The organism is Bradyrhizobium cedriense (assembly GCF_054602315.1).
Genome location: NZ_JBTSWB010000010.1, coordinates 112,398 through 227,740 on the forward strand (window position 1 = coordinate 112,398; position 115,343 = coordinate 227,740).

General features: G+C 62.9%; 94 protein-coding genes, 1 other RNA gene and 1 pseudogene (2 of these 96 cut by a window edge). 48 read left to right on the forward strand and 48 right to left on the reverse strand.

Annotated elements, in window-relative coordinates:
• The 6 genes from ACYCVF_RS32740 to ACYCVF_RS32765 all read right to left on the reverse strand — a co-directional run.
• Positions 1–13, reverse strand: partial view of a sulfite exporter TauE/SafE family protein gene (locus tag ACYCVF_RS32740; RefSeq protein ID WP_459603761.1) — the beginning only. Its footprint begins 812 nt before the window's first position; 13 of the gene's 825 nt are visible here — the first part of the coding sequence; the start codon lies at positions 11–13; its stop codon lies off the left edge, out of view.
• Positions 14–182: 169 nt separating this feature from the next.
• A complete protein-coding gene (locus ACYCVF_RS32745) occupies positions 183–887 on the reverse strand; it encodes an ABC transporter ATP-binding protein (protein ID WP_459603762.1) in 705 nt (234 codons plus the stop codon).
• Positions 874–2,748, reverse strand: coding sequence for a branched-chain amino acid ABC transporter ATP-binding protein/permease (locus tag ACYCVF_RS32750; RefSeq protein ID WP_459607033.1), 1,875 nt, complete (start codon positions 2,746–2,748; stop codon positions 874–876). Before ACYCVF_RS32750 ends, ACYCVF_RS32745 begins: the two co-directional genes overlap by 14 nt.
• Positions 2,745–3,620, reverse strand: coding sequence for a branched-chain amino acid ABC transporter permease (locus tag ACYCVF_RS32755; protein WP_459603764.1), 876 nt, complete (start codon positions 3,618–3,620; stop codon positions 2,745–2,747). Before ACYCVF_RS32755 ends, ACYCVF_RS32750 begins: the two co-directional genes overlap by 4 nt.
• Positions 3,621–3,629: 9 nt before the next feature.
• A complete protein-coding gene (locus ACYCVF_RS32760) occupies positions 3,630–4,949 on the reverse strand; it encodes a substrate-binding protein (RefSeq protein ID WP_459603765.1) in 1,320 nt (439 codons plus the stop codon).
• Between the two features lie 67 nt (positions 4,950–5,016).
• Positions 5,017–6,039: a carbon-nitrogen hydrolase family protein gene (locus ACYCVF_RS32765; RefSeq protein WP_459603766.1), complete on the reverse strand. Its 1,023-nt coding sequence runs from the start codon at positions 6,037–6,039 to the stop codon at positions 5,017–5,019.
• 137 nt (positions 6,040–6,176) lie between these two features.
• On the opposite strand from ACYCVF_RS32765, the gene ACYCVF_RS32770 reads away from it, so the two are divergent.
• Positions 6,177–7,151 carry a LysR family transcriptional regulator gene (locus ACYCVF_RS32770; protein WP_459603767.1) on the forward strand — a complete coding sequence of 325 codons (975 nt, stop codon included), beginning with the start codon at positions 6,177–6,179 and terminating at the stop codon, positions 7,149–7,151.
• Positions 7,152–7,163: 12 nt separating this feature from the next.
• Here the strand turns inward: ACYCVF_RS32770 and ACYCVF_RS32775 are convergent, their stop codons facing one another.
• On the reverse strand, positions 7,164–8,540 hold the full coding sequence (locus ACYCVF_RS32775; protein ID WP_459603858.1) for a flippase: 1,377 nt from the start codon (positions 8,538–8,540) through the stop codon (positions 7,164–7,166).
• 265 nt (positions 8,541–8,805) lie between these two features.
• Entirely contained in the window at positions 8,806–9,645 is an 840-nt protein-coding gene (locus tag ACYCVF_RS32780) for a protein-disulfide reductase DsbD domain-containing protein (protein WP_459603768.1), read from the reverse strand.
• Between the two features lie 149 nt (positions 9,646–9,794).
• Between ACYCVF_RS32780 and ACYCVF_RS32785 the strand changes: the two genes are divergently transcribed.
• Positions 9,795–10,439 (forward strand): YqgE/AlgH family protein, encoded by a 645-nt coding sequence (locus ACYCVF_RS32785; protein ID WP_459603769.1) that lies wholly within the window; start codon positions 9,795–9,797, stop codon positions 10,437–10,439.
• Positions 10,440–10,644: 205 nt separating this feature from the next.
• Here the strand turns inward: ACYCVF_RS32785 and ACYCVF_RS32790 are convergent, their stop codons facing one another.
• Both ACYCVF_RS32790 and ACYCVF_RS32795 read right to left on the reverse strand, forming a co-directional pair.
• Positions 10,645–11,532: a TauD/TfdA dioxygenase family protein gene (locus tag ACYCVF_RS32790; protein WP_459603770.1), complete on the reverse strand. Its 888-nt coding sequence runs from the start codon at positions 11,530–11,532 to the stop codon at positions 10,645–10,647.
• 98 nt (positions 11,533–11,630) lie between these two features.
• The gene (locus ACYCVF_RS32795) at positions 11,631–12,410 is read right to left on the reverse strand and encodes an SDR family NAD(P)-dependent oxidoreductase (protein ID WP_459603771.1); all 780 of its coding nucleotides are present in this window, start codon (positions 12,408–12,410) and stop codon (positions 11,631–11,633) included.
• 99 nt (positions 12,411–12,509) lie between these two features.
• Between ACYCVF_RS32795 and ACYCVF_RS32800 the strand changes: the two genes are divergently transcribed.
• On the forward strand, positions 12,510–13,247 hold the full coding sequence (locus ACYCVF_RS32800) for an SDR family NAD(P)-dependent oxidoreductase (protein ID WP_459603772.1): 738 nt from the start codon (positions 12,510–12,512) through the stop codon (positions 13,245–13,247).
• A 61-nt stretch (positions 13,248–13,308) separates the two neighbouring features.
• Positions 13,309–13,677 (forward strand): CsbD family protein, encoded by a 369-nt coding sequence (locus ACYCVF_RS32805; RefSeq protein ID WP_459603773.1) that lies wholly within the window; start codon positions 13,309–13,311, stop codon positions 13,675–13,677.
• A gap of 126 nt (positions 13,678–13,803) precedes the next feature.
• Here ACYCVF_RS32805 and ACYCVF_RS32810 read toward each other — a convergent pair whose 3' ends face one another.
• Positions 13,804–15,507, reverse strand: a complete 1,704-nt coding sequence (locus ACYCVF_RS32810) for an SGNH/GDSL hydrolase family protein (RefSeq protein ID WP_459603774.1) — start codon at positions 15,505–15,507, stop codon at positions 13,804–13,806.
• Positions 15,508–15,675: 168 nt separating this feature from the next.
• Positions 15,676–17,031, reverse strand: coding sequence for a lytic murein transglycosylase (locus ACYCVF_RS32815; protein WP_459603775.1), 1,356 nt, complete (start codon positions 17,029–17,031; stop codon positions 15,676–15,678).
• Between the two features lie 234 nt (positions 17,032–17,265).
• On the opposite strand from ACYCVF_RS32815, the gene ACYCVF_RS32820 reads away from it, so the two are divergent.
• The gene (locus ACYCVF_RS32820) at positions 17,266–18,141 is read left to right on the forward strand and encodes a UTP--glucose-1-phosphate uridylyltransferase (RefSeq protein ID WP_459603776.1); all 876 of its coding nucleotides are present in this window, start codon (positions 17,266–17,268) and stop codon (positions 18,139–18,141) included.
• Positions 18,142–18,246: 105 nt separating this feature from the next.
• Here ACYCVF_RS32820 and ACYCVF_RS32825 read toward each other — a convergent pair whose 3' ends face one another.
• Positions 18,247–19,743 carry a sensor domain-containing diguanylate cyclase gene (locus ACYCVF_RS32825; RefSeq protein ID WP_459603777.1) on the reverse strand — a complete coding sequence of 499 codons (1,497 nt, stop codon included), beginning with the start codon at positions 19,741–19,743 and terminating at the stop codon, positions 18,247–18,249.
• Positions 19,744–19,887: 144 nt separating this feature from the next.
• Between ACYCVF_RS32825 and ACYCVF_RS32830 the strand changes: the two genes are divergently transcribed.
• Positions 19,888–20,148 (forward strand): DUF7662 domain-containing protein, encoded by a 261-nt coding sequence (locus tag ACYCVF_RS32830; RefSeq protein ID WP_459603778.1) that lies wholly within the window; start codon positions 19,888–19,890, stop codon positions 20,146–20,148.
• Positions 20,149–20,155: 7 nt separating this feature from the next.
• Here the strand turns inward: ACYCVF_RS32830 and ACYCVF_RS32835 are convergent, their stop codons facing one another.
• A complete protein-coding gene (locus tag ACYCVF_RS32835; protein WP_061025133.1) occupies positions 20,156–23,032 on the reverse strand; it encodes an EAL domain-containing protein in 2,877 nt (958 codons plus the stop codon).
• A gap of 152 nt (positions 23,033–23,184) precedes the next feature.
• Complete coding sequence (locus ACYCVF_RS32840; protein WP_459603779.1) at positions 23,185–24,183, reverse strand: NAD(P)H-quinone oxidoreductase; 999 nt, start codon at positions 24,181–24,183, stop codon at positions 23,185–23,187.
• A 112-nt stretch (positions 24,184–24,295) separates the two neighbouring features.
• Between ACYCVF_RS32840 and ACYCVF_RS32845 the strand changes: the two genes are divergently transcribed.
• Together ACYCVF_RS32845 and rcdA are read left to right on the forward strand one after the other, a co-directional pair.
• Positions 24,296–24,487, forward strand: coding sequence for a DUF1192 domain-containing protein (locus ACYCVF_RS32845; protein WP_459603780.1), 192 nt, complete (start codon positions 24,296–24,298; stop codon positions 24,485–24,487).
• A 618-nt stretch (positions 24,488–25,105) separates the two neighbouring features.
• Complete coding sequence (gene rcdA / locus ACYCVF_RS32850; protein WP_459603781.1) at positions 25,106–25,615, forward strand: protease adaptor protein RcdA; 510 nt, start codon at positions 25,106–25,108, stop codon at positions 25,613–25,615.
• A gap of 243 nt (positions 25,616–25,858) precedes the next feature.
• Here the strand turns inward: rcdA and rpmE are convergent, their stop codons facing one another.
• Positions 25,859–26,086: a 50S ribosomal protein L31 gene (rpmE, locus tag ACYCVF_RS32855; RefSeq protein WP_097659924.1), complete on the reverse strand. Its 228-nt coding sequence runs from the start codon at positions 26,084–26,086 to the stop codon at positions 25,859–25,861.
• A 198-nt stretch (positions 26,087–26,284) separates the two neighbouring features.
• Between rpmE and ACYCVF_RS32860 the strand changes: the two genes are divergently transcribed.
• Positions 26,285–28,135 (forward strand): ABC transporter ATP-binding protein/permease, encoded by a 1,851-nt coding sequence (locus ACYCVF_RS32860; protein WP_459603782.1) that lies wholly within the window; start codon positions 26,285–26,287, stop codon positions 28,133–28,135.
• A gap of 176 nt (positions 28,136–28,311) precedes the next feature.
• Here the strand turns inward: ACYCVF_RS32860 and ACYCVF_RS32865 are convergent, their stop codons facing one another.
• The 10 genes from ACYCVF_RS32865 to ACYCVF_RS32910 all read right to left on the reverse strand — a co-directional run bounded on the left by ACYCVF_RS32865 (position 28,312) and on the right by ACYCVF_RS32910 (position 39,112).
• Positions 28,312–28,554 carry a hypothetical protein gene (locus ACYCVF_RS32865; RefSeq protein WP_459603783.1) on the reverse strand — a complete coding sequence of 81 codons (243 nt, stop codon included), beginning with the start codon at positions 28,552–28,554 and terminating at the stop codon, positions 28,312–28,314.
• Positions 28,555–28,956: 402 nt separating this feature from the next.
• Positions 28,957–30,015, reverse strand: coding sequence for a DMT family transporter (locus tag ACYCVF_RS32870; RefSeq protein ID WP_459603784.1), 1,059 nt, complete (start codon positions 30,013–30,015; stop codon positions 28,957–28,959).
• A 23-nt stretch (positions 30,016–30,038) separates the two neighbouring features.
• Positions 30,039–30,386: a hypothetical protein gene (locus ACYCVF_RS32875; protein WP_459612951.1), complete on the reverse strand. Its 348-nt coding sequence runs from the start codon at positions 30,384–30,386 to the stop codon at positions 30,039–30,041.
• 54 nt (positions 30,387–30,440) lie between these two features.
• Positions 30,441–33,560 (reverse strand): efflux RND transporter permease subunit, encoded by a 3,120-nt coding sequence (locus ACYCVF_RS32880; protein WP_459607035.1) that lies wholly within the window; start codon positions 33,558–33,560, stop codon positions 30,441–30,443.
• A 9-nt stretch (positions 33,561–33,569) separates the two neighbouring features.
• A complete protein-coding gene (locus ACYCVF_RS32885) occupies positions 33,570–35,207 on the reverse strand; it encodes an efflux RND transporter periplasmic adaptor subunit (RefSeq protein WP_459612952.1) in 1,638 nt (545 codons plus the stop codon).
• A gap of 196 nt (positions 35,208–35,403) precedes the next feature.
• Positions 35,404–35,790: a hypothetical protein gene (locus tag ACYCVF_RS32890; protein ID WP_459603788.1), complete on the reverse strand. Its 387-nt coding sequence runs from the start codon at positions 35,788–35,790 to the stop codon at positions 35,404–35,406.
• 279 nt (positions 35,791–36,069) lie between these two features.
• The gene (locus ACYCVF_RS32895) at positions 36,070–36,276 is read right to left on the reverse strand and encodes a hypothetical protein (RefSeq protein ID WP_459603789.1); all 207 of its coding nucleotides are present in this window, start codon (positions 36,274–36,276) and stop codon (positions 36,070–36,072) included.
• 79 nt (positions 36,277–36,355) lie between these two features.
• Positions 36,356–36,802, reverse strand: coding sequence for a GNAT family N-acetyltransferase (locus tag ACYCVF_RS32900; protein WP_459603790.1), 447 nt, complete (start codon positions 36,800–36,802; stop codon positions 36,356–36,358).
• A 130-nt stretch (positions 36,803–36,932) separates the two neighbouring features.
• Entirely contained in the window at positions 36,933–37,961 is a 1,029-nt protein-coding gene (locus tag ACYCVF_RS32905; protein WP_459603791.1) for a peptidoglycan -binding protein, read from the reverse strand.
• 137 nt (positions 37,962–38,098) lie between these two features.
• The gene (locus tag ACYCVF_RS32910) at positions 38,099–39,112 is read right to left on the reverse strand and encodes a flagellar motor protein MotA (RefSeq protein WP_459603792.1); all 1,014 of its coding nucleotides are present in this window, start codon (positions 39,110–39,112) and stop codon (positions 38,099–38,101) included.
• Between the two features lie 167 nt (positions 39,113–39,279).
• On the opposite strand from ACYCVF_RS32910, the gene ACYCVF_RS32915 reads away from it, so the two are divergent.
• The 3 genes from ACYCVF_RS32915 (at position 39,280) to ACYCVF_RS32925 (ending at position 44,891) form a co-directional block, all read left to right on the forward strand.
• Positions 39,280–40,299, forward strand: a complete 1,020-nt coding sequence (locus ACYCVF_RS32915) for an SAM-dependent methyltransferase (protein WP_459603793.1) — start codon at positions 39,280–39,282, stop codon at positions 40,297–40,299.
• A gap of 230 nt (positions 40,300–40,529) precedes the next feature.
• The gene (locus ACYCVF_RS32920; protein ID WP_459603794.1) at positions 40,530–41,723 is read left to right on the forward strand and encodes an efflux RND transporter periplasmic adaptor subunit; all 1,194 of its coding nucleotides are present in this window, start codon (positions 40,530–40,532) and stop codon (positions 41,721–41,723) included.
• Positions 41,724–41,729: 6 nt separating this feature from the next.
• Entirely contained in the window at positions 41,730–44,891 is a 3,162-nt protein-coding gene (locus ACYCVF_RS32925) for a multidrug efflux RND transporter permease subunit (protein WP_459603795.1), read from the forward strand.
• A gap of 164 nt (positions 44,892–45,055) precedes the next feature.
• Here the strand turns inward: ACYCVF_RS32925 and ACYCVF_RS32930 are convergent, their stop codons facing one another.
• The 8 genes from ACYCVF_RS32930 to tkt form a co-directional block, all read right to left on the reverse strand.
• Positions 45,056–45,847: an inositol monophosphatase family protein gene (locus ACYCVF_RS32930; RefSeq protein ID WP_459603796.1), complete on the reverse strand. Its 792-nt coding sequence runs from the start codon at positions 45,845–45,847 to the stop codon at positions 45,056–45,058.
• 97 nt (positions 45,848–45,944) lie between these two features.
• A complete protein-coding gene (locus ACYCVF_RS32935) occupies positions 45,945–47,021 on the reverse strand; it encodes a tetratricopeptide repeat protein (protein ID WP_459603797.1) in 1,077 nt (358 codons plus the stop codon).
• An 8-nt stretch (positions 47,022–47,029) separates the two neighbouring features.
• On the reverse strand, positions 47,030–47,719 hold the full coding sequence (locus tag ACYCVF_RS32940) for a thiamine phosphate synthase (protein ID WP_459603798.1): 690 nt from the start codon (positions 47,717–47,719) through the stop codon (positions 47,030–47,032).
• 3 nt (positions 47,720–47,722) lie between these two features.
• Complete coding sequence (locus ACYCVF_RS32945; protein WP_459603799.1) at positions 47,723–48,748, reverse strand: class I fructose-bisphosphate aldolase; 1,026 nt, start codon at positions 48,746–48,748, stop codon at positions 47,723–47,725.
• Between the two features lie 240 nt (positions 48,749–48,988).
• Entirely contained in the window at positions 48,989–50,056 is a 1,068-nt protein-coding gene (fba, locus tag ACYCVF_RS32950; RefSeq protein WP_459603800.1) for a class II fructose-bisphosphate aldolase, read from the reverse strand.
• A 39-nt stretch (positions 50,057–50,095) separates the two neighbouring features.
• Positions 50,096–51,292 (reverse strand): phosphoglycerate kinase, encoded by a 1,197-nt coding sequence (locus ACYCVF_RS32955; RefSeq protein WP_459603801.1) that lies wholly within the window; start codon positions 51,290–51,292, stop codon positions 50,096–50,098.
• A 139-nt stretch (positions 51,293–51,431) separates the two neighbouring features.
• Positions 51,432–52,439: a type I glyceraldehyde-3-phosphate dehydrogenase gene (gene gap / locus ACYCVF_RS32960; protein ID WP_459603802.1), complete on the reverse strand. Its 1,008-nt coding sequence runs from the start codon at positions 52,437–52,439 to the stop codon at positions 51,432–51,434.
• A 149-nt stretch (positions 52,440–52,588) separates the two neighbouring features.
• Positions 52,589–54,574, reverse strand: coding sequence for a transketolase (gene tkt, locus ACYCVF_RS32965; protein WP_459603803.1), 1,986 nt, complete (start codon positions 54,572–54,574; stop codon positions 52,589–52,591).
• A 369-nt stretch (positions 54,575–54,943) separates the two neighbouring features.
• Between tkt and ACYCVF_RS32970 the strand changes: the two genes are divergently transcribed.
• From ACYCVF_RS32970 to ACYCVF_RS32990, 5 genes are all read left to right on the forward strand, one after another.
• A complete protein-coding gene (locus ACYCVF_RS32970; protein ID WP_014439722.1) occupies positions 54,944–55,264 on the forward strand; it encodes a DUF4164 domain-containing protein in 321 nt (106 codons plus the stop codon).
• On the forward strand, positions 55,261–55,644 hold the full coding sequence (locus ACYCVF_RS32975) for a cell division protein ZapA (RefSeq protein ID WP_061025095.1): 384 nt from the start codon (positions 55,261–55,263) through the stop codon (positions 55,642–55,644). The genes ACYCVF_RS32970 and ACYCVF_RS32975 overlap by 4 nt, the downstream gene beginning before the upstream one ends.
• A 221-nt stretch (positions 55,645–55,865) precedes the next feature.
• Positions 55,866–56,026: non-coding RNA, 6S RNA (gene ssrS / locus ACYCVF_RS32980), on the forward strand.
• 185 nt (positions 56,027–56,211) lie between these two features.
• Complete coding sequence (locus ACYCVF_RS32985; RefSeq protein WP_459603804.1) at positions 56,212–56,808, forward strand: 5-formyltetrahydrofolate cyclo-ligase; 597 nt, start codon at positions 56,212–56,214, stop codon at positions 56,806–56,808.
• On the forward strand, positions 56,786–57,610 hold the full coding sequence (locus tag ACYCVF_RS32990) for a TIGR00282 family metallophosphoesterase (RefSeq protein ID WP_459603805.1): 825 nt from the start codon (positions 56,786–56,788) through the stop codon (positions 57,608–57,610). Before ACYCVF_RS32985 ends, ACYCVF_RS32990 begins: the two co-directional genes overlap by 23 nt.
• Positions 57,611–57,800: 190 nt before the next feature.
• On the opposite strand, the gene ACYCVF_RS32995 is transcribed toward ACYCVF_RS32990, so the two are convergent.
• From ACYCVF_RS32995 to ACYCVF_RS33015, 5 genes are all read right to left on the reverse strand, one after another.
• Positions 57,801–59,144 (reverse strand): c-type cytochrome, encoded by a 1,344-nt coding sequence (locus tag ACYCVF_RS32995; protein WP_459603806.1) that lies wholly within the window; start codon positions 59,142–59,144, stop codon positions 57,801–57,803.
• Positions 59,141–61,309 carry a xanthine dehydrogenase family protein molybdopterin-binding subunit gene (locus tag ACYCVF_RS33000; RefSeq protein WP_459603807.1) on the reverse strand — a complete coding sequence of 723 codons (2,169 nt, stop codon included), beginning with the start codon at positions 61,307–61,309 and terminating at the stop codon, positions 59,141–59,143. The genes ACYCVF_RS32995 and ACYCVF_RS33000 overlap by 4 nt, the downstream gene beginning before the upstream one ends.
• 8 nt (positions 61,310–61,317) lie before the next feature.
• A complete protein-coding gene (locus ACYCVF_RS33005; protein ID WP_459603808.1) occupies positions 61,318–61,782 on the reverse strand; it encodes a (2Fe-2S)-binding protein in 465 nt (154 codons plus the stop codon).
• A 678-nt stretch (positions 61,783–62,460) separates the two neighbouring features.
• On the reverse strand, positions 62,461–63,885 hold the full coding sequence (locus ACYCVF_RS33010) for a methyl-accepting chemotaxis protein (protein ID WP_459603809.1): 1,425 nt from the start codon (positions 63,883–63,885) through the stop codon (positions 62,461–62,463).
• A 109-nt stretch (positions 63,886–63,994) separates the two neighbouring features.
• On the reverse strand, positions 63,995–65,743 hold the full coding sequence (locus ACYCVF_RS33015) for a methyl-accepting chemotaxis protein (protein WP_459603810.1): 1,749 nt from the start codon (positions 65,741–65,743) through the stop codon (positions 63,995–63,997).
• A 225-nt stretch (positions 65,744–65,968) separates the two neighbouring features.
• Between ACYCVF_RS33015 and ACYCVF_RS33020 the strand changes: the two genes are divergently transcribed.
• The 8 genes and pseudogenes from ACYCVF_RS33020 to ACYCVF_RS33055 form a co-directional block, all read left to right on the forward strand.
• On the forward strand, positions 65,969–66,715 hold the full coding sequence (locus ACYCVF_RS33020) for a YebC/PmpR family DNA-binding transcriptional regulator (protein WP_459603811.1): 747 nt from the start codon (positions 65,969–65,971) through the stop codon (positions 66,713–66,715).
• Between the two features lie 244 nt (positions 66,716–66,959).
• Complete coding sequence (gene ruvC, locus ACYCVF_RS33025; RefSeq protein ID WP_459603812.1) at positions 66,960–67,487, forward strand: crossover junction endodeoxyribonuclease RuvC; 528 nt, start codon at positions 66,960–66,962, stop codon at positions 67,485–67,487.
• Positions 67,488–67,727: 240 nt separating this feature from the next.
• Entirely contained in the window at positions 67,728–68,345 is a 618-nt protein-coding gene (gene ruvA / locus ACYCVF_RS33030) for a Holliday junction branch migration protein RuvA (RefSeq protein WP_459603813.1), read from the forward strand.
• Positions 68,342–68,872, forward strand: a complete 531-nt coding sequence (locus tag ACYCVF_RS33035) for a hypothetical protein (protein ID WP_459603814.1) — start codon at positions 68,342–68,344, stop codon at positions 68,870–68,872. The genes ruvA and ACYCVF_RS33035 overlap by 4 nt, the downstream gene beginning before the upstream one ends.
• On the forward strand, positions 68,869–69,921 hold the full coding sequence (ruvB, locus tag ACYCVF_RS33040) for a Holliday junction branch migration DNA helicase RuvB (RefSeq protein WP_459603815.1): 1,053 nt from the start codon (positions 68,869–68,871) through the stop codon (positions 69,919–69,921). Before ACYCVF_RS33035 ends, ruvB begins: the two co-directional genes overlap by 4 nt.
• Before the next feature lie 97 nt (positions 69,922–70,018).
• The gene (locus tag ACYCVF_RS33045; protein ID WP_459603816.1) at positions 70,019–70,888 is read left to right on the forward strand and encodes a DUF6869 domain-containing protein; all 870 of its coding nucleotides are present in this window, start codon (positions 70,019–70,021) and stop codon (positions 70,886–70,888) included.
• Positions 70,889–70,994: 106 nt separating this feature from the next.
• Positions 70,995–71,915 carry a metallophosphoesterase gene (locus ACYCVF_RS33050; RefSeq protein WP_459603817.1) on the forward strand — a complete coding sequence of 307 codons (921 nt, stop codon included), beginning with the start codon at positions 70,995–70,997 and terminating at the stop codon, positions 71,913–71,915.
• Between the two features lie 13 nt (positions 71,916–71,928).
• Positions 71,929–72,063 (forward strand): annotated as a pseudogene (locus ACYCVF_RS33055) (acyl-CoA thioester hydrolase); the annotation flags it as partial.
• On the opposite strand, the gene ACYCVF_RS33060 reads toward ACYCVF_RS33055, so the two are convergent.
• The gene (locus ACYCVF_RS33060) at positions 72,045–73,748 is read right to left on the reverse strand and encodes a recombinase family protein (protein WP_459607040.1); all 1,704 of its coding nucleotides are present in this window, start codon (positions 73,746–73,748) and stop codon (positions 72,045–72,047) included. The pseudogene ACYCVF_RS33055 and the gene ACYCVF_RS33060 sit on opposite strands and share 19 nt — an antisense overlap.
• 984 nt (positions 73,749–74,732) lie before the next feature.
• On the opposite strand from ACYCVF_RS33060, the gene ACYCVF_RS33065 reads away from it, so the two are divergent.
• The 3 genes from ACYCVF_RS33065 to ACYCVF_RS33075 all read left to right on the forward strand — a co-directional run bounded on the left by ACYCVF_RS33065 (position 74,733) and on the right by ACYCVF_RS33075 (position 77,126).
• On the forward strand, positions 74,733–75,005 hold the full coding sequence (locus ACYCVF_RS33065; protein WP_459607042.1) for a hypothetical protein: 273 nt from the start codon (positions 74,733–74,735) through the stop codon (positions 75,003–75,005).
• A gap of 145 nt (positions 75,006–75,150) precedes the next feature.
• Positions 75,151–76,170 (forward strand): hypothetical protein, encoded by a 1,020-nt coding sequence (locus ACYCVF_RS33070; RefSeq protein ID WP_459607044.1) that lies wholly within the window; start codon positions 75,151–75,153, stop codon positions 76,168–76,170.
• Between the two features lie 782 nt (positions 76,171–76,952).
• A complete protein-coding gene (locus tag ACYCVF_RS33075) occupies positions 76,953–77,126 on the forward strand; it encodes a hypothetical protein (protein WP_459607046.1) in 174 nt (57 codons plus the stop codon).
• A 176-nt stretch (positions 77,127–77,302) separates the two neighbouring features.
• On the opposite strand, the gene ACYCVF_RS33080 is transcribed toward ACYCVF_RS33075, so the two are convergent.
• Positions 77,303–78,607, reverse strand: a complete 1,305-nt coding sequence (locus ACYCVF_RS33080; RefSeq protein ID WP_459607048.1) for a hypothetical protein — start codon at positions 78,605–78,607, stop codon at positions 77,303–77,305.
• 1,239 nt (positions 78,608–79,846) lie between these two features.
• Between ACYCVF_RS33080 and ACYCVF_RS33085 the strand changes: the two genes are divergently transcribed.
• Positions 79,847–81,418, forward strand: coding sequence for a S10 family peptidase (locus ACYCVF_RS33085; RefSeq protein WP_459607050.1), 1,572 nt, complete (start codon positions 79,847–79,849; stop codon positions 81,416–81,418).
• A gap of 552 nt (positions 81,419–81,970) precedes the next feature.
• Positions 81,971–83,308 (forward strand): CapA family protein, encoded by a 1,338-nt coding sequence (locus tag ACYCVF_RS33090; RefSeq protein ID WP_459607052.1) that lies wholly within the window; start codon positions 81,971–81,973, stop codon positions 83,306–83,308.
• A 399-nt stretch (positions 83,309–83,707) separates the two neighbouring features.
• On the opposite strand, the gene phnF is transcribed toward ACYCVF_RS33090, so the two are convergent.
• Together phnF and ACYCVF_RS33100 are read right to left on the reverse strand one after the other, a co-directional pair.
• Positions 83,708–84,442, reverse strand: a complete 735-nt coding sequence (gene phnF, locus ACYCVF_RS33095) for a phosphonate metabolism transcriptional regulator PhnF (RefSeq protein WP_459607054.1) — start codon at positions 84,440–84,442, stop codon at positions 83,708–83,710.
• 21 nt (positions 84,443–84,463) lie between these two features.
• Positions 84,464–85,954 (reverse strand): alkaline phosphatase family protein, encoded by a 1,491-nt coding sequence (locus tag ACYCVF_RS33100; RefSeq protein ID WP_459607056.1) that lies wholly within the window; start codon positions 85,952–85,954, stop codon positions 84,464–84,466.
• 192 nt (positions 85,955–86,146) lie between these two features.
• Between ACYCVF_RS33100 and ACYCVF_RS33105 the strand changes: the two genes are divergently transcribed.
• The 15 genes from ACYCVF_RS33105 (at position 86,147) to ACYCVF_RS33175 (ending at position 99,226) form a co-directional block, all read left to right on the forward strand.
• On the forward strand, positions 86,147–87,706 hold the full coding sequence (locus tag ACYCVF_RS33105; RefSeq protein WP_459607058.1) for an ABC transporter substrate-binding protein: 1,560 nt from the start codon (positions 86,147–86,149) through the stop codon (positions 87,704–87,706).
• Positions 87,707–87,717: 11 nt separating this feature from the next.
• Positions 87,718–88,770, forward strand: coding sequence for an ABC transporter ATP-binding protein (locus ACYCVF_RS33110; protein ID WP_459607060.1), 1,053 nt, complete (start codon positions 87,718–87,720; stop codon positions 88,768–88,770).
• On the forward strand, positions 88,724–89,629 hold the full coding sequence (locus ACYCVF_RS33115) for an ABC transporter ATP-binding protein (RefSeq protein ID WP_459607062.1): 906 nt from the start codon (positions 88,724–88,726) through the stop codon (positions 89,627–89,629). The genes ACYCVF_RS33110 and ACYCVF_RS33115 overlap by 47 nt, the downstream gene beginning before the upstream one ends.
• Complete coding sequence (locus ACYCVF_RS33120; RefSeq protein WP_459607064.1) at positions 89,626–90,561, forward strand: ABC transporter permease; 936 nt, start codon at positions 89,626–89,628, stop codon at positions 90,559–90,561. The genes ACYCVF_RS33115 and ACYCVF_RS33120 overlap by 4 nt, the downstream gene beginning before the upstream one ends.
• Before the next feature lie 11 nt (positions 90,562–90,572).
• Positions 90,573–91,508: an ABC transporter permease gene (locus tag ACYCVF_RS33125; protein WP_459607066.1), complete on the forward strand. Its 936-nt coding sequence runs from the start codon at positions 90,573–90,575 to the stop codon at positions 91,506–91,508.
• 182 nt (positions 91,509–91,690) lie between these two features.
• A complete protein-coding gene (gene phnG / locus ACYCVF_RS33130) occupies positions 91,691–92,149 on the forward strand; it encodes a phosphonate C-P lyase system protein PhnG (RefSeq protein ID WP_459607068.1) in 459 nt (152 codons plus the stop codon).
• Complete coding sequence (gene phnH, locus ACYCVF_RS33135; RefSeq protein ID WP_459607070.1) at positions 92,149–92,694, forward strand: phosphonate C-P lyase system protein PhnH; 546 nt, start codon at positions 92,149–92,151, stop codon at positions 92,692–92,694. The genes phnG and phnH overlap by 1 nt, the downstream gene beginning before the upstream one ends.
• Positions 92,694–93,788 (forward strand): carbon-phosphorus lyase complex subunit PhnI, encoded by a 1,095-nt coding sequence (locus ACYCVF_RS33140; RefSeq protein ID WP_459607072.1) that lies wholly within the window; start codon positions 92,694–92,696, stop codon positions 93,786–93,788. The genes phnH and ACYCVF_RS33140 overlap by 1 nt, the downstream gene beginning before the upstream one ends.
• Positions 93,785–94,699: an alpha-D-ribose 1-methylphosphonate 5-phosphate C-P-lyase PhnJ gene (locus ACYCVF_RS33145; RefSeq protein ID WP_459607074.1), complete on the forward strand. Its 915-nt coding sequence runs from the start codon at positions 93,785–93,787 to the stop codon at positions 94,697–94,699. Before ACYCVF_RS33140 ends, ACYCVF_RS33145 begins: the two co-directional genes overlap by 4 nt.
• The gene (locus tag ACYCVF_RS33150; protein ID WP_459607076.1) at positions 94,696–95,523 is read left to right on the forward strand and encodes an ATP-binding cassette domain-containing protein; all 828 of its coding nucleotides are present in this window, start codon (positions 94,696–94,698) and stop codon (positions 95,521–95,523) included. The genes ACYCVF_RS33145 and ACYCVF_RS33150 overlap by 4 nt, the downstream gene beginning before the upstream one ends.
• Positions 95,524–95,536: 13 nt before the next feature.
• Entirely contained in the window at positions 95,537–96,283 is a 747-nt protein-coding gene (locus tag ACYCVF_RS33155) for an ATP-binding cassette domain-containing protein (RefSeq protein WP_459607078.1), read from the forward strand.
• A complete protein-coding gene (locus ACYCVF_RS33160; protein ID WP_459607080.1) occupies positions 96,270–97,511 on the forward strand; it encodes an alpha-D-ribose 1-methylphosphonate 5-triphosphate diphosphatase in 1,242 nt (413 codons plus the stop codon). Before ACYCVF_RS33155 ends, ACYCVF_RS33160 begins: the two co-directional genes overlap by 14 nt.
• Positions 97,512–97,686: 175 nt before the next feature.
• Positions 97,687–98,037 (forward strand): GntR family transcriptional regulator, encoded by a 351-nt coding sequence (locus ACYCVF_RS33165; protein WP_459607082.1) that lies wholly within the window; start codon positions 97,687–97,689, stop codon positions 98,035–98,037.
• Positions 97,997–98,401, forward strand: coding sequence for a UTRA domain-containing protein (locus tag ACYCVF_RS33170; protein WP_459607083.1), 405 nt, complete (start codon positions 97,997–97,999; stop codon positions 98,399–98,401). Before ACYCVF_RS33165 ends, ACYCVF_RS33170 begins: the two co-directional genes overlap by 41 nt.
• Positions 98,402–98,536: 135 nt before the next feature.
• Positions 98,537–99,226 carry a peptidase C39 family protein gene (locus tag ACYCVF_RS33175; protein ID WP_459607084.1) on the forward strand — a complete coding sequence of 230 codons (690 nt, stop codon included), beginning with the start codon at positions 98,537–98,539 and terminating at the stop codon, positions 99,224–99,226.
• Positions 99,227–99,253: 27 nt separating this feature from the next.
• Here the strand turns inward: ACYCVF_RS33175 and asnB are convergent, their stop codons facing one another.
• From asnB to ACYCVF_RS33200, 5 genes are all read right to left on the reverse strand, one after another.
• A complete protein-coding gene (asnB, locus tag ACYCVF_RS33180) occupies positions 99,254–101,155 on the reverse strand; it encodes an asparagine synthase (glutamine-hydrolyzing) (protein WP_459607086.1) in 1,902 nt (633 codons plus the stop codon).
• 161 nt (positions 101,156–101,316) lie between these two features.
• Positions 101,317–102,186, reverse strand: coding sequence for a formyltransferase family protein (locus tag ACYCVF_RS33185; protein WP_459607088.1), 870 nt, complete (start codon positions 102,184–102,186; stop codon positions 101,317–101,319).
• A 31-nt stretch (positions 102,187–102,217) separates the two neighbouring features.
• A complete protein-coding gene (locus tag ACYCVF_RS33190; protein ID WP_459607089.1) occupies positions 102,218–102,829 on the reverse strand; it encodes a CDP-alcohol phosphatidyltransferase family protein in 612 nt (203 codons plus the stop codon).
• Positions 102,830–103,528: 699 nt separating this feature from the next.
• The gene (locus ACYCVF_RS33195) at positions 103,529–109,525 is read right to left on the reverse strand and encodes a DUF3320 domain-containing protein (protein ID WP_459607091.1); all 5,997 of its coding nucleotides are present in this window, start codon (positions 109,523–109,525) and stop codon (positions 103,529–103,531) included.
• A gap of 516 nt (positions 109,526–110,041) precedes the next feature.
• Entirely contained in the window at positions 110,042–111,355 is a 1,314-nt protein-coding gene (locus tag ACYCVF_RS33200) for a DUF2130 domain-containing protein (protein WP_459607092.1), read from the reverse strand.
• 417 nt (positions 111,356–111,772) lie between these two features.
• On the opposite strand from ACYCVF_RS33200, the gene ACYCVF_RS33205 reads away from it, so the two are divergent.
• From ACYCVF_RS33205 to ACYCVF_RS33215, 3 genes are all read left to right on the forward strand, one after another.
• Complete coding sequence (locus ACYCVF_RS33205) at positions 111,773–112,000, forward strand: hypothetical protein (protein WP_459607094.1); 228 nt, start codon at positions 111,773–111,775, stop codon at positions 111,998–112,000.
• Positions 111,993–114,467, forward strand: coding sequence for an AAA family ATPase (locus ACYCVF_RS33210; RefSeq protein ID WP_459607096.1), 2,475 nt, complete (start codon positions 111,993–111,995; stop codon positions 114,465–114,467). Before ACYCVF_RS33205 ends, ACYCVF_RS33210 begins: the two co-directional genes overlap by 8 nt.
• Positions 114,468–114,973: 506 nt before the next feature.
• Positions 114,974–115,343 carry the 5' end (the start) of a DUF4236 domain-containing protein gene (locus ACYCVF_RS33215; RefSeq protein ID WP_459607098.1) on the forward strand. 1,535 nt of this gene lie beyond the right edge of the window, so the window shows 370 of its 1,905 coding nt (coding positions 1–370); its start codon is at positions 114,974–114,976; its stop codon lies beyond the right edge, outside the window.

Here is a 115,343-nt window from a genome sequence, read left to right on the forward strand (position 1 = left end):
GTGGATCGAACATATCAGGGGAATCTTAGGTTCATCTCGTCAGGTCGGCAATACGACGTAGAATAAACCTTCCCTGACATGCAAGTCGTTGGACTAAATGAGAAAAATCTTTCCGCGCCGGGGCGAGGGGCAGTCGTTTCGCCCAACTCGGTGCCCTCTTGCGAAACAGCCGTTCGCCGCGCTCACGCGCCGACGCCGAGGAAATCCCGTGCCAGGTCAGGGTTTGCGGTAAGCTCGGCGGAGGTGCCCTCGAACACCACGTGGCCGTTGTTGAGGCCGTAGACGCGGGTGGCGAAGCTCAGCGCTGCGGCGACATTCTGCTCCACCACGATCATGGTGCGGCCTTCGCGCGCGAGGCTGGCGGCAACGTCGACGAGGTCGCGCACGATCAGCGGCGCCAGGCCCTCGAACGGCTCGTCGAGCAGGATGATGCGGGCGTCCCGGATCAGCGCGCGGGCGATTGAGAGCATCTGCTGCTCGCCGCCCGACAACGTTCGCCCGAGAGACTTGCGTCGTTCCTTCAGGCGCGGAAACACACCGTAGATGCGCTCGAACGACCAAGCGTTCGGTGCGGTCAAGGCCGCGATGCGCAGGTTTTCCTCTACCGTCAGGCCGCCGAAGATCGCGCGCTCCTCAGGGACAAGCTGCACGCCCATGTTGGCGATGGCGGATGGAGCGAGACCGCTGATGGGCTTGCCATCGAGCCGGATCTCGCCACTCCTCGGGGCGAGCACGCCCATGATCGAGCGCAGCGTCGTGGTCTTGCCGGCACCGTTGCGACCGAGCAATGCCACGACCTCGCCCTCCTCGACCCGGATCGAGAGGTCGAACAGGACATGGGAATCGCCGTAGAGCGTGTTGATGCGGTCGACTTCAAGCAGGCTCATGCGCGTGAAGCCCTCCGAGGTAAGCGTCCTGAACCTGCTGGTTGCCGCGGATCTCGTCCGCGGTGCCGTCGGCGAGCAGGCGGCCTTCGTAGAGCACGGTGATGCGCTCGGCGAGGCCGAAGATCGCGTCGAGGTCGTGCTCGACGATGACGATGGTGCAGGTCCGGGCGATGTCGCGGATGAGTGTGCAGGTCGCGGCGCGTTCGGACGGGCTCATGCCGGCAAGGGGCTCGTCGAGCAACAGCACCTTCGGGCTCGTCGCAAACGCCATGCCGATCTCGAGCCGCCGCTTCTCGCCGTAGGCGAGGATGTGCGCCGGCGTGTCGGCGCGTGCGGTAAGATCGAGCAGCGCCATGATCGCGTCGATCTGTGCCTCCACCTCCGGCAGGCTGTCGGCCGTTCGCAGCAGGTCGATCCGCAGCGGTCCGCGGCAACGCGCCAGGGCGGCGATGCGCAAATTCTTCCGCACCGAGAGATTCGGAAAGAGCTGGTTCAACTGGTTGGACTTGGCGATGCCGAATTGCGCGGTCCGGCTGACGCCGTGGCCGGTCACTTGCGATCCGAACAACAGTACATGACCCGAGGTCGGGCTGACCTCGTCCAGCAGCATCTTGAACAGCGTACTCTTGCCGGCGCCGTTCGGGCCGATCACGGCATGAATGGAGCCGCAGCGCACCTTGAACGAGACGCCGTCGACTGCTTTCAGCCCGCCATAGTGCCGTGCCAGCGCGCAAGCTTCCAGGGCAATGTCGCTGTCGCCGGTGGCGGGTGAGGGCAATGGCAGGGCAGTGTCGCGCCCCCTGCTCGATGCGGTTTTCACAGCGCCGCCGGCCTCGATCGCCTCGGTTGCGGCCTCCGCGGCCCGACGTGCGGAAAGGGTCCGGCGCTCGGTCAACCAATGGATGATCTCGCCGCAAATGCCGCGGCGCAGGCCGACGACCAGCACAATGAAGGCGATGCCGAGCACCAGCTTCCACAGCGTGGTGAGGCCGGGAATGAGTTGGAGATTGTCGCGCAGCCAGAGCCAGACCGCGGCGCCGACCAGCGGTCCGATCAGGGTGTTGGCGCCGCCGACGATGGTCTGGACCACGAGCTGGCCGGACGTCTCCAGCGAGAATGCATCCGGCGGCATGTAGCTCTGGAACGAGCCGAGCAGGCCGCCGGCGAGTCCCGCATAGAGCGCGGCGACGACGAAGGCTGTGAGCTTGTAGGCCGGCACGTTGTGGCCGAGCATCGCAACGCGCGCGGTGTTCTCCTTGATCGCGAGCAGGATCGCGCCCACGGGAGAGCGGACGATGCGGCGTGCCAGCACGTAGCCACCGAAAAAGATCACCGCGAACAGCACATACATCGGCAGACCTGCGCCGATGCGGACGGCATGCTCGCCGAAGCCGAGCACGGGAACCGGCACCCCCGGAATGCCGTTTTCGCCACCCGTGTAGTGCGACAGCGGCGAGTTCTCGATGAAATAGGCCATCTGGCCGAACGCCAGCGTGATCATCGTGAAGTAGATGCCGATGCGGCGCACCGCGAGCCAGCCGACGACCAGCCCGAATGCGCCGGCCGATATTGTGCCGGCGGCGAGCGCCAGCCACACGCTGCTCAGCGTGCCGGAGACCAGCAGATATGCCGTGACGAAGCCGCCGACGCCGTAGAACGCGGCCTGGCCGAATGACAGGAGGCCGGCGAGGCCAAACAGGATGTCGAAGCCGAGCCCGATCAGTCCCCAGTTCAGCACCCGCGTCAGCAGGTCGACGGAGAAGCCGAGATGGGGCAGCACCACCGGTGCCGCAATCAGCGTGGCAAGAATCGCGAGCTCCGGAATGTGGCTCCGCAGCCCGTCCGATCGCGACTTGTTCATACCCGTCCTTCCGAGCCGAACAGGCCCTGCGGGCGCAATACCAGGAGCAGCGCCATCAGCGCGTAGAGCATCACTTCCGAATAGGAGGAGTTGAACGCGCTGGTGAGGCTGATGATCTCGCCGGCGATCAGCCCGCCGACCACGGCGCCCGGGAATGAGCCGAGGCCGCCGAGCACGATCACGACGAAGGACTGCGCCATGAAATTCGCACCCATGTCCGGTGTCACCGCGACGACCGGCGCGTACAGCATGCCGGCGAGACCGACCGCGACGACACCGATCGCGAACACCAGCAGAAAGGTGCGCCGCAGATTGATGCCGAGGATGCCGACCATGCCGGGGTTCTCGATTCCGGCGCGAACCACGAGACCCATCGAAGTGCGGTAGAGCACGAGATAGAGGCCGACCAGCAGCGTTGCGATGATGGCGATGAGCTGGAGACGGTAGGTCGGATAGATCAGGAAGCCGAGCTGCGTTGCGCCCTGTCCCCATGACGGCGTCGGCACGCGCTGCGCGTTGCCGCCGAAGACGGCGCGCATGCACTCCACGAGCACGATGCCGATGCCGTAGGTGACGAGGATCTGGTCTTCATGCGGCCGCCCGTAGAAGAAGCGGATGATCAGACGCTCGAGCATGAAGCCGAGAACCAGCATGAAGCCGCAGCCGACCGCGATCGCCAGCAGGAACGACTGGGTGTATTGCAGCATGACGAAGGCGGCATAGGCACCCACGGCGAACAACGCGCCGTGGGCGAAGTTCAGGACACCGAGCGTGCCCAGGATGATCGTCAGGCCGCTGCTGACGAGCGCCAGCAGCGATCCGAGGGCGAGGCCGTTGAAGGCCTGCGAGGCGAGGGCGGGCCAGCTTGGCATCCGGGCGGCTCAGGTAAGGGGGCCGAGCTTGCAGCCGAACAGGTCCGGCGGATTCATCACGCTCTCGCCTTCGGCGACGTCGACGATCTCGTAATAGTCCTCGGGCCCCTTCATCGCCGCCGGCGCCTTGCCGCGCAGGACCGGGATCGGCCGCACCATCTGGTGATCCTCGGCGCGGAAGTAGACCTTGCCGATCGAGGTCTCGTAGGGCTGCTCCTTCGAGACTTCCATCGCCTTGATGACCTCGACCGGATTGAAACTCTTCACCCGCTCGACAGTCAGCGCCCAGAGATAGGTCTGCATGTATCCGATATGGGCGCCCCAACGCGGGTGATATTTGTTCTTCGCGACGAAGGCGTCGACGAAGGCTTTCGCGAGCGGATAGCGGTCCGACAGCGTCCACCAGAAGTCGCAGGTGCCATAGACGCCCTGCATGATTTCGGCACCGAGCTCCTTGTCCTGGAACGAGGACAGGTTCGGCACCACCAGCTTCATCTTCTTGAGCACGCCGAACTGCTCGGCTTGCTTGGTCGAGGCGACCGCATCGGCGCCGAAGGCGATGTTGACGAACACGTCGGCGCCGCTGTTGGCGATGTTGAGCAGGGCCGAGGAATAGTCGGTGGTGCCGAGCGGAACCACTTCCTTGGTGACCTGCTGCCAGCCCTGTTCCTTGGAGAACTTTGCGAAGCTGTCATACACCGTATGACCGTATGTGTAGTCCGGCACCAGGAAGGCGGTCTTCATGTTCTTGCCGAGCGCCTTGGCAACGACGGGCGCGAGCGCCTTGGCGGCCATGTAGGCGTTCTGCTGCGAACGGAAGCCGTAGCGCTGGCAGTTCTTGCCGGTGACGTCGTTGGAGCCGGCGATGCCGACCATGTACAGCACCTTTTCGCGCGAGCCCAATTCCTCCAGCGCGATCGCGCTGGCGCTCGATACCGAACCTGAGAGCATGATCGCCTTGTCGCGCTGGATGAACTGCGTGGCGCTCTGTACGTCGAGATTCGGTTTGCCCTCGGTGTCAGACACCTTGTAGCGGATCTGGCGGCCGAGCACGCCCTTGCCTTGCAGGCCCCATTTCTTCGAGGCATCACTGCCCGCGTTGATCTCCGAGATCGCAAGCTCGTAACCAAGCTTGAGATCGCCGCCGTCACCGGAGAAAACGCCGGTGAGCGGAATGGTCAGTCCGACGAAGACCGAGTCGGCGGTGACGCCGTCCGGGAAGGTACCGATGCTGGCCGGCGTCTGCGCCCAGGCGGCGCTACCTGGAAGCACGAGACCGGCAGCGGCGCCCGCGCTTCCGAGCAGAATCTGACGACGATCAAGCTTCATGACTCACCTTCCATGTTTCATCACCGCCGGATCGGCCGGTGGATTTGCGGTTGGGTAGGAGCCGGGCTCACGACCCGGCATCGATGTGATCGCTCTCCGCGTCCGGCTGGGACGCCGCGCCTCCGGTGAAGGACACGGGATTGAGCCGGCGGCGGTTGACGCTGAGATCGAAAATGTCGAATCGGTTGTAGTAGCCGACCACGTCATGAAACTGCTTGGGCTCGACGCAGCGGTTGAGATCGATCTCGGCGTAGAGGATGCCTTCCTCGTCGCGCAGCGCCTCGCCGATCTGCTCGCCGGTCGGATCGAGGAAGAAGGTTTCCGCACGCGGTGTCGCGTCGAGCACGGCGGCGGCGGAGGCGTCGCGCGCCACCAGCATGTCGCGCGCCGCCTTGTCGAGCACACCTGCGGTGACGAGGCCGAACACCTTTGCTTCGAAGCAATGCGCGCTCGCCCGGATCCGGGTGGCTGCTGCGATGTGGTAATTGCCGCCGCCAGCCGGCCGGCGGGTCGGCCAAACCGGCGGCCAGCTCGAAATATGAAGTTGCTCACCCTGCGCCATCAGCGAATAACGTGCCAACGGGTTGGTGTTCTCGCCGCAGATCAGTTGCCCGATCTTGCCGAGCCTGGTGTCGACGACGCGCAGGCCCGCCCCGTCGCCGCCGCTCCAGATCAGCTTCTCGTAGAAGGTCGGCACCAGCTTGCGGTGGTGGTTGAGGATCTCGCCGTCCTCGCCGATCAAGAGGTTGGAATTCCAGATGGCACCGACGCTCGCCGCTGACTTCTCGCTGATCCCGATCGACACCACGACGCCGAGCGCGCGCGCTTCGTCGCGGATCGCCTTGATCTCGGGGCCGTCGACCAGCACAGACTGGTCCGCCATGCGGACGAACAGGTCGTGATTGTCGATCGGAGCCCAGAGCGCAGCCCATACCGGGAATGCGGGAATGAACGTCTCGGAGAATGCCACGATCTCGGCGCCCGCGGCGGCTGCCTCACGGATGAGCGAGATTGCCTTCTTTGTGGTCGCCGAGCGGTCGAGAAACACCGGCGCGGCATGGACCGCGGCGGCCTTGAAGCGAGGAAGCATGGCTTTGTCCTTGGTTCAGGACAGGCTAGTGGGCTCCCCGGGGGCGCCGATACAGACAATCCTGCAAGACGGCTTGCAGAGGGCGACAATCCGCCCCACCGTACGTCGCTGGCACAGCGCTTGCTGTCTGGTGGGGCATGCAGGAGTTCAACTCACTCGATTGGGACGACCTCAAGATATTCCTTCACGCGGCCCGCGGCGGAAGCCTGGGCAGCGCGGCCAAGCGTCTGCGGGTCGACCAATCCACCATCAGCCGGCGGATCGCGCATCTCGAATGCACCCTGGGCGCGACGCTGTTCGAGCGTTCACCGCAGGGGTTGCGTGTCAACGAGGCCGGCGAGCGCCTGCTCTGTCACGCCGAGCGGATCGAGAGCGCCGTCATTGCGATGCATCAGGACGTGCAGCGCGGCGGCAGCCGGATGGCGGGCCGCGTCCGGCTCGCAACGATGGAAGGTATCGCCTCGCTCTATCTCGCATTTCGCTTCGCACCGCTGCGGCAACGTTATCCCGATCTCACCCTCGAGCTCCTGACCTCGCCGCAGGCGGTCTCGGTCAATCGTCGCGAGGCCGATATCTTCCTGAGCTTCTTCCGTCCGCCGGGACAGGGCATGGCGTCGGAGCGGCTCGGCAGCTTTCAGCTCGCCCTCTACGGCTCACAGGATTATCTGGCACGGGAGGGCATGCCCGAACGGCGCGCGGACCTCGCGCGCCACAGCTTCGTCACCTACATCGACGATTTGATCCAGCTAGACTCAGTGCGCTGGCTCGACGACATCATCCGCAATCCTCCCGTCAGCTTTCACTCCAACAGCATGATCGCGCAGATGAACGCCGCGGCCGGCGGCATCGGCCTCGTGCTGCTGCCGAGCTTTGCGGTGGCTGGTCGCAGCGATCTGGTCCCAGTGTTGCACGAGAAGATGTCGACGACGCGCGACGTCTGGATCAACGTCCACAGCGACCTCCAGTTCGTGCCGCGCATCCGCGCCGTCTCGAGCTACCTCAAGGCGATGTTCAAGTCCGACCCGCTGATGCAGGCGGATACGTCAGGCCGCAAGATGCTCGACGCGCTGCTGGTGGCGGATGCCGCGGTCGTCGCATTTCAGAGCGGCTGAAGGCGCGACGACCTAAGCCGTGCGGCCGCCGAACGCCAGCACGTGCAGGCCGAGCCGCTGCCGCACGATCCAGAACAGGAGCACCGTCTCGAAGCTCAGCGAGATCGAGGTCGCGGCCGCGGCGCCATGGCCGCCGTAGTGCGGCACCAGCGCAATGCAAAGGACGACATTCATCACGAAGGCCAGGGCATAGGCCAGGGCGCAGATCTTCTGCTGGCCGAGCATGTTGAGCAGGCGCTCGACCGGACCGATCGCGGAGCGCACCACGAGCCCGATCGCGGCGACGAACATGATGTCGTAGCCGATCACGAATTGCGGCCCGAACAGCCACAGCAGCGGCTTGCCGAGCGCGAGCAGCACGATCGTCGCGGCCAGCGACGGCCAGAACGTCCAGTTGATGGCATGGGCCACATAGGCCGAGAGGCGCGCCTTGTCGCCCTGCGCATTGTATTCCGCGAAGCGATGCGCCGTCGTCGCCGACATCGCGTAGTGGATGAAGGAGACCAGCGCCAGCGTCTTCACCACTGCGAAGTAGACGCCGACCTCGTCCGAGGGGCGGAATTGCTGCAGCACCAGCACGTCGGTGTAGGACAAGAGCAGGTAGAAGCTCTCGACCAGCAGGATCGGCAACGAGACGGCGAGCCAGCCCTTGACGTCATAGGCTTTCGGTCCCGGCTCGATGTGACCAGCGAGCTTGCGATTCAGCACCAGCATCTGCCCCGTCATCGCGATCCACACCGCACCTGCGCTCGCGACTATCGCGGCGACCGCGCCGAGATGATAGCCGAGCAGGAAGGCGGCGGCCGTGAGGCCGATGATCAGCGCCTGGCGGATAATGAATTGCGGCATCAGGCCGAGCTGCATCCAGTCATGCGATCGCGCGATGCCATCCTGGGTGTTGGCGACGACGAAAGCAGGGAGGGTCATGCAACCGATATAGAGCGGCATTTCCTCGGCCGGATCGATCCAGGGCGACAGCAGCTTGACGATACCTGCAAGCGCGATCGAGACCAGCGTGGATACCGCAAAGGTCAGCCAGCGGCTGCCGGAGAGAAAGCCGCGCAGCAGCGCCCGCTCGCCGCTCGCGCGATATTCCGGGATGATTTTTTGCGCGGAAGCCGAGATGCCGAAATCCATCATGCTGCCGAGCAGCAGCACCCAGGTCCAGACATAAACATAGACGCCGTAGTCGGACGTGCCCATCCAGCGCGCGAGCAGGACCTGCGAGACATAGGCGAGCCCCGCGCTGATCACGCGGATGACGAAGATGGTGCCGGCGAGCCGCCGCGTCAGCGACGCCTCGCTCGATCCGCCCGTCAGCTTGGCCCGCAGCCGCGCGATCAGCGCGGCCGGTCCGGTCGTTGCGGGTTGTGCATCCATCACGGCCACGTCGAACGGTCCCCAGGCGTCCCGCATGCTGCGGCATGCCAGCGGACTAGCAACCATTCGTTAAGATTCGGTTGGGCGGGGGTATGCTGCCGCCCATCTCTCCGCTGTCGTCCTCGCCTGGTGCGCAATTGCGCACAGGGGCGGGGATCCATAATCCCAGGGAGAAGTTGTTGCGCTAGCTGGCAATTCCGAGTCTTCGTCGAAACACGTCCTGTGGCTATGGGTCTCGGATCTGCGCGCGCTTGTCCGGGACGACAGGCCGCGATCACTCCAGATTCGTATTGAACTCGTACGCCTTGTCAGGCCCGACCAGCGTGAACTTCAACGCTGCGCCATCCGGCTTTGCGCCCGGCGGCAGCCCGTCGAGTTCGAAGGAAAATCGTATCACCCCGGGCGGGCTGTGCTGCACTGGCGCCGGAATCGGCAGCGCCCAATCCGGTGTCGGGCCTTCCACGAACAGATTGACGTTGCGGTTGTCCGGCGTCACCACATCGACCACCACGTTCTTGGGTCCGTCACGCTTGACGTCGCGGATGGTGAGCGGATTGGGGTCGCCGATATTGGCGGGCTTGGGCACGGTATCGAGCGCGGCCCGCAAGTTCGCATCCTCGGTCGAGGCGACGCTGTTGAGGCCGAGCTCGACGTTGGCCTCGACCGGAATACAGAGCTTCTCGCACACCGCGTAGTTGATCTCCGCGCGCAAAGTCACCGGCTTGTCCGCAGCCTTGGCGACGATGCGCAAGGGCAGCACGATCTGGTTGTGATAACCGATCGAATGGCCGCCCGCGCCGTCGTCGAACTTCAGCGGCGCCGGCCACATGATCGTCACCGCCTCGACATTGTCGGACTTCGAGAAGTCGAACCGCGGTGGAACGCCGGAATCGCCGGGTGTACGCCAGTAGGTCTTCCATCCGGGCTGGAGCTGGAACGCGATACCGCCGAGCAGGACCGCGCCGCTGCGCGATCCCGCCAATAGCCGCACCGCGGAATGTCCGTCGCGCTGCCACGGCGAAGCGTCATCGGCACGGGCCGCGATGGTCAAAGACGACGCGAGCAGGGTGGCCGCGACGCCAATCGCCGCATGCAGGGGAACTCTTGTGAGCATGGTACGTCTTTACAGGGTCGCCCAGGGCCAAACCATTGAATTGCTTGTGATGGATGCACTTGAGTCTCCGATCAAGTCACCGCAAGCCTTGATTTGACAGCCGGCCGGTCCGACATCAGGATAGGAATTGAAACCGGAGTGCTTCACCGATGGCTCCCACAGGCAAGAGGACGGGCGAAAGCACCCGCAGCTCGGGCCACGCGCTGCCCAGTTCGGCCGGTTATCTCGACGGCCAGCTCCTGATCGCAATGCCCGTAATGGGCGATTCCCGGTTCGAGCGCTCGGTGATCTATCTCTGCGCCCATTCCGCCGAGGGAGCGATGGGCATCATCGTGAATCACCCGGCCGGCAGCATCGATTTCCCGGAGCTCTTGCAGCAGCTCGGCATCATCAGGAAGGGCGAGCACATCAAGCTGCCAGAGAATGCCGAAAGCATGAAGGTGCTGCGCGGCGGCCCGGTCGACACCGGCCGCGGCTTCGTGCTGCATTCCAGCGATTTCTACATCGAGAATGCGACGCTGCGGATCGACGACGGCGTCTGCCTCACCGCCACGGTCGACATCCTGCGCGCGATCGCCAACGGCTCCGGCCCCAAGCACGCCATCCTCGCGCTGGGCTATGCTGGTTGGGCACCGGGACAGCTCGAAACCGAGATCCAGAGCAACGGCTGGCTGCATTGCGACGCCGATGCGGATCTGATCTTCGGCGACGACGTCGACGACAAATACACCCGCGCTTTGCAGAAGATCGGTATCGATCCCGGCATGCTCTCGAACGAGGCCGGGCACGCGTAGGGTCGCGAGCGTAGCATAACGCTCACCGCCGTCATTGCGAGGAGCGAAGCGACGAAGCAATCCAGAATCCCTCCGCGGAGACGCTCTGGATTGCTTCGGTTCGCTCGCAATGACGGAGTCTGTCGAGACGCTGTCGCCCCTATATCGTCGTACCCGCTTCCGTATCGTCCCTGTTGCTCGGGACGACTGCGAAATGGGACGGCGCCTACTCCGCCGCCTGCTGCTGTACCGTCGGCTCGGTCCCCGCCACCGTTGCCCTGCGCATGTCGCGAGGCTGCGACTGGTCGTAGCGACGGACGCGGTGCATGGTCTGGCGATTGTCCCACATCACCAGGTCATGCAGCTTCCATTTGTGGACGTAGACGAACTCGGGTTGCGTCGCGTGCTCGGTCAGGTCGCGCAGCAACAGGCGACCCTCGGGCACGCTCATGCCCACGATCTGGCCGGCATGCGACGAGAGATACAGTGATTTGCGGCGATGGACGGGATGGGTGCGCACCAGCCGTTGCAGCACCGGCTTGAACATCTCCTTCTCCTCGTCGGTATATTCGGTGAAGCCGAGCGAACCGCGCGAATACATCAGCGAGTGCTCGCAGACGAGATCCTCGATCTCGGCCTTGGTCTCGTCGTCGAGGGCGTCATAGGCGGCGCGCATGTCGGCGAATTCGGTATTGCCGCCCTTCGGGTTCACAACGCGCGCCGACAGCAGCGAGAATTTTGCCGGGATGGGACGAAAAGAGCTGTCGGAGTGCCACAGGCAATTGCCGAGATTGAACAGATGCGCGCGGCTTTCCTTCGCCAGCGGCTTGCCGTCCTTGCCGAGATTGGAGACGTCGTTCAGGCCGGATTGCAGACGGTAGTCCTTCTCCTTGGTGACGGTGCCGCCGCGCGCGTCCTCGCGCTGGCCGAAATTCAGCGCGAACGCCATCTGCTGCTCGTCAGTGATGTCCTGGTCATGGAAAACCAGCACCGCGTATCTGTCCATGGCGGCCTCGACCTCGCGCGCCTCAGCCTCGGTGAGAGGCTTTCGCAAATCGAGGCCGGAAACCTCGCCGACAAAATGCTTCTGAAGCTGCCGGATGGCGATCGTCATGACGTTTCTCCCGCGGGTCGCGAGCGGTTGGTCCCGCTCTGTCGATGAAAAAAGCTACTCCCGCGTCAGTCGTTGTCAACGCTTCGATCGCATGGCCGTCACGCGTTCCGCGCCATCAATCCGCCGTCGACCGGAATCACGGCGCCGGTGAGGAACGACGCCGCCGGCAGGCACAGGCTCAGCGTCATATGCGCGACCTCTTCAGGGTCGCCGTAGCGGCCGAGCGCGGTGCGGCGCTTGGCGTAGATCGTCTTGTGCTCCTCGGAGATGCGGTCGGTGATGGCTGTGCGAATCGGCCCCGGGCAGATGCAGTTGACGGTGATGCCCCCGCGGCCGAGCTCCACCGCCAGCGAGCGGGTGAGGCTCGCAACGCCGCCCTTCGCTGCCGAATACGGGCTGTGCAATGCGGTGGCCCCGAGCGCCTCGGTCGAAGCGATGTTGACGATGCGCGGGCTCTTCGACTTGCGCAGGTGCGGCAGCGCAGCGCGGATGATGCGCGGATGCGCCGTCAGCATCACGGCGATGCCCCTGGCCCAGGCGTCCTCATAAGCCTCATCGTCGATCGCGACACGCACGGAGATGCCGGCATTGTTGACGACGATGTCGATTGCCCCGAAATACGCGGCGACATCGCCGACCACGCGCTTGATCTCGCCGCCATCGCCGACATCGAGTTTCCACGCCCTTGCTGCGCCACCGCTGGCCGTGATCTCCTTGGCGACCGCATGCGCGCCCTGCTCGTCGAAATCCGTGACGGCAACGTTGGCACCCTCGCTGGCGAACACGCGCGCCGTCGCGCGGCCCATGCCGCTTGCCGCGCCGGTGATGAGGACGGTCAGACCCTTCACGGACCGGCTGAGCTCCTTGACGTCGGACATGCTGTTTCCTCGCGCTATGCTTGTTCTTGTTATGATTGACAAGGCTGGCATCGATCCGCAGACAGGTCAAACAAGCAAGACGAAAAGGGGAGGCCCGCGATGGCGAACGAGCTCGATTTCTCAGGCAAGCAGGTGCTGGTGGTCGGCGGTTCCAGCGGCATCGGCAACGGCATCGCGCAGGCGTTTCGCGCGAGGCGTGCGCATGTCGCGGTTTGCGGCACGCGTGCCCGGCCCGCGGAATATTCCATCGAGGAAGGCTCCGATCTCACGGGCCTCGCCTATGCCCAGCTCGACGTCGGCAATGCCGGAGCGGTCGAGGCGTTCAAGCCGTCCTTCGACAGGCTCGACGTGCTCGTGCTCGCGCAGGGCGCGGTGCTCTACCGCCGCGGCGAGTTCGAGATGGCCGGCTTTCGCAAGGTGGTCGAGGTCAACCTGATGAGCCTGATGGCCTGCGCGACGCGATTCCATTCCATGTTGCAGGATTCCAAGGGGGCGCTGATCATCGTGTCCTCGACCGCGGCCTATCATTCCACCATGGGCAATCCCGCCTACAATGCGTCGAAGACCGGCGCGGTGGGATTGACGCGGACGCTGGGCGAGGCGTGGGCCGAGGACGGCATCCGCGTCAACGGCATTGCGCCGGGGCTCGTCGACACCAAGATGACGAAGGTAACGACCGACAATCCGAAGCGGCTCGAAGGCGCGCTCGCGCGCATCCCGCTGCGGCGATTGGGCACGCCGGCCGACATGGCGGGCGCGGCGCTGTTCCTGGCCTCGCCGCTGTCGTCCTACATCATCGGCCAGACGCTGGTCGTCGATGGCGGCCTCATTCTCTGATCGCCATGGAACTGCGCTGCTCCTGATCGGTTACTTGGGCTGACCCCCGAGGAGGAACGTCATGGACACGGATCGGATAGTTGGATCGGCCAAGGAATATGCCGGACGCGCGGAAGGCGCGATCGGAGACATCGCAGGCGATGCCAAGACGCAGGCGTCGGGCAAGGCGCGGGAAGCTGCAGGCACGGTGCAGAATCTCTACGGCCAAGCCAAGGATGCCGTGCGCGATGCCACGGACACCGCTGCGGGCTATGCCAAGGACGCCTACGAGAACAGTGGCGAAACCTTCCGCGACGGCTCGAAGGCCATTGCGCAGAAGGTGCAGGACAACCCGCTCGGCGCGCTGCTGGTCGCCGGCGGCATCGGCTTCGCGCTGGCGCTCCTGATGTCGCGACCCGCGCGGCGCCCGCCGCCGCGCTGGCGCCATTAAGGTTGAGCCACTGCCACGTCATTCCGGGCTCGCACCTCCTGGTGCGGGCCCGGAATTCATTCGTGACGATGTTTCCGGGCCGCGTCGCGCGCGCCCCGAAATGACATCCCAAATCGACCAAGCAAGCTACCGGAACATCTCCGCCGATCGCCCGACATTGCCAGGCGGCCGCGGGATCGCTGGATTTGAATTCGGATTACGCGGCCCTGGCGCCGGAGCCAGTTGACGTGGCGGCGGTGGCTGCGGCGAGCCGAAGCCGAAGAAATCCCGGACTGAGGGCGTCGACTGCGCCGGCTGTTGCGGCAGGACCTGTGGCTTCTTCGGCGCGAGCTTTGGCGGCGCGATTGCCGCAGCCGCGCCCGGCGACCCCTGAGCCGCGCCGCCGTCGGGCGTCGTCGTCGCCATCGGCGTATCGCCCTTCGCCTGCTCGCGGCCGACTTCGCGGCGCGGCCAGGCGTAATCGTCGGCGCGACCGGCCGGAGCCGCGAGCGGCTCACCCTTCACCATGGTCTTAGCAGCGAGTGCGTCGACGGCGGCGGGACGCGTGCCCGGGCCGCCCAGCAATTGATCGGTCGATATCGAGGCAGCAACCAGCGGCACGATCGGTCCGGCCAGCGGCCGCGGCGCGGGCTTGCCCGGCTCGGCGCTGGTATCGGGGGTTCCAGGCTCGCTCGGCAGCGCGATCGGGCCGGAGCGTCCCGCAAGCAGGCGCGTGATCTCGCGCTCGACATAGTGCGCAAGCTTGCGCGCGCCGGCCCTGGTGAAATAGATCCCGTCGGAGCTGCGGAGCTGACGGATCTGGCCTTCGAAATCCGGCCCCTTCTGGAGGAAGCGGCCGGCTTCGTCGACGAAGCCGTCCCAAACGTCCACATAAGTGATGCCGGCTTTGGCCGCCCCCTCGCGGTACAGCGAATCCAGGAACAGCGTGTCCGCGGTGCCCTTCGGTCCGCGAACCGCAGGCAGCCCGACCCAGAGCACCGGCACGCCCTTGGCCTTGAGGATGTTGGCGAGCTCCTCGATCTTCTTGCCGTAGAGTTCGACCCAGCGGTCGTCGCGGAATTCGTAGAGGCCGTTCGGGTTCCGCGCGGTCTTCTCCGGCGCCGCCGCGGGCGTATCGGCATTGTCGGCATCGTCCTGCGGCAGATCGGCATCGGCAGGCTTGTCGTCAGACCTGGCGGCGGCGGTGTCGCCGGGCTTGGCCTCGCCCGGCTTTGCTGGCGGCTTGGCGCGCGCCCCTTTGTCGTTCTTCTTGTCCTTGTCTTTCTCCGTGGCCGCCTTGTCGGCAGCAGGCTCGCGGATCGCGGAGCGGTCGTTGAGGCCGAGCATGACGACGATCACGTCGGGCTTCTCGGTCTCGAGAATGCCCCTGGCCGCCGCCGCCCAGTCCGCGGGCTCACCCTTCGGCTGATACTTGATGAGGCCCGACGTGGTCTTGTGCTTGCGGATCACGCCCATGTCGGGCTGCTCGCTGTAGGCGTCTTCCAGGCCGTAAGCGAGCCAGTCAGCCATGGCATCGCCGATCACCAGCACGTTCTTCTCAGGAATAGTGTCGCGCTTCGCCGGCGCCGGCGCGCGCGAAAAATCCTGACGCGGCGCCTGTGGCTGTTGCGGCGGGTACGGTGCGAAGAAGTCGCCGCCGAACCATCCGCCGCCTCCGCCGCCGCCCCGTGGTGGCGGGGCCGCGCGCTGCGGCGGGCCGCCGAAACCGGGGAAGTTGAAGAACTGCGCCGAGGCGGGGCCTACGACCGAGACCAGGATAGCAAGCGCCGTCCCCAGCGCGATCAACGGGCCGGTCTCGGTCAGCGCCTTGAAAAGGGACTTCTTCGACATGCGATCTCGGGCACGCGCAACGCGGATAGGAAGTTACTCGGATATAATAACGGAATCAGGCGCCAAACGGGCAGTTTCTTTGCAGATTCTCGCCCCATACACGGGGGAACAGCGCCCCCGTCAAGGCCGGCGGTCAAAATCCCGTTCAAGGTCACTTTCGCCGCGATTTCAGCGCGCCCGCAGCCGGTCCAGCACGTCGGACGACGCAAATCCGTCGGCGGGCACCCCGACCGAGGCCTGGAAGCTGCGCAGGGCTTCCCGGGTCTGGCCGCCGAACTGGCCGTCCGGGGTGCCCCTGTAGAAGCCGCGCTGAGCCAGCAATTGCTGCAGTTCCAGCCGTTCGGTGCGCGACAGCTCCCGCTCCTGCCGTGGCCAGGGCTGTACGAAGGGCTGTCCACCGCGCAGACGGTCGGCGAAATGACCGATCGCCAGCGCATAGGCCTCGGCCGGATTGTACTTCATGATGACGCGGTAGTTCTGCAGCATCAGGAAGCCCGGTCCCTGGGCGCCCGCCGGCGCCAGCAGGTACGCTTTCTCGGCCGTATGCGGGAAGGGCTGGCCGGTTGCCCGCTTTAGCCCGAGCTTCTCCCATTGCGCGATCGGCATCGCCTTGGCGCGGTCGGCCAGCATGTAGTTGAAGCCCTGCGGCACCACGACCTCATAGCCCCAGGTCTGGCCGGCCTGCCAGCCGTCCCTCTTGAGATTGTTGGCGGTGGAGGCGATCAGGTCGGTCGGATTGTCGACCACATCGCGCCTGCCGTCGCCATCGCCATCCACCGCAAAACGCTTGAACGCGGTCGGCATGAACTGCGTCGGGCCGAAGGCGCCGGCCCAGGAGCCGCGCAATTGCTCTGGGCGCAGATCGCCGCGGTTGAGGATCTCCAGCGCGGAGAGGAACTCATCCCTGAAATACGCCTGGCGGCGGCCGATGCAGGCGAGCGTCGCGGTCGATTGCAGCACGCTGCGGTCGCCCATCTGCGTCGAGTAATTGGACTCGATGCCCCAGATCGAGGCGATGATGTAGCGGTCGACACCGGTGGCCCTTTCGGTGGCGTCGAACTGCGCCTTGTACTTCGCGAGCACCTCGCGGCCCTTGGCGAGGCGGTTGTCGTTCACCAGGATGTCGAGATAGGCCCAGATCGACTTGGTGAATTCCGGCTGCGAATCCATCAGGTCCATGATGCGCAGGTCGGGTGAGAGCCCGGCCGTGAAGCGTTGAAAATTCTCCTGCGTGATGCCGCGCCGTGCGGCATCGGGCCACATCGCGACGACGCAATTGTTGAAGTTGCCGGCGGCCTCGCGGATCGCGGCGGCCGTCATGAGCGGATGGCCGGAGGCGCCGTCCTCGCCGCTCCAGGGTAACGCTCCCGTTTGCGGGCCGGGCGCAGGTTGCGAGGGCGCGGGGGTGGGGCCGGAGAAGATGCCGCCGAACAGGTTGGACAGGCCGTTCTGCGCCTGGGCGTGCGCACATGCCGGCAGCAGCAAGGCGGTGGCCATCATCGCTGCGCCGGTCAGAAATCCCATCCGTTTTGCCGGACCTGCCATCGTTTGCGTCATGTCCCACCCGTCGGCCTGATATCCGCCACAGGAGGCCTGGTTAGCGTTGCCAATAGCTTAACAAAGGTGAAATTTTGGTGGCGGCCTTTTTCTCAACTCTGTCGGGGCGAGGCCCCACATCCGCCTTTGTTGGCGGCTGCAAACAGGCTAGCAAGATGCATTGCTCCGTTCCCATGTGCCTCCAGGTATTCGATCGATCACATGAAAATTCGCAAAGCTGTATTCCCCGTCGCCGGCCTCGGCACCCGCGTCCTGCCTGCCACCAAGGCGATGCCGAAGGAAATGCTGACCATCGTCGACAAGCCCTTGATCCAGTACGTCTATGACGAAGCGAAGGAAGCCGGCATCGAGCACTTCATCTTCGTCACCGGCCGCAACAAGAGCGTCATCGAGGATCATTTCGACCGCATGTTCGAGCTCGACACGACGCTGGCCGCCCGCGGCAAGAAGGCCGAGCAGGAGATCCTGACGCAGAACCAGCCGGAAGCCGGCGCCGTCAGCTTCACCCGCCAGCAGGCGCCGCTCGGCCTCGGCCATGCCGTCTGGTGCGCGCGCGACATCGTCGGCAACGAGCCGTTCGCCGTCGTGCTGCCCGACGAGCTCGTGCTCAACACGCCCGGCTGCCTGAAGCAGATGATCGAGACGGCATCCTCGCTTGGCGAGAAATCCAATCTGATCGCGGTCGAGGCGGTTCCCGATCACCTGACCCATCAATACGGCATCTGCGGTGTCGGCAAGCGCAACGGCAAGATGTTCGAGGTCGATGGCATGGTGGAGAAGCCGGCCAAGGGTACGGCGCCCTCCAATCTCTCGATCACCGGCCGCTACATCCTCCAGCCGGAGATCTTCAAGATCCTGGAAACCCAGGAGCGCGGCGCCGGCGGCGAGATCCAGCTCACCGACGCCATGATCGGGCTAGCCAAGTCGCAGAAATTCTACGGCGTCGAGTTCGAGGGCGAGCGCCACGATTGCGGCTCCAAGCCCGGCTTCCTGCGCGCCAACATCGCCTACGGCATGAAGCGTCCGGAATTGCGCGACGGGCTGATCGCCGAGATGAAGAAGTATCTGGGGCAATAAGTATCTGGGGCAATAGCGGGGCCACAAACTCCGCTGTCGTCCCTGCGTTCGCAGGGACGACACCTTTTGCGTAGCGCTTCACCGCCGAATGACCATCACTTTGCCTTAAGCTACCAGTGACAGCTTCGACAGGCTCGCGAGCACCGACTGGTTGCGGCCAGCGGCTTTCGCGGCATAAAGCGCCTTGTCGGCGGCGGAGACCAGGATCGGCCAGTCCATGCCGGCGGCGGGCACGAAGCTGGCGATTCCGCAGGAGACCGTCGAGACCACCTGATCGTCGGACCAGCCCTGCACCTTGAGGCGGATCTTTTCGGCGACCTTGAAGGCGTCCTCGGCCGAGGTGTTCGGCAGCAGCACGGCGAATTCCTCGCCGCCATAGCGCGCGGCGCAGTCGCCGGCGCGGCTCACCGAATCCGAGATGCAGATGGCGATGCCGACCAGCACCTGGTCGCCGGCCTGGTGGCCGAACGTGTCGTTGTAGGCCTTGAAATGATCGGCATCGATCATCAGGAGCGCGAGCGGTGCCTGCTGGCGCATCGCGCGCCGCCATTCGACGTCGATGACGGTATCGAACTTGCGGCGATTCCTGAGGCCAGTTAGTGCATCCGTCGTCGCCATCTCCTCGAGCTTTCGCTCGGCGTCGGCGCGCCGGCCGATCTCGCGCGCGAGTACCAGCGTCGTTCCCAGCACGAACAGCGCGAGCAACAGCACCATGGCGCCGATGCGGAACGCCTCCCTCTGCCAGAGCTCGAACACGGCGCTCAACGGCTTGCCGGCCACCACGAACAGCGGACCGGAGCCGGTGCTGCGCACGTAGAGGCGCGGGGTCGGGTCCACCGGGCCCCGTCCGGAATAGGAGGTGCCGGCCCGGAGATTGTCGGCATTCCAGCTGTCCCGCTCGTTCAGGTTCTTCCCGATGATGTCGAGATCGAACGGCCGCCGCATCATGATGGTGCGGTCGCGCTTGAGCACGGTGATGGTGTCTTCAGGATCGAGATTCAGCCGCTCGAACAATTCGTGAAAATAGCTGAAGCGGATCGAGCCGGCGACGATGCCGAGGAAGCCGCCATCGGTGTCGCTGATGCGCCGGCTCAGCACGATGGAATAGGCGCCGCGAAACAGCATCGGGCGGCTGATGAAGAGCCCGGCTCCGGGATTGTCGCGATGGACCGTGAAATAGTCCTCCGCGCGCCGGTTCTCGGTGAGGGGATCGAGCGTGGAGGCGTCGATGATCAGCCGGCCCTCGGCGTCGAACACCTGGACGGCACCGAAATGCCGGGCCGTCGTCGCGTGGTCGAACAGGATCAGGTGGCGGATCGGCTTGGAGACCGTGGCGAGCTCGGGCAGCAGCATGTTGCTGGCGACCGCCTTCAGCGACAGGTCGTAGATTTCGATGTTGCGGCTGACGTCGGACTCGATGGTGGTCGCGAGGTTCTCGAGCGTCTGGCGAGCGAGGGCCTCCTCGCCCCGGCGCACGTCCAGCATCACGTTGACGCATACGGCGGAGAAGCCGATCACCGTCACGACGGACGAGATGATCAGCAGCTTCGCCGAAATCCGCCACGGCCGGCGAGCCGCGACGTCGCGCCATCCAGACTGCATCGTTCGCTCCCGACACAAGTGGATGCGCCCGAAAGCTTGCGTAGTGTTTAAGGCAGGACGGCGCTGCCGCAATGAGTTAAGAATCGGTGTATGGGTCGAACGGTTTTAGGCAGGCCGGGCGGGACTTCGGACGAGAGGGCGCTTGTGAACGACTACGACGCGTTGCGCGACTATCTGATGCGGCAGAAGCAGGAGGAATTCGTGCTGAGCTTCGATCAGATCGAGGAGATCATCGGCGCGGCGCTGCCCCGCGCGGCGCATCGTGCCTCCTGGTGGGACAGCCTGCGCAGCCCCGACATCCAGATGCCGCAACGCGAAGCCTGCCTCGCCGCGGGCTTCGTGGCGACGCGGATGCCGGACGGCCGGAGCGTGCGGTTCAGGAAGCAGAAGCCGACGCGAAGGTGAGAGCGCCTCAACTCGCCGCTTCCAGCCGCACTTCCGTCAGCAGGCGCATCGCCGCATCGGCGTCCATCGGCTCGCCGAAGGCGAAGCCTTGCGCGTATTCGCAGCCCATCTGGTAGAGCTCGACCGCATCGGAATCGGTCTCGGCGCCCTCCGCCACCACGTCCATGCCGAGGTCGTGCGCGAGCGCGATGATCGACTTCAGGATCACCGGACGGGTGCCGCGGCTGGTGGTGCGCACGAAGGACTGGTCGATCTTGATGGTGTCGAACGGGAAGCGCTGGAGATAGGCCAGCGACGAGTGACCGGTGCCGAAATCGTCGAGCGACAGCCCTGTGCCGAGCTCGCGGATCCGCGTCAGCATCTGCGCCGCGTGCTCCGGATTCTCCATCACCAGCGATTCCGTCAGCTCGAGCTTGAGCGTGCCGCGCGCCACCGATGAGCGCGAGAGCACGGTGCGGATGTCGTGGATCAGGTCGTGGCGCAGCAGCTGCCGTGAGGACACGTTGACGGAGGCGAAGATCGGGTCGCGCGAGCGCATCGCCCGCTGCCACACCGAGAGCTGCTTTGCAGTCTGGTCGAGCACGAACATGCCGAGGTCGACGATCAGCCCGGTCTCTTCCGCGATGGTGATGAATTCCGAAGGCGCCATGCGTCCGAGCTTCGGATGGTCCCACCGCGCCAGGGCCTCGAAGCCGGCGATCGAGCGATCCTCCAGCCGCACGATCGGCTGGTACAGGATCGTGATCTCCTGCCGCTCGATGGCACGGCGCAATTCGCTTTCCAGCGTCAGGCGATCGGTCTTCCGCGCGCGCATGGCCGGCTTGTAGACGTCGATGCGGTCGCCGCCGATGCGCTTGGAGTGATACATCGCCAGCTCGGCGTCCTTGATGATCTCGTCCGTGAGCTGGGTCTGCGGATCGGACAGCGCCAGACCGATCGAGGCGGTGAGGAAAATCTCGCGGTCGTTGAAGGCGATCGGCGCGCGGATGGTCTTGCGGATGGTCTCGGCGAAGGCGGTGATGCGCGCCGGGTCCTGCTCCGAGAGCAGGATCAGGCCGAACTGGTCGCCGGCCAGCCGCGCCAGCGTGTCCTGCGGCTTCAGGATGCGGGTGAGGCGGCGGGCCAGCGTCAGCAGGATGGAATCGCCGACCGCAATGCCGACGGAATCGTTGACCTGCTTGAAGCGGTCGAGATCGATCACCATCAGCGTCGGCCGCAGCGTCGGCATGGACTTGGCGAAGTTCGCCACCGCACCCAGCCGGTCCATGAACAGCTTGCGATTGGGCAGGCCGGTCAGGTTGTCATGCACGGAATCGTGCAGCAGGCGCTCTTCGGCGTTGCGCTGCTCGGTGACGTCGGTGAGGGTGCCGACCACGCGCGAGACCTCGCCGTCGGATCCGACCACCGGGCGCGCCTTCAGCGCGAACCACATGAAGTGACCGTCGGGCGTGCGCAGGCGGAAATCCTGCACCAGGCGGCCGCGCCGCTGGTCGAGCACGCTGTCGAGCGCGGCGCGAAAACGGTCCTGGTCGAGCGGATGCAGCACCTCGAGCCAGGATGCGGCCGGGCCTTCCAGCGTGCCGCGCTTGAGGCCGAGCAAGGCTTCCGTCTCGGGGCTGGTGAAGACCTTGTCGGCGGACACGTCCCAGTCCCAGATCAGATCGCCGGAGCCGGCGAGCGCCAGCGCGCGCCGTTCGATGTCGGAGACGATGCCGGTGGTGGCGCCGCCGCCGGCAAAGGCATGCTGCATCACCGTGAAGCCGATCAGCATCACGATCAGCACGAGGCCGCCGAGCAGGGCAGGGCCGACGATGTCGTTGGTGACGGAGCCGGCGACCGTCATGCCGGCCGCGACCACCCAGACCACCAGGAGGAACCAGGTCGGGATCAGGAGCACGGCGCGATCGAAGCCGTGGGTGGAGAGATAGACGATCAGCGCAAAGCCGGCGAACGCGATCAGCACCAGAGAGATGCGGGCGATTCCGGAGGCGACGGCGGGATCGAACAGCGCGAGCGCGACGAGAGACCCCAGAAACGCCAGCCAGCCCACCGTGATGTGCGAATAGCGCACGTGCCAGCGGCTGAGATTGAGATAGGCGAACAGGAACACCAGCAGCGTCGCCGCCAGGATCGCCTCACCCGCCGCGCGCCAGATGCGCTCGGCGTTGTTCGACATGTCGAGCACCTTGCCCCAGAAGCCGAAATCGACGCCGATATAGACCAGCACGGCCCAGGCCAGCGCCGCCGCGGCCGGGAACATGATGCTGCCCTTGACCACGAACAGGATGGTGAGGACGAGCGCCAGGAGCCCGGAGATGCCGATCACGATGCCTTGGTAGAGCGTGAAGGAGTTGACCTTGTCCTTGTAGGCTTCCGGCTCCCACAGATAGAGCTGCGGCAGCTTGTCGGTTCGCAGCTCGGCAACGAAGGTGACGACGGCGCCGGGGTCGAGCGTGATGCGGAACACGTCTGCGGTGGCGCTTTCCTGGCGTTCCGGCCGGTCGCCGATGGAGGGCGTGATGGTCGCGATGCGCGACAGGCCGAGGTCGGGCCACAGCAGCCCCGAGGAGACGATGCGGTAATGCGGCGCGACGATCAGGCGGTCGAGCTGGTCGTCGGTGTTGTTGGCGAGCGCGAACACCACCCAGTTCTGGCCGCCTTCGCGGGCACGCACCTCGATGCGGCGGACGATGCCGTCGGTGCCGGGCGCGGTCGAGACCTGGATACGATCGGCATCGCTGCGCTGATGCTCGAGCACGCCGGTGAGGTCGATCGCAGGCGCATCGCTGCGGACGCTGACGGCGTCGAGCGCGCGCGCGGGATACGCGGCGACGAGAATCATGAGGCCCAGCGCGATGGGCGCGAGGCACCTGATCAGACGCAAGGTCAGTTCTCCGCGTTCGACGCAAACTCTGTATGCAAGGCGAATCTAAAAGGCGATTTCAGACCGGACGGAAGTGCTTCGGTGCGTGGCGATAGATGCCACGAAAGCGAGGAAAATCAAAGGGTTTCCGCCTTGCCCAGTAGGCCGCTGGCCTAGGCCTCCAACACAATTTTGCCAATATGTGCGCTCGTTTCCATCCGCCGGTGGGCATCCGCCGCCTTTTCCAGCGGGAAAGTGCTGTCCATCACCGGCTTGATGCGGCCTTCGCGCAAAAGCGGCATCACTTTCGCCTCGATCGCGGCCACCATCGCCGCCTTGTCCGCATTAGTACGGGGGCGAAGCGTCGAGCCGGTATGGGTCAGGCGTTTGACCATCACCTTGGCGATGTTGACGCTGACCTTGGGGCCGTTGAGGGTCGCGATCTGGACGATGCGTCCGTCGACCGCCGCGGCATCATAGTTGCGATCGACGTACTCGCCGGCGACCATGTCGAGGATCACGTTGACGCCGAGATTGTTGGTCTCCGCTTTGACCACGGCGACGAAGTCTTCGGTCTTGTAGTTGATGGCGCGATCGGCGCCCAGCTTGAGGCAGGCGTCGATCTTGTCCTGCGATCCCACGGTGACGAACACCTTGGCGCCGAAGGCTTTGGCGAGTTGAATCGCCATGGTGCCGATACCGGAGGAGCCCCCATGGATCAGCAGGGTCTCGCCGGCCTTGAGGCCGCCGCGCTCGAACACGTTGTGCCAGACTGTCATCAGGGTTTCCGGCAGCGCGCCGGCCTCCTTGATCGACAAGGCCGGCGGCACGCTCATCGCCTGGGCGTCCTGAGCGATGCAATACTGCGCATAGCCGCCGCCGGCCACCAGCGACATCACCTTGTCGCCGACCTTGTGCCGCTTGGCATTGCTGCCGACCGCGACCACCTCGCCCGCGATCTCGAGGCCCGGCAGGTCGCTGGCGCCGGGAGGCGGCGGATAGGCACCGGAGCGCTGTGCCACGTCGGGACGGTTGACGCCCGCGGCCTGCACCTTGACGAGGATCTCGTCGGGACCGGGCTGCGGCAGCGCCCGTTGTTCCGGCACCAGCACCTCCGGTCCGCCGGGCTTGGAGATGGCGATCACGGTCATTTGCGCGGGCAGCTTGTCCATGATGTGTCCTTGGGCAAAGGTGCGGGATGAAGCGAGGCCCTTGATTAGCCAGCGCCATCCAAGCTGGCAACCGCCTCAGTCATGGTCCAGCGCGAACGCAGGAGGAACGAGGATGCCGATCGAAGACGACGACCGCCCGCGCAGGAAGATCACACACGACATCGGCCAGGATCTCTCACTGTTGTCGGTCGAGGAACTGACCGAGCGCGTCGCGCTGCTCAAGACCGAGATCGCAAGACTGGAGGAAGCCGCCACAAGGAAGCGCGCCTCGCGCGATGCGGCGGATCACTTTTTCAAGAAGTAGCCGGCCACATCAACAGCGGTCGTCCCGGACAAGCGCGCCTCAAGCGTGCGCAGATCCGGGACCCATACTCCCAGGACGAGGTGTTGCGCGAGGCCGGCAACTCCGAGTCCCCGTCACCACATCCGCCGGTGGCTATGGATCCCGGATCTGCGCTCCGCTTGTCCGGGATGACGGCGGAGTGTGTCGCTGAGTTGGGTGACCGCCAACTCTTGTTCCGCACCCACTCGGCCGCTGGCCGACATGGCTAACGGACTCTGAAAAAATTGGCTCGTTTACGGTCGATTAAGCTTTCGGGTTTATGACTGGAACTGTCCTCGTTTGGACACCGAGTGGCTCCTGTCCACTCTGTTTGACGCCTCCCTGTTATCAACTTTCAAAGCCGCCGGTCTCCGGCGGCTCTTTTTTTGCTCAAAGCGATTTTGGGCGAGGGCGGATACCGGCTCGCGTCACGAAAACGCGCCGAACGAAAGTCTCCGCCCAGTTGCATTCCGACGAATGACCCGCGGAAACCATATCCGCGCTTGTCACTGGACTCCGCGTCCCGCCCGGGCAATGATTTGTTCATCATAAGCCGGCGCCAAGCCGGACAGTCAAACAGTTGCGTAAGGGGCGTTAACCATGGAACGTTTGCAGGCCGACGGCGCTCTCGTTCAACTCAGCGAGCGGTTCACCAACTCTGCGGCGTTCGGCAACCTGTTCCGTGAGGGCATGGACCTCGTCGAGGAAACCGCTGCCTATCTCGATGGGGCCGGCCGCGTCGAGGCCAAGGCACTCGACCGCGCCGTCAGCCTCACTTATGCGACCGAGAGCATGCGCCTCACCACCCGTCTGATGCAGCTCGCCTCGTGGCTGCTGCTGCACCGCGCGGTGAAGGAAGGCGAGATGACGCTGAGCCAGGCCAACCGCGAGAAGACCAAGGTCAAGCTCACCGCCGCCGATCCCGGCCCCGCCGACACCGTCGAGAAGCTCCCCGCGCAGCTTCAGGACCTGATCTATCGTTCGATGAGCCTGCAGACCCGCGTGCGCCGTCTCGACAGCACGATCCATACCCCGCCGGCCGAGCATGCCGCGATCGGCAATCCGCTGGTGCCGCACCTCAACGCGCTGAAGGCGGCGTTCGAGCGGTAGCGTTCAATCTCCGTCCACGACCTTGCGCCCGTAGTTTCGGTCTCGTGCCCCGGACGCGGCGCAGCGTCCCTTCGACGGTGCGCTGCAGAGCCGGGGCCCATGCGGCAGTGAGTTGTGCGGCCTTCTTGGTCCCGGCTCAGCGCCGCAACGCAAGGACGTTGCAGCGCGTCCGGGACATGAACCCCGCAAACAAAAACGCCCCCGGCTTGCGGGGGCGTTTGCGTCTCCAGCCTTGCGGCCGGCTCAATCCTTTTTGAGAAAGCCCGAAAACTTCTTCTGGAAGCGCGAGACGCGGCCGCCGCGGTCCATCAGCTGCTGCGAGCCACCGGTCCAGGCCGGGTGCGACTTCGGGTCGATGTCGAGGTTCAGCGTGTCGCCTTCCTTGCCCCAGGTCGAGCGGGTCAGGTACTCGGTTCCGTCGGTCATCACGACCTTAATCGTATGATAATCCGGATGAATTTCGGCTTTCATGGCAATTCCTCGGCGCTCCGGCGCCTTCTTGGGTGGCTAGCGAATGACGGATTTGGGCGGGTCTATACCGCACGAAACCTTGCAAAACAAGCCATTGTCGGGCTGGCGAGCCGGGTTTGCCCCTAAGGGACATCCCGGATTTGCCACTACCCTTGCACCGGCCTATTGGGAGCGAAAGCATGCAATGGGTCGGATCTCATGAGCGCAGTGGAACGGCTTGATGACCAGATTGTCGATCGGCCTCAAATGAACGCCGCAGACACGCCGTCGATCGAAGTCGAACTGATCGAGGAGCCCGCCAAGGGCCGCGCCAAGCTGCGGCCGCTGCTGGCGCTCGCGCCCTATGTGAGCCGCTATCGCGGCCGGGCCGCGCTGGCCTTCGTCGCGCTCACGATCGCCGCATTGACGACGCTGCTGGTGCCGATCGCGGTGCGCAGGATGATCGATTTCGGCCTGACGCCTGAGGGCATCGAGCTGATCAACAGTTATTTCTCGGTGATGCTCGCGGTGGTCGCGGTGCTCGCGCTTGCCAGCGCGGCGCGCTACTACCTCGTGATGACGATCGGCGAACGCATCGTCGCCGACCTCAGGCGCGACGTCTTCGCCCACCTGCTGTCGCTCTCTCCCGCCTTCTTCGATTCCGCCCGCAGCGGCGAGCTGATCTCGCGGCTCACCGCCGACACCACCCAGCTCAAATCGGCCGTCGGCGCCTCCGTCTCGATCGCGTTGCGCAATCTGATGATGTTCCTGGGCGCCGCGGCGATGATGGTGATCACGAGTCCGAAGCTGTCGGGCTTCGTGCTGCTGGCCATTCCCCTGATCGTGCTGCCGCTGGTCGCCTTCGGGCGCTGGGTGCGGCGGCTGTCGCGCAATGCGCAGGATACGCTCGCCGAGGCCTCGGCCTATGCCGGCGAGCTGGTCGGCGCGATCCGCACCGTGCAGGCCTATACCAGCGAGCAATTCGCCGAGAAGCGTTTCGGCGGCGAGGTCGAGCAGGCCTATGAGGCGGCGCGCACCTCGACCCAGGCCCGCTCCGTGCTCACGGCCATCATCATCTTCATCGTGTTCGCGAGCGTCGTCGCCATCCTCTGGATCGGCTCGCACGACGTCCTGAGCGGCGCGATCACGCCGGGCCGGCTCGGTCAGTTCGTGCTTTATGCCGTGTTCGCCGCAGCCGGTCTCGGCCAGCTCAGCGAGGTCTGGGGCGAGGTCTCGGCGGCATCAGGCGCGGCCGAGCGCCTGTTCGAGATCCTGCACGTGAGGCCCGAGATCACCGCGCCCGCATCGCCGCGCGTGCTGCCGGCGCCGGCGCGCGGCGAGGTCGGCTTCGATCAGGTCAGCTTCGCCTATCCGGCGCGGTCCGACGTCAAGGTGCTCGACGCCGTGTCGTTCACGGTGCGCCCCGGTGAGAAGGTCGCGATCGTCGGTCCCTCCGGCGCCGGCAAGAGCACGATCTTTCATCTCTTGCTGCGCTTCTACGACCCGCGCAGCGGGACGATCTCGCTCGACGGCGTGCCGGTCAAATCCGCAGATCCGCGCGATTTCCGTGCCCGCATCGCGCTGGTGCCGCAGGACTCGGTGGTGTTTGCGGCGAGTGCCCGCGAGAACATCCGCTTCGGCCGGCCCGACGCGACCGACGCCGAGGTCGAACGCGCGGCCGAACTGGCGCATGCCGCCGAGTTCATCCGCCGCCTGCCCGAAGGTTTCGAGACCGCGCTCGGCGAGCGTGGCGTGATGCTCTCCGGCGGCCAGCGCCAGCGCATCGCGATCGCGCGCGCCATCCTGCGCGATGCGCCGCTCTTGCTGCTGGATGAGGCAACCTCCGCGCTCGATGCCGAAAGCGAGACGCTGGTGCAGACCGCGCTGGAAGAACTCATGCGTCACCGCACCACGCTCGTGATCGCGCATCGCCTCGCAACCGTCTTGTCCTGCGACCGCATCCTGGTGATGGACCAGGGCCGGATCGTCGAGCAGGGCACGCATGCCGAACTCGTGGCGGCGAACGGGCTTTATGCCAGGCTCGCGAGGCTGCAATTCGAGGGGGCGTGAGGCGTCAGAATGCAGCGGCATCCAGGATGTCATCACCGGTCTTGGGCGCATTCGCGCACCGGGCGATCTGGCGGTGCACCCACGAACCTGATCGCGTGACGCAACGGCGTTGATATCTGGTTTGCTCCTGAAGCGACGCAGTGCCGCCCATGAGCGAAATGACGTAAGCTTGGCCGTCAGTCGCGATAGCCCTTGCACTTCGTTTCTTCTTTGTACTCGCCGTGCTTGCCCCACTTACGCTCGATTTTGCAGAGGCCTTGGCGATACTCCTGCTTGTATTCGCGGTCATAGTTGTTGGCGCGATATGGAGCGCGATCGTAGCCCCATCGGCCCTTGCCGCTTTCGTCCTTCCAGGGATCGCCAACAGCGGGCGAGACGAGTAGGCATGCGAGACCAATAATCACCAAAACGCACCTCATTGAAAGTCTCCGATCAGGTTCGACGTGGGAACAAACGGAAGTTGAAGCCCCAGGTTCCCTGGAGTTAGGGGATGCGGCCTGATTGAGTTGCTGGTTGCGGCCATGGTGCTGCCGGACCGATTGCTCGGGCGGCGTGACAGGCTTTTGGTCATCGACCCATGAGGCACGCAGGTCCGATATCGCTTAGAAGCCTCTTGGCCTGCAGCTCTCGCGCTTTCGGGTAATCGCGCCGACGATCCGGCCGCCGCTCAGAGATCCCACGCCTCGAACGCGTCGGAGTAGGCTTGCGCATCTCCTCCCTTGGCTGAAAGACACTCGGTACCGCAGAAGCCTCACGCAGGCCGTTCCGCAATCAACCGACCTTCAAAGGTAACGAGGCAGCAGGTCGCCAAGAGAAGGTGCTCAATGCGAATGGCGGTGGTGCAGGTCGGGATAATGCGGATGCTTGTGTCTTAACGGCTTGTGCTCGTGCCAGTGGGAATGCGGTTCAACGACAGCTCCCGCGTGGTCATGCTGGTGATGCTCGTCGTGAACATGTTTGTGTTCATGCGCGATGGCATCATGGACGTGCACGTGATCGTGCCGCTCGGTGAGATGAAGCCACAGGCCCAATCCCATCAGCAGTGCGGCGATGACAAGCTTCGCTGTGAAGGGATCGCCCAGGCCCAAGGCGATCAGCGCGCCAATGAAAGGAGAGAGCGAGAAGTAAGCGCCTGTACGGGCCGTGCCGAGATGACGAAGGGCGAGCACGAACAGAACGAGGCTCACGCCAATCGCGAAGAAACCCAGGATTGCCGCGAGAATCGCCAGGCCGGTGGGCGGTAAGCTGTTGCCGAGCCAAAACCGGCCGGCGATGTTTGCCGTACCGGCAAACAGACCCTTGATCATTGCGATGACGACGGGATCGGCAGAAGACAGTTTCCGCGTCAGATTGTTGTCGATGCCCCAACACAAGCAAGCCCCGGCAATCAGCGCCGCGCCCGCATCCAATGAAGGGCTCTGACCCTCCCACGACAGGGCTATTGCGCCGAGAACGATCGCCAAGGCGCCCAACACCAATCGCCGATCGACATTCTCGCGGAATACGAGCCACGCAATCCCCATCGTCGCAAGACTCTCGAGATTCAGCATCAATGACCCGGACGACGCCGACGTTCGGCCAAGTCCGAGCATCAGCAATGCCGGACCCAGAATTCCCCCGAAGACAACGATGGCTATCAGCCACGGCACGTCGTGCGGTCTTGGCGGAGCCTCCGGCGCCGATAGCCCAATCGCGGTCCGTGCGACGTGGACCGCGGCAAGGCCAAGACCCGCACCGAGGTAGAGCAGTCCCGCCAGCATCTGAGGATCGATGCTGGCGAGCAGTAGTTTCGAAAGGGGCGCTGCAGCACCGAACAGGAGAGCCGAACCAAGTGCCAACGGGACGCCGGGCAATTGAACCGATGATCGATCTCGCTGCATGTGCTTCGCCCTTCACGCGGCAATTATTCCGCAGTGTATCTCGCGGTCAGGGAATGACCGTGCAAGCTTGCCGAAAAGACCACGATGGCCTTTGGAGACAGCTCCGTCTGAAGCTTTCCCGACATCATGTTGGGACTGGCCGGAATGAGCGGAACCGTGACGGTCTTGCCGCCGTCCTGAATCGTTGCGCGACCTCGCATCTCCTTGGTCGAAAGCGGCGAACCATCGTCGTCTCCGACATAAAAGACGATATCCGTGCCCCTGCGGACAAACTCGATCGGATGTCCTTGAGATTTGACGACAGGGCCGCCGTTGCTACCCTTCGTCTGTGCCGCGGCGAAGTCAGGCATGGCGGCGATCACAGCCATCATGGCCAGGAAGATGTATCGTCTCATTGGTAGCTCCTCGGTGGTCTTGTGCGGAGATCAATAGGCTTCCGCAGGGGTGAACGTTGTGGCGTGTCCGGCTGCCAGCCGCTCCAGCGGTTGCTTGCCGAACATCAGAAACAGGATCGGGGTCACGACCGTATCGAGGATCGTGGCGCTGAGCAGACCGCCGAAGATCGTCACGGCAACGGGGTGCAGGATTTCCCGGCCCGGCTCGTCCGCGCCGATCAAGAGCGGCGTAAGCGCCAGTCCCGCGCAAAGTGCCGTCATCAGAACGGGGCTGAGGCGCTCCATGCTGCCCCGAACGATCAGCCCGGTCCCGAAAGGCTCCCCTTCATGGACCGCGAGATTGATGTAATGGGAGATCTTCAAGATGCCATTGCGCGCAGAGATGCCGGCAAGGGTGATGAAGCCGATCATCGACGCCACCGACAATGGTTGGCCAGCGATCTTCAGGGCGGCCACGCTGCCGATCAGGGCGAGCGGGATGCCGCCCGTGATGATCAGCGACAGCGCGGTTGATCGATAGCGGCTGTAGAGAACGATGAAGATCATTGCGAGGGAGCCCAGCGAGAGAATGCCGATGCGCCAGGACGCCTCCTGCTGCGCCTGAAATGCCCCTTCAAGGTTGGTCGTGTAGCCCTGCGGAAAATCGAGCTCCCGAATGGCCTTCTGAATGTCGGCAGCGATATCGGCGACGTCGCGGCGTCCGTCCCCGTTGCCGTAGACCACGATTCTGCGCTGGGTTCCCTCGCGCTGAATCTGGTTCGGCCCATCGGTCTCGATGACTTCAGCCAGGGCGCTCAGCGGCACGAATTCCAGACCGGTCGGGATGAGCAGATTTTGCAGTCCCGTGGTCGAGCGGTCCTGCTCCGAAAGACGCATCACGACGTCGAAACGGCGATTGCCGTCGACGATCTGGGAGACCTTCCGACCGTTGGACAGCGTGTCGAGCGCCTGCGTGATCGCAGCCGGCGTCAGGCCATGAAGTGCGGCGCGGGCATGATCGACCTGAACCCGAACCTGGGGGATCAACACCTGCTTCTCGACCTGGAGATCGACGAGGCCCGGGATCGTCGAAAAGCGCTGGCGCGACGTTTCGGCAAGGCGCCGCAACATCTCGATATCCTGCCCGTAGATCTTGAGCACGATCTGGGCACGAATACCCGATTGCAGATGATCCAGGCGGTGGCTGATCGGCTGTCCGATCGCAACCGACGCCGGCAGCGCGGACAGGACTTCCCGGATGCTGGCATAGATGTCCGCCTTCTGGCGTTTTGACGGAACGAGATCGACGTCGATTTCGCTGAAGTGCACGCCTTCGGCGTGCTCATCGAGCTCCGCGCGGCCGGTGCGGCGTCCGACCGACTTCACCTCGGGCACCTTTGCAAGCGATTGTTCCGCCAGCAGGCCAAGCCGGTGCGATTCCGCGAGGGAAATGCCGGGATTGTATTGCAGCGAAAGCACGAGCGTGCCTTCGTTGAACGGCGGAAGGAAGCTGCGGGGCATCTGGCTTGCGGCGTAGCTGGCCACGACGATCGCCGCCGCGACGGAGCCCAGCACGAGACCCCGCCGTCCGAAAGCCCATCCAAGCACCCGGCGATTCGCCTGCTTCAGTTTGGTGACGACAAAACTCTCATGGTCACCTGAATGAGTTCGTCCCGAAAGCAGATAGTAGGACAGCACGGGCGTTACCGTGACCGACGTCAATAGCGACGCAAGGATCGAGACCACATAGGCCACGCCGAGCGGCGTGAACAGCCGCCCTTCGATTCCCGGAAGGGCGAACAGCGGCACGAAGACGAGAACGATGATCATGGTTGCGTAGACGATGCTGGAACGGACCTCCTGGCTTGCCCCGGAGATCACGTCCAGAGCAGGACGCGGCGTGCTCGACGCGGCGTTCTCCCGCAGGCGCCGCAGGATGTTCTCGACGTCCACCACCGCATCGTCGACCAGTTCGCCGATGGCGATGGCGAGGCCGCCCAGCGTCATGGTGTTGATTGTGAGACCGAAGGCATGGAACACCAGGACCGTCACGAGGATCGATATTGGAATGGCTGTCAGCGAAACGAATGCTGCACGTCCGTTCATCAGGAAGACGACCAGGACCAATGCGACGACGACGGCGGCCTCGGCCAGAACGCGCTCGACATTGCTTATCGAGGTCTCGATGAACGTGGCTTGACGGAATTGCACGTTGGTGACGTTGATCCCAGAACGCATGGAGCGTTGCAGATCCCCAAGCGTGGCTTCGATGTTGCGCGTCAAGGCCACGGTATCGGCAGCCGGCTGCTTCATGACGCTGACGATGACAGCCGGCTTGCCGTTATAGCCGGCGTCGCCTCGCTTGGTGCGTGCTGCGAAATCCACGGATGCGACCTGCTTGAGCAGGATCGGCTGCGCGTCGCGCGTCGCAACAACGGTGTTGCCGAGGTCCTCGATCCGCCTGGTGAGGCCGACATTGCGGATCAGATATTCGCGGCCATGCTGGTCCACGAAGCCGCCGCCGCTGTTGGTGCCGAACTTTGCCACCGCCTGCTCGATCTGGTCGTGGGTGATGCTGAGCGCCTGCATCGTCGCGACGTTCGGCGTCACCCGGTATTGGCGGACCTCTCCGCCGATGGGAATCACCTGCGCGACGCCGGGAATGGCGAGAAGCTGCGGCCTGACGACAAAATCGGCGATCTCGCGCACTTCCATGGGCGAGGCCGTGCCGTCGCTGGTCAAGGCGATCAGCATGATCTCGCCCATGATCGACGTCACCGGGCCCATCTGGGGATTGACCGAGGACGGCAATTGCTCGCGGATCAGCGCCAACCGTTCCGAGACAAATTGCCGGGCGCGGTAAACGTCGACGCCCCAGTCGAATTCCACATAGACGACAGACAGACCGACACCCGAGACCGAGCGGACCCGGATCACGCCGGGCATGCCGTTCATCGACGTCTCGATCGGAAACGTCACGAGCTGCTCGACTTCCTGGGGCGCCAGCCCCTCCGCCTCGGTCAGAATGTTGACCGTCGGACGGTTGATGTCCGGCAAGACATCGACGGAAATGGTCGGCAGGACGAAAAGGCCGTAGCCGACGAGCACGGCGGCAACCGCCAGCACGAACAGGCGATTGCGCAAACTTGCCTGCACGATGAGCTTGAACATGGGCCGTTCCTACCGGATCTGGTTGATGAGGTCGGTACCGCGAACCACGATGCGTTCGCCCGGGTTGATGCCGGCCGCCACGATCACGCGCGTCGCATCGACCGGCAGCACGCGAACCGGTCTCGGCTCGAAGCGTTCGGGCTCCGGGTGCAGCCAAACGATATTCTCGCCGCTGGCGCTGCGGACCACCGCATTGCGAGGAAAGATCAGGCCAGTAGCCGCTGCGCCGCTCTGGACCATCACGTTCAGCGGCTGGCCGATGTTGAGGCCTGTCGGAGGCTCCGACATGGCAAACTGAACGACGGATGCATGCTGCCTCAGTGCCCGGCTCGTTCCGACGAAAGAGAGCGCAATCGGTTGGCCATTCGGTGCCGTGGCTGTCGCAGCTTCAGGCTCCTTCAGACCCAGATCGTCGTAGGCCAAGGCTTCGACCCACAGGCTCTTGGGATCGGCGATCTGGAACAGGACGTCCTGCGGCTGAATGACCTGGCCCGGCACGACCTTGGCGGAGGTGATGACGCCATCAGTCGATGCTCGCAACTCCTCGAACCCGGTGCGGGAATTTCGAACGGTTTCGCGGCGCGCCCGGAGACCCTCCAATTCGCTTTCGAGGTCGTTGACCTGCCCTTGGGGCACCGCGCCCCGCTCGGCCAGCGGCCGCAGGCGGCGCAGCTTGTTTTCGGTGATCGCCGTCAACTGTTCAATCTCGCCGACCTTCTCGAGGATGGTCGTGCGGTCCGCAATCGGCAGATGCGGCTCGATCTGAATGAGCAGATCGCCCTTGCTGACGGCTTGTCCGATCCGGGGTATGCCGCCGCTGCTCGGAACAACGCGTCCCCCATAGACGCTTTGCACGATGCTGCTGCGGTTGGGGTCGGCGATGACGCGGCCGATCAGCGTGACGGCGGGGCGAATGGTCTGCGGCTCGGCGGCGGCGGTCCGCACATCAAGCAGCCGCTGCGTCGGCTTGGCCGCGAAGACGGTGCCGTCTTGGAGGCGTCGTGGGGCATCGCTCAGGGCGGGGACATCCGGCGGATTGGCCTGTCTTGCGTTGGTTCGGCTTTCGCCGAACGCGATGGCGGCGAGAATGACGAAAGCACCAGCCATCGCCGCAGAAACGGAAGCGGCCATGCCGCGACCACGCCGTCTCCAATAGACATAGAGAAGGCCGAGCCCCACAGCAGCAAATCCGGAGGCCACAAAGGCGGTTCGGCTTGAGAAGAGCCCGCCCTGGCCTTGCTTCTGCTCTGGCGGCGGCACATTGCGGGCACGCGTCGGCACCAGCGAATCCACCAGCAGATCGCTTCCCCTGTTGGCGCTGATCGAGAATATGACTTCCACCGATTCCGCCGGCGTGCCGTCCGGAACGACCGCCGTGTAAGCGCCCTCGTCGGTTTTCGTAGCCTCGGTCGGGGCGGAATCGCCGATTGTGACCTGCACGACTGCGTCCGAAACCGGTTCGTTCGTGACGGGATCGTCTATGAAGACGGAAAGCCTGCCCTCTTTCAGAATGCCGACGATCTCGTATAGCTCGGACCGCGCCGCAACTCTTGGATAGGCTGACGATACAACGGCCGCTTTTTCGGCGTCGCCGTGATCGTGCCCCTCATGGGCAACGGCCCCTGACGGGCCAAAGAGCAGGCTCACCAGCCAGCAAATGCTGGCTAGACCAAGCCTCGCCGAGCCAAGTCGTTTTTGGCCAAGTCTATTTCGGCCAAGTTGATTTTGGTCAAGTCTATTTCGGCCAAGTCTTGCGGGCCGCCCTTTCGGGCAGCGCTGATTCATCGACATGGAAAATTCCTTCAGACATGCGAAAGGTCGGCGGCCAAAGGAGCCGCCGGGATTACGCGATGCTGAAGGTACTTGGTGGCCGGATCAGTGCGTCGGGCCTTACGCCGACAATGGCTCGCGCAACCGGGAGTTCGACAGGGCTCAGCACCTTGAGGGGGCTGAGCAGCGGCACGAACTGCGGTGACGCGATCGAGGTGCCAAACATGGTCCAGACCAGGGTTGGAGCCCCCTCGTCGTCATCGTGATCGGGCCCGTCATGAACGTGGCCCTCGGCGCCGTCGTCTCCGTGGGAGTGCACGTGACCCGCCAACTGATCGTGGAAATGCAGGGAACCGATCAACGTGACGGAAGGCGCCGGCATGGCACCAACGGCCGCCTTCGCTTGCGAGATGGAAATCAGGGTGACCTGAACCACGAACGCCGCTATCGCCACGAACATGGCTGTTCTGGCGAGTTGAGGAAGACTTTGAAGAAGGCCGCGCTTCACAGCAAGAATCTAGGGGGTCCTGGGCGCGCTTTCAAGCCGACGTTCCGTGCTTGGGAGCGTCACGTCGAAGCGTCACCCCCCGAACATGCCAGAATGTTCCTGTTGCGCCAGACGAATCAAACGCGCTCTGCTGCTGCCGGCGTAAGTCGTTGATTTCGCTATCGCCGGCTACTGTGCATGGGGTTGTTTCGCAGATTCGGTTGGCAGCACGGGCGATGATTGCGCGTGGGCCTACGGACATTTCGGCGAAAGTGTCGGCGCGTTCGGCCACGGCCAGTTCTTCCAGCTGCCGTCCTCTCCGACGCAGGCCGATGGGGCAGGGCCGCTTGTATCGAGTTGCGTGGCAAAGCGCTGGTCGACATAAGTCGTCGACAGATAGCCGGCGATGATGACGGTCAAAAAGACTGAGGAACCCTGGGCCAGATCGCGCAGCTTCATCGGTCGTCTCCATCCGCTGGTCATCGCTGCTCTGGCACCAACGATGGGCAGACGTCCCCGGATCCCGCCGTGATGGGCCTCACGCCCTCCACGCCATCTTCAGCACCGGCCGGCCCGAGGTCGGGTTCACATCGTCGCCGGCATGGGCAAAGCCATTGCGCTCGTAGAAGCGGATGGCGCGGGCATTGTCCTTGTTGACGAGCAGCGTGACGCCGGATGGCGACAGGCGCTTGGCCTCGTCCACCAACAACCTTGCTGCGTCCGAGCCCCAATGGGCGGGATCGACGACGAGCTGGTCGAGATAGCCGTCGCCATCGATCGTGACGAAGCCGGTGAGGATGCCGTCCTGTTCGGCGACGACGATGGACGCCTTCGGCACCAGATCCTTGCGCCAGCGCTCGCGCCACCAGGCAAGTCGCGCCGCGAAGTCGATCTGCGGATAGGCCTGCTGCCAGGTGCGATGCCAGAGGTCGATCGCGGCGGCCTCGTCCTCGGCGCGGTAGGGGCGGAGCTGGAGGGCGCTCATTTTACGAAGGTCGTCATGCCCGGGCTTGTCCCAGGCGTCCACGCCTTTCTATCAGCGAGGACCGAAGATCGTGGATGGCCGGGACAAGCCCGGCCATGACGGTGGGGTGAGTAACGCGCGACCCTCACCCCTACCGCTCCGTCAGCTTCAGCTCGATGCGGCGGTTGCGCTTGTAGGCTTCCTCCGTGTTGCCGGGATCGAGCGGCTGGAATTCGCCGAAGCCGGCCGCGACCAGGCGCTGCGCCGGCACGCCGAGCGAGATCAGGTATTGCACCACCGAGATCGAACGCGCCGCCGACAGGTCCCAGTTGGACCTGAAGTTCGCGCCGCTCACCGGCCGCACATCGGTATGGCCGTCGACGCGCAACACCCAGGGGATTTCGCTCGGGATCTTCTTGTCGAGCTCGATCAGCGCGGTCGCCAGCGTCTCGAGCTCGGCGCGGCCCTCGGGCAGCAGCGTCGCCTGGCCGGTGTCGAAGAACACTTCGGACTGGAACACGAAGCGGTCGCCGACGATGCGGATGTCGGGCCGGTTGCCGAGAATGGCGCGCAGGCGGCCGAAGAATTCGGAGCGGTAGCGCGACAATTCCTGCACGCGCTGCGCCAGCGCAACGTTCAGGCGGGAGCCCAGATCGGCAATTCGATTTTGCGATTCCTTGTCGCGCTTCTCGCTGGCATCCAGTGCCTCTTCCAGCGCCGCCAATTGCCGGCGCAGCGCGCTGATCTGCTGGTTCAGCACCTCGATCTGCGCCAGCGCGCGCGCCGAGACCGCTTTCTCCGAATCCAGCGCCTTGCCGAGCTCGGAAGTCTTGCCTTGCGCGTCGTTGCCGGCGGCGGCGAGGCCGTCATAGAGGCCCTTGATGCGGTCGCGCTCCGACTCGGCCGAGGCGAGGCCCGCCTTCAATTGCGAGACCTGGTCGTCGAGGGTGAGCTTGCCGAGCTTCTCCAGCGACAGGAGCTCGTTGAGCTGCGCGATCTTGGCGTTGAGCTGCTCCAGCGCCTTGTCCTTGCCGGTCACCTCCTGCGACAGGAAGAACTGCACCACCAGGAACACCGAGAGCAGGAACACGATCGACAGCACCAGCGTCGACAGCGCGTCGACGAAGCCGGGCCAGTAGTTGAGGCTGCCTTCGCTGCGGCGGCCGCGGGCAAGAGCCATTTACGTCTCCGTTTCTCGTGTCCCCGACGCGCTGCAGCGTGCAACGCTGCCGCGCTGAGCCGGGCCTATTTCCGTCTCGAGTCCCGGCTCAGCCGGGCATCGCCGCGCGTTGCTCGGCGTCCGGGCCGCGCGAGCGCCTAGCTCTTCTCGGGCTGACGCGCGATTCGCTCCAACAGGCGCCGGATCTCGCGGTTCTGTTCGCCCTGGCCGTCGGCCCATTCGCGAATCATCTGCTGCTCGGTTCGCATGTGGGAGACCAGCGCCTGGATGGCTTCGGCAAGGCTCGCCATCGCCGCGGTGGTGCCGCGGCTGCCGCTGCCTTCCTCCAGCACGGAGCGCAGCCGCTCGACGGTCGCCTGGAGTTCGCCGGTGGCGACGCCGCCGCCTGTCGCAACGGCCGCTTCACCGTTGCCATATTCGCGCACGGTGGTGGCGAGCCAGTCCTCGAGATCGGTGTAGAAGCGGTTCTGCGCCTGGCTCGATTGCAGGTCGAGGAAGCCGAGGACGAGCGAGCCGGCAAGGCCGAACAGCGAGCTGGAGAACGAGATGCCCATGCCGCCGAGCGGGGCTGCGAGGCCTTCCTTCAGCGTATCGAACAGCGCGCCGGAATCACTCCCGACCTTGAGTCCGTCGATCACCTTGCCGACCGAGCCGACCGTCTCGATCAGGCCCCAGAAGGTGCCGAGCAGGCCGAGGAAGACCAGGAGGCCGGTCATGTAGCGGGAGATGTCGCGGGCTTCGTCGAGGCGGGTCGCGATCGAATCGAGCAGGTGCCGCATGGTGGTCTGGGTGATGGTCATGCGGCCGGAGCGTTCGCCGCCGAGGATCGCTGCCATCGGCGCCAACAGCTTGGGGTGGCGGGCCGGTGCCAGTCCCGGATCGGCGATGCGGAAATTGTTGACCCAGGAGACTTCGGGATAGAGCCGGATGACCTGGCGGAAGGCCAGCACGATGCCGATGAACAGCACCGCCCCGATCAGGGCGTTGAGCCCGGGATTGGCGAAGAAGGCCTGGATGATCTGCTTGTAGAGCACCACGCCAACCAGCGTGCACAGCACCAGGAAGACCAGCATCCGCACCAGGAAGACGCTGGGCGAGGACAGCTTGGTGTACTCGATATCCATGGTGGAGCGGGAAGTGCCAGGCGGCATGGGCGGTATCATCCGTTACGTAAGCTTGCTTGCGGTGCGCACTATGGCACAGCGCCCGCCCAAAAAAAGCGCCGGATGAGCCGATTCCGGGGACAGCTTGGGGAACCCGAGCCGGAAGCGGCGCTTTGATAAGCAGGTATCTGAAAAAGCTCGCCATTCGGGGGCGCATGAGCGTCGTTTCCGCGATCATCGGGACTGCTGAACGCGTGCCGCTGCCGGACGTCGTGATCCGCGCTGCGATCAAGCGCCTGTGCTCCCGCACGGCGACGCGCCTGTCTGCGCCGGGCGCCGGCGACGATGCCGCCTTTGCCGGGCGGATGATGCTGCGGCCGATCGCGGAGGGCTGGGGGGCCGGGCATGCCGAGGTGCCTGCCTCCTTCTTCGCTGAAGTGCTCGGTCCCAACCGCAAATTCTCCTCCTGCTTCTACAAGACCGACGCGACCACCTTGCAGGAGGCGGAGGAGGAGGCGCTGCGCCAGACCGTCGAGCATGCCGGTCTTGCCGATGGCCAGACCATTCTCGAGCTCGGTTGCGGCTGGGGCTCGCTGTCGCTGTGGATGGCCCGGCAGTTTCCGCACGCGAAGGTGACGGCGGTGTCGGCCTCGCAGGCGCAGCGCGCCCATGTCGAGGGCGAGGCGCGGCGGCGCGGCCTCCTGAACCTGCGCGCGGTCGCCGCGGACATGAACGTGTTCGCGCCCGACGGCCAGTTCGACCGCATCGTCTCGGTCGAGATGTTCGAGCAGATGACCAACTGGCGCAAGCTGATGATGCGCGTGCGGTCGTGGCTTGGGCCGGAGGGGCGGTTCTTCATGCACACCGTCACCCATCGCTCCGGCTCGCAGCTGTTCGACCCGCGCGATGGCGACGACTGGATTGCGCAGCACGTCTTCACGGGCGGGCTGATACCGAGCCATCACCTCGTCAGGCAATTCGATGATATCCTCACGATCGAGAAGGAATGGTGCTGGAGCGGTACGCACTACCAGCGCACCGCGAACGACTGGCTCGCCAATTTCGATGTGCATCGCGGCACCATCGATGCGAGGTTGCGCAGGGTCTATGGCGAGGAGACCGCGCTCTGGATGCGTCGCTGGCGATGGTTCCTCCTCGCGACATCGGGCCTGTTCGGTTACGCCGGTGGAACCGAATGGGGAATCAGCCACTATCGGATGAAGGCCGCCGGGTGATTGCGATGTTCCGTCACAGCACGCGGCGATGGAACGCGACTCACAATCAAGTGAGTCAGAGAAACATGAATTGATTCAATGAGATATAGCGTGTGACAATGGGCCGCCCGCAACATGCGTTGCGTCGCAGCAAGTCCCTTCTATCTTAGCGTCACCAACCGCGCGCAATGGTCTAGAACGGGCCCGTGCGGGATGCGATCAGTATCAACAACATCGGGGCACCACACTTCATGTCAGGACATCGTGCGCGATCGGCATGCGTTGCATTGATGCTCGCGGCCCTGGCGCCGCTGCTGGGTGCTTGCGACCAATCCAACTCCGCCGTGTCTGCCGCCCAACCGGCCGCCCCTGACGTGAGTATCGTCGTCGTCAAGCCGCAGCCACGCGCCGTCGTGCGCGAACTGCCGGGCCGCATCGCACCGACGCGCGTCTCCGACGTGCGGCCGCGCGTGTCGGGCATCGTGGTCGAGCGTCTGTTTCGCCAGGGCAGCGAGGTGAAGGCGGGCGATGCGCTCTACCGCATCGATCCGCGTCCGTTCGAGGTCGAGGTGATGGCCAACGAGGCGGCGCTTGCCAAGGCCGAAGCGGCATTGATGCAGGCCAAGCAACAGGCGCATCGTATCGCAACCCTCACCAAGGATCGCGCGGCACCGGAGGCCGAGAACGAGAAGGCGATCGCGGCCGAACGCCAGGCCCATGCCGAAGTCGAGGGCCGCAAGGCCGAGCTCGCGCGGGCAAAGCTCAATCTCGACTATGCTACTGTGCGTGCGCCGATCGACGGCGTGGTCGGTGCGGCGCTGGTCAGCGAAGGCGCGCTCGCCGTCCAGAACGAGACCAATCTCGCCACCATCCAGCAGCTCGATCCGATTTACGCCGACTTCACCCAGTCGGTGAACGAGCTCAATCAGCTCCGCCGCGCCTTCGAGACCGGCGACCTCGAGCGCATCGCCTCGGATGCCGCCAAGGTGCGCCTGGTGCTCGACGACAACACCATCTATTCGCTCGAGGGCAAGCTGTTGTTCTCCGACGCCAAGGTCGACGCCCATACCGGGCAGGTGACGTTGCGCGGCGAGTTCCGCAATCCCAGGCGCGAGCTGCTGCCGGGCATGTATGTCCGGGTTCGCATCGACCAGGGTCTCGACTCCGACGCGATCGCGGTGCCGCAGCAGGCGGTCCAGCGCAATGGCGGCGGCGGCAGCGAGGTTTTCGTCGTCAAGGACGACAACCACATCGCCGTGCAGCCGGTGCGCACAGGGTCGACGCAGGACGGCCTATGGTTCGTCACGGAAGGTCTGAAGGCCGGCGACAAGGTCGTGGTCGAAGGGTTCCAGAAATTCGCGGCCGGCGACAAGGTCAAGCCGCAATCCTGGTCGGAGGCGGACGCGACCGCGGACAACCGGCACGCCCAGCAGCTTACGCGGTAACGCGCAATGCCGAGCTTCTTCATCGACAGGCCGATCTTCGCCTGGGTGGTCGCGCTGTTCATCTGCTTGATCGGTGCGATCGCGGTGCCGCTGCTGCCGATCGCGCAGTACCCGATCATCGCGCCGCCCTCGATCTCGGTCTCGACCAGCTATCCCGGCGCCTCGCCTGAGAACCTCTATAACAGCGTCACGCGTCTGATCGAGGAGGAGCTCAACGGCGCCGCCAACATCCTCAACTTCGAATCCACCAGCGATTCGCTCGGCCAGGTCGAGATCATCGCCAACTTCCAGCCGGGCACCGATACCAGCGCCGCCTCGGTCGAGGTGCAGAACCGCATCAAGCGCGTCGAGGCGCGCCTGCCGCGCGCGGTGATGCAACAGGGCATCCTGATCGAGGAAGCCTCCAGCGCGGTGCTCCAGATCATCACGCTGAATTCGACCGACGGCAGCCTCGACGAGGTCGGCCTCGGCGACTTCATGATCCGCAACGTGCTCGGCGAGATCCGGCGCATTCCCGGCGTCGGTCGCGCCACTCTGTATTCGACCGAGCGCTCGCTTCGCGTCTGGGTCGATCCGGCGAAGCTTGTCGGCTATGGGCTGACCGCTGACGACATCAACAAGGCGATCTCCGCGCAGAACGCGCAGGTTGCCTCGGGCAGCATTGGTGCCGAGCCGTCGACCTCGAGCCAGCGCACCTCCGCGCTGGTGCTGGTCAAGGGGCAACTCTCCTCCCCCGAGGAGTTCGGCACCATCATCCTGCGCGCCAACGCCGACGGCTCCACCGTGCGCCTGCGCGACGTCGCGCGCATCGAGGTCGGCGGCCTCAGCTACCAGTTCAACACGCGCCTCGACGGCAAACCGACTGCAGGTCTGTCCGTGCTGATGTCGCCGACCGGCAATGCGCTGGCGACTGCGAGCGCGGTCGAAGCGAAGATGAAGGAGCTGTCACGCTTCTTCCCGGCCAACATCACCTACGAGATTCCCTACAACATCACGCCCGTGGTCGAGGCCTCGATCAAGAAGGTGCTGATGACGCTGGTCGAGGCCGTGGTGCTGGTGTTCGTGGTCATGTTCCTGTTCCTCCAGAACATCCGCTACACCATCATCCCGACCATCGTGGTGCCGGTGGCGCTGCTCGGCGCCTGCACCACGCTGCTGCTCGCCGGCTACTCCATCAACATGCTCTCGATGTTCGGCATGGTGCTCGCGGTAGGTATCCTCGTCGACGACGCCATCGTCGTGGTCGAGAACGTCGAGCGCATCATGGCCGAGGAAGGCCTGCCGCCGAAGGAGGCGACGCGCAAGGCGATGTCGCAGATCACCGGCGCCATCATCGGCATCACCCTGGTGCTGATGGCGGTGTTCGTGCCGATGGCGTTCTTCCCGGGCTCGGTCGGCATCATCTATCGCCAGTTCTCGGTCACCATGGTCGCCGCGATCGGCTTCTCCGCCTTCCTCGCGCTGTCGCTGACGCCGGCGCTGTGCGCGACCCTGCTCAAGCCGGTCGCCAAGGGGCACGGTCATTCGAGGAATGTCGTGTTCGGCTGGTTCAACCACATGCTGGAGGCCGCCCGATTTCGCTACGCGAGTACGGTCGGCTTCTCGCTGACGCGTACCGGGCGCTTGATGCTGGTCTATGCCGCATTGCTGGTCGGCCTGTCCTGGGCCTTCGTCAATCTGCCCGGCGGCTTCCTGCCCGTCGACGACCAGGGTTTCATCACCACCGACGTGCAGACGCCGTCGGACTCGTCCTATGCCCGCACCGAGGCGGTGATCGAGAAGGTGGAAAAATACCTGGCGCAGCGGCCGGGCGTCGACAATGTCACCTTCCTCACCGGCTTCAGCTTCTCCGGCCAGGGCATGAACACCGCGCAGGCGTTCATCACGCTGAAGGACTGGTCGGAGCGCGGGCCGCAGGACTCCGCCGCCGCGATCGTCAACGACGTCAACCGCGACCTGGGGGCGTCGGTTCGCGATGCCAAGATCTCGGCGCTGCAGCCGCCGCCGATCGACAATCTCGGCAACTCCTCGGGCTTCTCGTTCCGCCTCCAGGATCGTGGCCAGAAGGGCTATACGGCCTTGACGCGTGCCGCCGACCAGCTGATTGCGGAGGCCAATGCGAGTCCCGTGTTGCAGAAGGTCTATGTCGAAGGCCTGCCCGAGGCGGGCGTGGTCAATCTCGTGATCGACCGCGAGAAGGCCGGCGCGTTCGGCGTCACCTTCGAAGACATCAACAACACGATCTCGACCAATCTCGGCTCGAACTACATCAACGACTTCCCCAACCGCGGCCGCATGCAGCGCGTCGTGGTGCAGGCCGATGCCCGCGACCGCATGCGGACCGAGGACATCCTCAATTACAACGTCAAGAACAGCCGCGGCCAGCTCGTGCCGTTCTCCTCCTTCGCCACGGTGGAATGGGCGCGCGGCCCGACGCAAATCGCCGGCTTCAACTATTATCCGGCGGTGCGCATCTCCGGCGAAGCCAAGCCCGGCTTCACCTCGGGCGACGCGATCGCCGAGATGGAACGGCTCGCGGGCAGATTGCCGCGCGGCTTCGGCTACGAATGGACCGGACAGTCGCTGCAGGAGAAGCTGTCGGGCTCGCAGGCGCCGTTCCTGCTGGCGCTCTCGGTGTTCGTGGTCTTCCTGTGCCTCGCCGCACTCTATGAAAGCTGGACCATTCCGCTCGCGGTGCTGCTCACCGTGCCGCTGGGGATCGTCGGCGCGGTCGTCGCCGCCATGCTGCGCGGCCTGCCCAACGACGTCTACTTCACCGTCGGCCTGATCACCATCATCGGCCTCGCCGCGAAGGACGCGATCCTGATCATCGAGTTCGCGAAGGATCTGCGCAAGGAAGGCAAGCCGCTGGTGGAAGCCACCATCGAGGCCTGCCGCCTGCGCTTCCGGCCGATCCTGATGACGGGCCTCGCCTTCATCTGCGGCGTGCTGCCGATGGCGATCGCGCATGGTGCCGGCGGCGCCAGCCAGCAGGCGCTGGGCAGCATCGTGATGGGCGGCATGATCGCGGTGGTGATCCTGGCGCTCTTGATGGTGCCGGTGTTCTTCGTCTCGGTGCAGCGCGTGCTGGGTGGGGATCGGGAGCCGAAGGTTGCGAAGGAAGGCGAGGCCTACGGCCCGCCGGCGCGGGCGCATACCGGGCACTGACAGTTCTTTCCGTCATTCCGGGGCGCGCGTAGCGCGAACTATGATGCGCAATTGCGCATCTGAGAATCCGTCGGGCCGCAATCACAGTCGATGAATGGATTCCGGGCCCGCGCCCAGTGGCGCGTCCCGGAATGACGGCGGAGTGTGGAGCGCGAGCTCCCGCCTTACGCGGCCTTCCGCAAGATCTTCACCAGTTCCCCATGCACGAACTCGTTGCCGCAGACGACGTGTCCCGTCACCAGCGCATCGCCGGGAGTGTCGATGTCGCTCACCGTCCCGCCGGCTTCCCTCACCATGATCTGCCCGGCCGCGATGTCCCAGGGCGACAAGTTCCGCTCCCAATAGCCGTCGAGGCGGCCGGCGGCGACGAAGGCGAGGTCGAGCGAGGCGGCGCCGAAGCGGCGCAGGCCCGCGACGCGATCCTGGATCGCGGTCATCTCGCGGCGGAATTCCTCGTGGTCGCCGCGACCGATATGGGGCAGGCCACAGGCCACCACGCATTCGTTCAGCTGGCGGCGGCCGGCCACGCGCAGGCGCTGGTCGTTGAGGAAGGCGCCCTTGCCGCGCTCGGCGATGTAAAGCTCGTCATTGGCGGGGTTGTAGATCACGCCGGCGATCACGGTGCCCTCGCGCGCAAGGCCTATCGAGATTGCGAATTGCGGGATGCCGTGCAGGAAGTTGGTGGTGCCGTCGAGTGGATCGACGATCCAGGTGTGGCTCTTGTCGGTGCCCTCGCGGTTGCCGCCCTCTTCGCCGATGAAGCCGTAGCCGGGCCGGGCCTTGGCAAGATCCTGGTAGAGCATCTCCTCCGCGCGCTTGTCAGCAAGCGAGACGAAATTCGCCGGTCCCTTCAACGAGACCTGGAGATGCTCGATCTCGCCGAGATCGCGCTTGAGGCTGCGGCCCGCGCGGCGCGCGGCTTTGACCATGACGTTGATAGTGGCTGAATACAGCATGAGCTCTGGACTTGATCGGGGGCAAGAATAGGAGGCAAGGGCGGCAAATCCCGCCTGTTTGGGGGATTGGGTGCCCTGCGAGCGCCCCAACGTCAAGTCATTTGGTTCCGAGCCATTTCCTGGCGGCGGCCTCCGCCTTGGCCCGCTCCTCGGCCGACAAGTCGGACAATTGCTTGTCGAGCTCGGGATCGCCCTTGCCGGCTGTTTTGGCCACCAGGTGCCATTTGAAGCCCTCGACCTTGTCCACGGGTGTACCCACGCCGTTGATCAGCACCCATGCCAGGCGGTTCTGCGCGATCGCGCTGCCTTGGCGGGACGCCTTGCGGAGCAACGCGACGGCCGCCGGCTGGTTCTTCGGCGTGCCGGTGCCGTTGAACATCGCGATCGCATATTCGACCTCGGCATCGACATTGTCGGCGAGCGAGGCGGCCTGGAGCAGCCGCACCGCACGTTCCGGGTCTTTCGGCACACCGGTGCCTTCCTTGTAGAAGGTCGCGAGCGCGTATTGAGCCTCGGGCAGGCCTGCATCGGCGGCCAGGCGCAGCAGTTCCGCCGAGCGCTTGACGTCCTGTGGCAGGGTCTGACCGTCGAGATAGAGTAGAGCGAGGTTATAGGCCGCCTTGGGCTCGCCGAGCTTGGCGGCGGAGGCCATCAGCTTGACCGCTTCGCCCTTGTCGACCTGGCCGCCACGCCCCGAAATGCGCAGCATGGCGAGCGCGAACATCGCCTCGCGATCACCGGCGTCGGCGGCGCGCTTGTACCATTCGGCGGCCTTGGCATAGTCGCGCCGGATGCCCATGGCGTTGGAATAGAGCTCGCCGAGCATGGTCATCGCCTTGGGATCGCCGGCTTGCGCGCGGGCGCTGGCGAGCTCGAAGGCCGTCTTGTACTGGCCGCGCTGATAGGCGCCGAACACCAGATCGACATTGGGATCCTCGGTCGCCGGCGCGGGGATCACGGTCGCGGCCGGCTTGGGCGAGGGCGAGGGTTTGGGGGAGGCCGAAGGTTTCGGCGCAGGCGCGGCCTCCTTCTTCTTGGCGGCCGTGGGCGGCTTGGGCTTCTGTTTTTCCGCGGGTGCGCTCGGCGTTGTGGCCGGCGGGGTGATCTGGAGCTGCGCCGCCGCGGGCGCTGTGAGCAGCAGCGTGGCCAGCATGGTGATGCATGGGAGCTTCATGTCGGGCGCTAGCCGTGCTCCTGACCCGCAGGATCATGGCCTGCCGGCGCCGTCGCATGGGCCTTCTTGATCGCAGCATCGACTTCGATCAGCGCAGCCTTGGGCCCGCGCGGATCGGCCCAGACGAAGTCCCCGACCAGCACGAAATCGGCGCCGCTGGCGGCGAAGTCGCGGGCCTCTTCCAGCGAAATGGCAAATCCCACGCAGGGCGGCTCGAACAGCTCGGCCCACCAGTCCAGCCGCTCGGCAATGGCCTGGGACGACGGCCGCTGGCCTTTCTTGTCGGGCTCGCCGAACAACACATAGTCGGCCCCCATCTCGCCCGCGCTCATGGAATCGTGGCGCGTGGCGAGGCCGCCGACGCCCGCGATGCGATCGGGCTTGAGCGACGGCGCGGCCTCTTCCAGCGCTGCAAGGCCCGTGAGGTGGGCGCCGTCCGCACCGCCGCGCGCGACGATGTCAGGATGACCGTCGACGAGGAGTGCTGCGCCCGCCTTCTGCACCGGCGGCGCCAACGCCTTGATGCGCGAGATCATGGTGCGCTGGTCGGTCTCCTTCAGCCGCAGCAGCACGGCGGCGACGTCGGCGGAAGCGAGCAGGCCCGGCAGCTCGGCGGCGAGCGATGCCGGATCATCGACGACAGGCGTCGCGAGATAGAGGCGCGGCGCCGGGCGCGGCGGAGGCGGTTTGTTCGACAAGATCTAGGCTGCCTTCTGTTCCAGGCTGCTTTGCCATTCGCCCTTGGACGCCAGCCCGTTCATCCGCGCGCGATGGCTGAAGGCACGCTGGCCGGCCGTGACGTTCTCGGCCTTGCCGGACCAGGCCTTCTGCGGCGCGGCCTGGAGCGCGCGGCCATAGGAGAAGGTCAGGCCCCAGGGCAGCGGGCCGAGCTTGTGCATGGCGTTGAGATGCGCGGTCGCCTCCTCGTCGGACTGGCCGCCGGAGAGGAAGGCGATGCCGGGCACGGCTGCGGGCACGCAGGCCTTGAGCAGCCGCATCGTCTTCTCTGCGACTTCCTCGACGGAAGCCTGCTTCGGACACTTCTTGCCTGAGATCGCCATGTTCGGCTTCAGCACCATTCCTTCGAGCGCGACGCGTTGCACGCGCAATTCCTGGAACGTCTTGTTGAGCACGCGTTGCGTGACCTCATAGCAGCGGTCGATGTCGTGATCGCCGTCCATCAACACTTCCGGCTCGACGATCGGCACGATTTGCGCGGCCTGGCACAGCGCGGCATAGCGCGCCAGCGCATGGGCATTGACGCTGATCGCGGTCATCGAGGGGATGCCGCTGCCGATGTCGATCACCGCGCGCCATTTGGCAAAGCGTGCGCCGCGCTCGTAATATTTCTTGAGCCGCTCGGCGAGCTTGTCTAGCCCGACCGTGACGAGCTCACCCGAACACATCGGCAGTGCTTGCGTGCCCTCGTCGACTTTGATGCCGGGAATCGCGCCGCTCTCCTCGATCAGCTTTACCAGCGGCGTGCCGTCCTTGGCCGCCTGCCAGATCGTCTCGTCATAGAGGATCACGCCCGAGATGTACTGGCTCATGGCGTCCTTGGTGCGAAACAGCATCTCGCGGTAGTCGCGGCGGTTCTCTTCCGTCGATTCCACGCCGATTGCGTCAAAGCGCTTCTTGATGGTGCCGGAGGATTCGTCGGCGGCAAGGATGCCCTTGCCGGGCGCGACCATGGCTGTCGCGATCCTGTTGAGTTCAGTCAGATTCATCGAGAGGTCCTCCCAATACGATTCTGCCCTTGCCCGTGAAAATAGACCGTTCTCGGGCAATTGCCGAGTTAACGTTCGTCGCAGGGTAAAGGGGAGGGAGTGTCGTGCCACAAAGAAAGCCGTCATTCCGGGATGCGCCGGAAGGCGCAGGCCCGGAATCCATAACCCCAGGCTGTGGCTATGGATTCCGGGCTCGCCGCTTTGCGGCGCCCCGGAATGACCGAGAGGGTATGTACTGGATCACGCCACCTTGGGATCGAGCTCACCCTTGGCGTAGCGCTTGGCCATTTCGGCAGTGGTCAGCACCTTCTTGATCTTGGAGGCCTGGCCCGCGGTATTGAATTCTTGGAGGCGCTGCTTGCACAGCTTGGTCATCGCTTCCATCGCTGGCTTCAAATATTTGCGCGGATCGAACTCTTCCGGGTGCTCCTTGAGCACCTTGCGGATCTGGCCGGTCATGGCCATGCGGTTGTCGGTGTCGATGTTGATCTTGCGCACGCCGTTCTTGATGCCGCGCTGGATCTCGGCGACAGGCACGCCCCATGTCGGCTTCATCTTGCCGCCATAGGTGTTGATGATGTCCTGGAGGTCCTGCGGCACCGAGGACGAGCCGTGCATGACGAGGTGCATGTTGGGCAGCTTGCGGTGGATCTCCTCGATCACGTTCATGGCGAGGATGTCGCCGTCGGGCTTGCGGGTGAATTTGTAGGCACCGTGCGAGGTCCCCATCGCAATCGCGAGCGCGTCGACCCTGGTCTCCTGCACGAACTTCACGGCTTCGTCCGGATTGGTCAGCAGCTGGTCGTGGCTGAGCTTGCCTTCGGCGCCGTGGCCGTCTTCCTTGTCGCCCATGCCTGTTTCGAGCGAGCCGAGCACCCCGAGCTCGCCCTCGACCGAGATGCCGCCCAGATGGGCCATGTCGGTCACGGTCTTGGTGACGCCGACATTGTAGGCCCAGTCGCCGGGGGTCTTGCCGTCGGCCTTGAGCGAGCCGTCCATCATGACGGAGGTGAAGCCGGCCTGGATCGCGGTCATGCAGGTCGCGGGCTCGTTGCCGTGGTCCAGATGCACGCAGACCGGAATGTGCGGGTAGATTTCGGTCACCGCGTCCATCATGTGCTTGAGCATGACGTCGTTGGCGTAGGAACGCGCGCCACGCGAGGCCTGGATGATGACCGGCGCGTCGACCTGGTTGGCCGCGTCCATGATCGCCAGCGCCTGCTCCATGTTGTTGATGTTGAAGGCCGGTACGCCGTAATCGTTCTCCGCCGCGTGATCGAGCAGTTGACGTAACGTGATCCGAGCCATCTGTCTTTTTCTCCCGTTGGGGCCAGCAAGGCCGCTTGATTACTTGATACGCAGAACTTCGACGCCGGGCAGGGGCTTGCCTTCCATCCATTCAAGGAACGCGCCACCGGCGGTCGAGACATAGGTGAAGTCACCGGCCACATGGGCCTGGTTGAGCGCGGCGACGGTGTCGCCGCCGCCCGCGATCGAGACCAGCTTCTTGGCCTTGGTGCGCTCGGCGGCGTGCTTGGCGGCCGCGACCGTGCCGCGGTCGAACGGCTGCATCTCGAAGGCGCCGAGCGGCCCGTTCCAGACCAGGGTCGCCGCATCGTCGATCGCCGCGTGGACGCGCGCGATCGATTGCGGGCCGACATCGAGGATCATGCCGTCGGCCGGGATCGCGTCGAGCCCGTAGGCATGCGAGGGCGCGTTGGCGGCGAAATGATAGGCGACGGTGGCGTCCACCGGGAGGATGATGGCGCAGTTGGCGGCTTCCGCCTTCTCCATGATGCGCAGCGCGGTGGCGGCGAGATCCTTCTCGGCCAGCGACTTGCCGACCGCGACGCCCCGGGCGTGCAGGAAGGTGTTGGCCATGCCGCCGCCGATCACGAGCGCGTCGACCTTGGTGACGAGATTCTCGAGCAGGTCGATCTTGGTCGAGACCTTTGCGCCGCCGATGATGGCGATGACCGGCTTGGTCGGCGACCCCAGCGCCTTCTCCAGCGCATCGAGCTCGGCCTGCATGGTGCGGCCGGCATAGGCCGGCAGCTTGTGGCCGAGGCCTTCGGTCGAGGCATGAGCGCGGTGCGCCGCCGAGAAGGCGTCATTGACCCAGATGTCGCCGAGCTTTGCGAGCTCTGCGACGAAGGCGGGATCGTTCTTTTCCTCTTCCTTGTGGAAGCGGGTGTTTTCCAGGCACAGGATGTCGCCATCCTTCAAGCCGGCCACGGCCCTGGCCGCGGACTCGCCGATGCAATCCTCGGCGAAGCCGACGGGCTTCTTCACGACCTTGGACAGCGCCTCGGCAACCGGCTTGAGCGAGTCCTTGGCATCGCGTCCCTTCGGCCGGCCGAAATGCGCGAGCAGGATGACCTTGCCGCCCTTGTCCGAGATCTCGGTGATGGTCGGCGCGACGCGCTCGAGCCGGGTTGCGTCGGTGACGCGCCCGTTCTCCATGGGCACGTTGAGGTCGACGCGCAGCAGTACGCGCTTGCCCTTCACGTCGACGTCGTCGAGGGTGCGGAATTTGTTGGTCATCTCTGGGTTCTCTTGTCTCGGGCCTCTAGGAGGTCATTCCGGGGCGGTGCGCTTAGCACCGAACCCGGAATCTCGAGATTCCGGGTCTGGTCCTACGGACCATCCCGGAATGACGGTGCAACTGGAACGCACCCGATCCTTAGATCACCTTCGCCATCGCGACGGCGGTGTCCGCCATGCGGTTCGAGAAGCCCCACTCGTTGTCGTACCAGGACATCACGCGCACCAGCGTGCCGTTCTGAACCTTGGTCTGGTCCTCGTGGAAGGTCGAGGAGTGCGGATCATGGTTGAAGTCGATCGAGACGTTCGGCGCACTGGTGTAGCCGAGGATGCCCTTGAGCTGCTGCTCGCTGGCGCGCTTCATCGCCGCGTTGATCTCCTTGGCGTCGGTGGCGCGCTTGGCGACGATCTTGAGATCGACGACCGAGACGTTCGGCGTCGGCACGCGGATCGCGACGCCGTCGAGCTTGCCCTTCAGCTCGGGCAGCACGAGGCCGATCGCTTTCGCAGCACCGGTCGAGGTCGGGATCATCGACATCGCCGCCGCACGGCCACGATAGAGATCCTTGTGCATCGTATCGAGCGTCGGCTGGTCGCCGGTATAGGCGTGGATCGTGGTCATGAAGCCGGTCTCGATGCCGACGAGATCGTTCAGCACCTTGGCGACCGGCGCGAGGCAGTTCGTGGTGCAGGAGCCGTTGGAGACGACCAGATGATCCTTGGTCAGCGTCTCGTGGTTGACGCCGTAGACGATGGTGGCGTCGGCGCCATCGGCGGGTGCGGAGACCAGCACGCGCTTGGCGCCGGCGGTCAGATGCGCGGAGGCCTTGTCCTTCGAGGTGAAGATGCCGGTGCATTCCAGCGCGATGTCGACGCCGAGATCCTTCCAGGGCAGCTTCGAGGGATCGCGCTCGGCGGTCACCTTGATCTTGCCGTTGCCGAGGCTGATCGAGTCGCCATCGACGGTGACGGTGCCGGGGAAGCGGCCATGGACGGAATCGAAACGAAGCAGATGGGCGTTGGTCTCGACCGGGCCGAGATCGTTGATGCCGACGACCTCGATGTCCTTGCGGCCTGACTCGGCGATCGCCCGCAGGATGTTGCGGCCAATGCGGCCAAAACCGTTGATTCCAACGCGGACTGCCATGTTTCGTCTCCTTCAATGACCGTTGTCATCCCGCACAACGCGCTATGCGCGCCTGCGAGGGTTTTTTTAGGGGCGGACGCCCGGTTCGGCCGGGCGGTGCTTGATCATATGAGGGATTAGGTAGTCCTTTTTTGCGGCAAGCTCAACTCTCAGGAAACGCGCTTCAGGACAGCGTTAACCGCGGCCTCGGCGGTAATGCCGAAATGCTTGTAGAGCTCCTTGGCAGGACCGCTTTCGCCGTAGGAATGCATGCCGATGAATTCGCCATCCTGGCCGATCACGGCGTCCCAGCCCCAGCGCACGGCGGCCTCGATCGCGATCTTGACCGGTGCGTTTCCGATGATCGCTGCGCGCTTGGCTTCTGGTTGCGCTAACAACAGCTCGAGCGAGGGAACGGAGACAACGCGTGACGCGATGCCGCGTTCCGCGAGCTGCTTCTGGGCCGCGACCGCGATCTCGACTTCGGAGCCGGAGGCGAACAGCGTCGCCTTGGCTTCGCCCTGGGCTGCGACCAGCTCATAGGCGCCGGCCGCGCAGGGATTGTCGGTCGGCGCGGTGGTCCGCAGCTGCGGCAGGTTCTGCCGCGTCAGCGCCAGCACCGTCGGGCCGTCGATGCGGTTGAGCGCGAGCTCCCAGCATTCGGCGACCTCGATTGAATCGCAGGGACGGAACACGCGCATGTTGGGAATGGCGCGAAGCGCGGCAAGATGCTCGACCGGCTGATGGGTCGGGCCGTCTTCGCCGAGGCCGATGGAGTCGTGCGTCATCACGTAGACGACGCCCGCGCCCATCAGCGCGGCAAGGCGCATCGCGGGACGTGCGTAGTCGGTGAACACCAGGAAGGTCGCGCCGTTCGGCGCAAAGCCGCCGTGCAGGAAGATGCCGTTCATCGCGGCGGCCATGCCGTGCTCGCGGATGCCGTAGTGAATGAAGCGGCCCTTCGGCGTCTTGGCCGAGAAGGCGGTCGCCGACTTCGCCTTGTTGTTGTTGGAGCCGGTGAGGTCGGCGGAGCCGGCCAGGAATTCCATCGGCATCGCGGCGGCGATAACCTCGATCGCAGCCTCCGACGATTTGCGGGTCGCCGCGGTCAGCGGCTTCTCGAGCAGCTCCTTCTTGTGCGCCTTCAGCGCCTTTGCCAGCGAAGCCGGACGTTCATGGCGAAGACGCCGCTCGAACTCGGCGCGCTTGCGGCTGCCGAGCTCGGCGAGCCGTGCTTCCCATTCCTGGCGAGCCGCGGCGCCGCGGCTGCCGGCTGCACGCCACGCCTTCAGCACGTCGTCGGACACCGAGAACGGCTCGAGCGAGATACCGAGTTTTTCCTTGGCGGCCTTGAGCTCGTCGGCGCCGAGCGCCTCGCCATGCACCTTCGAGGTGCCGGCCTTGGTCGGCGCGCCGAAGCCGATGGTGGTGCGGCAGGCGATCAGCGTGGGCTTGCCGGATTTTTGCGCGCGCGTGATGGCGGCGGCGATGGCGGCCTGGTCGTGGCCGTCGATCTTCTCGGCGGCCCAGCCCGCGGACTTGAAGCGCTTCACCTGGTCGACGGAATCGGAGATCGAGGTCGGGCCGTCGATCGAGATGCCGTTGTCGTCATACAGCACGATCAGCTTGTTGAGCTTCCAGTGCCCGGCCATCGCGATCGCTTCCTGCGACACGCCTTCCATCAGGTCGCCGTCGGAGGCGAGCACATAGGTGTGGTGGTCGACGATCTTCTTGCCGAACTCGGCCGCGAGCATCTTCTCGGCGAGCGCCATGCCGACCGCGGTCGAGATGCCCTGGCCGAGCGGCCCGGTTGTTGTCTCGATGCCCTTGGTGCGGAAGTTCTCGGGGTGGCCGGGGGTGAGTGAGTCGACCTGGCGGAACTGCTTGATCTGGTCCAGCGTCATCTCGGCATTGCCGGTGAGATACAGCAGCGAATAGAGCAGCATCGAGCCGTGGCCGGCCGAGAGCACGAAGCGGTCGCGATCCGGCCAGGTGGGCGCGGCGGCATCGAATTTCAGGAACTGGGTGAACAGCACCGTGGCGACGTCGGCAGCGCCCATCGGCAGACCGGGATGGCCCGACTTGGCCTTTTCGACAGCGTCCATCGAAAGGCCGCGGATCGCGTTGGCCATACGGGTGTGATCGACCTGCGTCATGTCTGAAATCCGTCTGAAATGAGGCGCTTGGAGGCGAGGTACGCCCGCGCGGGAGGAGCCTGGCGGCCACTGAAAGTCGTGGCTGGGATAGCACCTCGGTTCCGGGAGTCCAAGGCGGTCAAACGCCGGTTTGGCCGTAAAAGTTGCCGTGTGGAGATCGGTTTTCCCCCGGGATCGTGCCGGAAGAAATCGGACGATCGCAGCCGCGTCCCGATTGATCGGTGCATAGTTTTGCGGCGGCGTTGCGCTGGGCTAGCTTGCCACGTAAATTTCTGCTTCTAACCGCTTGCCGAACCGAGTCTTTTGCCGGACGGCAAGCTCCAGGGAAAGGCCACTGGGCAAAGGCCGCCAGGTTCCGCCGCTGACTGCATGAACGATCGCGTGTCCAACAGTTCCGCCATGACGGAGTCGTCCGCCGTCGAGATCGAGATTGCGACCCGCAGGCTCACCGCGGCGCTCGACGCTCTCGAAAGCGCGGTCGAGCGGCGCCGCGATGCCGATCGCGACGAGAACGAGCTCGCGGCGCGGATTCAGGCGCTCGGCGCGGATCGCTCGCGGCTCGCCGATGAGCTCGACGGCGCGCTGGTGAAGGCGCGCAAGCTCGAGCGCACCAATCGCGAGATTTCCGACCGGCTGGATTCCGCAATCGTCACGATACGCTCGGTGCTCGATACCGGAGAGGACGGATGAGCCACATCAACGTCACCATCAATGGCCGGCAATACCGCATGGCCTGCGAGGAGGGCCAGGAGGTGCGGCTGCTCAAGCTCGCCGAAACCCTGGAAACGCGCATCCAGTCGCTGCGCGGAAAATTCGGCGAGATCGGCGATGCGCGCCTCACCGTGATGGCCGCGCTGACCGTCTGCGATGAACTGATCGACACCAGCAACCGCGTCCGCACGCTGGAGCAGGAGCTGACCGAGCTCAGGGACTTCCGCAACGCCGCCGTCGAGCGTGCCCGGATGACGCAGACTGCGGTGGTGAACGCGCTCAACGCCGCAGCCGAACGCATCGAGAAGTCGACCCAGGTGCTGAACCGGACCGTCGGCAACGGCATTGCGATCGGGTAGGGGGTGCTGACGCGCGGCCTGCGCAAGCGCCTCGTCCTTCGAGACGACCGCTCCGCGGTCTCCTCAGGATGAGGCTGACCGACACAACGTTGCCTGCAAAAATTGCTGCTAAGCACTCGGTCCTCATCCTGAGGAGCCCGCAAGGCGGGCGTCTCGAAGGATGGCCGCATGCGGGCTTCGCGCCACTGGCGATTCGTCAGTATCGTTGTTACATTGCCCGGGCGAGGCTGCGACGTGCGTCAGGAGCCATATATCCCCGGGGCCTTATCGATCCTTTAGGGAACTGTCCCTGGCCGGGCCCGTGGGCCCGGACATATGGTGCCCACCTACTTTCGTAGGGAACTCCGGGATCGAGTGCTTCAACGGCGTCCGCGGCTTCGCACTGTTTTCTTCCTTCTGGTTCGTGCCCGTCAAATTGCGTCCCCGACACGCTTGCGGTTCAATCTCGGTGTCATGCCCCGCGCAGGCGGGGCATCCAGTACGCTGCGGCATCGAGGTTCAAGCACTGGCGTCTCTGGAATACTGGATCACCCGCCTTCGCGGGTGATGACCGCGGAGCAAGCGCGCATGTCCAACTCCAAAGCCGAACTCCGTGCCAAAGCCCTCGCCAAGCGCGATGCGCTGAGCGACAAGAAGCGCGCCGGCGCCGCCGCAAAGCTAGCCAAGCGCGGGCTGCCGTTCGAGCTGCTGCCCGGCAGCATCGTCTCCGGCTATTCGCCGATCCGCAGCGAGATCGATCCGCTGCCGCTGATGAAGCGGCTCGCCGAGCAGGGCGCGAAGCTGGCGCTGCCTTGTGTCACCGCGCGCGGCCAGTCGCTGATCTTCCGCATCTTCCAGCCGAGCGACCGATTGATGCTCGGCCCGCTCGGCATTCCCGAGCCGTCGCCGGCGGCCGCCGAAGTGATCCCCGACATCATGCTGACGCCGCTGGCCGCCTTCGACCGCCTCGGCCATCGCATCGGCTATGGCGCGGGGCATTACGATTTCACCTTCGCGCATCTGCGGAAGACGAAGCAAATCGTCGGCATCGGGCTTGCTTTTGCAGTGCAGGAGATCGAGGCGGTTCCGGCACTATCGCACGACGTCGCGCTGGATTATGTGCTAACGGAATCGGACGTGTTCGATTTCCGGAGTTCTGAAGTTGCGCATTCTCTTCGTGGGTGATGTCGTCGGCCGTAGCGGGCGCGAGGCCGTCGCCGAATATCTGCCCGGCATGGTCAAGGACTGGTCGCTCGATCTCGTCGTCGTCAACGGCGAGAATTCCGCCGGCGGGTTCGGCATCACGGAGGCGATCTACCAGGAATTTCTCGAGGCGGGCGCCGATGCAGTGACGCTCGGCAATCACTCCTGGGACCAGCGCGAGGCGCTCGTCTTCATCGAGCGCGCCGACCGCTTGGTGCGTCCGGCGAACTATCCGCGCGGCACGCCCGGCCGCGGCGCTGCGCTGGTCGAGACCAAGAACGGCAAGCATGCCCTCGTCGTCAACGCGCTCGGCCGCGTCTTCATGACCCCGTTCGACGATCCCTTCGCGGCGCTGGAGCGCGAGCTGGGCGCCTGCCCGCTCGGCGTTGCCGCCGACGCCATCGTCGTCGATTTTCATTGCGAGGCGAGCAGCGAGAAGCAGGGCATCGGCTTCTTCTGCGACGGCCGCGCCAGCCTGGTCGTCGGCACGCACACCCATGTGCCGACCGCCGACCACCAGATCCTCGCTGGCGGCACCGCCTACATGACCGATGCCGGCATGACCGGCGATTACGATTCCATCATCGGCATGCAGAAGGAAGAACCGCTGCGCCGGTTCACCTCCGGGATTCCGTCCGCCCGCTTCGAGCCGGCATCGGGCGTCGCGACGCTCAGCGGCGTCGCAGTCGAGACGGATGACGCGACGGGCCTTGCGCTGCGCGTGGCGCCAGTGCGCGTCGGCGGCCGGCTGGAGCCCGCAACGCCGAAGTTCTGGTTGAGTTAACTCGTGCGGCAAATTCCGCTGCACCTTCTCCCCTTGTGGGAGAAGGTGGCGCGAAGCGCCGGATGAGGGGTTCTCTCCCCGCCCGCAATTATGAGTGGGACTCGCGGAGAGAACCCCTCACCCGGCTTCGCTTTGCGAAGCCACCCTCTCCCGCAAGGGGAGAGGGTGCAGCGTCCGGTCGCGGCGACACCTACTCCGCCGTCTGCTCCCTCAGCTCTGCGACATCCTTCGCCGTCAGCTTCGAGCCCTTGGTCCCGAACCGCGCCGTCACATAGTTTGCCACCGCCGCGATCTCGTCGTCGGTATACGCGTTGCCGAACGCCGGCATCGACAGCGCGCCATCCGGCGTGTGCCGCTTGGTGCCCGAGATCACGATCTGCGCGACGTTGGTGGCGGCGGGGTCGTTGACGGCCCAGGTGCCGGTGAGCGTCGCCATCGGCGACACCGGGCTCTCGCCGCTCCAGCCGTGGCAGCTCGCGCAGGCGCTGGCGAACACCTGCTTGCCGCGCGCATCCGCCGTGACGCCGTCGCGGTGCGAGGCGGGTGCGACGGGCGCCGTGGTGGCGGGCAGGTCGGGCGAGGGTTGCGGCGGCACGCTGCGCAAGTAGGCAACGATGCTGCTGATGTCTTCGGGGGCGAGCTTGCTGAAGCTGTGGTCGACGGCCTCACCCATCGGGCCCGAGGCCGAGCCATGGCCTGGCGCATGACCGAGCGACAGATACGAGATCAGATCCTTGTCGCTCCAACTGCCGAGACCTGTCGCCTTGTCCGAGGAGATGTTGAAGGCGCGCCAGCCGGCCGTAATGGCTCCGGCAAACTTCTTGCGGTTGTCCAGCGCGAAGCCGAGATTGCGCGGCGTGTGGCACTCGCCGCAATGCGCCAGAGCCTCCGCAAGATAAGCGCCTCTGTTCCATTCCGGGCTCTTCGATGTATCGGGCGCAAAGCGCGTGTCCGGATTGAACACCGCCGACCAGAACATCATCGCCCAGCGCTGGTTGAACGGGAACGACAGCGTGTTGTCGGGCGCCTTCGCGCGCACCGCCGGCAGGCTGAACAGATAAGCCTTCACCGCCAGCACGTCCTCGTCGGTCATGAAGGTGTAGGACGTGTACGGCATCGCCGGGTAGAGCCGCGCGCCGTCACGGCGTTTGCCGTGCTGGACTGCGTTGAGGAAATCCTGGTCAGTGTAGTTGCCGATGCCGGTGTCCTTGTCCGGCGTGATGTTGGTGGAATAGAGCGTGCCGAACGGCAGCTTGAAGGCGAGTCCGCCGGAATATTCCTTCTCGCCCGGCTTGGTGTGGCAGACCATGCAGTCGGCGGCCTTGGTGAGATATTCGCCGCGCTCGACGATGCCAGCCTTCTCGAGCTTGGCGGGCACACCGGTCGGCTTGCCCGCGCGGTAGTCCGCCAGCGCCACTTTCGTGCCGCCCGCGAAGTCGAGCGGGCCGGGCCCGCGGATGATGAAGACGCCGAGCGCCACCGCGACGATGGCGATTACAACGATGCTTGCGAGGATACGCATCTTGCCGCTCATGCCTTCTTCCCCGCGGCCAGCAGCTTCCGGTCGATCGGCAGGCGCCGCAGCGCCACGCCGGTTGCGGCGTAAATCGCATTGCGGAGCGCCGGCGGTCCGGCATTGACGCCGGCCTCGCCGATGCCGCCGGGCGCTTCGCCGCTCTTGACGACGATGACCTCGATCTTCGGCGTCTCGTTGATCCGCATCATGCGATAGTCGTGGAAGTTCGACTGCTGCACGCGGCCCTTGTCGATGGTGATCTCGCCATAGAGCGCCGCGGTGAGGCCGAAGATGAGGCCGCCCTCGATCTGCGCCTTCACGGTATCGGGGTTGACCGCAATGCCGGTGTCGACCACCGAGGTGATGCGGCGAAGCGTGATCTCGCCGATGTCGTCGATCTCGGCCTCCACCACCGTTGCTATGAAGCTCGCGAACGACGGCTGCACGCAGACGCCGCGGCCGACGCGCGGCGGCAGCGGTTGACCCCAGCCGGATTTCTCCGCGACCTGGTTGAGCACCGCGAGCATGCGCGGATTCTTCGTCAACATGGACTTTCGGAACGCGATCGGGTCCTTGCCCGCCTTGCGCGCGAGCTCGTCCATCGCGCATTCGACCGCGAACACGTTGTTGTTCGGGCCGACCCCGCGCCAGAAACCCGTCGGCACCGATAGCGGCTCGGCGCGGACATATTCGACATGGAAGTTGACAAAGTCGTAAGGAGCATCCACCGCGGCGTCGATCGCGTCGATGTCGATGCCCTTCTGGAACGCTGGCGGCAGCCAGCGCGCCAGCACGGCGGAGCCGGCGACCTTGTACCTCCACCCCGCGACCTTGCCGTCGACAAGCGACGCCGTGATCTGATCGCGATAGACCGGGCGGTAGACGTCGTGCTGGATGTCCTCCTCGCGGGTCCACACCACCTTCACGGGATAGTCGACCTGCTTGGCGATCTTCACCGCGGCGACCACCATGTCGGGCTCGAGCTTGCGGCCGAAGCCGCCGCCGAGCAGGTGATTGTTGACGATCACCTTGTCGATCGGAAGCCCCGCGGCCCTCGCGGCCTCAGACTGCACGCGCGTCATGATCTGCGTGCCGGTCCAGATCTCGCAGGAGTCGGGCTTCACGTGCACCGTGGCGTTGATCGGCTCCATCGAGGCGTGCGCCAGGAAGGGCAGCTCGTAGGCCGCCTCGAACTTGTCGCCGCTCGCGAGCGCCTTGGCGATATCTCCGTCGGATTTTGCGACTGCGCCATCCTTCTGGCTGGCCTTGCGCAGGTCGTCCCAGATGTCCTTGGTGGTGATCTTTGCGTTCGGCCCCTCGTCCCACTCGATCTTGAGCGCTTCGAGCCCCTTCTTGGCCGCCCACATGTGATCGCCGATCACGGCGACCATGTCCTCGAGCACGACGACCTTGCGCACGCCGGGAAGCTTCACCGCGGCGCTGTCGTCGACCTTGCCGACCTTGCCGCCGAACACCGGGCAGGTGGCGACGGTGGCAAACTTCATGTCGGGCAGGATCGCGTCGATGCCGTAGACTGCCTTGCCGTTGACCTTGTCCGGCGTGTCGAGCCGCTTGAGCGGCTGGCCGATGATGACGAAATCCTTGGGGTCCTTCAGCGCGAAGTCCTTCGGCGGTGTCTGACCTCGGGCTGCGAGCGCCAGCGCGCCGTAGGCGAGCTTGCGGCCGCTCGCTTCATGCGCGACTTCGCCCTTGGCGGCCGTGCAGCTTGCCGGCTCGACGCCCCATTCCGCGGCAGCCGCCTGCACCAGCATCGCGCGCGCAGTGGCGCCGGCCTTGCGCAACGGTAGCCACCAGGCGCGGATCGAGTTGGAATTGCCGGTGACCTGCAGGCCGAAGGTCGGATTGCCGTAGAGCTTGTCGTCAGGTGGCGCGTGCTGGACCTCGACCTTGCTCCAGTCGGCGTCGAGCTCTTCGGCGAGCACCGCGGAGATCGAGGTATAGGTGCCCTGGCCCATCTCGACCTGCGGCATGATCAGCACGGTGCGGCCGGTCTCGTCGATGCGGATGAAGGCATTGGGCGCGAACTTTCCGTCGGTCGTATCGCGCGGCTGCACCGGCTCGTTGGTGGCGGCGCGCAGCGGCAGATGGAAGGCGAGCAGGAACCCGGTGGCAAGACCGCCGGACAGAACTGCGCGGCGGGAGAGGCTGTGATGTGCATTCATGGCGAACCTCAGGACTGACGGCCGCTGGCGGCCTGTTTGATGGCCTCGCGGATGCGCACATAGGTGCCGCAACGGCAGATGTTGCCGGCCATCGCGGCGTCGATATCGGAATCGTCGGGATTGGGGGTCGTCGCCAGCAAGGCAGCGGCGGACATGATCTGGCCGGACTGGCAGTAGCCGCACTGGATCACTTCGGCGTCCAACCAGGCCTTCTGCACCTTGGCGCCCGACGGCGTATTGCCGACGGCTTCGATCGTGGTGATGGCGCGGTTCTCCACCGCGCTCACCGGCAGCACGCAGGAGCGCACCGCCTTGCCGTCGACATGCACCGTGCAGGCGCCGCATTGCGCGATGCCGCAGCCGAACTTGGTGCCGGTCATTCCGAGGATGTCGCGCAACACCCACAGCAACGGCATGTCAGGTGGCGCGTCGAAGGATTTTGTTTCGCCGTTGATGGTGAGTGTCGTTGCCATATGCATGCCCTTGCTGACGATCGCTCGCGGCGATCGCGTCGACGAATTTTGCGCGACCATAATCATATCGATGCGAAGCGATGAAGCATCGATATTTTCGGCAATGCATATTTGCTCGGACGAGGCGTCAGGCCATGACGTTCACGATTTTGTGCGGCAATCGCTGCTAAGGTTTTGAGCTATTTGATATGATAAGCGTCATTTTTTGACGCATTTTGATCGCATGCGTCGTTGATCGCTGCGGATGATCGTGCGAACGCGCAAAAGCGGTCAAAGACGAAAGTCGTGCGATTGAGAAAAGTCGAACGATGTGTGCACGGCGCGCCAGATCAATCGCAACGGCCGACCGGCCCGGATCTGCGTCGCACCAAGCTCATCCGACGTGCGATGATGCCATCGCACTCGTTTGATCTGACCGCAGGGGAGCGGTCGTGTAGAGATTTCGGAATAGTCGCATTATGCCCCTGTTTTGCCTGACGGGTCAAGTGTGGGGCGTATCCCGCCCAGCACTCGAATCACCTCCGCGTCGGGAGGAGGCGAACCGCGACCGAGCCTGATTTCATGGCCCGCTGGGCGCGTGCGCCTAAGTCATTGATTCCGCACACCCCGGCTACTGTGCATGGGGTTGTTTTCGAACTTTTTGTTTTGGCGAGGCCGGAGCGCGCCGCGCAATAGCCGTCAGCCCTGCCGAAAGCCCATCCGGAAGGCGCCCCAATGCTTGCCGCGGACCACGATCGGCGAGGACAGATCCTTCATCAGCACGAACTGCCCGCCGCCCATGTCGCGGCGGTAGGTCTGCAGCAGGAACGGCTTCGTGCTGCCTGCGACCTTCTTCACCGTGCGGTCGGTGAACAGCCGGCGGTTGCGGCAATTGGCGTTATTCCAGACCGGGTCCTTGCCCTGCGGCAGGCGGTAGTTCGGATTGTGGGTCGGCAGATAGCCGCTCCTTGCCCAGGCGACGCAGTAGACGATGCGCGGATCCGATTTCTGGATCGGGTCCTGGATCGCTGGCAGCACGCGATCGGTGAATTCGACGTAGTTGGTGAGGTACTGCTGTGGATCGGTGCCGGGGATCTCCCGGTACGTCTCGTCCATGAGCTGGGCGAGCGTGATCTCGCCGCGGTCGATCGCAGCCTCGAATTCGGCGGAGATGCGCTTGGCGGTCTCGACCACCACGCGGATCAGCGGCGTGTCCGACGTCTCCACTCCGCTGTCGGCGATCAGCGCGATCAGGCCTTCGGAGGCGTCGAGCAGCTTCGCCACGCGCTCATCGGCATTCTTGAGATCGCGCGAGGACAGGTCGACGCCCTTTGCGAGCTCGTTGAGCTCGCTGATGACGGTGTCGCAATGCCCGAGGTTGGAGGTCGCCGCGCGCGTGACGCTGCCGATCTCCGCCTCCACCGAGGCAAAGCCCTGCTGGACGCGTGAGATGATGCCGGAGATCGCTTGCGCGCCTTCGCCGGCGGTCTTGGCACGCTGCGAAGCGTCGCTGCTCTCGCCGATCAGGCCTTCGATCTGGCCGTCGAGATCGCGCACGGTGTCGGAGATCTGGTGCGTGGCCTGACGGGTGGCTTCCGCGAGGTTCTTGACCTCGCTCGCGACCACCGCGAAGCCGCGGCCGGCATTGCCGGCGCGCGCCGCTTCGATGGTTGCGTTCAGTGCCAGCAGATTGGTCTGCTTCGCGATCGCCTCGATCGAGCCGGATACCTTTGCCACCTGCGCCAGTGCCGAGCCGACGGCGCTCAGGCGCGCCTCGATCCGCTCCACGGCTGCGACCAGCTCGGAGATATGGCTGACCGCGGTGTCGACCGCGCCACGCGATTGCACGATCTCGCCGACCGCCGCGGACGTCGTCGTTTGCACGGCCTGCGATGCGTTGGCGATGTCGTGGTTGGCCGACACCATGGTCTCGGCCGTCTTCTGCAGGTGGTGGAAGCGTTCCGACTGGCTCGCGACGCGGTTCGCGACCTCCTGGACGTTGCCGGCGATGTCGGCGAGTTCCACGCCGAGGCCGCCGATGCGGTCGGCGAGCTGGTCGATCAGCCGCTCGGCGAGGGTGCGGTTGGAGCCGGTGTCCATGACGGCAAGTTGTGCGGCGGACATGTTCGACGAGTTCTCCAGTGAGAGCCGTTCATCGGCTCACGGCGGCATTCCCATTCCAGAATTCGACTTTAGAGGATGATTCGCCGCTGCCGTCTTGCCTGAGCGTGCACTACAGTTTGTAGGCAGTGCGAAATCCGCCCCAGTGCCGGCCCTGCACGCGGATCGGGACGTCGATCTCGCGCATCATCACGGTGTTGCCGTTGCCCATGTCCCGCGCATAGCTCTGGACCAGGTACGAGCGCAGGTTGTGCGCGGCAGCCAACCCCGCCGGATCGTTGAATATCCGCCGGTTGCGGCTGTTGGCTGTGTTCCAGGCGACGTCGCCCGGCCGCTGCGGATGGGAATAGATCTTGTTGTGCACCGGCAGGAACCCGTTGCGGTCGACCATGGCGCAGAACGCCATCCGCGGCTCTCTCGCCAGAAACGCCTCCTGGAACGGCGGCAGGGCGCGGTCGGCCCAGTCGAGATATTTCGTGCGGTATTGCTGCGGATTGGTGCCCGCAATTTCCACGTAGTCCGTGTCGAACAGCTCCTCCAGCCTGACCTCGCCACGCGCAACCGCCTGCTCGAATATCTTCGTCAGCGCATTGCCCGCCTCCATGGCACGGGTGACCAGCTCCGTGTTCTCCTCATGGATCGACCAGAGCTTGTCCTCGATCTTCTCGCTGAGCGCGGCGCTGGAGCCAACGAATTGCGCGCGGGCGCCGGCCTTGGACTGCTCGACCACGCGCAGGCGGCAGGCGCCGATGTCTTCGAGGGTGCCTTCGATCATCGCTTGCGGCGCGAGCCGGCTCGCGTCCGTGCCGCCGATCAGCAGGCCGTCCATCGCGATTTCATAGACCGGCATCACGCCGCGCGCGGTCTCGAACCTGAGGTGGCAGGGCAGCCGCTCGGTCTTGCGGCGGTCGGCGTGCTCGCTCTGGCGGAGCAGCACGGCGCAACGCGACTTCAGCTTCTGAGCAAAAGTTGTGACGGCCTTGCCCGCCTTGGCGACGCTCTCGCCATGGGTCTCGGCCGCCTTGGTCGCGGCATCGATCTCGGCCGCGCTCTCGCCCACCGACACGATGAACTCCGAGGCGCTGGCGGCGTTGCCGGAAACTTCGCTGGTGGTGGCGTTCTGCTCGGCGACGGCGCCGTTGACGGTCTCGAACACCGGGCGGATCGCCTCGATCGCCTGGGAGATGCGGTGGACGGCCTCCGCGGAGCCGGCGGCGTCGCGCTGGAGCGCGTCGATCTTCCGGGTGATCTCCTCGGTCGCGCCCTGGGTCTGCACCGCGAGGGCCTTGACCTCGGTGGCGACGACCGCAAATCCCTTTCCCGCAGCGCCCGCGCGCGCGGCCTCGATGGTCGAGTTGAGCGCGAGCAGCGTCGTCTGCCGTGCGATCTGTGCGATCAGATTGACGACGTTGCCGATGGCGGCGGAGGACTCGCGCAAGCGATCGACATTGGCGCGGGCTTCCTGCGCCGCGGCGCTGGCCTCGTCGGCGAGCTTGCCGGCATTGCGCACCTGCGCGCCGATCCCCTGGGCGGACTGGGTGAACTTGTCGGCGGCATGGGCGAAGGTGGAGGCGGTCGACTGCGCCGCGTTGGTCCGGCCGGTCAGGGCGTCGGTCCGGTCGCGAATGGCGGCAAGCGTCGCGGCGGTGGCCTCGGCGCCGCCGGCCACCGAATTGGCGGCGCGCTCGAGCTGGCGGATCATGGCGCCGAGCTCGAGTTCCAGCAATTCCAGGATCTCCCGGGCCGAATCACCCTCGGCGGCCGCGGCCGGCTCGGAATGGGCCGCCGGCTGCGGAGCCTCCGGGGCTGTCACAGGCTCAGCCTGGTCCGGCAGACGCTTCCGAAATAATCCGAACGCCATCGGGTCTCTCTTGTCGGGGGACGGTCGGGTGCTATTTTCGCAGGCCGGAATGAAGTCATGGTTAACGATGCCTGACATCTAGGCAGGAACCATTGCGCCAGCTACCTTTGCGGTACGACCCTAAAGCACTGGAGCCCTTTGATTCCGGTGGGTTGGCGGCCTATAAGGCCGCGCTTCCCACCCCGATCGGTGAACGACCCCAAAAGACCATTCAAGAGACCACGCATGGCCGGACATTCCCAATTCAAGAACATCATGCACCGCAAGGGGCGGCAGGATGCCCAGAAGTCGAAGCTGTTCGGCAAGCTGGCGCGGGAAATCACCGTCGCGGCCAAGCTCGGCACGCCCGACCCCGCCATGAACCCACGCCTGCGCGCCGCCGTGATCGCTGCGCGCCAGGAAAACATGCCGAAGGACAACATCGAGCGCGCCATCAAGAAGGCGCTCGGCAGCGATGGCGAGAACTATGACGAGATCCGCTACGAGGGCTACGGCCCCGGTGGCGTCGCCGTCATCGTCGAGGCGCTGACCGACAACCGCAACCGCGCTGCTTCCGACATCCGCTCCTTCTTCACCAAGTCCGGCGGCAATCTCGGCGAAACCGGCTCGGTGTCCTTCATGTTCGACCGCACGGGCGTGATCGAATTTGACCGCAGCGTCGCCTCGGATGACGCGATGCTGGACGCTGCGATCGAGGCCGGCGCCGACGACGTGGTCTCGGGCGAGAACGGCCACGAGATCTACGCCTCGACAGAAGGCTATCGCGACGTCGCCAAGGCGCTGGAAGCCAAGTTCGGCGAGCCGCGCAAGGCCGCGCTGATCTGGAAGCCGCAGAACACGGTCGCGGTCGATGACGAGACCGGCGAGAAGCTCCTGAAGCTGATGGATCTGCTCAACGAGCACGACGACGTCCAGCAGGTCTACGCCAATTTCGAGATATCGGACGCGCTGGTCGCGAAGATGGGCGGTTGACGCAGTTCTCGTGTCCCGGACGCGCAGCAGCGTGAAACACTGCTGCGCAGGGTCGGGACAAACCGCGCCTCGAGCGCCGGCGGCAACATTGGCCCCGGGTCAGCGGCGCATCACCATAGCGCGTTGAGGACGCGCGCGAGGGCACTTTTGCTGCGTCGCGCCCGGGGCACGAGGCCCCACTTCCCTGTTACTTCCGTTCTGTTTCTGTTTCCCCCCGCGGCGGCCAGCCGCTATCACATGGCCCATGACTGCGCTCCCGATTCGTGGCCCCGTTCGCATCATCGGCATCGACCCCGGCCTGCGCCGCACCGGCTGGGGCGTGATCGAGGCCGACGGCAATCGGCTGATCTACGTCGCCTGCGGCTCGGTGGAGCCGCCGGACGACCTGCCGCTGGCGAGCCGCCTCCTCGCGATCCATGAAGGGCTTGCCGCCGTTCTGTCCGGTCACCAGCCGATGGAGGCCGCGGTCGAGCAGACCTTCGTGAACAAGGACGGCGTCGCGACGCTGAAACTCGGTCAGGCCCGCGGCGTCGCCATGCTGGCGCCCGCGATGTTCGGCATCTCTGTCGCTGAATATGCACCGAACCAGGTCAAGAAGACCGTGGTCGGCGCCGGTCACGCCGACAAGCAACAGATCGCGATGATGCTGAAGATCCTGCTGCCGAAAGCCGAGCCGCCGTCCGCGGACGCCGCCGATGCGCTCGCCATCGCCATCACCCACGCCCATCACCGCCAGAGCGCGGCGCTGCGGTTGAAGGTGGTGGGTCTCTAATGCGCGTTGTGAGGCACAGATGAGCCGCATGGACGGTGTGCTCCCTCCCCCCCTGTGGGGGAGGGCTGGGGAGAGGGGTAGCCGCAGCGGTGGTGCCGCCGTCGTCAATGAGCTGCACGCGTCACCCTCGCGCCTTCGAGAGAATCCCCGTGTGGCACCCCCCTCCCTGACCCTCCCCCACAAGGGGGGAGGGAACGGTGAATCAATGCCGTGCGTCCTTCAAGCGAGGGGTGCGCAGCGATGATCGGTAAGCTCAAGGGCCTGATCGATTCCTACGGCGAGGATTTCGTCATCCTCGATGTCGGCGGGGTCGGCTATCAGGTGCATTGCTCGTCGCGCACCTTGCAGCATCTGCCTTCGCCTGGCGAGGCCGCCGTGCTGTCGATCGAGACCTATGTCCGCGAGGACCAGATCAAGCTGTTCGGCTTCCGCACCGACCAGGAGCGCGAATGGTTTCGCCTGCTGCAGACCGTGCAGGGTGTCGGCGCCAAGGTCGCGCTCGCCGTGCTCGGTACGCTGTCCCCGGCCGACCTCGCCAATGCCATTGCGCTGCGCGACAAGGCGGCCGTGGCCCGCACCCCCGGCGTCGGCCCCAAGGTCGCCGAGCGCATCGTCACCGAGTTGAAGGACAAGGCGCCGGCCTTCGCCAACGTTGATCCGGCCGTGGTGCATCTCGCCGGCGCCGTCGACGACCAGCGCGCGCCGCGCCCCGTGGCGGATGCGATCTCCGCGCTGGTCAATCTAGGCTACGGCCAGCCGCAGGCCGCCGCGGCGATTGCCTTGGCCGCGCGCAGTGCCGGCGAGAGCGCGGAGACTGCGCAGCTGATCCGGTTGGGCCTGAAGGAGCTGTCGAAGTGAGCGCGGCCCGCACCAATTCCGTCGTCGCTCTCCTTCGTCGCCTTTCGTGCGTGGTCGGTATCGTCGTGGTTTTCTCCGTTGTGGGGCCGCTGACGACCGCCGCGCTGGTTTCGGTCGTGGTGACGGCACTCGGTGCCGCGGTGCTGCAGATGTTTCTTGTGCTCCTCGATCTGGAGGCTCTGCGCGCTCTGGCTTCGATCGCGATCTTGCTGCTGGCCATCGCCACGGTTCTCGCCTCGTTCCTTCCTGCAGTCGTTGCCGGTCTGATATTCGCGCTGGCCGCGGTCTACGCCGATGTCAACATGATCTGGATGGCGTGGCTCGCCGCGGCCGTGGCCGCGGCCGGCTTCGTCGCGCTTGGCATGTTCGTTGTGCCCTCTGAAACCTCGGCGGTGATCGTGCCCAGTGTCCGTTCCGTGCCAGAGGCGCTGAAGCTTTCGGCGATGCTCGCCGTCGTCGCCGTCATTCCGGCCAGCCTGTGCTGGTGGCTCGCGAAACCTCTGCGTCGTGTTATCCTGCCTGCATGACCACGCCCCCACGCATCGTAACGCCCGAGCGCCGCAGCGACGATGTCGGCGATACCGCGCTGCGTCCGCAATCGCTGTCCGATTTCGTTGGGCAGCAGCAGGCGCGCAAGAATCTGTCGATCTTCATCGAGGCGGCGCGCAAGCGTGGCGAGGCGCTGGATCACGTGCTGTTCGTCGGCCCGCCCGGCCTCGGCAAGACCACGCTGGCGCAGATCGTGGCCAAGGAGCTCGGCGTCGGCTTTCGCGCCACCTCGGGGCCGGTGATCGCCAAGGCCGGCGATCTTGCCGCGCTCCTCACCAATCTCGAAGAGCGCGACGTGCTCTTCATCGACGAGATCCATCGCCTCAGTCCGGCGGTGGAAGAGGTGCTCTATCCTGCGATGGAGGACTTTCAGCTCGATCTCATCATCGGCGAGGGCCCGGCGGCGCGTTCGGTGAAAATCGAGCTGTCGAAATTCACGCTCGTCGGCGCCACGACGCGCGCAGGCCTTCTCACCAATCCCTTGCGCGACCGCTTCGGCATTCCGGTCCGGCTCAACTTCTACACCATCGAGGAATTGGAAAGCATCGTCAGCCGCGGTGCGCGCGTGCTCAATGTCGGAATGACCGCGGACGGGGCCAACGAGATTGCACGCCGCGCCCGCGGCACGCCGCGCATCGCCGGGCGGCTGCTCAGGCGTGTGCGCGATTTTGCCTCCGCGGCCGATGCCGACAAGATCGATCGCAAGATTGCCGACCACGCGCTGAGCGCGCTCGAAGTCGACGCCGCGGGTCTCGACGCGATGGACCGCCGCTATCTCTCGACCATCGCGCTAAACTATGGTGGCGGCCCGGTCGGCGTCGAGACCATGGCCGCCGCGCTGTCCGAGCCGCGCGATGCCATCGAGGACATCATCGAGCCCTATCTGATCCAGTGCGGCTATCTCCAGCGCACCCCGCGCGGCCGCCTGCTCACCTCGCACGCCTTCCGCCATCTCGGTCTCGCCGAGCCCAATCGCGATCCGGCCCAGTTCGGCCTGTTCGGCACCGAGCAGTCCGAGGACGACTGACTGCCGCAACCGGTGAACCCGCCGGTTCAATCTTGTCACTAATCCGATGCGCGGCGCACGGCATCGCCGCTCACGCATACGGATTGGAGTTGGAAGAATGCGGCCGACGGACGACACTGGACTGCTCGAGGTCATCGCGGCCGCGCCGCAGCTGCGCACGCCTGATGAGACCGAGGCGTTTCTGGATCCGATGCCGGTCACTGAGCTGGCATCGATGTGGTGCGCGCTTCAGCGCGTCAGCCGGCGCGACCAGGTCGGCGGCATCTGGGCCTTGAAACTCTATTTCGATCGTCTGCCGCACCGCCGGCCGCAGCAAGCGCTCGATCTCGTGCTGGAGGTGCTCAGGACCGAGACCGACAAGCCGACTGTGATGCAGCTCAACGACAAGTTCCTGCTGTCGCTGCTCTATGCGCATGGCGAGGCGGTGATCGCGCGCATCGAGCACGAGGCCGCGCGTCATGACCGGTTGCGCTGGCTGCTCGGCGGTGTGCATGTCGCGCCCGACGATCCCTTGATGTCGCGCATTGCAGAGCTTGCCGACAACGAGGCCTGGCAGGCCGACCATCTGGCCCAGCGCACGCCGCGCGAGCCGCTCGATTGCGCCGGCATGTCGACCGCAGCGCTCGCCCGTGCTTGGGTCGAGCAATATTCCAAGTCCGATCGCGACCAGGACGACAATCTGTTCACGATCATGGATTTCGAAAAGGACCTGCGCGAGGATGATCCCGACCGAATGATCGACCTGATCCTGGAGATCCTGAAGATCGAGGCCAATCCGGTGTTGATGTCGCTGCTCGCGGCAGGTCCCCTCGAAGATGTGATCAGCACCGGGACGATCGACCGCATCGAACGTGAAGCGCGTGTCAATGAACGTTTTCGCGATCTGCTCGGCGGTGTCTGGTACTATCGCGCGTCGGACGAATTGAAGACGCGGCTGGATGCGCTGGTCGGCGAGAGCCGCTGGTGATGCCTGTGCAAGGCGTCTGCACGAGGATGCAGACCATCTGCACGAGCGTATCCCAATTCCGCTTCAATCGCATCGCATCGAGAAGCTGCATCAGAAGCGAGCTTCCATGATCACGCGCCGTCATCTCATCCGTTCCATCGGCGGCCTGTCCGCCCTCGGCGTCTCGACCGCCGCCTATGGCGTCGGCGTCGAGCCGATGCTGAGGCTCCGCGTCACGCGCTATCATCCGACGCCGCGGCAATGGCCCGCGGATCTTCCGCTGAAGATCGCCGTCATCGCCGACCTCCATGCCTGCGATCCCTGGATGCCGCTGGAGCGGGTCGAGGCCATCGTCGACCGCACCAATGCGCTGAACGCCGATATCATCGTGCTGCTCGGCGACTATGTCGCCGGCCTGCATCAGGTCACGCGCATCATTCCGTGCAACGAATGGGCACGTCTGCTGGCCGGCCTCAAGGCGCCGCTCGGCGTCCACGCCGTCATGGGCAACCACGACTATTGGGATGACAGGGCCGTGCAGCGGGCCGGGCAGGGGCCGACCGTCGCGCATCGTGCGCTGGAGACCGCCGGCATCCCCGTCTACGAGAACGACGTCGTGCGCCTCGCCAAGAACGGTCGTCCGTTCTGGCTCGCCGGTCTCGGCGATCAACTCGCGTTCCTGCCGGCGCGCCGGTTTCGCAGCATGGCACGGTTCGGCGCCGACGATCTCAGCGCGACGCTCGCCAAGGTCACGGACGATGCGCCCATCATCCTGCTCGCGCATGAGCCCAACATCGCACCGCGTGTGCCCGCGCGTGTCGCGCTGCAGCTGTCCGGCCACACCCACGGCGGCCAGGTTCGCCTGCTCGGCTGGTCGCCCGCGGTGCCGCCGCAGCAGGGCGTCCACCTCGCCTATGGTCATGTGAAGCTGAAATGCGACGTCATCATCTCCGGCGGGCTCGGTTGCAGCATCATGCCGCTCCGCGTCGGCGTGCCCCCTGAGATCGTCGAGGTGAGGCTGGGGCGGGACGCCCCGGTTGTGTCCTGACACGCTTGCGCGGATCGCGGTTTTTGCGCAAAACGGGCCGACAGCGACAAGCGAAGAGGCTCGCGACGTGACAGCTCATCTCGACGGCGAGATCCGCGACGGCCGCCACCACATGCAGGTCCGCGTCTATTACGAGGACACGGATTTCCCTGACTTGCCATTATCGTAGTAGGCAAACGTGCTGATTTCTCCTGCCTTGCGGTTTTCGGGGAAAAGCTTCTTGCCGGAAAGGGCGGCGCTGTTTAGGTAGGGCGTATATTCGTAGGGCATCCGCTTGCGAACCGGATGCACTACAATGCAGTCGATCAAGTTGCGGAAGGCGATGCGAGTTTCGATCGCCTTCGGGTTGATCTTGAGCGCCGCGACCAGTCTTCGAGTCTCCGAACGATATCGGTCACTGAATTTTGGGTGGTCGAATGGGATCACTTTTTCGCCGCCACTGCCCATCAGCCGCAAGCGCTCTTCAACGGTTTCCCGTTCCAGGTCGCATTCATCGATCCGCTTGAGTAACTCATCCGGTTTGCGACGGCTGTTCGCGATGGCATATGTCAGCCGTTCGATCTCGGTAGTCAACACACGGCGTCGACGGTCCAGCTTGGCGCGTTCGCTGCCACCCTTGTTCCGATCGTTTTTGCGTTCCTCCTGCCAAGCACGCATCGCCTCTTCAACGGCTTTCGGCGAAAGCAATTTAGCTTCGATTTTTTGGGAGGCATCCTTGAGCAGAATGTCCATGTCAAAGCTACGGGTGTGCTCGCAGGTACCCCGCTGATGCGCGTTGGCGCATGCGGCGCGCGGCGCGCCGTTCCGGGACGATTGAGCGATTCGCATATGGCCGTTGCAGACACCGCACCGGAGAACGCCGGCGAGCGGGTGTTCACTGTTGCGCGGAATCACGAGGCGGCGCCGCGGCTTGCCTGTCGGCCCGAACATCTGTACGGCGCGCGCGCTACGGACCTTCTGCGCTCGATCCCAGAGCGCTTGCGGAATGATCCGCAGCTCAGGCTTTTTGACTATGATGTGGCGTTCTTCTGGATTGCGGCGCTTCTGTTTCTTCTGCGTCTCCGGGTTGAGAATTGTCGAGCGAACATTCCAATGTATCTCGCCGATATATAGGTCGTTGCCGATGATCCCGCGACCATGCCGACCGCCTGTGATGCACTGATGATTCCAGGTGGTCCGACCTACCTTGTTCTTGTGACGAGTTGCCCCGGGTGAGAGCACGCCTTCGCGGGTGAGATCAGCAGCGATAGTTCGGGTCGAACGGCCCACCGCATATTCAGTGAAAATGCGGCGGACAATCTTTGCTTCGTTCTCATCGATCACGCGGTCGCCGGGCGCGCCCGGCCTCGGCCGATAACCATAGGCGTATGAGCCAGGAATTCTTCCATTGGCAACAGCGTTGTCATGGCCGCGCCGAACCTTTTCGGCGAGCTGCGGCTTGTAAATCGTGTTGTAAAGACTCGCGATGCTGATGTCGGTGGCGGTCGCGTAGACGCCTTTCTGATCCATCAGCTCAACGCGGTTGAACTCGAAAACCTGCTTGAGACGCTGGATGGTTGCGGGATCGCGCGACAAGCGGTCGAAATGCTCAACGACGACCACGTCAAAGTCATGATTTCGCACACCGTTCAGCAAGCGCTGATAGCCGTCCCGGGCACCTTCGGTAAGACCGGATTTTGCGGCATCCACAAACTCTCCGATGACATCGAGATTGCTGCGCAACGCGACCTTCCTGCAGAGCAATAGCTGACCGTCAATCGAGGTCGCCTTTTGCATGTCGCTGGAATAGCGGGCGTACACTACGGCCGTTTTTTTGGATGACGCTGTCGTCATTCCGGTCCTCTATCGGCTGCCCCAAGTCTGAATTTTCATCCCGTGCGATCTGGCGTCCGATGGCGCGCGCCAGCTCAAACCAGATTTCCTCATTGTCGGGATTATCCCAGCTCTGGGGGTGGGAGGGGTCAAGCGGTCGAATAATCGCCCGTTGTCCTCGGAGCGATCGGATGCGGGTACGCATTTGCAAACTCGCCAGCAGAAGCTAACGTAAATTTCCGCCCTGCGCTACAGCCGGGCGGCTGTGATTACTTGCGGCGCTTGCTTCCACCATTCGCATCTCCGATCGCTCCTGTGCCCGCCAGAAATTCTCTGCAATTTCACGACTTTTGTTGGTGCGATGATCCGATCCAGATCGTCGTTCAGCCACAGCTTCCTTCGGCCGTGGTCGCGACCCGACAGGAATCACAGGATTCGTGACCTTTGGAGCATTCATGGAAGTCTCGATCTGCGCAGTTGTGAGTCCATTCATGTTGACCGCGGCCGCGGCGAATGAAAATGAGATTCTTCAAATATCTCAATGCTCCGTATCGGGTTTTAGCGCACTCCTGCGATGGTGGTCGTAGGCGGGAGCAGATTCGCTAAGCAAAGCGGAGTAAAAATACTTGCGGGTGACGGCGACGAAGGTCCGAAGAGATGCGTCCAACTCTCTTAGGAGCTCTCCTGTCGCATTGCCGTGCTCTCCGGTGGCTACGCTCATGTTCGGAAGCGGTCCGCATCGACTTGCTGACCGCTATCCCGGACATCAAGAAGATCATCGAGCACGAAAGGGGGGCAGTTCACGGATAACGCGGATCGAGGAACGGCAACGCGAAGGGGGCGATCGTACGCCTATCCGTTAGGCATCAGTTCCTTCAACCGGTATCCCGACGGCGATTCCTGTTCTCCAGCTCGCGCTCTTTCTGACGTTTCTTGTGACCGGCGATCCAGGCCTGTACGCGTGGGTGAACGTCGTCCTTGCGCTCAGGTACAGCGACATCACGGATGCGGTCGGCCACACTCGCGGCGGCTTGCTCCGCTGTGCCGGATCCCGGCAACACGGGGCTGTTCCTCGGACTCGATGTGCTGGACGACGTTTCGTGTGGCGACCGCTACGTGGTGGCGGAGCCGAAGGCTCAATCGTTCGAATCCCTGATTGATCCGGCGTCGACGCCTGTACATGGACATACGCCGCAGGCCTTCGTTCCGGAAGTTGGCGGCAAGCCGATAGGTCCCGTCGTTGCCTTGCGCTCGCGCGAGCCGCTTACGCCGCCGTAGCACCTGTTCACGGGCGTCGTGGACGGCGGGGACGACATCCGACTGGTGGAATGTGAAGGACACTCACGGTAACGTCCTGCCAATTTCAGCAAGCCAGCTCGTGGCTCATCACATCTCTCATCACCCGAGCTCCACGACGGACGAATTGGCGTTTATCGCCGGTGGGTCACAGCCGCGCAACGCGCCGCCGCCCGCAAGCCGGCTCGACCGCAGCATTGTGTGCGGCGTCTTCAGCGTGAGCAGCGACGAGGAAGGCAGCTTCGACAACGACACATTTTCGCTTCGTTACGATCCATCGCTGATTTCCGACGATGCTCCACCCGAGGACAACAAACCGGTCGGTCTTTTCCATGACCTCATCTCAATACCGGTACTCGAGAATATTTCAACTCTGCGTGAGATCACGATCAACACCAACATTTCGATGATCTCCGCTGCCCTGACGCCGGCGCCATTAGCGCCAGCGGTGCCATCGACCACCTGCCGGATATCCGTGAGGGGCCCAACGCTCACGATCGATCCGACCACGACGGGAGTAAATGACGGCTATTGCGTGTCGGCACCCCTGTATCGTCAAACCATGGGTACCGGCGTTCACCGAGCTTTCTTGATTGTCACTCTTGAGGTGCTGGTCTGGACGATCGTCAAACTCGGTCTTTATCACAGGCGAGATATTGTGGGCCCTGCTGCTGGAGTTCCGCCATTTGCCGCGGCGTTCGGTCAAACGTTGGGGCCGGTCGGCGGCAGTGCGTCGTTTATCAACGAGCAGGAAGCGCGTCTGTCGGGCGCTGCGGCAATCTCTCTGCCCGCCCAAAATTGGACTACGGAAGATCTGATCACGCAGGTGCTGGCCAGCAGGCAGATCATCGACAGTGCGCAATGGTCCGGAATCCTTGCCGAAGTGACGATCCACCATCGTCAGACCGTGGCCCTGCTGGCGGATGACGGGTCGGCAACCCCCAATCAGACGCTTAACCTCGATACGGGAAGCCGGTTTGCAATCGTTCGCAGCGAATTCATCCCAGGCAAGCCACAAACGCCATCCGCGCTTTTTCCGCCGAAATACAAGGAGTTCTCTGTCGATTTCATCTGGCACATGCAAGGCAACGAGTTTTTCCGGGTCATGGATGTTCCGGTCAGCATCGCGGCACCGCCAATGGCATGATGAAGGCGATCGATCGCCAAAGCGAAGACCGCCGACGTCATCGAAGCGCCATCGCTTTCATTCGGGTGATCACATACGCGGAGCAGGCGCGGCTGTGTTGCTACTGTGCCCGCCAGGACCTATCTGCCCTTGATGGCAATTCAAACTCATTGGCTTGATACATGCCTTCGGAGGGCAGCGTTCCTGGTGATCGAAAAAGCCTCTTTTGCAGAAATTTTGTAGCTTCCGAGAAGAAGTGTTATCGGAAGTAAACTCACCAAGAACTGGACCGCAAAGCGCGCCCTAACCGTCCCTTGCTTTCGTCCACCGGGACCGGAGTGATGGTGAGGGCGCTTTTCCAATCCTAGCTGCCCCGGAGGCCCCACAAGCAAATGGGGTGGGCCCTTCAGCCGCGTTTCCACTCTCGGCAATCCTTGGCCTTCTAAAGAGCGCTGGCGGGCGGCCAGCTCCGAGTGCGTTCAGGAAAATCACCTCGACTTCGGCATCGAGCGGGTGGCTTTTTAAGGACCCCAGATATGTCTCCCCTTTTAGGGAGTCCAGACAGGGCACGGGAAGATCACCGGTAGAGAATCTCGTCGAACCAAAAGCGGGAAGCGCGGCGCTCTTAGAAATCGTCGAAGAGCCCAAGGGTGCGCAGCAGGCATCCTTAATCCGCGCATAAAGCGGGTCACGCGCGACCGGGGGTTTTTCCGCTTTCGAGGCGATCGCGATCGACGAAAAAGGCGCACCAGTGCGCGTCGTCGCTCTCAGACTCGCGGGTTTGGGCCGCCCATAAGCTTTGGTTGTCCTGTCGTGCCGATAGGGAACCGCTCAAGCGCCAACTAGATGCTGCACAGGCGGAAGCCGTGGGAGCTCTGGTCGCAGGCTATCTCACCCACTCACCTACCGTTCGACGAAGAGCAGCTACGGATGCTCCCGAAGGAAGTGGTAGACAGCGCTGCTCCGCTTTTCGTTAAGGACAGAACTTAGCGGCGCCGTCCAGCGCCACTATGACGATCATCACGGTGCTGCTGCTCGTTTGCAGGATAGTCGCGCCATAACCCGCATGACGATCGTCATCGCCGGCAGGTCACCATCAGACCCGACCTAACCGAGAACCTCCCCTCGAAACTCCACAGTTCGTCGCAACCCATCAAACAGCAGGCCGCTCGACCGCACGATCTCGCCTTGTCACGCTGATCCCCTCAGCGGCTAGGGCACGCGCAAAATCCTCGTGAGGATAGTAATAGTGGTGGAATTGCTCAAAACTGTCGAGGCGCTTCAGAAGCGCATTTGAACTGATTTTTTCCTCGCCGAATTCACCGTGCATACTGTCAATTATAGTTTGGCGCAGTCGGGGCTCTGCATTCCGCAATGCGTCAACCAAATATCCTCCCGGTCCTGTTTTTACTTCTGTGGACGTATAAGCGCCTGCGACTTTTACCGCCTCGATGTGAGACGTCATGGAAACACGACAGGTAGGGAATACCCAGACGTTTAGATCCGATAAGGCCAGGAGGTAAAGTGAAGCGAAAAATGAGAAACATTCCTCTATGTCTAAGTGTTGCTCGGGACGTCTATCTGTCTCAGGCGTCGTTATTTTATTCCAAGTGGGCATGCCGATAATCAGAGGCCTCACGGGGGCGTACGTCGTGCACAAATACCTTGCGTGGTGCACGGTCGCCAACACGTCAAACGCAACGTCTTTATTCAGACCGAGCATTGCTCCTACTGAAAGATTCAGACCAGCTTTGGCTGCTCGATCCTGACTCTGCAGCCTGAATAAGAAACCATTGCCATTTTTCACAATACGGAAATCATCGTCGATTCCGTACGCTTTAGGCCCACGCGAAATATGCTGATTATAGACGGCCTCATCGTACGTCTCTTGCCACATTATCACTCCGTCAGCGCCGCAGTCAGCCAGCGTCTGATATTGTGCCTCCGTAAGTGCCATCGAGGAAAACAACAGCTGGCCGGCACCGGTTGGAGGAATATGCGATCTCAGTCTCCGCAGGAGAACTGGAAGAGCATCGCGGACAAATCGCATGTCGTCGCCACCGACTAGTTCAATATCCTCTATTCCCTTCTCAAGCAAATATTGCGCTTGAAGATCGACGATTTCCTCATCAATAGTTAGGCGGCCCATGTGCGTATTGTCGGCGCGCCAGCCACAAAAATCACAGTTGGACGCACATCGGTTGGTAACCTCCACTGGAGACAGCGTGGCAACCGAGCGGCCATACTTCCGTGTCCTGATACTGGCAGAACAGTCAAGAACCATCTTCTTGATTTTCTCAAAATCGGGCGTGTTGATCATACCGATGAACTCACTGACCTCGGCCGGCGATAAAGGACGATGATGCGCTTGGTTCAGTATGTAAGCGGCCTTCTTGAGGGTTAGCCCCACAGCTGCTCTAGACGCCGTGCGTAATTCATCAACTGGCACTTGGTACATCTCTTTAATTCCAATGGTTGCCTGATCGGTTCGGTGTTGCCCCCTTATTTCGGTTACTTTGCTCGGTTGGCATCCTCGGGGCATGTGATTGCCATTGCAACGGCCGCGCCAAGCAGGGAAGTTTTGTTAAGGCGCCACGATCGCTATGCCAGAGTAGCGTTGCATGTCCGACATTGTCGGAAACCACACAAGTGATGCAATTGCACATCCAAGAGTCTGTTTTGAAGATCCGGGATGGGTATTTCGTCGGATGAGGTTTCCACCCATCGCGGCGAGGGGCATGGCGTGAACGATGTCGATGCGCTTCTCGTACCCTTGACGACTTACGTCAAGAAGACGCGTCGCGCTTCGTCAGTGTGGAGATCATGCTTAGCCATGCAGGCCTCTCTTTGTCCGAGGCGCGGCCGCGCTGAACAGTTTGAACGGCAGTTTTTCCAAATTCAAGTTGATCGACTGCAACGACGCCGACCTCGCAGGGCTTTTGCGGACAATATTCTCGGGCATTCAGGGGCGCGTCCGCTGAAAGCGGACCGGGCTCTATACGCCGCACTTACCGAGTCTATCCGCAATTACATCTGCCGTGACCCAAAGCGCCATGTAGAGTGCGTCCAGCGCGCCTCAGGGAGTTCGATGGCGGTATCGCTGCTATCCGGCTGTCTCAGTTGACCGCGGTCCATAGGCGATTTCGGGACCGGATGCGTGACGCTGGCGTCTCAGTCGTAGTGACTCGCAAGAGTTTCAGCACATTGCAGCGGCTACTTCAGTACGCGGTTAGCCGAGACATGGTCGGCGTCAATGTCGCGCGTGGCATCAAGATTATCCCTCCTTCAAGGTCGTCGTCGAATGACGTCGCCTCGGCTTCAGCCAAGCTGCCGTGAGGTGGAATCAAGTGGGGCCACATTTTGACCTGCAGCGAAAGACCGTGACGGATAATCGAAGCCGGTGTGTCTGGCGGCGAGATCGGCCCGGTGACGGCGCGCGAACTCGTTGAAATGCCGGAAGCCGAATGAGGTAGGCTTTGTGCCATTGCGCAGGCGGCCCGTGCCCTCAGGAATAGAGGCGACTACTAGACTTAGTAGGTTTGTTGTTCCCGACTCTTAGCTAACTGAAGAGAGCCGTTTGGTAGATGCACCTCGTGCAACATAAGGCAGAACCACGACAGTCCAGGCTGTCCCGCAACCTTAAACCGTCGCAATCCGCCGCTGACAGAAAGGTGCAGCCGGACCGGGAGAAAACTCTATGCTGTTCGATTTAACCGCACTGCGCCACATCCCTCTTGCACTGGCCCTACTTGCGTGCACCGTGATGGGGAGCGCCCGCGCCGACGATCCGCCGCCGCGTCCCGACGCCCCGACGCCGGTCGGCCAGAAGGGCGGGCCCGGCGCGCGCAGCGCCAGCGCGCCGACTTCCCCATCGGGGGCCGAGCAGCATCGCCTGCCGCCGGATTCCACCACCAAACAGACGCTGGAGCTGCCCGGGCGGACGCTTCGTTTCATCGCGACTGCGGGCTCGATCCACGTGTTCGACCACAAGGGCGAGCCGCAGGCCGACATCGCCTACACCTCCTATCAGCTCGACGGCACAGATCACGCCACGCGTCCGGTGACGTTCCTCTTCAACGGCGGCCCCGGGTCATCCTCTGCTTGGCTGCAGTTCGGCAATGCCGGGCCATGGCGGCTGCCGATCGATGCGGAAACCGTCACAGCGTCCGCCTCGCCCGAGGTCAGGCCCAACGCCGAGACGTGGCTCGATTTCACCGACCTCGTGTTCATCGATCCCGTCGGTACCGGCTATAGCCGTTTCGTGGCGACGGGCGAAGATGTGCGCAGGCGGTTCTATTCGGTCGATGGTGACGCCAGTTCAATCGCGCTTGTGATCCGCCGCTGGCTCGAAAAGCACGAGCGGCTCTCCTCGCCGAAATATGTCGCGGGCGAAAGCTATGGCGGCATTCGCGGACCGAAGGTTGTGCGCAATCTGCAGATGGAGCAGGGCGTCGGCGTCAAGGGCCTGATCCTGCTCTCGCCGCTGTTCGACTACCGAGAGTTCACAAGCACGAGCCTTCTGGGACTTGTCGCATCGCTGCCAACCTATGTCGCGGTGGCCCGCGAAGCCAAGGGCGAGGACAGGGGGGCGGTCAAACGCGCCGATCTCGCCGATGTCGAAGCTTACGCGCGTGGCGAATTTTTGGCCGACCTCATCAAGGGCCAAGCAGACAAGGAGGCCACCAACCGTCTCGCCGACAAGGTCGCCGCTTTGACCGGCATTGACAAGGCCGTAAGCCGACGGCTCGCCGGGCGCTTTGACCGCGGCGCATTCCGCCGCGAGTTCGACCGCAAGAGCGGCAAGGTGACCGGCGGTTATGACGCCTCGGTGCGCGGCCTCGATCCCTATCCGGACTCGGATAGCTACCGCTTCGGCGATCCCTCGGGCGATGCGCTCGCGGCGCCGTTGAGCAGTGCCGCCGTCGATGTCCTGACGCGCAAGCTCAACTGGCGGCCGGACGGCTCGTATGAACTGCTCAACCGCGCGGTCACACGGGCGTGGGATTTCGGCCACCAGAGCCTCCCGGAGTCGCTTTCAGAGCTGCGCGAGATCCTTGCCACGGACGCGAAGATGAACGTGATGGTCGGGCACGGCCTGTTCGATATTGTTACGCCCTATTTCGGCTCGAAGCTGGCGCTCGATCAGTTGCCGCCCTTTGCGTCGGCGCCGCGGGTCAAACTCGCGGTTTATCCAGGCGGCCACATGTTCTATTCACGCGATGCCTCGCGCCAGGCCTTTCGTGCCGAGGTTGAAGCGATGATGAAGTAGGGCGTGTAAAGGCAGCAGCGCTTGAACATCTGCGCGCTGTTGGTGCCAAAGCCTGAGCCCGGTCACCGCGAATTGTTGCCGGAGATCGTGGGGTCGCAGGGGCTTGCCATCGTCAAGACCCGCGAGCTTGCGAGCCTTAGCGAAGTTGCCCTCCGACGTTACGGCGCTGGGGGATGATTTCGCGTCCGCACCAGAGGCACGAAATATTATGTGGCGGAGGAATCCAGACGTGGCCGGCCCTGCTGGCGTTAAGGCGCCTTCGCCACATTGTCTCGCCCGAGACATCAATGAGGATCGCGCTTCAGGCTCAACTTCCGGACATCATCACGCTCGATAGCGGTCTGAGCCTCCCAGAAGGCTAGAGGGGGCAGCTGCCACTCACCCCGCTCGGGACATGGTGGGCTGCTGTCGCGACTATCTGACCCCTACGCACAACTTTGATAATAGGTACCTAGGTATCTATATTGCTTCTGTTATATTGACAAGTTAAGGCTGGCTCGGACGGAGCGTGGGCCGCCCGGTCCTGCCAAAACAAAGAAAGGAAGTTCGCCGATGCCCGATATAAGTCTTCTTGCAACCGGGGACTCAATGTTGACCCGAGCGATTTCCGCAACGCCGGACGCTGCATTCCGAGACCTCGTCGCGCTCCTGAGAAACGCAGACGTGACTATCACCAATATTGAGATGACGTTTCCAGGACCCGGCCGTCAACCGTCGACGACGTTTCACGGCACCCCGCTGGGGGCGGATCCCAATCTGCTCTCGGAGTTCGAGTTCCTGGGCGTAAACCTCTTTGGGATCGCAAACAACCATGCCACGGACTACGGTACCAATGGTCTTATTGCGACCTTGGAGGCATTAGAGCGCAAAAACATGCGATACGCGGGCGCGGGGCGAACCCTGCGAGAGGCTCGGCAACCTTGCTATTTCGACGCAGCAGGCGGCCGAGTCGCGTTAATCGCGGCAGCATCGAGTAACGCCAGGTTGTCGGTCGCCGCCGATGCTGGGATCGGCGACGCCGGTCGACCTGGTATCGCGCCATTGCGCTTGCAGAAGACCCACTACGTCAAGACAGAACAATTTGAAGCTTTGCGCAAAATCCTGGCCGAGACCGGCGTGAACACCGAACCGGCCGGAACGAGGGCTCCGGGAAGCCATTTCGCCTATCCCGATCGCAACGTCTATGATCCTCCACCGCCGGGCGGCATAGCCGTGGAAAGCGTGCACTTCGTAGCCGACGATAATCCGCGGATACAAACGGACGTTTTGGAACGCGACGTGCAAGCGCTTGTCAGCGCAGTCGCCGAGGCAAGGCGGATGGCCGACATTGTCGTCGTGGCTCTTCACGGTCACGAGGGATTGCAGGGGAGCTGGAACACGGACGTTCCTGCCGGCTTCATGCAGCCGCTTGCGCGTCGGCTCATCGACGCGGGGGCCCATGCCATTATCGGGCATGGACCCCACATTTTGCGCGGGATCGAACTCTATCGAAATCGCCCGATTTTCTATTCGCTGGGCAACTTCGTCCACAACCTGGCGACCGGATCATTTCCGATCGAACTTTACGAGCAGCAGGGCATGCCGCTGTCATCGACACCTGTCGATCTTTATGACGTTATGCCAAGCTACAATATCAAGCCGCACTATTGGGAATCTGTCGTGGCCCAGTTCAACTTCGCTGCCGGCGAACTTGCCACGTTGGAGCTCCATCCTATTACAATGGGATATGGGCTTCCCAGAAGCCAACGGGGAACGCCGATGCTAGCGGACGCAGAGCACGGCGCTCGTATTCTCTCGCGGCTCGACAGCTTGTCGCGTCCCTTTGGGACGATGGTCGAGATCGATCGCCGCGACGGGCGGTGCTTGGGCCGGATGGCTGCGACGGGATAGGCCCTGCATTCAGGAAACCGCGAAGAACTGAAGCCGGTCGAAGTCGCCGACCGGCTGACGGCTAACCTTGGCTCTGACCGACAGCCTTATCTTAATCGACTGCGCCCGCGCTTAACCGCGGATCCATCCTGTCGCACGTTGTGGTGTATTTTGCGCCGCTCGCGTTTTATCGACGCCTCGTCGGTGCCGTCGAGATCGGAGAGGCCATATGCGCATTGCCAACGCCGTTGACGCCGCTCGACTCAAATCTGTAGCCCAACGGTCTGCTAGGCCAGCAAACCACCCGGCAGTTCGCTCAACCGCAGCGAGAGCCTCTAGGCCCTCGCTGTCCATATCGCGCGCCAGAAAGCGGCTGCTGGAGGCTTCCAATTTTCTGAAAGGCTTCCGATTTTTCATGAGCTATGAACGCGCCGTTCCCTTCTGCATTTTCTTGAAATCGATGAAAAAGCTTATCCTGGACGCGCAGAGTACGTTTTCTCCAAATTTTATTGGCGTGCCGTTAGCGCAGTCCAAATTCTCTTTGATGAATACGGGTTGAGTCATCGACATCCCGAGAAGGCGCGCCTCCGCTTCTGTCGGCATCCGCGCGTTGATCTGGACCCATTGCTGGGAATAAGCTGTGACGCCGACGCGCTTTAAAGCCTTCGAGATCGAATTGACTCCGGAGAATTCATCCAGCAGCCCGGGTACACGTTCCGCCGGAAAATAGCTGTGCGCGATCACGATCGGGATTTCGTCCTGGAAGCTCAAAGTTGTCATCAGAAGAACGTCATCGCCTACCTTTAGGTGGAGATGCTTTGCCAGACGCTCGTTCGCAGCGATTGTCTCCGATGAAAGAATGGAACGACGGGCCAGGCGACCGTGCGCGACAAGGTTGTCGGTGAGGCGGGTGCCGGCCGAGAGCAGGTAAGGGGTCGTGTTCTCCACGACAAAAGTCCCGCGTCCTTGCTCTACGCGAAGGATGCCTTTTTGCTCAAGTGCTCGGATGGCATATCGAACGGTGTGTCTGTTGACACCGTAAAGTCGGGCAAGTTCGATGTCGTTCGGCAGCTTGTCGCCAGGAGCAAAATTGCTAGAGGCGATATTCTCCTCGATCTTCGATCTAACGAACTCCCATCGTTTTCCCTGAAACATCAATTGTCTCTTTTGTTTAGTTCAACGCGTCTGAACGGTCGATTGGTCGCCGTTGCCGAGACTCCTAAACCATTGATAGTCGGTTCCTTTCAGATAGAGGTGCCCACCATAGCTGTCTCTGCGAACTTTGGCCGAGCGAACCGAATTGCTAACTGACACGCTGACATCTTCGACATGATCAGACGGCATCCCTTTGCAACTGAGAAGGGCTTCCTCGATCAGCCGCCCCTGGACTGTGACCGGAATCGGGAGGCCAAGACCAGTTAGTATAGTTGGCGCGAGATCGACAATGCCCGTGGGAGTCGTCAGCGTTCCTTGGCGGAACCAATCCCCAGCAAAGATGCCGAGGGCTGACAGTTCATAGGAGGTAAGACCGCCATGCATTCCTACGCCGACCGGGTAGGAGCCGTCATAGAACACGGTCTCGGGATCGCAGCCGGGGTCTATCGCGGCGCAGTCGCCAAGAACGAATGATAAGTCCGGGCTTCTCGCATGTTCGAACATCACGGCCGAATGGGGAAGTGTGCCCACGATGCGGGGAATTTCGCCGGGCATCGTTCGCGAAAATCCGACCCCGTACCAAGGTGCTGCCGAAAGGCAGGCATGGATCTCGCCGAGCAGTCCCACATCCTGATCCCGGACCCATAGATTGACCGCCCGTTGTGGCTTGACGACGACGTCGGCGCCCGCCTCTAACGTGTCGGCGACCTTGAATCCTGCCTTGCCAAGATGGTCGGCAACGCAGACATTCTTGCCGATGATTGCATGGCCGTGGTCTGAAGCGGCGATGAGTTGAACCCGATCGCTTCTCCTGGCGCCCTCCCACCAATCGAGGATACGTCCAAACTCCTGATCGACCTTGGAAAGAACGTGTCGTGCGCTGGGATGCACCAATCCGAACATGTGGTAGCTGATGTCCGGCTCGGAGAGCCAAAGGAGCGTGAGTTCGGGAACCACCTCGCTTGTGACGTAGGACAGAAAGCCGTCGACAACACGTTTGATCGTCTGCAACGCTGGCTGTTCTGCAACGGGAAGTTCCGGGAAGCGGGACGCAATCCCGCGGATGATCGGATTGCTTCCAAAACGTTGCGCATCGTGAACCCAATAGGCAGGCCCGCCGGTTTGCCAATTGCCCCAGTTGGACAGGCCCCATGAGCCCTGCGACTGAGATCCAATGGCAAGCATCGTCTTTCCATGCTTGGCCAAAACCTCTCCAATCGCGACGGAGGTCATGACACCGCCCTGCCTACTTCCAAGAGACAGAAGCGCCGGGAGAGACGCGCCGTCGATCGCGGCTCCATTGGCGAAGAATTTGTTTGCCACGATTCCATGACGGCCGGCATGGCTGCCTGTCGCGAGCGCCGCCGACGATACGCGCGTTTCGCTTGGAAACGACGCCGTATGATCACCGAGAACGAGACCCAGTTTCGCAAATGCGCAAAGATTGGGAGTTATTTTCTCGGCAAGCTGGTCGGGACGTAGCCCGTCGAAAACCACGACTACGAATTTCATTCGCGCATGCCTCTTGTTGCGGCCCTTATTGCTCTCTCCATAGTCTTCCAAAAAAAGCAGGTCGAGCAAAAAATTAGGTACCTAGGTATCTAGGCAACTGTGTTATTTCTGTCATATAAGTCAGCTATCTGCTCTCGGTGAGGTCCGTCCACAGGTCTGCGGGCCCCGAAACCGGAGCAGAGGAGCTTGGTCATGATGGCGCCATCACGTCGCAACATTTTGAAGATGATCGGGGGAGCAAGTTTGCTCCCTTGCGTCATGCCTGCTCTGGCCCAGGCGACCTCGGCGGCGCGGTTGCGGGTCGCCATGCAGGACCTGCGCACGGAGCTGGATCCCTTGCATCCTCGCGCAAGCGCGTTATCGAGCTTTCGCGTTCTGGAGAGCGTGCACGACAAGCTGTTCAGCATAGACTATCAGAACGGCGCCAAGCTGAAGCCGATGCTCGCCGAAGCGATTGAGACGACAGACAGCGTCGTATTCAACGTTCGCCTGCGCCAGGGTGTCAAGTTCCACAACGGCGACGAACTGACGGCTGATGATGTGGCATTCACCTTTGGTTCTGAACGCATGCTTCGAAAGGATGCCCCTGGCTATGGCATTGGGCAGGTCACGTTCCCAACCCTCGCAGAAGTCAAGGTGCTCGATCGCTACAACGTGGAATTCAAGACGAAGGGACCAGATCCGGTTTTCTGGATGAGGTTCACTTCCTACGGCGGCGGGGTCATTTGCAAGTCTGCCTATCTGAAGGCAGCGAGCTTCGACCAATGGGCGAAGTCCCCGGTTGGCGCCGGCCCCTACCGGCTCGTTGAGTCATCGGAAAACAACTACATCAAGCTGGAGGCCCACCCCGAGTATTGGGGCGGTCGGCCGCCGCTTTCGGCAATCGAGTTTCGGATGGTGCGAGAGCCAGCCGCGCGCGTCGCCGGCCTTCGCGCCGGTGACTTCGATCTCATCACGACGATCGCGCCAGATCAGTTTGATGTCATCACGGCCGACAAGCGCCTGGACATCGTCGGTGGCGATACGGTTTCGTTCCGTACGATGCAGTACGATTCACTGAGCAATCCCGTGCTTCGCGACCCGAAGCTGAGGCGTGCTCTCAATCTCTCGATCGATAGGCAAGGATTGGTCAAGAGCATATGGCATGGGCGGATTTCGATCCCCCGGTCCCATCAGCAGCCGGTCTACGGCGCCCTCTATAGTCCGGACAGGCCGATCCCCGCGTATGATCCGGCGCGCGCGCAGCAGTTGATTAAGGAAGCCGGATACAAGGGTGAGAAGATCCTCTTCAAGACAGTCGGCGACTACTACACTGCAGAGCTTGCGGAGACGCAAGTCATGGCTGCGATGTGGAATGCCGTCGGCCTCAATGTTGAGATTCAGCGGAAGGAAAACTGGGCCCAGGTGATGGACGAAAAGCCTCGCTGGATCAACAATTCCTCAGACGGCACCTATTTCCCCGATCCAACGGCGTCCTTCTCGTCGCGTTGGGGCGCGAGCAGCGCCTTCCAGAGGAGCGGGTACTGGAAGAACGACCGGTTCAACGAACTGGAGAAAACTCTTGTAGGTTCGCTCGACACGGCCGAGCGTCGTCGAGCCTATCAGGAGATGTTGGACATTTTCGACGAGGTTGATCCGCCGGGCACCGTCCTGCACTCGCTTGCTGAGTTCTTTGGAAAGCGGTCCGACTTGAAATGGTCGCCGACACCAACCGGCCTTCTGGACTTTCGCCCGGGCACGATCGCCTCGTAATGGAGACGCTTGTGTCATTCACCGCGTCACCCAGTGCCGAACCCACCCTCGCCGATATGGCGAGGGTGCCCGGCACCGAGTCCGGCGTAGTGCAGCCGAGCTTGCCGCTCAGGACACAGCCGCTTCTCCAAGTATCCGGCCTCGATGTCTGGACAGCGGGATCTCACGAGGAAGTTCGGCTGCTGGAGTCCATCTCGCTGACCATTCAGGAGGGCGAGTTTTTCGCGTTGGTGGGTGAAAGCGGTAGCGGCAAAAGCCTGCTGTGTTCGACGCTAATGGGCATCTTGCCCACCAATCTCAGTGCTCGCGGGGACATATATTTCGATAGCGGGCCATTGGCGGCGGTGGACCGCAGGTCACGCGCAATGATCTTCCAGCAGCCCAGCCGATACCTCAATCCGGTCAGAACCATCGGTTTTCAGTTGACTGAAACCGTTCGCATTATTTCGCGAGGCTCGACACACGAAGCACGCGAACGCGCGATGGCCCTCCTCGAAGCCGTCGGAATTGAAGATCCGCGTTCGACGATGAAAAAATATCCACACGAACTCTCCGGCGGCATGAATCAGAGGGTGATGATTGCACTCGCCCTTGCACGTCGCCCCCGACTTCTGATTGCCGATGAGCCGACCTCAGCACTCGACGTTACGACGCAACGTCAGATCATGGATCTGATCGAGAAGTTGCGAGCAGACTGGAACATGGCGGTTCTCTTCGTAACGCATGATCTAAATCTGGCAATAGAACGCTCGGATCGTATCGGGGTGATCTACGCAGGCGAGCTCATCGAAATGGGAGCCACCGACGCGATCGCACAACAGCCGCTGCACCCTTATACGAGAAACCTTTTCTCCGCCGTTCCGGAAATTTCGCTCAATAAGGTCAAGCTCGTTGCCTTGGCCGGCGGTGTACCGGACCCAGCCATAAGAGGTCCAGGCTGTCATTTTGCGCCCCGCTGCGCACACGCGGTAGAGGCATGTGCGCGCGTCAAACCCGCGTTCCCAGACGCGCTAAGTCATGCAGCAGCCTGCCACAACCTTGGGCTCGATCATGCGGCATCATAACAGAAGCGAGCTAGACGGCGTTAACGCCCAACCGCTTCTCCGGCTTGAAAGAGTCGGGTTTGACTACGGGCGCGGGCAGGTGCGCGCGCATCAAACCCTGAGCGATATCAGTTTTTCCGTCAGACGAGGGCAAGCCCTCGGCCTGATCGGCCAGTCGGGTAGTGGCAAGAGTACGATTGCGAAGCTGGTGCTGGGACTGGCAAAGCCGCGCGAGGGCGCGATTCTATTCGAGGGAAAGCCCGTCACCCCGCAAGGTCTCCGGTCGTTCCGGAAAAGAGCACAGCCGATCTTCCAGAACCCCATGGATGCACTGGATCCGCGGATGAAGATTGGCGATCAACTGATGGAGCCCCTTCTTGCTAACTTCCGGCTGCCGCGTTCAGAACGGCTGGAGCGGATCGCGACCGCACTTCAAGATGTCGGTCTTTCTCTCGAGATCGCCGAAAAGCGCCCACGCCAGATCAGTGGCGGCCAAGCGCAGCGTGTGACCATCGCCCGCGCGCTTCTTCTGGAGCCCGATCTGTTGATTTGCGATGAGCCTGTGTCCGCTCTCGACATGACCGTACAGGCGCAAATCCTCAATCTCCTGTGTGAACTGCGTGAGCAGCAGGGTCTGAGCCTTTTGTTCATCAGCCATGACATCAGGGCGGTGTCTTACCTATGCTCCGAGATCGTTGTGCTGCATCGCGGCCGCATCGTCGAAGCCGGGATGCGGGACGACGTCCTCCTTCATCCTCAGGCCGAATACACGCAGACCCTCATAGCCTCGGTCCCCAAACAGTCTCAGCGTTTGCCGTCCGTCGCGGGAGCGGATCGGCCTATCTTGAGAGAGCTGACCGACGATGGGGGGCCGCAATGATCAGCTCCCTCCTTAGGTTTACCTGGATCAAACTGCTACGCGCAGCTTTATCGATCGCCTTGATGGTCACGTGCGTATTCGTGTTGCTGCGCAGCGTCGGGGACCCGGTGACAATCTTTCTCGGACCAGATGCGACGCCGGACATGAGGATCGCCTATGCCCGTGAACTTGGCTTGGATAAGCCGATTTTGCAGCAGTATTTGGCCTATGCTGAGAACATCCTCCACGGCAGCTTCGGCCGCTCCTACATTTATCACCGTGATGCGCTGACGGTGGTTTTCGACAACCTGGGAGCGACGCTGACCCTGATGGCGACGTCGTTGGCGCTTGCTGTCGTGATGGGACTTGGAGCGGGGATCATCGCCGCGATGTTTCGCCGCAAATTCGTCGACCGTCTCGTGACGATCGTCAGCTCAGTTGGTCTTTGTGTCCCCGCATTCTTTCTTGCCCTCGTTCTCATGCTCGTCTTCTCGATCGAGCTGAGACTGCTGCCCACCAACGGTGCACAAAGCTGGTCCAGCCTGATCTTGCCCGCCATCACGGTGGCAGCTGCAAATTCTGCAGTGCTAGCCCGATATACGCGCACGGTGCTGGCTGAGGCTCTTGACAGTCCGTTCGTGGTGGCGGCGAAAACCCGCGACATACCGAGTTGGCGTATTCTGGTGCATCACGCCTTGCCCAACGCAGCCATTCCCATCCTGACGGTCCTCGGACTCATGGTGGGTGGTCTGGTCACGGGATCGATCGTTGTCGAGACGGTGTTTTCCTGGCCGGGGATCGGAAATCTCTTCATCAGCTCCATCGGAAACCGGGACATTCCAGTCGTGCAGGCGATCGTCATCCTGGCCGGTGCGGTGATGGTTTTGACCAACCTTGTCGTGGATGTCCTCTACGTCGTCGTCGATCCGCGCGCGCGCAGATCCGATCATTGATGGAGATCGAAATGTCTGATGTTTCCGTGAAAGCGGCTCTGCCTCCGGCGCGACTTGTTTCCGTGAATGCGGCTCTGCCTTCGCAGCGAGTTTCATCGAATGTGCAGTGGTGGCGCGAAGCGGACGTTTCGGTGAAGCTTTCGATGTTCTGGATCATGGGCTGCGTTCTCGTTGCCATCGTGGCCCAGCAGATCGCCCCATACGATCCCGCAGCGATTGACCTCAACGCCCGCTTGCAGCCGCCGATCCTGTTGGGTGGCGCCTGGACCCACGCCCTGGGCACCGATGATCTTGGCCGTGATGTGCTGTCCAGGTTGCTCTACTCGGTCCAGATAACTGTCGCGGTGGCGGTGGCCGGCACGATCATCAGTACCTCGCTGGGAACGCTGTTAGGCTTTCTGGCGGCGGAGCTGGGGAGTGCGGTCGACGAATGCGTCACCGCGTTCGTCGATATGCAAGCAGCCATGCCGTTTATGATCGTTGCGTTGCTGTTGATCGCCGTTTTCGGCAACTCGATTCTCCTCTTCGTCTTTGTTCTCGGCCTCTACGGGTGGGAGCGACACGCGCGCGTGGTGCGAGGCGCCGCGCTAACCACGAGAAATCACCTCTACGTAATCGCCGCGCGGACCTACAACGCCTCGAGAATCCGGATCTATCGCAAGCACGTGCTGCCCTCATGCCTGCCAACGATCGTTGCGGGCATGACCATAGGCCTCACGCAGATAGTTCTACTGGAGGGCACGTTGAGCTTTCTCGGATTGGGCATCCAGCCTCCGATGTCCAGCCTCGGTAACATGGTTGGCTTCGGACGTGGATACCTGATGACCGCGTGGTGGATCGCTGTTCTTCCTGGCCTGGTGATCGCGGCGACAGCGTTGGCGCTGATGCTTCTGAGTGATTTTTTACGTGACCGAAACTGGTCGGCGAATGATCACATCAAACAATGAGGCGTAGCAGTGTCTGAACAAGGCAATGCCTTGGTGGTCGTGCATTTCGAAAGATTTCCCGTTTTGGCCCTGCCGAAGAACGGCATGTCGTGCTGGCCAGAACGAGGTCGATGGCAGCACTGCCACACCCATCCGACAGAAAGAGCCGAAGCGCGCACTCTTCAGGATAGAGAACTGGCATAATGACAGAGAAGCCCGTACGCGATCTCATCGCCAGCGGTTTCGATCACCGGCGTGCACTTGAAATTCTTGCATCGGCCCGACCAGCCGCGATCAAGGCCTGCGCCGAGAAGGTTCTCGATGGCCTCGGCGAGGTGGCGGTTCTGGCCAATCGCACTGGGCTCGCGATGCTGCCTTATGAAGACACTGTCAGGGGCACAACCTTCCACCTCGGTGAGGTCCTCGTCGCGGAGGCTCATATCCAGGTGCCTGACTGGGACGTCGAGGGCTATGGCGCGGTTGTGGGCAGGGATCTTGAACATGCGATGGGGATGGCCGTGATTGATGCCGCAATCGCGGCCGACCAGAGCATTTCGTCGATTCTCGAACTGCTCATCGCGGAATCTGCCCACCAGGAACGAGCGGATAGAGAGCGACTGAGGAAAGTCGAAGCCACCCGCGTCGAGATGGAGACTTTCTGATGAGCGTCTCTCTTCAACCGACCACCGAGGACAGCCGGACTAACACCACGTTCGAAGAAGTAATGTGGGCCTTGAGCAGACCCGGGCTCGTCCGAACGCTCCCGTCCGCCGGGCTTGCAGCGATCGGGGAAAGCCTGCTCGATGCGGAATGCTCTTTCGCGGTCGTGGACGATGCAGAATTCGCACGTGTCCTGAGCAAGACCGGAGCTCGAAGCGCACCGATGCAGGAGGCAGATTATGTCTTCGCCACGGCAGACACAGCAGAAAAGACTTCGCAGTTCGCGAAGTTGCGGATTGGCACGCTAAATTATCCCGACCATGCGGCCACCTTGTTCATACCCGCCCGATTCGGTTTCGGCGCTCGTCTGATGCTGAGCGGTCCAGGCATCAAAGACAGCGTTACGGTCGCCGTCGACGGCATCGATCCTTCCTTCTGGCGTGTGCGCGCCCAAGCCGTTCGTTATCCGCTCGGCTGGGACGTCTATCTCGTCGATGGCGATCGCGTGATCGGCCTTCCCCGCTCGACCAGAATCGAGGTGCGTTGATGGCCTATGTGGCAACCCGTGGCGGCGAACGCGCCATTGAACAATCGGAACGGCTGTTTCGTGAAGATCTCGATGCCGTCGACCTCGAGCGAGTGACCGCTATTCGTAAGAGTCTGCCCTACTTGATCGATCGCGTCATGGGCGAAGCGTCGCTCTATGAACCGGATCTGGCTGCGCTCGCGTTGGCGCAGGCGGGGGGAGACCAATACGAAGCCGTATTGCTGCTCAGGGCGTACCGAACGACGCAACCCCGAATCGGCTTCGCCAAACCGGTTAGCCAGCCGGACCTCTTCACCGTGCGCCGCATTTCCGCGGCATTTAAAGACATTCCGGGAGGACAGCTCCTCGGGCCGACGCTGGACTATTCCCACCGGCTGCTTCAGGTCGGCGTCCTCAAGGGCAAGGCGTTCGTCCGGGAACCAGTGATCCCGGCAGACAAACCCGCGCCTGCAACCCAGCCGTCCTTGACCGCTTGGCAAAGGGCGCAGGGTCTCATCACGGACCATCCCGTCGAGACAATACCTCTGGAAGAGGTTCCTGACATCACCCGCCAGCCTCTGCTCTTCCCGGTAAGCCGTGCGCACAAGCTGCAGAGCCTCGCACGGGCAGATACGGGCGGCACGATGGCGCTTGGATTCTCCACAATGCGCGGATACGGCGCTGTCCATCCTACCGTTAATGAGCTTAGGCTCGCCGAAGCCCCGGTTCGGCTTCGCCATCCGCGTGGCACGGTCTTTAGCGCGGGGCGTGTCCGCGTCAGCCAGGCCGAAATTGTTTCCAAGTCGAAGAGCCTGGAATTGGGATTCTCGGCCACCCTTGGCTGGAATGAGGTCAAGGTCATCGCTGCGGCGTCGCTCGACGTTGCTTCGAGCCAACCGGATTCGCACCCGGCCGCGACAGACGAGTTCATCCTTTACCATACTGAGCCGGTCGAAGGATCTGGCTTCTGTCTTCACTTCAAGCTTCCCCACTACGTGACGTTCCAATCGGCCCTCGATACCTACCGACGCGTCAAGACTGACCGCGACGGCGCTGCGGAGAAAGCTCCACCTGCGCCGCAAGTGGTACCGAAAGAGAAGGAGGTCACGCAGTGAAACTCCAAGAACTGACAAAGGAGTGGGCGGACTTCAACTACGGCTTTCTCGACGAGTCAGCCAAACGCGAAATTCGCCGTCGCATTCTCAAGGCGATTGCCGTACCGGGCTATCAGGTCCCATATGCCAGCCGCGAGGTGCCTATGGCACGCGGCTGGGGGACGGGCGGCCTTCAAGTCACGCTGACGCTCCTGAAACCGACTTCGGTCGTCAAGGTGATCGATCAGGGCGCTGACGATTCGGTCAATGCGTGCAGCATCCGCAAATTCTTTGGACGCGTCGGGGGCTGCGTCGAGACCATGGACGCCCGTGAGGCCACGATTGTCCAGTCGCGCCATCGCATTCCGGAAGAAAAGCTGGGCGACCAGCAGGTCCTGGTCTTGCAGGTCCCGAACCCGGAGCCGCTCCGTCCGGTGCAGCCGGACATGTCCGTTGCGAGGGTCATGCATGGCGACGCCGACTACGGCCAACTCTGGCTGATCCTTTACGAGCAGCTTGTGAAGTTCGGCCGCATCATGAAGGCCGACCAGTATCCAAGCCTGGTGAATGGGCGGCACGTAATCACACCCTCGCCGATCCCTCGCTGGGACGTATTGAAGCTGCACCAGGCAGAGCACTTGACCATTCTTGCGGCGGGCGGCGAGAAGCGGATCTACGCCGTGCCGCCCTATACGAAGGTCGAGCCCCTTGTCTTCGACGATGTGCCCTACCGCGTCGAGGATCACCAGGACAAGACCTGCTATCGCAGCAACGTCACCGGCTTCTTCATGAACGAGCTGCCGCAGGACGACGGCTCTTCAAAATTCGAGCTTTCCGACAGCAATTTTGCCGCCAAGCACATCCGCAAGGCGGAAGGGGAGGCGGTCGAGATCGGCGAAACCTGGTACAAGAACGGAAGGATGGACAAGTGACAGGCCTGAACATTCAAAGCGCAGCGGGCCTGACGCGTCAGCAGCCACGGCTGATGCTGGCCAAGCCTATGCTGACGATGCGCGGGATCAAGCACAAGTTTGGCGCAGTTCAGGCGCTTGGCGGTGTCGACGTCACCGTCTATCCCGGCGAGGTGCTGGGTATCGTAGGCGAATCCGGCTCGGGCAAATCGACTCTGCTTCGCATGATGAACCTCGAGGACACGCCGGCCGCCGGCCATTATCACCTGGCGCTGTCGGGCCAGGAGGATCGCAACCTGTTTACGTTCGATCGCTTCGAGCGGCGGATGTTGCGAGCCCGTCACATCGGTATCGTCTATCAGAACCCGCATCTGGGCCTGCTGATGAACCATTCCAGCAGCGGCAATGTCGCCGAACGACTGCTGATTGCCGGCAACCGCAATTTCGCTGACCTGCGGGAAAGGGCGAGGCAATCGCTGGATGCATCAGAGTTTCCGGTCGAGCGCATGGACGCGACGCCACACGAGCTTTCCGGCGGCATGCAGCAACGCGTCCAGCTGGCGAAGGCAATCGCGCTGGAGCCTGCGGTGCTTCTGCTCGACGAGCCAACCACCGGTCTCGACGTCAGCGTGCAGGCGCTCGTGCTCGATACGCTGAAACGGCTGCAGCGGGATCGCGCCATCACCATGGTCCTGGTTTCGCACGATCTCGGTGTCATTCGCACCATGGCAGACCGGGTTATGGTCATGCGGCGTGGCATGGTCGTTGAACAGGGGCTGGCGGACCAGATCTTCCAGGATCCTCAGCACGCCTACACCCAACAGCTCGTCCACGCCAAGCTATAAAGAACCTAACGAAATGAACATTCAACTCAATGCCCGGTGGGACGCGACGCAAGTGCTGCGTGTCGAAAATCTCTCGAAGCAATTCGAAATGCATCATCTGAAGCGAACGCTGTTTGCTTTCGAGAATATCGACTTCGAGCTTCGTGAGGGGGAATTCATCCTGCTTAAAGGCGAAAACGGCGCCGGCAAGTCAACGCTGCTGCGAACACTTTATAGATCTTACCTGCCGCGGGCAGGCCACGTCTATTACCACACGAAGGAAGGCGTCATCGATCTTGCCGCCGCGGCCGACGTCGACATTGCCATTCTGCGGCGCAGGGAAATTGGTTTTGTGACGCAGTTTCTCAACGCCCGGCCGCGCGTCGCGGCGGAAGAGATCGTAGCCGAACCGCTTAGGCTTGCCGGCACACCCCATGCGGAGGCTCTGGTCCAAGCTCGCCGCTCGCTGGCTGGTTTCGGCGTAAAGAAGGGGCTCTGGGCCGCCTACCCCTCTACGTTTTCCGGCGGCGAGCAGCAGAAGGTCAACCTTGCCCGGGCACTGATCCTGCCGCAGCGGTTGCTGCTCCTCGATGAGCCGACCGCCTCGCTCGACCGCGACGCTCGCCGCGCACTGGTCGATCGACTGGCGGAGCTTAAGGCGTCCGGCGTCGCGATGATCGGCGTCTTCCATCATCGTGAGGACGTGGTCGACCTGATCGACCGGGAGATCTATCTCAAGGCGATCAAGATCGAGGACGAGGCGGACCATGTGGCTGAATGATTTCGAGATCGTTCTCCAAGATCGCGTCATCGAACGGGGCGCTGTCCGAATCGAGGAGGGGCTGATAGCCGAAATCCGCGAAACTCCAGTTGCGGGCGCGGATGTCGAAGGTGCTGGCGGACTGCTGCTGCCTGGTTTTGTCGATATGCATGGTGATATGATTGAGAAGGAAGTCGAGCCACGTGCCAATGTGCGCATGCCGCTGGAACTTGGCATCCGCGACCTCGACAAGAAGCTCGCCTCCAGCGGCATTACGACGGCCTATGCGGCGCTCGCCTTCACTCCGGCGATCGACGGCCGGCTGCGCTCGGTCGAGCACACCACCGCGCTCATCGAGGCCTTGACATCCAAGCGTGACGAGTTGCTGGTCGACCACCGCGTTCACGGCCGCTTCGAGGTGACCTTCCCCTCGGCGATGAGCATCGCCGAAAAGCTCATGGAGGGCGGCGCACTTAATCTGATTTCACTGATGGATCATACGCCTGGCCAGGGACAGTACCGCGACATCGCAATTCATGTCGCCAATATAGCCAAGGCACAAAAGATCAGTGAAGCCCAGGCATCCGAACTCGTGAAGCAGCGCATCGCCGATCGCACCGAACGAGGTGACGCGATGCGCGTTATCTCCGGCCTTGCGAAGTTGGCGAGAGCACGTGGTGTTGCGATCGCGTCCCATGACGATGATCGTCTCGAGAAGGTCTCGTTGATGCACGCGATCGGCGCTGCCATCAGCGAGTTTCCGATCACCATCGAAGCCGCGGTCGAGGCGCGACGGCTCGGTCTGGCAACCGCGATGGGCGCTCCCAATGCCCTGCGTGGCCTGTCCTATTCCGGTAATCTCTCGGCGCGCGATGCCTACAAGGCGGGGGTCTTGGATATCCTCGCCAGTGACTACCATCCTTCGGCCATTCTGCCGGCAGTGATTGCGCTTGGCGAAACGGGTGAAGGCGGGCTTGCGAAAGCAGTCGCTTTGGCGAGTGCCAATCCGGCCAAGGTACTGGGATTACATGACCGCGGCTCGATCGCGGAGGGACTCCGCGCCGATCTCGTCATCGCTGGGCGTGGCAGCATGCCGCGCGTCCGCGCCACTCTGCGCGCCGGCAGATTGATCTATCTCGACACGGCTTTCTTCCGATGCCCTCCGTTCGTTCCGTGCCTGAAGCTCGGGCGTCACGATGGCCGGGACAAACTCGGTCGCAGCCGCTCGCTCGACTGCTCTGCGTTGTAGGGCGCTTTAGGCCCTTGGAGACGCCCTTAGCGGAGCATAGCGTGTCGACGCGACAGAGCCGAGATAGCCATCGTGGGCGCCTCTTTGTGAAGAGAATCGAATACGATTGGTCGATGCCTAACCAGATTGAGTGCCCACGCGCGTGAGACTCGTGTGATGATAAGAGAGATGATCGATGTTTCAAGGAAAGCGATGGGAGTTTGTCAAAACGCAAATCGAGGAAAGCATTGCCTCGAAGAGCTTTGCGCCGGGCGAAAAGCCGCCGAATGATGTCGATCTCGCCCGGCTGTACGGGGTCAACCGACATACGGTTCGATACGCCATCCGAGCGCTTGAAGAGAAGGGCATTCTCCGTGTCGAGCAGGGGAGAGGGACATTCGTGGTGGAAAACACGACGCCGTACCTGCTGTCCGCCAACACGCGACTGACCACAACCTCGTCGCTCATGGCCATTTGGCCCGCCGAAAAATGCTATCTTGGAAACAATGGTTGCGGACGAGCGCCTGGCAAAGCATCTCGATCTTGAGATCGGAGACAATGTGCTCTTCATCAGAACCTCGAGCTTTCAAGACGAGATACCGATCGTGATCGCAAATAGCGACTTCCCAGCTCAACGCGTGCCTGGACTGCTGGACGAGTTTTCTGGCGCAATCTCGATTTCCAAAGCACTGAAGCGCGTCGGCGTCGGCTCCTATTCGCAGCAATGGGTACAAATCAGCGCCAGAATGCCAACGCAGAAGAAGCCCGCCTGTCCGGGATGTCTACTGCCACGCCGGTCTTCATCAATGAAAATCTCGATCGCTCCGAGGGCGCACCGATCAAACTCGGTGAGAACGTACTATGCGCCTCCAGGATCAACTTCCTTATTGACTTCATTGATCTTCGGATGAGGTGAGATCCATGGGCGGCCGTGCCCGACGGCGAGTTTCTGCAGGTGCCGCCGCAGGGACCTCTGGTTTCCTGCAACTCGTCAGTCGCTATGAAAATGACCCCGAACGTCTTCAACATCTATCTAAGGAGCTGTCATGTCGAACCTGGGGGCCGAGGGTTTAAGTGGTCAAATCGTGAGACACATTCCCTTGTATCGGCAAAGAAGGAACTATACCTGCGGACCATCGTCGCTGATGATGGTTATGTCCGCGCTGGATGAGAGATACCAGCCGAATGCCAAAGCCGAGCTTGAGCTATGGCGGGAGGCAACGACTATCCATGGAGGTTGCGGGCCCGTTGGTCTCGCATTGGCGCTGAAACGACGCAGGTTCGCGGCGGTTGTTGTCGTGAGCCACGGAGGGGTGTTTCTTGAGACTCGCGCTTCGCGAACGGAAGAGATAGAGGCGATTCGGATTCTCCAGGAGCGAGATCTGGCCGAGGCCAATGAGCGTGGAGTCCACGTATATGTTGGAAATTACAGCCTGCATGATCTCTCGAACTGGATGGCAGAGGGATGGTATCCTATCGTGATGATCAGCATTGAATTCGAAGGTAAGACCGTCACTCACTGGGTGGTGATCACCGGAGTTGATGCCGATTACGTATTCTTCAATGATCCCCTGAAAGACCAAGCGCATGGGGATGATGCCACCCGTGTCGACCACGCAACCTTTGCCGACATGAATGAGTTCGGACCGAAGCGCGAAAGGGCGGTCGTTCTCGCGGGCCTCCCCCAAATGGCAAGCATTGAGCTCTCGCTTCCCAAGATCAATCTCGACCTGTAGGTCGTTGCGCGCGGATTGTATCGCCTCCTACCCACTTGAGGACTGTAATTGACGAAGGAAGATCTCAAGATTGCAAATCAACCAGAGTTGTCTTCCAAATGCATCGTTCGCGGTGCGAGAGCGCTCCCCATACCATCGTCGGAGAGCGCCGATATCGAGATAATCAGCGATGGCGGCGGATCCTCCGAAGATTAAGTCGCGAAACGGTGTCGAGCATTCGTTGGTCGCCCAATGGCCTAAGGGTAACGGAAACCCGAGCTTCTTCCTCGCGGTTACGCTGGTCGGGAGGCGAGTTCTGTACAGAGCGCGTAGCGCAGACTTTGTGACGTCGAGTGTTTCGCTGAATTCCTGAATAGGTGCGAAGGCCGCTCGGACTGGCGACCAGGCGTCCTTCCAACGCAAGTGTTCTGAGGCAGGCATGCCAAGAGCTAGCGCAACGATTCGATGATCTGTGAAAGGTACGCGCCCTTCGACGCCGGCGGCCATCGTCGTGTTGTCGACCATTTCGAGCAGTGCCGGTAGATGATGACGCACGAAGAACAGCCTGATGCGATCATCAGGAGTGGCGCCGCCTGAATGGTAGTCAATGCTCATCCAATTAAGCAACTCCGCATCATCCGCGAGCTCTGCTCTCCACGCGGATGTCGCTAGTTGCAGCTTCTCGGATTGGGCGAAGTAGGTGTATCGCGAGAGAAAAAAGTCGAACTCCTTCGTTTCGGCCCTGGGTAAACCGAAGCGCCGACGCGCCCGGCAGGCAATGACGTCTGGCAAGGCGGACAAGAACGCTTGGCGTTGTAAGTCAAATGGCAGTCTGAAAATTCGGCTATACCCAGAGAAGATCTCGTCGGCGCCCTCGCCGGTAAGAAGAACTTTGTGCGAGTGCGCGGCCGCCTGAGCGAGTAAATACATCGCCCCTTCATTGTGCATGCCGATTGGGTGACCTCGTAGCGCGGTAAGGCGTTGGATGGTGTCAAGGCTCGTCGCGGCGGGCAGCTGTACCAAAACATGCGGTAGCTTGAGAGACTCCGCCACTTCGATCGCATAGCGACTTTCGTCGTACGCGTCACCAGCTACCATTCCGGTGAAACATGTCGGCTTTTGTTCAGAGCGCCTTGAGAGCTCGAAAGCCAAGACGCTGGAGTCCAGGCCGCCGGAAAGCAGCGCTGCGACGGGAGTGTCGCCCACCAGATGCTCTTCTACGGCACTGCCGATCAAGGCGCCCAACGAGGAGCACGCGTCCTTGTCGTCTGAGCGAGCGGGATCCCACCACCGCGCATGCTCGTGCGATTGGGCGGTTATCTTTAGCCAGGTGCCGGGTTGCAGCTTACGAGCGTCCGTAAAAAGAGTTCTCTCGCCGAAGACGGCACGAAAAGAAAGAAAACTGGACAGTCCAACCGGATCGAGCTTCGAGCGAACCCCAGGCCAACGAAGAAGGGCCGACGGTTGCGAAGCAAAGACGAAGCCGCGGTTCGTTTGAGCGTAGTATAGCGGTTTAATTCCAAGCCGATCTCTGACAAGGAATGCTGTTCCGCTCCTTTTGTCGTAGATAGCGAATGCGAACATTCCCCGTAGACGTTCGAGGCAATCAATACCCCAACAAGCGAATGCCTTGCATATGACCTCCGTGTCGGACTCAGTACGAAACCGGTACCCGCGTTGCAGCAAGTCGCGCCTCACGTCACGGTAGTTGTAGATCTCCCCGTTGTACGTGATTGCGATGTCCAATTCCCGATCAAGGAAAGGTTGGTTCGACCGACTGTTTAGGTCGATGATGGCAAGCCTTTGATGCGCAAAAGCAAAGGATGGAGTCACATAAACACCGTTCGCGTCGGGTCCTCGATGGACAAGCGTCTGAATGCAACGAGCGACCTCACGCGCGGTCGCCGCCTCGTCAGCGACCCGTCCGACAAATCCGAAAATTGCGCACAAATGTCCGTCCTCCTACCCCGAGCTGATTGCCTGATCCCCGGCCTTGACGTTTCGCTCGCATGCTTGGATGGCTCGACTTGTTACAAACCGACACTGTACTGCGCCAAGGTCGTGCTGAAGAGGTGCGCGGCGTTCTGATGGCAATCTCGGTCGGCAGTCGGCTAAGGTTTCCTCCGAAGCAGGATCTCCGGCAATCCCGGAGTCAGCTGCGAGTCCGTCACCACGTTCAAAGCTGTGCCTGGCGCGCAACTGCCCCGAAGGATCGTTCGCACCTCGTTGGCCAGAACCCTTTGAACGAGCCACTTCGGAGGCGTGTAACGCGGCGGGAGGTATAATGCGCGATACAGCCGCTCGAGTTGTTCGGCGTCGCGCGGAACATCCGCCGATTCCAAGAGTTCGGTGATCCTCCGCATGGTGTAGAAGCGAGGCTCGCGATTATGCTCAGCTATCAGCGACGCTTGCGATCGTGGGACAAAGGATCCGTCCAACAAGCGCAGCCATACCTCGCAGAAGAGCGCGTAGCCGTAAAGTTGCGCCCTGGTGTCTAGGGAGAGAGCTGTCTCTGAGGGCAGGATGGGGAACTGCATCTCGCCGATGATGTCCCCCGTATCGGCCCGCTCCGCGAGGTAGTGGATGGTCACTCCGAAGCTCTCGGCCCCGTTAAGGATCGCGTGAGTCCGGGCAAAGCTGCCACGATATTCAGGCAGTGGAGCCGGATGCAGGTTGATTCCCCCTCGATCAAATCGTGCAAGAGTGCGGGCCGGAAAGATCTTGTCCCACAACACGCTTACGAGAAAGCCCCCGTAGCGGGAAACGTCGTCCGTTGACTCGAGATAGGGTATTCCGTAGCGATCGGCGATCTGCCAGAGCTCCTCGCTGGTTTCGTGGCTCCACCACGTTTGCTCGTTCCGGGGGGTGCCGAGAATTGCGGAGACGAGGTCTTTGCCGCAAGTCTCGATGATAAGCACGATGCAGCGGCTTGCGAGCCCCCGGGTGCCAGCAAACACGAGCCCGTTACTTACAATCGACATGTCTTACCTCAGGGCCTTCCACGCCGCGACGTTATGCTCGGATGCCACTGATAATCAGCAGTCCGGCGGACCCAATGATCGCAATTGCGATCGTAAGCACATGAACGAGAGTGCCTGAGGCTTTGATCTTGAACGGTGCGATGTGGAGCAACGACAAAGGTAGAAAGATAACCGGAAGAACGACACTTAGCTCAAGTGGTGCGACAATGCGGTGGATCAGAAAGATCGCGGCCAGCACTGGCAAGTCGTAGGATAGAGGTAGGCCGGTTGAATAACCCTCATCACTCAGGCCAAAATAGTCAAAATACGCGAGACGGAGAGCTCCGATCAATAACAGGTACGCCGCGAACACCCCTGACGCAGCAAAATCGATGACCGATGCAATCACGATTGCTGGTAGGACTGATCCAAAGATGAGGTCCGAGAATCCATCTAGGGATTTTCCGATGGCCTTCGCAGCCATCGTCCGGTTCTTCGCGCGCCGGGCGATTGCGCCGTCCACGTCATCGGCGATAATCGCCCAGAGTCCGAGGGCTATACCCGCCTCGTAGTTTCCTCTAACGGCCAGCCCTATCCCCGCACCAGAACATAGTATTCCAAGTGCCGTAACGCTATTGGCGCGGTCAGATAGGTACGCGATCATTGAGTGCCTCGACGTTCTGGCCTCTGCGGAGAGAAGCGCGCGCTATTTTCTGCGACTATCTGAATGCTCTGCATTGCTGCAGGCGAGGAGTCGGCGCATCGATCAGAGCTGTTGTCGACAGCAGAGTTTATGCGACCTTGCATGCCGAACTCCTGGCAGGCGCAGCTCGGCTTGCCCAACGTTCATCGGCCTGCTGGTGACACGTCTCTGTCGTCCGGATCAATTACTGGAGTTGGTAGTTGACCGGCTCGTAAAATGTTGCATCTCCCTATTGGAATGGCGGAGCTCGCCTGCTGACGATTTCCGATCCGCAGGCGGCAAGACGCTGCTCAAGGAGTGCGTCGCCGCCTGGCATGCACGATGACGGTGTAAGGTTCGCCAACCTCGACCCGTTTTGAGTGGATCCGGTGACTGCAGCGCCTCGGGTATTCGGCTGCGTCTGGGTTTCCAATAGATGATCGAGCCCGAGGCTGAAGGCGACATCTTTGCCTGTGAGCGGACCCACCGAGATGAAGATCACGCCCTTGCGCAAGTAGAGTCGCGGGGACTGGCGTCAATCCGCTCCCAACGCTCCGCCAACGCCGGCTGCAGGGCCATGTATTGAGCATGGTCGAACGCAATCAGAGTACTAAACCTGCGGCATAACCCGGTGAACTTCAGTGTCGGTCGCGAGGTCCGCGATTGGCCGCCGGCTCTTGGTCAGTTCCCATCAGACATTATAGCCGCCTCGAAGCGCTGACGCGTGGAAACTGCGAGCCGGCCGAGTCCAAAGTGTTCCTGCATGCCGCGGATCAACTCTTCATCCTCCTCAAGGCCCTCGGCACGAAGAACATCGCCAAGGCCCGCCAATTCGGGCAGCGGCACATCGCCGTGCTCACGACCGCCGCCGCCGCGGTAGGGCGACTTAGCGCTGGGCACCGTGTTTTGCGGCCAAATGATCTCTCGATCGCCGTCTCGGCTTGTGGGGAAGCGGTCGCGACCAAGCGCTGCCCGGATGATTCGCTGCACCGTTTCGCCCGAACGTTGGAAGCCGTGCGCGCGTGCGACGCGGTCGATTAGAACGTCGAAATAGATCGGTCCTTCGATTTCGATCACATGGTCAATCATATTGCGGAGATTGCCCCGGTAGCCAACGTCGTAGAAGCGCTCTCGGTCGGGGGCCACGACGGTGCTGGGGTCAGCCTTCGTGTACATCCTCGGCATTGCGGCAGGGTCAGCGGCAGCCGACGTTGGTCCGCGCGCGTAGATCCTCGGCTCCTCTTCAGGCTCGCTGTCGTTTGCGGGAGCGGGGAGAAGCGGCTGCGAATACGGAGGATCGTCCTCGGCGGTAGGAGCCGGGTCCGCCTGCTCGTCAGACGATGTCACCTCCGCTGTTTCCGAGGCATCCTGAGCACTGACCGACATTTCCCCCATGAATGGAAGTGCACCAATATCGGTGACCTCTTCCCGGGAGGTGGCAGATGGGCGTAACGCGCGGTCCGCTTCGAGATCGGCTGTCAGCCGCGTATGGATCTTTTCTGCAGCTGAGGAGCTGTCCATCCACCACTCGGTGCTCCAGATGCGCAAGATGCGCCAACCGAGGTCCGTCAGGACCATCTCGCGGAGCCGGTCGCGATCCCGGGCGGTAGCCGAGCGGTGATAGGTAGCGCCGTCGCATTCGATGCCAGCGAGATAGCGGCCCGGAAAGTCCGGGTGCACGACACCGAGGTCGACTCGGAAGAACGAAACGCCTACTTGTGGATGGACTTCCCAACCCCGCTTTTGCAGCGCGTCCATCACGGCATCCTCAAACGGCGATTCCGTTCCGCGACCGGTCGGCGAGAACGCCTCGGCGATGGCGCGCGCGCCGTATTCGGCGAATTCGAGAAAGTGCTTGAAGTCGACCACGCCTTTGGCCCTGGTGCGCCCTAGGTCAATCTGCTCGGGGCGGAGTGTCGCGAACACCAAAAGCTCGCTGCGTGCACGGGTGATTGCGACATTAAGTCGGCGGTGGCCGCCCTCGCCGTTGAGCGAGGAGATTTGCGCGGTAACTCGGCCGGTCTTATCGGGACCGACGGCGACCGAAAAGATGATGACGTCGCGCTCGTCGCCCTGCACGTTCTCGATGTTCTTGACCAGAATCGGCTCGCGAGTTTGGTTCTTGTCGAAATGGGACTCTAGGGCGGGATCGCTGCGTCGGGCCTGATCGAGCATATTTTCGATCAGGCGCTGCTGGTCGCCGTTGAAAGTGACCACCCCGATCGATTTTGATGATGTCTTGAGGCGTCGGACAACCTCGGCGACGACCGCTTCGGCTTCCTTCCGGTTTACCTTGGCACCACCGCGCTCGTAGATGCCGCCCTCGACATGCACGTAGCGAACCGCGGTGTCGCGGGTCACCGGAGACGGGAAGGTCATCAGTTCGCCGCGATAGTATTTTGCGTTCGAAAACGCGATCAAGCTCTCGTGGCGGCTGCGGTAGTGCCACGACAGTCGCATGCTTGGGATGTTCGAGGCGAGACATTCGTCCAGGATGCTCTGCTGGCTCTGGACCGTTGAACCGTCGTCGTCCTCATCGTCGACGCCGCGTTGGCCGACGCTGGTTGGCGGAAGCTGCTCGGGGTCGCCGACGATGATCACTTGGCTGCCGCGAGCGATGGCGCCGATGGCGTCCCAAACGGGAATTTGCGAAGCTTCGTCAAAGATCACGACGTCGAACGGTTTTGCTTCCGCCGGAAGGTATTGCGCGATCGAAAGCGGGCTCATCATGATGCAGGGCGCGAGCTGGGTCATGACGTTCGGAATCTTCCCGAAGAGCTGGCGCAGCGGTATGTGGCGGGCCTTCTTGTTGATCTCACGCGCTAGCGTCCCCCATTCGGGGTCCTTGCCGAAATTGGTCTGTGTCGGCACGGAGGCGCCAATCCGCGCCTTGACGATCTGCCTGGCGAGCTCGCAGACCTTCCGGTCGGCGGCGACAAAGGCATCGATGAGGGCCTCATGCCTCTCAGCCAGGAACCCGCTCAGCACCTCGTCCTCGTTCACGATGGTCTCCGCGACCCAACGCGCGTAAGCAAAGTCGAACGCGCCGGCCAGCTCGTCGCGAGTAACTCGGCCGTCCTCAACGGCGTCCACGAGCGGCGAAAGTCCGGCCGCGCGCGCAGTTTTTGCAGCTGCCCGCCATGTCGCCCATTGCGGAGCCTTGATGATGTTGGCCTTCCACCGCGCCGTGCGTTCCTGCAACTCGTTGATCCAGCCGGGCTCCAGCTGGATGATCTCTTCAGGGCGATCGAGGCCGATATACGTGCCAACATCCTTGGCCGCCTGATGCATGGCCGGGAAAGCCTGCTGCATGGTGTCAAACGCCCTGCGTACCTGCCCCCCGGGACGAAAGCGTGAGATGTCCTGAGCGAGTAGGGTGGTGATGTGTGCGGCTATCTGTTCTGGTGGCACGTCGTCGATCTCGAAGCCGTCAACGGAAGCTTGCAGGTCTTGAGCCCATTTGATGAGCGCCGCGATGCGCGCCGGGTCGCTATCCAATCCCCGCCACAACCGCTCGATACCGCGGAAATGCGGCCTCAGTGCTTCCAGTCCGCGAATCAGATCGCAAAGATCTTGCAAGACGATGAGGTCACGCCCGATCTCGTCCGGCACATCGCCCGGGCAGTACGGCTGCAGATGGACACGTATCCTTTTCTTGCGGCCACCGCGCACCAGCATGTTGGATGCGCAAGCCTCGGTCCATTCCCGCTGCAGGACCGGTAGGTCGAGCAGCGTCGTCGCCTTGAGATCGTATTCGGCCGACAATTGGGACGCCTTGTCCCGGATCCGGCCAACCACGTCGGCGAGGGCGGTCAGCGCACGGATACGATGGTGAGCCTCTTCGCCGAACAGCAGCGCACCGTCTGCGGCGTCCGGGTTCAGCATCAGCGCAACCAACCTGACGAGTTGCGGCAACGAGCTGTCGTCGGCCACCTCGTTCAGTCCGAGGGAGGTGACGAGCGCGTCCGCCGTCGCGCGCATTTGCTGCAGCGTGTTCTGCAGCCGATCGATCGCATGTTGCAAGGATTGCGCCCAGGCCGGATTCCAGCGAGTTTGCTCGATACCCTGCAACGGATGGACGGACGGGTCTCCGACCGCCTCCAATGCGGTGCGGATGTCCGCGCAGCTCTCACGCATCCTGGCGAGCTGCTCCGGCGAATGCACTGTTCCATCGGGCCATGCCAGTTCGATGTCGGCGAGGCGGTCGCGATCTGCGACCACGCGTCCGAAAGCCTCGTAGGCCGTCATGCCGTTCGCGCGCCTGCGGTGCAGCGCCGAGACCAGCCTGTTCAACTGATCGCGCTTCTTCTTCAGGTCGCCGGCGGCCGTCGACCAGTGCTCTTCGGTCACCAGATTGCGCTCGCGCCAGGCGGTCGCGAGTTGCTCAAGCACGCTGGACTTCTGGGCCTTGGTCGAGTGCACTTCGAGACAATAGTTGCCGAGTCCGATGGCCTGCATGCGCTGCCTGACGACTTCGAGCGCTGCAGTTTTCTGTGAGACGAACAGCACCGTCTTCTGGTGGGCAAGGCAGTTCGTGATGGCGTTGGCGATGGTCTGGCTCTTGCCAGTGCCGGGAGGGCCGAAGAGAACGTAGTCCGCGCCCCGCTGGGCGGCGACCACGGCAGCGATCTGCGAGGAATCGGCCGAGAGCGGCGCGAACAGTTCAGCCGGCTCGACGATTTCGTCGATGGTTCGCGCGTCGATGAAGCCCGCTCCGGATCCCTCATAGCTGTGGGTCGGGGTATCGATCAGGTGGCGCACCACGGGATTGCGCTTGAGCAGATCGGTACGGTCGACGAGGTCTTTCCACATCAAATATTTGGTGAAGGAGAGCGTCGCGAGCGTAACCTGCTCGGTGACCTCCCAGCCCTTGATGCTCTTGATGTGACGGCGGACGGTCTTCCAGATCCCGGCGACGTCGATGCCTGAGGCGTCCTGCGGCAGTTCTCCATCGAACTCCGGCATCGACAGATCGAAATCCTGCTTTAGCATCTGCAGGAGTGTCGGATTGAAGCGGGCTTCGTCTTCGTGCAGCGCGAGGCGGAAACCAGAGCGCACGCTTTTGCGCTCGAGCTGCACCGGTACCAGGATCAGCGGCGCTCTGTAGGGCCCGGCCCCGTCCTGCGGCGTCCATTTCAAGAAGCCGAGGCACAGATAGAGGATGTTCGCGCCACCTTCCTCGAAGGCGAGTCGCGATGCCCGGTAGAGATCGGTGAGCCGGTTTTCCAGCTCGATGTCGGCGACATTTGTGTGCAGGTCGCCTCGTTTCATCGCGTCCAGGATGAAGTCCTTGCGTGCGTCCTCATTCTGGCGGTCGGCGAGCAGCGTCGTATCGCGCCCGTCGCTGCCGTCGAGCACCGTGGTCCTACCCAGCAGTTTGAAGCGTTCGCCATCGGAGAGCTTGTCCTCGAGCATCGCGCAATCGGGACACTCGATTGCGATGGTCGATTTTGCATCCTTGAAATTGAGCAGCCGGTTCTTCAGCGAAAGGTCGAGAAGGTTGCGCTTCCAGATCTCGAGCCTGTCGAGGTTCTTTTCGGGGGCTGGCTCGCGACGCTTGTCGAGATCCTCTTCGAAATGCGGAACTTCGCCCACTTCCTGCGCGGCCGCCGCAGTGTCGGTGACGGGCCGGATTGCCGGTTCGGCCGAGCCCGACAGGTCGAGAGGACGGATCTTGGCACTTCGCGCCCGACGTACGTCGATGGCGAGTTCGAACGGCGAGGCGGCGTCCTCAGCAATCAATTTCTTGGCCGCTTCGACTGCCTGCTTGAAGCGCGCCGGGTGCGCACCCGTGAGCAGGGTTGTCTCGACCACGACCATTTCTTCCAGTTGCACGCGCTTGCGCAACATCTGGGGATCGTCGACGACGAGGCCGGAGAAATCCTCGTCCACCAGCCAGATGCCGACGAATGCGTGGCCGTCAGTGAGGGCAACGACGGGGTTGAGGCCCGCTTGTTCGAGGCACGACGCGTACAGCAGCGTCAGATCGAGACAGGTGCCGACCTTGCGCGAAAGGATTTCGCTGGGGCCACGGACCATCTGGCCAGAACGTTCGAAGCTTTTCGGCGGCAAGACGTAGGCGATCGAATGTGACACCAGCGCCGCCCAGATCGCCTCGGCGATCTCCCAGGCGCGAGCCTTGGTCCCCTTGCGGTAGCCATCCAGGGCCTCGTCACGACCGGCGGATGCAAGTTTGTTGGAGGCTTCGCGCAGGATGACATCGATGCTGGGATCGGTCGGCCGGACGAAGGCCGCCAGCAGTTCCGGCGCTGAATTGACGCCGCCCCAGTGCGAGGGCGGCAGCAGATTGATTTCGACGGCTTGATCGCCAAGCACGGTCCCCGCCGATTCGACGCGGATGCGAAGTTCGCCGCGCCGTGAAGCGTTGATGCCGGCGAGAAAGGCAGAATCAAGCTTCAGATCAAGACTGCGAATATGGTGGACAGTTTGGTCAGCAATACGATCGATGCGCCAAACCCCGGGGGTGAGAAATGGCGGTTCCGACGTAAGATGGACCGCAACGCCCGTTAGATCGCTGCCCAGCGCGTTTTCGACCGCGAGATCCCGGATGATGGGCACGGCATTCTGATAGAACGCGACGTTGACGTTATCAGCGGCGGTGCAAGCGATTTTTATGGCTCCGCTCACCGCGTTCTCAGATCGGATCCGCTCCAGCATGATTTCGCCCTCAGAATACCCCATGCAAGTCGTGCTTGACCGGCGCCAGACGTGCTCGGGAGCATCGCTGGTGTGGTCCGATCACGAACTGATTCGTTTATGGGAGGCGTCAGATATTCTACACGACGCGTCAAATGGATAGGTAGAAACAATCCGATTGCACTATGTCGTACAGCGATCTGGCCCTAACGGGCCGAATCTCCCAAACAAGCCAATGCCCCCACATACTCTTTTGACGCGATTATAAGTGGATTGCTCGCCCGGTTCGAGCATATTCACAGGCTGATCCCTGGGAAGATCGAATTATATTGGCGCTTAGATCGAGCGTGCCGAAAGCTCCAGCCGTGCATAAGAAGCTCGCTCACCTCTAGTATCTGACACTCCTAGCCAAAAAGAGATCACGATTGCCGCCGGGGCGGTGTGACCGTCAAATTGATGGATATGACGTAGGGTCTTCCGGGCTCCGGACCGGCAAGCCGCAGATAGGGATGAGCCCTGCGAGACTTGCCGTCATTCTCATCCCGCCTTGCGACCAGTATCGCCCCCATTCTCCAGCAGTGGCATGTCCAGACTCGGGATGTCCGGCATAGCTTTGCCGGCTATGGCCTGAAGATCCCCCACCATCCCCACGGTGGAGTCAATGACTGCCAATATCTGGGTTTCCCGCTTGGCCCACTGTCGGCCCATGAACTTGCGCTCTTTGTCGAGATCTTCCCGCATGTTATTGAACTTCTCGACCACGGCTTCCACGCGCTGCCTGAACTTGGTGCCCGTCAGATAGTGATAGACCTCCTCCATCTTGGTTTTTTGACCCTGCTGGACGAGTCGCGAACCGCTGATGTCAATGAGCGCCTGACGGAGAGCAACGGCAACCGGCAGTGCACAACGGGGGGGCGTCACCCACACGCCGTCGACGAGGTCGAAATGCTCGACTTGCTTGGGAAGTGTTTGCGATACTATGAGAGCAACATCAGCCCCACACCGGCGTTGATCGTCCCGAAGCTTGCCAAGCCATCCGTCGCTCCAAGCTTTGGTACGCTTCGATTCCCAGAGAATAATGCCCGCCGGCTGTCCAAGCGACCCGTTGACTTGCTGAACCACGTCGGCGCCAAGCTCACCTTTTCCGACTGGCTCGACTAGGTCAGTCGGAAAACGACCGCGCAGAAGCCCTTCGAGTTCAAGTTCCAGAACCTCGCCCTGTGACTGCTGCGATCCCTGCTCGGCCTTACGCTTCAACTCCTCGATCGTTCGGGACATCGACTCAATCGTCTGATCTTTCTCCGCGACCCGCAGCCGGGCCGCCTCGTCAGCCTCTTGCTTGGCCTTTATCTGGATATGGCCGACCGAGGCCTGGACCCGCTTCTCGACTGTCAAGTCCAACTCTCGCTTCTCCTGGTCGAGAGCCCGCTGCCTCCGCATCAGTTCAGCCTGTGCCTGTTGCGCCTCAGCCAGCTTGACGTTGTTGGCGTCAAGCACCAGCCGAAGCTCCGTCGCTTCATCGGTTCGGGCCTGCAGCTCGGCCGCCGCCGCGTCCCGGGCTTTCTTGGCTTCCGCAGCGACGAGCCGGCTGCGTTCGGTGGCCAATCTTTGCGCCACTTGGTCTTCGACCTGCTCGCGATCCTTTTCGAGCTGTTCGCGCTCCCCTCGAAGCGCTTCCGCCTTACGTGCGATTTCCGCATCCTTGTTGGCCAGCTGTTCCTGAAACTTCTGACGTGTTTCCGCAAGAAGGGGCGCGGCAAGCGATTCCGTCAACCGGATCTCGTGATTGCAATTCGGGCAATGAAGGGTGGGTTCATGTGCGGCACCAACCGCGGTCGCGTTGAATGTCATGAACTCTCCCGTTCCGTGGCACCAAGCCGCGACAGCTGTGATCCGGCCAGCTTCGTTACGCCTGCAATATGGGTTTAGCGCCATTTCAACGCTCTGGTCGAACGCCGTCGGCATGTGCAGCGGCTTTTCCACTGAAACCAGCTTGAAGCGCGCTCGAAGCAGCTTTGACAGGCAAGGTTGCTCCATCTCAACCAGCTTGGTGCCCTCCGTCCGCGTTATCTCTCGCTTGCCACGAGCGGCTACAGCTGGACAACGAGGAGCGCTTTCAGTTGATGTTTTTCGGCGTGCAATAGGCCTAGATCGACAAAAAACGGTGCCGGAGCCCATGCTATCGTTCGGTACCTTTTTGTGCTCATCACACTCTCGCTCGCTTTGTTGCGTTGTGGATGGCGGGACTATCAATTGGGGGCTAAGTGCGTGGAGGGTGAAGCAGAGCCGGCAGATTCGCCGGAGGTATTTCTTACGACACTGGGAGAAAGCCTGAAGCAGAGAGAAGGTCTCGATGCCGGATTGGCGGAGATCCTGAAGACCCACATTCTGAAAGCTGCGCCCGCGCAGAATGCCGTCGCTCAGGCCAAGGATGCCATCCTGAAACTAGCAGGCCAACGTGCCAATCCTCCGAAGCCGGAGGTGGCCAATGACTGACCCTTACTTCCTCCGGTCCTTGGGACTTGCCGGATTCCGCGCATATCTCCAACCAAAGACGTTCGATTTCAGCAAAAAGCGCTGTCTGGCGATCTTCGCGCCGAATGGCAACGGCAAATCCAGTGTCATCGATGCGCTGGAATTCATGTTTTCCAAGGATGGCACACTCGAAAGGCTCGGACAGCGCACTATCAACAACCAGGCCGGCCCCATCGCATTGGCGCACAATCTGGCGGAGGAGGCTAAGATCGCTCCGGCGGTCACGATTGGCGTCGTCTCGGGCAAGAATGCCATCAACGGCAGCCGATCGGCGACAGGGGCGAAGCGGCCGATGCCGGCAGTGGCCGCGACTGTAAACGCCTGCTTCGCGGTGCCACCAATCATCCGCGGGCACGCGCTGCGCACGTTCGTTGAAATTCATACGCCCGAACAGCGCTATGCGGATGTCGCCAATTGGCTGCAGCTCGGCCCGCTGGTCGAGGTGCAGAAAAATATTCGCGCGTTGCGCACGCAGGTGAAGGCTGCCTCGGGGGATGGGACGGCGCTGCAGCGTGTAGACACCCAACTTGCTAGGGAGACGGACCAGGTGGTGAAAGCCTGGGATGCGGCGGCGATACTTGCTTACGTCAACACGTCGGTTCTGGCTCCCCTCGACGCGGCGCTGGTGCTGGCGGCGTTGACGGCTGGTGATCCGGCCTATCTCGAGCTGGGAGCGCGCGCTAAGGCCGAAGAGAACAAGATAGGACTTGCAGGCCTGCGTCAGATCCGCAATGCGGCGGCGGCTTTCTGGGTGGAGGCAGCGGACGCGGAGAGCGGCGTGGCTGTTATCGGCGGCGCGATTCCGACCTTTGATGCGGCCGTAGGGGCGCTGTCAGCCGCAGTCGTCGAGGAAGCGGAAGAACGCGGCAAGGCGGCGAGCACCATGTTTCAGGCCTTGTGGAGTGCCGCGGAGCCGCTTTTCGCCGAGGGTGTGCCGGCCCCTGCTATATGCCCAGTCTGTGAAACGCCAGTAGCCGACACGCCGGCGGGCAGCGCCGAGGCGATCCGAGCGCATATCGCCAAACATCTGGAAGAGCTGGCCGATTATGCCGCCGCCAAGAAGGTGCTCGACGCGGCCAAGACTGCGGCGACCAAAGCTCATACCCAGTTGGTGGCGGCATTGCCGGGGCTTATCGGTCTGCTCGGCGACGATGACGCGGAACTGAAAGCCGATCTCATCGCGTACCAAGCTGGCATCACCGGCTGGCCTCAGGCTGCCGTGCCAGCCTCGGCCGATATCGTTGCGTCGATCGCCAAGCTGCTCGCCACTCTCGATCTGGCCATCACCGACATCGAATCGAAGCAAGGCGACCACACCTACATCAAGGCCAAGGCGAAGATCGATCGGCTGCTGGAGCTACAAACCGAGCGGGACCTTGCGCTGCGCACGCAAGATGAGCTGGAGAAGCTCTCCGACGCCTTGACGGCGCAGGCGACGATAATCTCGGCCGAGATCCGCAAGAAGGTGCAGGCGCTGCTCGACAAGCTTCAGACGCCGATGAATGACATCTACAAGCTGATCCAGGGCGCTGGTGCCGCGCCGATCCGGTTGGAGCTGCCTGCGGAAGACGACACGAACCAGCAGCGGCTCAACCTCCTGATCGATTTCGCCAAGAACCGCACAGGCGTGCAACCGGGCGGCTATTTGAGCGACTCACAGATCCATTCGGTGGCGCTGGCGTTAAGAATGGCGGCGATCCAGCAGTTTAATGTCGGCGCGCCCATCATCGCGCTGGATGACATCGTCACCTCCTACGATGCCGATCATCGGCGCACTATTGCCGGGCTCATCGCCACAATGTTCGGCGGCAGCCAAATCCTGATTACCACCCACGACGAGCGGTTTTTCAACTATTTGAAGGACCAGCTCGAGGCAAAGGCGTGGCACTTCACTCGGATCATTGGCCTTGATCCAGCCTACGGGCCGCGTTTCGCTGACCACAAAGTGAGCGACGAGATGATCGAGGCGCGTTGGGCTGCGGGCCAGTCGGCGGCCAACGAGATGCGCCAAGCCGAGGAGGAATGGCTTCTCGGCATCTGTCGGGATTTCGGGGGCAGCGTGCGGATCCGGCCGCTGGAGAGGCCCTATTCTTACGAACGCGGCGAGTTGGCCTCGGCGCTTGCCGGCCTGCTCAAGGATGCCAAGCTCGCGCCTGCGCTGGTGCCCGGCGTCAACAATCGCTTTCTCGACAGCTTGGTGAAGGGCGAGATCGAGAATTTTGGCAGCCACTTCCAGGACGGACCATATGGCGACGGCTCGATAGGCGACGAGAAGGCGCGCTGGGAGGAGTTCAAGACTTTCCGCAGCCAGTTCGCCTGCAAGAAGTGCAGCCGGACGAAATTCCAGCGGCCCTTCATTCTCAAAAAGCCGATATGCGCGCATGATAGTTGCGAGGCGCAGTTCGAGTTTGCGGCAGGGGTGGCTTGAATGCGGGAGACGTTCAAAACCCGAGGAGCTGGCGACGCGCAGCTTCGAAAGCAAGGCGACGCCTCGGCTTTCTTCAAGGCCATGCTTAATCGCTACCGGCCCGGTGAGCGGTGGCCACACCGCGCGCGCGGCCAGACGAGGCCGCCGAGCAAGCTTTTGCGAGCGCGAGAACTTGCTTGAGCGCGGTCTTGACTGATTTGATTGGCTGGTCGTTGCATTCAATGAATAACGCTGAGTGATTCCGCAGTGGTGCCTCCTCCGCAGGTGGGCCACCGATCGAGTGGGAATTCGAACTCTCCGTTGGCTTATTTCGTTCTCTTGCTTGTCCTGCGCGAACAAATGACTGGCCAATGGCCAAATTAGCGGATGCCGAAGCGGGGGCGGAGATCCGTAGCGACGTGCCTGAAGCCGCCAAGTAGGAAAGAACTCCCGGCGCCGTTGCGGCGACTTTTGCTTGCAGAAGAGCCTGCCTGCTACCATTATCCGTTCGGGATGGGGAGTAGCTGATGGGATTTCGTTTCCGTCGATCGGTCAAGTTATTGCCCGGCGTCAAGATAAATCTCAGCAACCGCGGCGCTTCGGTATCGCTGGGCGGGAGGGGCTTTCACTACACGATCGGGCCCAAAGGCACACGCGTCACGGCCGGAATTCCGGGAACTGGATTGTCCTGGAGTGAGTACAAACCCCATGCCCGCAAGATGACTGAGAACGAAGACATTTTGCCCTCGACGCCGGGCGCTCATCTCGCCCCACCGCGGCAATACGAACACCTGAAGGTTCTCCAAAATGCGACCGCGTCGCAAATTAGCGCGCTATCGACGAGCCAGCTCGCCTCCATTCTGAACGCGGCGGGCCGGCGCATCCAGTTGGCTCCGG

Coding starts and splice junctions, on each gene's coding strand:
- ACYCVF_RS33185 (WP_459607088.1), bottom strand. CDS start 102,186: ATGTCGATTGTAAGTAACGGGCTCGTGTTTGCTGGCACCCGGGGGCTC.
- ACYCVF_RS33100 (WP_459607056.1), bottom strand. CDS start 85,954: ATGAAATTCGTAGTCGTGGTTTTCGACGGGCTACGTCCCGACCAGCTT.
- ACYCVF_RS32825 (WP_459603777.1), bottom strand. CDS start 19,743: ATGCAGTCTGGATGGCGCGACGTCGCGGCTCGCCGGCCGTGGCGGATT.
- ACYCVF_RS32810 (WP_459603774.1), bottom strand. CDS start 15,507: ATGTCGAAGAAGTCCCTTTTCAAGGCGCTGACCGAGACCGGCCCGTTG.
- ACYCVF_RS33090 (WP_459607052.1), top strand. CDS start 81,971: ATGCCCGATATAAGTCTTCTTGCAACCGGGGACTCAATGTTGACCCGA.
- ACYCVF_RS33125 (WP_459607066.1), top strand. CDS start 90,573: ATGTCTGATGTTTCCGTGAAAGCGGCTCTGCCTCCGGCGCGACTTGTT.
- ACYCVF_RS32975 (WP_061025095.1), top strand. CDS start 55,261: ATGAGCCACATCAACGTCACCATCAATGGCCGGCAATACCGCATGGCC.
- ACYCVF_RS33000 (WP_459603807.1), bottom strand. CDS start 61,309: ATGAATGCACATCACAGCCTCTCCCGCCGCGCAGTTCTGTCCGGCGGT.
- ACYCVF_RS32915 (WP_459603793.1), top strand. CDS start 39,280: ATGAGCGTCGTTTCCGCGATCATCGGGACTGCTGAACGCGTGCCGCTG.
- ACYCVF_RS33010 (WP_459603809.1), bottom strand. CDS start 63,885: ATGTCCGCCGCACAACTTGCCGTCATGGACACCGGCTCCAACCGCACC.
- ACYCVF_RS32890 (WP_459603788.1), bottom strand. CDS start 35,790: ATGTTCGTGGCGATAGCGGCGTTCGTGGTTCAGGTCACCCTGATTTCC.
- ruvC (WP_459603812.1), top strand. CDS start 66,960: ATGACTGCGCTCCCGATTCGTGGCCCCGTTCGCATCATCGGCATCGAC.
- ACYCVF_RS32820 (WP_459603776.1), top strand. CDS start 17,266: ATGAAAATTCGCAAAGCTGTATTCCCCGTCGCCGGCCTCGGCACCCGC.
- ACYCVF_RS33120 (WP_459607064.1), top strand. CDS start 89,626: ATGATCAGCTCCCTCCTTAGGTTTACCTGGATCAAACTGCTACGCGCA.
- ACYCVF_RS33140 (WP_459607072.1), top strand. CDS start 92,694: ATGGCCTATGTGGCAACCCGTGGCGGCGAACGCGCCATTGAACAATCG.
- ACYCVF_RS33115 (WP_459607062.1), top strand. CDS start 88,724: ATGCAGCAGCCTGCCACAACCTTGGGCTCGATCATGCGGCATCATAAC.
- ACYCVF_RS32930 (WP_459603796.1), bottom strand. CDS start 45,847: ATGCTGTATTCAGCCACTATCAACGTCATGGTCAAAGCCGCGCGCCGC.
- ACYCVF_RS32970 (WP_014439722.1), top strand. CDS start 54,944: ATGAACGATCGCGTGTCCAACAGTTCCGCCATGACGGAGTCGTCCGCC.
- phnH (WP_459607070.1), top strand. CDS start 92,149: ATGAGCGTCTCTCTTCAACCGACCACCGAGGACAGCCGGACTAACACC.
- ruvA (WP_459603813.1), top strand. CDS start 67,728: ATGATCGGTAAGCTCAAGGGCCTGATCGATTCCTACGGCGAGGATTTC.
- ACYCVF_RS32985 (WP_459603804.1), top strand. CDS start 56,212: ATGTCCAACTCCAAAGCCGAACTCCGTGCCAAAGCCCTCGCCAAGCGC.
- ACYCVF_RS33195 (WP_459607091.1), bottom strand. CDS start 109,525: ATGCTGGAGCGGATCCGATCTGAGAACGCGGTGAGCGGAGCCATAAAA.
- ACYCVF_RS33045 (WP_459603816.1), top strand. CDS start 70,019: ATGCGGCCGACGGACGACACTGGACTGCTCGAGGTCATCGCGGCCGCG.
- ACYCVF_RS32920 (WP_459603794.1), top strand. CDS start 40,530: ATGTCAGGACATCGTGCGCGATCGGCATGCGTTGCATTGATGCTCGCG.
- ACYCVF_RS32840 (WP_459603779.1), bottom strand. CDS start 24,183: ATGGACAAGCTGCCCGCGCAAATGACCGTGATCGCCATCTCCAAGCCC.
- ACYCVF_RS32790 (WP_459603770.1), bottom strand. CDS start 11,532: ATGACGATCGCCATCCGGCAGCTTCAGAAGCATTTTGTCGGCGAGGTT.
- ACYCVF_RS33165 (WP_459607082.1), top strand. CDS start 97,687: ATGTTTCAAGGAAAGCGATGGGAGTTTGTCAAAACGCAAATCGAGGAA.
- ACYCVF_RS33170 (WP_459607083.1), top strand. CDS start 97,997: ATGGTTGCGGACGAGCGCCTGGCAAAGCATCTCGATCTTGAGATCGGA.
- ACYCVF_RS33050 (WP_459603817.1), top strand. CDS start 70,995: ATGATCACGCGCCGTCATCTCATCCGTTCCATCGGCGGCCTGTCCGCC.
- ACYCVF_RS32905 (WP_459603791.1), bottom strand. CDS start 37,961: ATGGCTCTTGCCCGCGGCCGCCGCAGCGAAGGCAGCCTCAACTACTGG.
- ACYCVF_RS33080 (WP_459607048.1), bottom strand. CDS start 78,607: ATGTACCAAGTGCCAGTTGATGAATTACGCACGGCGTCTAGAGCAGCT.
- rpmE (WP_097659924.1), bottom strand. CDS start 26,086: ATGAAAGCCGAAATTCATCCGGATTATCATACGATTAAGGTCGTGATG.
- ACYCVF_RS32880 (WP_459607035.1), bottom strand. CDS start 33,560: ATGTTCAAGCTCATCGTGCAGGCAAGTTTGCGCAATCGCCTGTTCGTG.
- ACYCVF_RS32925 (WP_459603795.1), top strand. CDS start 41,730: ATGCCGAGCTTCTTCATCGACAGGCCGATCTTCGCCTGGGTGGTCGCG.
- ACYCVF_RS32935 (WP_459603797.1), bottom strand. CDS start 47,021: ATGAAGCTCCCATGCATCACCATGCTGGCCACGCTGCTGCTCACAGCG.
- ACYCVF_RS32760 (WP_459603765.1), bottom strand. CDS start 4,949: ATGAAGCTTGATCGTCGTCAGATTCTGCTCGGAAGCGCGGGCGCCGCT.
- ACYCVF_RS33020 (WP_459603811.1), top strand. CDS start 65,969: ATGGCCGGACATTCCCAATTCAAGAACATCATGCACCGCAAGGGGCGG.
- ACYCVF_RS32995 (WP_459603806.1), bottom strand. CDS start 59,144: ATGAGCGGCAAGATGCGTATCCTCGCAAGCATCGTTGTAATCGCCATC.
- ACYCVF_RS32945 (WP_459603799.1), bottom strand. CDS start 48,748: ATGAATCTGACTGAACTCAACAGGATCGCGACAGCCATGGTCGCGCCC.
- ACYCVF_RS32745 (WP_459603762.1), bottom strand. CDS start 887: ATGAGCCTGCTTGAAGTCGACCGCATCAACACGCTCTACGGCGATTCC.
- ACYCVF_RS32780 (WP_459603768.1), bottom strand. CDS start 9,645: ATGCTCACAAGAGTTCCCCTGCATGCGGCGATTGGCGTCGCGGCCACC.
- phnF (WP_459607054.1), bottom strand. CDS start 84,442: ATGTTTCAGGGAAAACGATGGGAGTTCGTTAGATCGAAGATCGAGGAG.
- ACYCVF_RS32875 (WP_459612951.1), bottom strand. CDS start 30,386: ATGATGGCTGTGATCGCCGCCATGCCTGACTTCGCCGCGGCACAGACG.
- phnG (WP_459607068.1), top strand. CDS start 91,691: ATGACAGAGAAGCCCGTACGCGATCTCATCGCCAGCGGTTTCGATCAC.
- ruvB (WP_459603815.1), top strand. CDS start 68,869: ATGACCACGCCCCCACGCATCGTAACGCCCGAGCGCCGCAGCGACGAT.
- ACYCVF_RS33005 (WP_459603808.1), bottom strand. CDS start 61,782: ATGGCAACGACACTCACCATCAACGGCGAAACAAAATCCTTCGACGCG.
- ACYCVF_RS32770 (WP_459603767.1), top strand. CDS start 6,177: ATGCAGGAGTTCAACTCACTCGATTGGGACGACCTCAAGATATTCCTT.
- ACYCVF_RS32900 (WP_459603790.1), bottom strand. CDS start 36,802: ATGAGCGCCCTCCAGCTCCGCCCCTACCGCGCCGAGGACGAGGCCGCC.
- ACYCVF_RS32755 (WP_459603764.1), bottom strand. CDS start 3,620: ATGCCAAGCTGGCCCGCCCTCGCCTCGCAGGCCTTCAACGGCCTCGCC.
- ACYCVF_RS33105 (WP_459607058.1), top strand. CDS start 86,147: ATGATGGCGCCATCACGTCGCAACATTTTGAAGATGATCGGGGGAGCA.
- ACYCVF_RS33155 (WP_459607078.1), top strand. CDS start 95,537: ATGAACATTCAACTCAATGCCCGGTGGGACGCGACGCAAGTGCTGCGT.
- ACYCVF_RS32895 (WP_459603789.1), bottom strand. CDS start 36,276: ATGAAGCTGCGCGATCTGGCCCAGGGTTCCTCAGTCTTTTTGACCGTC.
- ACYCVF_RS32860 (WP_459603782.1), top strand. CDS start 26,285: ATGAGCGCAGTGGAACGGCTTGATGACCAGATTGTCGATCGGCCTCAA.
- ACYCVF_RS33200 (WP_459607092.1), bottom strand. CDS start 111,355: ATGACATTCAACGCGACCGCGGTTGGTGCCGCACATGAACCCACCCTT.
- ACYCVF_RS32815 (WP_459603775.1), bottom strand. CDS start 17,031: ATGGGATTTCTGACCGGCGCAGCGATGATGGCCACCGCCTTGCTGCTG.
- tkt (WP_459603803.1), bottom strand. CDS start 54,574: ATGACGCAGGTCGATCACACCCGTATGGCCAACGCGATCCGCGGCCTT.
- ACYCVF_RS33160 (WP_459607080.1), top strand. CDS start 96,270: ATGTGGCTGAATGATTTCGAGATCGTTCTCCAAGATCGCGTCATCGAA.
- ACYCVF_RS32795 (WP_459603771.1), bottom strand. CDS start 12,410: ATGTCCGACGTCAAGGAGCTCAGCCGGTCCGTGAAGGGTCTGACCGTC.
- ACYCVF_RS32750 (WP_459607033.1), bottom strand. CDS start 2,748: ATGAACAAGTCGCGATCGGACGGGCTGCGGAGCCACATTCCGGAGCTC.
- ACYCVF_RS33060 (WP_459607040.1), bottom strand. CDS start 73,748: ATGACGACAGCGTCATCCAAAAAAACGGCCGTAGTGTACGCCCGCTAT.
- ACYCVF_RS33085 (WP_459607050.1), top strand. CDS start 79,847: ATGCTGTTCGATTTAACCGCACTGCGCCACATCCCTCTTGCACTGGCC.
- ACYCVF_RS33210 (WP_459607096.1), top strand. CDS start 111,993: ATGACTGACCCTTACTTCCTCCGGTCCTTGGGACTTGCCGGATTCCGC.
- ACYCVF_RS33065 (WP_459607042.1), top strand. CDS start 74,733: ATGCGGTCGGCCACACTCGCGGCGGCTTGCTCCGCTGTGCCGGATCCC.
- ACYCVF_RS33015 (WP_459603810.1), bottom strand. CDS start 65,743: ATGGCGTTCGGATTATTTCGGAAGCGTCTGCCGGACCAGGCTGAGCCT.
- ACYCVF_RS33190 (WP_459607089.1), bottom strand. CDS start 102,829: ATGATCGCGTACCTATCTGACCGCGCCAATAGCGTTACGGCACTTGGA.
- ACYCVF_RS32870 (WP_459603784.1), bottom strand. CDS start 30,015: ATGCAGCGAGATCGATCATCGGTTCAATTGCCCGGCGTCCCGTTGGCA.
- ACYCVF_RS32805 (WP_459603773.1), top strand. CDS start 13,309: ATGGACACGGATCGGATAGTTGGATCGGCCAAGGAATATGCCGGACGC.
- fba (WP_459603800.1), bottom strand. CDS start 50,056: ATGGCTCGGATCACGTTACGTCAACTGCTCGATCACGCGGCGGAGAAC.
- ACYCVF_RS33175 (WP_459607084.1), top strand. CDS start 98,537: ATGTCGAACCTGGGGGCCGAGGGTTTAAGTGGTCAAATCGTGAGACAC.
- gap (WP_459603802.1), bottom strand. CDS start 52,439: ATGGCAGTCCGCGTTGGAATCAACGGTTTTGGCCGCATTGGCCGCAAC.
- ACYCVF_RS32785 (WP_459603769.1), top strand. CDS start 9,795: ATGGCTCCCACAGGCAAGAGGACGGGCGAAAGCACCCGCAGCTCGGGC.
- ACYCVF_RS32910 (WP_459603792.1), bottom strand. CDS start 39,112: ATGCCGCCTGGCACTTCCCGCTCCACCATGGATATCGAGTACACCAAG.
- ACYCVF_RS32955 (WP_459603801.1), bottom strand. CDS start 51,292: ATGACCAACAAATTCCGCACCCTCGACGACGTCGACGTGAAGGGCAAG.
- ACYCVF_RS32845 (WP_459603780.1), top strand. CDS start 24,296: ATGCCGATCGAAGACGACGACCGCCCGCGCAGGAAGATCACACACGAC.
- rcdA (WP_459603781.1), top strand. CDS start 25,106: ATGGAACGTTTGCAGGCCGACGGCGCTCTCGTTCAACTCAGCGAGCGG.
- ACYCVF_RS32765 (WP_459603766.1), bottom strand. CDS start 6,039: ATGCTTCCTCGCTTCAAGGCCGCCGCGGTCCATGCCGCGCCGGTGTTT.
- ACYCVF_RS32865 (WP_459603783.1), bottom strand. CDS start 28,554: ATGAGGTGCGTTTTGGTGATTATTGGTCTCGCATGCCTACTCGTCTCG.
- ACYCVF_RS32800 (WP_459603772.1), top strand. CDS start 12,510: ATGGCGAACGAGCTCGATTTCTCAGGCAAGCAGGTGCTGGTGGTCGGC.